The following is a 115,343-nucleotide window of genomic DNA, read 5'->3' on the forward strand; positions in this document are numbered from 1 at the left end:
GCGGTCATTGAGCACGTTAAAAAAAAACAGGTTAAGGTTTTGATTACGTCGATTAATGAAAAAAATCGTGAATCACCATTAAGAATCCATCTGGCCCAGGCCATCTCTAAGGGTGATCGTATGGAGCTGGTGATGCAAAAATCTGTTGAATTAGGGGTGGCATCAATAACTCCTTTAATCACGGAACGATGTGCGGTAAAGCTTGATAAAGAGAGAATGGCGAAAAAACTGCATCAGTGGCAAAGTATAGTCATTGCTGCATGTGAACAGTCCGGTCGCAATGTGATTCCAACTGTACATCCCCCTGTTCCATTAGAAGACTATTTGGGTTTTGTGCACCCCTCATTTAAATTTATTTTACATCCGGAAGGTAATAAAACATGGCGGGATTACGTAATAAACCAATCAGATATTACACTGATCATCGGACCTGAGGGTGGATTGACTGATGAAGAAATTAAATTGGCTTGTAAATCGGATTATTTACCCTTATCTTTGGGGCCAAGAATTTTACGTACAGAAACAGCGGCCATTACCGCATTAAGTGTGTTGCAAGCGGTTGGCGGTGATCTATAATTATAGTTTGAATTATAAATAGTTGAGGAATACTCATGAGTGATAATATTAAAGCTGTGACAGACGCAAGTTTCGATCAGGATGTAATTAATTCCAGTAAACCGGTTTTGGTTGATTTTTGGGCGGAATGGTGTGGTCCATGTCGAGCTCTGACACCTATTCTAGAAGAAGTAGCTGCAACCCACAGTAACGATGTTAACTTTGTAAAAATTAATATCGATGAAAATCCTCAAGCGCCTTCAAAATTTGGTGTTATGAGTATTCCTACTTTGATTTTATTCAAAAACGGTCAGGTTGTAGCCGTTAAAATGGGTTTGTTATCTAAATCCCAATTAAGTGCATTTGTTGAAAGTCACATCTAATTTTATTTGAGTGATGGTTGAGACTGAGCGGAAGCAATGCACAACTATCACTCATATAGAGTATTGATTAAATTCCTGGTTTGCATTACAAAGATTTTCTTTTAATTTTAGTATAAAAAAGTTGGATCTTGTTTGAAAGCTGTGATAGCCTGTTAGCAATATGTGACATACTATAAAGCAAGTATGCTGCATAGGCAGTCGAATCCTTAGCTGCTATTCCCTAACAAAAATTTTCTCGGATATTCAATTCGTTTAAACAATAAATCAAGTGAGAAGTATGAATCTTAGTGAACTTAAGCAATTAGCTATTGCTGACCTCGTTAATATCGCCCAGGAGATGGGGGTTGAAAACACCTCCCGTTTGCGCAAACAAGACATTATTTTTGCTATTCTTAAGGCCCATGCTTTAAAAGGCGAAGACATCCATGGTGATGGTGTTCTAGAAGTTTTGACTGATGGTTTTGGTTTCTTGCGATCCGCGGATGGCTCTTATTTAGCCGGGCCAGATGACATTTATGTCTCACCGAGTCAAATCAGACGTTTTGGTCTTCGGTCTGGTGATACCATTTCTGGTAAAATTCGTCCACCTAAAGACAGTGAGCGTTATTTCGCTTTATTAAAAGTTGATCAGATTAATTACGACACTCCAGACAGTGCAAAACGTAAAATATTATTTGAAAACTTAACTCCTTTATTTGCAACGAAACGATTGGTGATGGAACAAGGTAATGGCAGTACCGAAGATTTAACAGCCAGAGTTGTTGATCTGTGCGCACCGTTTGGTCGTGGTCAGCGAGGTCTGATTGTTTCTCCGCCAAAAGCGGGTAAGACACTGATGCTGCAAAATATTGCTCGTTCTATAGAAAAGAATTATCCGGAATGTTACCTCATTGTATTGCTTATCGATGAGCGTCCTGAAGAAGTTACCGAAATGCAACGCTCTGTGAAGGGTGAAGTGGTTGCCAGTACCTTTGATGAGCCGGCAAACCGACACGTTCAAGTGGCCGAAATGGTTATTGAAAAAGCGAAACGGTTGGTTGAACATAAACGAGATGTCGTTATTCTTCTTGACTCCATTACTCGTCTGGCACGAGCTTATAATACTGTTGTTCCTTCATCAGGCAAGGTATTAACTGGTGGTGTTGATGCGAATGCATTACAACGTCCCAAACGTTTATATGGCGCTGCACGAAATATTGAAGAAGGTGGTAGTTTGACCATTATTGCTACGGCATTGGTAGATACCGGTTCAAAAATGGACGAAGTGATTTATGAGGAGTTCAAGGGTACCGGTAATATGGAGATCCATTTGAGCCGTAATATTGCTGAGCGTCGTGTATTCCCAGCAATTAACATTAACCGTTCTGGAACGCGTCGTGAAGATTTGTTGTTAAGTCCAGAAGACTTACAGCGCACCTGGATATTACGTAAAATCCTGCAGTCTATGGATGAGTGTGATGCCATTGAATTCCTGTTGGAGCGTATGAAAAATCATAAAACGAATGCTGAGTTTTTTGATGCAATGAAGAGACAAGAGTAATTAATAGTACTGTCAGTGCACGCAAGAACTCGGCGTTGGTGATAAGTTCACTGCCATACGCGCCGGGTTCCTACCTAGTGTATACATTACGCAGTAGTGTATAGGAACAAAATAGTGTAATCCTTTTGAGTTAAATCACTAATGAACTACTCTGATCTAAGAGACTTTATCGCACAACTCGAATCACGTGACCTATTAAAGCGAATTGAGTATCCGGTATCGCCTTATCTTGAAATGACTGCCATCAGTGATAGAGTGCTGCGTTCTGGTGGTCCTGCTCTGCTCTTTACTAATACTCCTGATCATCGAATGCCGGTTTTGACCAACCTGTTTGGTACGGTCGACCGTGTTGCAATGGGCATGGGTGAGGAATCGATCACCGCATTAAGGGATGTTGGTAAATTATTAGCGGCGTTAAAAGAACCGGAGCCTCCCAAAGGAATTAAAGATCTGTTCAGTAAGTTGGCTTTGTTAAAACCTGCCATGACTTTGGCTCCCAAATATGTGAGCGGTGCTGAATGTCAGACTCATGTGTGGGAAAAGGATGAAGTGGATTTAACCATGCTGCCCATACAAACCTGCTGGTCTGGTGATGTTGCGCCTTTAATTACCTGGGGAATGGTCACTACAAAAGGTCCGAATCAAACCCGTGAAAATATGGGAATATATCGTCAACAATTGTTGAGTAAAAATAAATTAATCATGCGCTGGCTTTCTCATCGAGGAGGCGCATTGGACTATCAGGCCTGGCAGAAATCCAATCCAGGAGAGCGTTTTCCAGTTGCCGTGACTCTGGGGGCTGATCCTGCGACTATTCTGGCGGCTGTAACACCTGTTCCAGATTCTCTTTCTGAATATGCTTTTGCGGGTTTGTTGCGAGGTCAGCGCACTCGATTGACACGGTGTATTGGTAATGAACTCCATGTTCCTGCCAGCGCGGAAATAATCTTGGAAGGTTATATTGAACCCGGTGTAGAAGCGCCAGAAGGACCCTATGGAGATCACACGGGTTATTTTAATGAAGTACAATCTTTCCCGGTTTTTACCGTAGAGCGGATTACTCATCGAGATAAACCTATTTATCTGAGTACTTATACTGGCAGACCACCCGATGAACCCGCAATATTAGGTGTTGCGTTAAATGAATTGTTTATTCCGTTATTACAAAAACAGTTCCCTGAAATAGTCGATTTTTATTTACCGCCCGAAGGCTGTTCTTATCGTTTAGCAGTTGTCACAATTAAAAAAGAATACCCCGGCCATGCCAAGAGGGTTATGATGGCTGTCTGGTCTTTTTTACGGCAATTCATGTACACCAAGTTTGTCATTGTATGTGATGATGATGTGGATGCCAGAAATTGGCAGGATGTGATTTGGGCCATTACTACACGAATGGATCCGGCTCGTGATACAGTAATGATTGAGAATACGCCTATAGATTATCTGGACTTTGCTTCCCCTGTTTCTGGTTTGGGATCAAAAATGGGAATGGATGCAACCAGTAAATGGGCTGGAGAAACACAAAGAGAATGGGGAAGGCCAATACAAATGGATGAGGAAATTTTAAAAAAGGTGAATGGATATTGGTCTTCACTGGGATTAGATTAATGAATGAAAAAATAGTTCAGGCTCAGGTTGAAACCATTTCTCCATTGACAGACAGCATCATGCAGTTGGTTTTGAACCCTGCTGAATATGTTTCATATCAGGCCGGCCAATACCTGCAGATTCTTTTTAGTGATGAGGAGTTGAGTTATTCCATTGCTAATGCCCCTTTAGGTTCACATAAATATGAATTACATATTCGTCATAGTTTGGAAAATCCTTACAATCAACGACTGTTCTCCCATATAAAAGAGCATGGAGAGGTCACTATCCGCCTGCCTTATGGTAACTGCAGCATAAATGATTTAGATAGTGATAGACCCATTTTATTTATAGCCGGCGGTACAGGTTTTGCACCGGTTAAAGCAATGATTGAACAACTATTAGCGACTACAGATGCTCGATTCTTTGAGTTAATTTGGGGGGCTCGATCACGAAGCGATTTGTATATGGATGAGAAGGTCACTCATTGGCAAAATCATGCCAGTCGATTCAAGTATTTTTCATTATTATCTGATGAAAGCAACGAGACGCTTGCTTCCTGTGCGCTGACCCGCCATGCAAATGATCTGAATGATTGGCAAATAGTACTGAGCGGTCCTTTTGACATGGTCTACAGTACACGAGATGTTTTAGTAAGCTATGGTGTATCGCCTGCTCACCTGTTTTCAGATGCCTTTGCTTTTGAATCCAGGTAAAGCAATTTAAAGATAATCCGGATAAAGTAAAAGGAGAGGACTGATGGAGACTTTATATCAAATTTTAGGGGTGATTGGTGCAGTATTGATCGTATTTGTATTGTATCGAGTTATTAAGGGAAGTCCTGATCAATTCAGCAAAGAAAATTTAAGTAAAAGCGCATTAACGATGGGTGTTTTAGCTCTGGTTTTAATCGGTTTTATCGCATTGTTGGTTCTGATGTTGAGGAATACATAAGTCGTTTTCCAGTAAGTCCGAGCAACGTCATCTCGATCAACGTGTGATCTCCTCAAGCAGGCACGATGCCTGCATTTGGAGATTATTCATTAGAACTTAATGTTTGGCATTGGTAATACGATAACTCCCTTCCTGTTCTCTTAAATAATGATGAATGTTGGGATTATTGATGGGCAGGTGGCTGGGATCTGCAATTAACATGCACTCTTCAACATAGGTTACCTGACTGCTGTCATCAACCAATAAACGGTACCATGGATTACGTGTGGCAAATTCACGTTGGCTTGCCTGTGGATTGTAAGTTCCTGAAGCTTGGAATATAGGATCCACATCCACCACAATAGCTCTGTATCGAATGCGTTTATGAATTACCAAATCCCCAATGTTAAATTTAGCAATTTTATCCATCATCGGCACCTTTTTTGAGCGTTGTGATGAATATATCGGTAGATTGTTCAATAGCTTGAGTTGAATTACAGGTCGTACAACAAATTCCAAATCTCATTGTTCACTTTGGAGTTTTTGTACGTCCTAAATGAGCTTAAACAAGCATAATAGCCAGAATGATGCCGAGCTCATATAAAACACATAAGGGTAAGGCCAGCATTAATTGCGACAACACATCGGGTGGGGTAAGCAGCATTCCCACAATGAAGGCGCCGACTATAACGTAAGGTCTGATTTTTTTAAGTGTCATTACATCGATTAGATTCAAACGGACAAGTACCAGGCAGATTAATGGTACTTGGAAGCTAAAACCAAATAAAAGCAACATTCGGGTAATAAAATCCAGGGTATAAGCCATATCCGGCATCAACCGTACCCCTTCAGGAAGGGCATGAGCAAAAAATTGAAACATGAATGGTAGAATCAGGAAAAAACAGAATAGTACCCCGAGTGCGAACAGCACCATACTGATAACGATTGCGCCACCTAATTGATCTTTTTCATTTTTATAGAGTCCGGGACTGATAAAGCGCCAAATGTGGTATAGAGCAAAAGGAGCGCTTAGTAACATCGCAGTATCAGCAGCGAGTTTAAGTGGTGTAAAAACAGAAGAGGTAATCTGTGTTGCGATTAGCCCTTCCTGATTAGGCAGGGATTTGAGTAATGGTGTGACTAAAAAGTGAAACAGATCGGCTGCCATGAAAAAAAATAAAAAGAATAGAACACCGAACCAGATTAAGGTATAAAGCGCGCGTCGTCTTAATTCAATCAGATGAATTAACATGGATTTTGTTGACCCGGATAAAATAGATAATAGAATAAACTATAAATCAGTATCTTCCTATTGCCAGGATTAATCTTGAGAGTTTCTGAGGTTATTCATGTGAAGGAAGCGTGCAAAAAGTGTCATTGTACAAATTTTTAGGATGAATCAACGATTTCGCGCTGAGGAATCCTGGCATTTAAGTACTGTTCTGGTTAATAGTGACGTAATGCGAGCAAAAAAATACGTCATTCCCGCGAAGGCGGGAATCCATGTATCAAATTTGCACCTGATTGTGTTTGCTTAATGGATCCCCGCCTTCGCGAGGATGACACGCTTATTTAAAGCGCAAATTAAGATAAAACAATGCGCCTTTTTAAAAAGGGAGGAACGTTCAGGCATGAATCAGGCAGCAGGACGAACAGCAGATTATATAATAGCGCAAGAGCTTCTGTTTTTAACTCCAACTACTTCGGGTCTAATTTCTTTTAAGCGATTAAACTGATCCACAAATACTACTGTAGGTACCAGAGCGGCACAATCTTCCTCCAACACTTGGGTGAAAGAGGCAATAATGACCAAGTCTCCAGGGGTCACCAAATGAGCCGCTGCACCATTAACACAAATATCGGTTGAACCTTTTTCCCCGGTAATGGCATAGGTTTCAAAACGGGTTCCTGCAGTGATATTCCAGACATTTACTGCTTCATAAGGCAGAATGTTCGCTGCTTTTAGTAATTCTGGAGAAATGGTGATACTGCCTTCGTATTCTAAATCGGCTTGAGTTACATAAGCACGGTGAATTTTGGATTTAAGCATTTTTCTATATGCCATGATACAATTTCCTAAAATGAGTAAGAATAAAAGGTTGATAACATCAGCCTTGTTCATTTTGGCCGATATTACATCATTATCCGTAGCCTAGGCCAGATAAATTTTGCAGAATATGAAATTCAATGAGTCACGTTGTAGGCCACACTCAATTTAAGAAACGTTTTCATGAAATGTACTCTATGAGTTTCTTAAAGTCTGTTTATAATTCATTTTTTATATATCACCCTCCGCTGTTACCCGCTGTTACCCGCTGTTACCCGCTGTTACCCGTTTCCTCGTTTTCTCGTTTCCTCGTTTTCTCGTTTCCCGTTTCCTCGTTTTCTCGTTTCCCCGTTTCCTCGTTTTCTCGTTTTCTCGTTTCCCCGTTTCCCCGTTTCCCCGTTTCCCGGTCCCCCTCCGTCCCGCTTCCTCGTCACCCTCCGTCCCGCTTCCTCGTCACCCTCCGCGAAGGCGGAGGGTCCATGCATGGAAAGTCCGATACAGAAAAATCTTAAATAATATTCATATCAGTACATTGCAACTAATAAAAAGGGAAACGATATTTTTTAGTAATCTATTAAATCCCATTAAAAGAGTCTGGCTACACACGAATAATGGAGTTTTGTGAATCACAAACACAATGATCATGAATGGACCCTCCGCCTTCGCGGAGGGTGACGAGGAAGCGGGACGGAGGGTGACGAGGAAGCGGGACGGAGGGTGACGAGGATGCGGGACGGAGGGAGATGAGGATGCGGGATGGAGGGTGACGGAGGGCAGCACAGAGTGTTATATAAAAAATGAGGATCGTTCAGGGACAAGTCGTGCCACTTAGGGGTTATAGAGCAATTGTCAACAGACCCTCATCAAATTGCGTGTCGATGAGTTGATGCAGGTTTTGCATGAATGGGATCAGGCAATGGATCTATCGAAAAGCTTTGTCGGCAGTCGATGAGGAGGCGGTATGAGTATCTGGTTCAGGTTCAATTTGATCCAGGTTAAATCGAAGCATCCCTGAAACCAAATTGTGCCCTTTATCGGTACCAAATAAAGTTTCAATAATCGCAGCGAAGTCATATAAATTACCCAACAATGGGTGCTCCACTTGGCCTTTATTAGAAAAATAATGTTCAAAATAAGCCATAGGCCTTTTTTGAGGGCCTTTAATTGCTTCCTCTAAAATTTGCTCTCGCAGCTTATCTGCTTCATCTGGGTAAGTTACAAATTGGTTTGTACAGAAAAATCTCATTATGGCATCCTTAAAAAAAGGGCTAATTTTAATCTTGATGGCTTGTTTTTGTCAATGGCGCTTCTTTTTTGAGAGAAGTAGGTATGCACATTCATCATTAAATAGTCGGTGAGCTCTAGGTTTGCGTGATGCAAGGGCAATTAGTGGGAATAATAGTATTTATAACCCGACAGATATTAGTAATAGTTCCTTAAGCACGTTATAATTTCCTTTTAATTGTTTAGGTGATAAAAGTGAGGCATAGCCCACGTAAGCGTTTTGGTCAGAATTTTTTGCAAAACAAGCATATTATTGATGATCTATTGCGCGCTATTAATCCTCAATCTGATGATAATATATTAGAAATTGGACCAGGACTTGGGGCATTAACTCAGCCTTTGTTGCGCCAGTTGAACCATCTGACAGCGGTAGAAATTGATACGGATTTACAACACTATCTGGCAAATCTTCCTATTGCTCAGGGTAAATTAAATTTGATTTCTGCTGATGCCTTAACGATAGATTACAGTCTGTTCGGTTCAGATTTAAGGGTAGTAGGAAATTTACCTTATAATATTTCCACGCCATTACTGATTCATTTATTACGTTATACCTCTTATATAGAGGACATGTATTTCATGTTGCAAAAAGAAGTTGTCGATCGAATGGCGGCTGGACCAGGAACTAAAGCTTATGGACGTCTGAGTGTCATGTTGCAATATCATTGCGAGGTGGAACATTTATTTGATGTACCGCCAGAAGCGTTTGATCCCCAACCCAAAGTAGATTCGGCCGTAGTAAGGCTTATTCCCTATCGCGTTTCTCCTTTTGAGCCAGTTGCTGTAGAACAATTAGAGCGAATTGTTGCCAGTTCCTTTGCAATGCGTCGCAAAACACTCACTAATAATCTGAAAGGGATCATTTCTGTAGCTGAATTAAGTGCACTAGGCATCGATGGCGGTAGAAGACCTGAACAAATTTCTGTCGCTGAATATGTCCAACTAGCGAAATTTATTTCCAAATAGTGTAAAATAAACAATATAGCATTGTGGAGGTTGTTTTGTTTCATCGTCAACGAAAAAGTCCTTTGTCTGCGCAATCCAAATCCATTAAAGATTTAACGCGTAATGTGACCGCTACTCAATTTTTGCTCGACAATAAACGGCAGGTATTGTTACAAAGAATGAGGGAATTGAGTGGCCTTGAAGAGTCTCGATATGAGAGTTTATGTGAGGTTCTTATTGAGAACCTGGTCAATTATTGCCAATATCTTCCTGAAACGACAAACAGTTATTATTCTCAGCCCGGGGGTCTGGTGGATCATGCCCTGAATCGAACAGAAGCGGCATTGAGTTTATTTAAGGAATTTATGGTTTTGGATAAGCCCGGGATCTTATCTGAAGAGCAGAGACTCTGGCAGTATGCACTTTATTCTGCGGCTGTTTTGCAAGGAATAGGTAAATTATTTGTTGATTTCCGGATTAATTTATATGATGCCAATGGTCAATTATTAAAGCAATGGAATCCATTGTTAGAGAGCTTGGTTAATACGGGAACCTATTATGATTATGAGTTCCTGAAAGAATCCGACCAGGATTTTCGGCGTCGCTTGAATTTATTGTTGGCAAGAACTTTAATGCCAGTGAGTGGTTTTAACTGGATAGCCTCTGATCCTCAGGTTCTGGCAGTCTGGTTGGCCTTACTGAATGAGGATACCCGTTCGGCAGGTACCCTGGGAGCTATTTTAATACGCGCAGATGCCATAGCCATACAGCGATACATTAGCGAATTTATGGTCAAAGTCGGTGTTAACCGCGGTGGACGTTATGGGCGAGCTGGAACGTTTACTGGTGGAGTACCGGCGACTATTGCAGAAAAAGAACAGGCAATGGGAGTCGAATTTATTCAATGGCTTACCAAATCATTGGATGAAGGCAGAATTATGATTAATAAGGCACCATTATTCATGGTGCCTGGTGGTATGTTAATGTCACAGGAAATGTTTCAGTTGTTTGTGAGAGAACATCCCGAGTATAAAAATTGGCAAGCCGTTCAAAACGGGTTTTTATCTTTAGGATTACACAGTCGTGGAATCGCAGGAAGTGTTATTGGGCGTTTTGAACAGGCACACACACAACATATGCAAACCGGGGTGGTCTTTTCCGAATTTGCTGTAGCCCTCCCTCCTACTGTAGAAGTTCATCAATTGAACACCGGTAAGATTGAGTCCATGTCTGCTACGGAGTTAATTCACAAAGCGCAATTTACCAGTCAGTTTACCCAACAACAGAATGCAATCGTGGTAACTCCGTTGCAAAAATTACCGCCATCAGGACAATGGCAGACTGTTGAAAATGATGTATCAACCTTAGTCCCGGGAGTAAGGCGCGGTGTCTGATTATGCCATTGGGGATGTGCAAGGATGCTATGAACCCTTACAAAGATTGCTTGAATTAATTAAATTTAATGAACGGGTTGATCGTTTATGGTTTGTGGGTGATTTGGTCAATCGTGGTCCGGAGTCTTTAGCGGTATTGCGGTTTATCAGTACTCTGCCAATCGCACCTAAAATTACATTGGGGAATCATGATTTACATTTATTAGGTTCCTTATTTGGTGGACGTCCCTGGAAAGGTCATGATGATACCATTCAGGATGTCGTGAATGCTTCTGATGGAGAGGAGCTTGGGCATTGGCTGAGAAAGCAGTCGTTGGTTTGTTATTCACCTGAACTCAATGTCGTCATGTGTCATGCCGGTATCTCGCCTTTATGGGATTTACCTAAAGCCATATCTCTGGCAAAAGAATTGGAAGATGTACTTTCAGGTGATAATTATAAAGACTTTCTGGCCAATATGTACGGTAATAAACCGGACCTATGGTCAGAAGATTTAAAGGGTATGGATCGATTAAGGGTAATTACCAATTATTTTACCCGAATGCGATTTTGTGATGACCAGGGGCGATTGGAATTGAATTACAAGGGCACTATTTCCAAAGCGCCAGCACATGTTCATCCCTGGTATGAGGTTCCTGGCCGTAAAGATATAGCGGCAGATATTGTTTTTGGTCATTGGGCTGCTCTCATGGGTTTATGTCCAAATCCCAGAATTCATGCAATAGATACCGGGTGCCTATGGGGTGGTGAGTTAACTGCATTGAGACTTCAGGACAAAAAAAGATTTTCTGTTTCAGGTTAAATTATTAAAACAACGGGCGATGACATTGGTGAAATTTTTAATTAAAAAAACATTGTTATTACAGGTCTTCCTGTTGTTTATCCTTTCAGGTTCTGTGGCTTGGTCAGAAAGCACTCCGAGCGCATCGCAATCTCTATTTAAATGGGTAGATGCTCCCTCTGCAGAAGCAAAACGAGTTGATCTTGCAGGAGCTCGCTTGCGAGAGGCAATAAAAAATCCTGAATTCATGCTAAAAAACTGGATTGAGTTACCTACGTCCCCTGCTGCTCGGAAAAAAAACATCGTGCGCTTGACTATTAGAGAAGCCATCTTGTTGGCTTTACGATATAACCCCAATATCCAGAATGCTGAATTGGATCGCATTATTCAACGTTATCAATTACGTTTGGCAAATAATGAATTTGAATTGCAATACGCGCTTGGCGCTCAGGGAATGATCCAGAAAAGTACTTTTGATGGCATTGGCACTTCCACTACTAATACGTTCTTAGCCAGTCCTGAATTGGGTCTGAAAACAAAGTTAGGTACCAAGGGTTCATTAGCTATAGATAATAATGTGGGGGTGAATAATAGTTATAACCCCGTGTTAAACCTGTCCGTCACCCAGCCATTATTACGTGGTTTTGGTCCATCTGCCAATGAAGCAGGACTTTTGGATGCCATCGATAATGAGTGGATCAATAAACTCAGTTTACAACAATCAGTAGTTGATCAAATCACACAGGTAATCATCGCTTATCGCGCGCTTATTTTAAGTGGGAATAATTTGCAAAATCAGCGGTTACAGTTAAAAGAAGCAAAAAAATCATACGAAATCAATGAAAAGAAAATTGAAGCCGGCCAATTGGAACCCACCGGAAACATCCAGCAATCCTATCAGATTGAGTCCTTGAGTTTGTTGGTAGAACAAGGTGAAAATGATTTTAAAACGGCAGCTCAGGATTTATTACAAACCATTGGCCTTGATCCTGAAATGCATTTGTCAGTACCTAGTGATGTTACTTTAAAAGAACTCGTGGTTCCTGATTTGCACCAGTCCATTGAACTTGCCCTGAACCATAATGTGCAATATTTGGCACACAAAATGGCCTTGCGTGCCGATGAACGAGCTTATAAGGTTGCAAAAAATCAACAATTATGGCAATTGGATTTATCAGGTAATGTTCAAAGTGGTACAGTGAATGATGTCACCGGTACAAACACAGGGGTACGTGGTATTTATAACGGTAATAATATTACCGAGTCGGCTCGCGTAACGCTTACTGTTCCGCTGCATGATATAGGTCGTCGAAGTCAATTAATCAGCGCAAAATTAAAATTGGAAAAAGACCGAATTAATTTGATAGCAGCCAAACGAGCTTTGGTTACTAATATAACGAACATTATTAATAGCATTCAAAGTTTGGCAAAACGCTATGAATTAGCTAAAAAACAGGTAAAACTGGCTGAAAAATCATATGCCTTGGAAAAGAAAAAGCAACAGGCTGGCATTTCCAGTGCATTGGATGTGAATAATACACAGAATCAGTTAATACAAGCGCAATCAGGCTTAATCGGTGCAAAGATTGCGTATCTTAATCAGTTATCAGCCCTGCAAAGGACTTTAGGAACTACGCTGGACTATTGGCAAATTAAACTAAGGTATGGCGGATGAATCATTACGTAAAAATTATAATTAGTTTGGTACTGACAGGTTTTTTATCAGCGTGTGGCAGTCATGATAAGCCCAAACAAGTCACATTAAATACATATACTGTAAAACCTAAGCCTCTGCATAAAACCTTGCATTTTACTGGAACCATTCAGCCTTTGCGCGAAAGTACATTAACCAGCCCAATGGAAGCCGTAGTAGAAACAATGAACTTTCATTACGGTCAGATGGTTAAGAAAGGTGATGTCGTATTAACTTTGAACTCGAATGAATTGCAAAAGCAATACAATGATACCTTGACTGACTATCTTAAAGCTAAAGACAGCTATTCCATTGCCAAGGCCAAATTTATCGGGACCCAGGAATTATGGGATGCTGGCCTGTTATCTAAAAATAATTTTTTAAGTGAAAAATCCGGGGTGGATACCGCTCGGGTTACTTTGATGCAGGCGACACGAAAGCTGACTGAGTTACTGGAAAAAATGGATGAGAATAATTCTCAGAATTTTTCTGCTTTAAGTCTGGCTGATTTTGATAAAGTAAGAAAAATATTAACGTCAAACCATAATATTATTCGTTTAAAAGCCCCCAGTGACGGAGTTATGCTTTATCCGCCGAAATCCGGAGAAGATAAATCGGCACGAGTTACAGTAGGCTCTTCAGTAAAATCAGGACAGGTCATTGCTTTGATTGGTGATTTGAACGGGATTAGCGTTGAAATCGACGTTCCTGAAATAGATATCGACAAGATCCGTCCTGGAATGAATGCGACGATTAGTGGCGTTGCATTTGGTAAACATCAATTGAAAGGGACATTGGTCGCAGTCAATGCACAAGCATCGAATACAAGTGGCGGTGGGCTGCCTTCATTTACTGCTGTAGTGGAAGTGAAATCCCTGACCCCGGAACAACAACCCTGGATTAAAGTTGGAATGAGTGCCGCTATAGAACTCAATGTTGATAGTGACAATCAATTACTGGTTCCTATTGCTGCCGTGAAACGTGAGAAGGGAAACAGTATAGTCAATTTAAGGCTGGCGCAAGGCTCTATTGAGAAACGTGTTATTACTACTGGCCCCGCTCAAGCGGATTCTGTGGTGATAGAGTCTGGACTCAAAGAAGGCGATGTGGTGGTTTATGATTAATGAACCCTTGATTCAGCTCAGGGACTTGGTAAAAACCTATAAACTTGAAGGGATTAGCAGTACCGTTTTAAATGAAGTTTCTTTGACGGTACATCAGGGAGACTTGCTTGCTATTGTGGGAGCTTCCGGTTCTGGAAAATCAACCTTAATGAATATTATTGGTTTGCTGGATAAACCGGATTCAGGATCTTATATCTTAAAGAACAGAAATGTAGCGGGTTTAAGTGATGATGAATCTGCTGAGTTTCGCAATCAAAGCATTGGTTTTGTTTTTCAGCAGTTTAATTTGCTGCCTCGATTTACGGCCATGCAAAATATTGCCTTACCGTTGACTTATAGAGGTTCGCCTGCAACGGAAATTAAAGAAAAAGTCATGCAGGTACTCGAAAAAGTAGGGATGGCCCAATTTGCATCTCATCGACCCATGCAGTTATCTGGTGGCCAACAACAACGAATCGCGATCGCCAGAGCCTTGGTTACAGAACCTCAAGTGATCCTTGCTGATGAGCCAACTGGTGCTCTTGATTCACGCACCGGATCGGAAGTTATGAATTTGTTTTTAGCCCTGCATGCCGAAGGCCGCACTATTATCATGGTCACGCATGATGAACATGTCGCTGCACAATGCAGACGTAGAATTACTTTGGCTGATGGCATAGTCGTGGCGGAGTCAGGCCAATGAATTTCTTAAGCCACTGTCAGCAAGCTTTAGTTAATTTAACCGCTTCAAAACTACGCTCCTTTTTAGCGGTTCTTGGTATTTTGGTTGGTACGGCTGCTGTTGTCGCTTTAATCAGTTGCGGCCAGTTGGCTACTGAAAAAGCTTTGGAGCAATTCAAGGCTTTGGGGACTGATTTATTAGCCGTATCGGTTTATCAAAAAATGCCAAGTAAATCGCACAGTGGCGATGATTCCCTATCGGTCGATCAATGGCAAAAACTGGCGGAACAAATTCCTTATATTGTAAAAATCGCACCCTACAGTACGGCCTATCAACAACTTAGTTTTCAAGGGAAACTGATGCAGGGGGTGGTCATTGGTGCCGATGAGCATTTGGCCGAGATTGTTCACGTTGATTTAGCCCAAGGTCATTTTGTATCTTTTGTTGAGTCCTTTGAACATTATTGCGTCATTGGTGATGGATTGGCACAGCAAATTAAAGAAATCAGCATGGATGACCCCATTGGGAAACAGCTGCGCATAGGCCAGTCTTTATATACCATTATTGGTATAGCACGTCATTGGAAGGAAAATGGATTTTTTAATGAAGACATTAATCAGGCAGCAGTAATTCCTATTGGAGGAATTAGTCTGGTGAGCAAAGATGCAAAAATAAATAATGCTGTTGTTCTTTTGAAACCGGATAGCCCTATAGATGAGGTTATTGATCAAATAAAACATATTATCAGTTCAATGGCTCCAAAACTAAGCATTTTTCCACGTAGTGCCAAACAAATCATCGCCAGTATGGAAAGTCAGGGACGCATATTCACATTATTGCTTGCTGTAATTGGCGGTATCTCCTTGCTGGTTGGCGGTATTGGTGTGATGAATGTGATGCTGGTTTCTGTAAGTGAGCGAAAAAAAGAAATCGGTATAAGAAAAGCAGTAGGAGCAAAAAACAGCGAGATTCAAGCTTTGTTTCTGGCAGAGTCCGTGATGCTCTCTCTATTGGGGGGCGTTCTTGGTGTGATATTAGGGTTAATCTTTACCCGCATAGTGGCTTATTTTAGTGACTGGTCTTTTTCAGTCTATTTGCTCCCTCCTATAGCTGGTTTTTTAGTCTCTGCGGCAACAGGAATATTCTTTGGTTTTTACCCAGCTCGTCGTGCGGCAAAACTGGAACCGATGGCCTCCCTACGCAGTGAATAAGACAACCAGACACAAAGTGCTAGTGGCACTGTAACTCATAAAATACAGAAATTAATTCCTTTGGGATTAGTGTCGTTCCAAAGCAGACTCAGCACCACCTTCACGGCCCCTCATTGCATCTATAATTAGCCTTAAATTTAATTTCAAATCTTATTGAGATCTCGGCAGAATAGCCTTTGCCCTCAGGGAGAAGGTGCCGACAGGCGGATGAGGGGAGCTTAAAACAATTAAAATATTTATCCCAACCAACAATAGGTTAAACGCATGAGTTAATTGGATAAAGCAAAATGCGCAAGTTGCCATACGCCACCTTATTACACCGATAACACCATGCATAATTTGCAAACCGAGAAATTCTATAGTCCGCAATGAGGTCTATTTACTGTCCACCATTGTTGTTATAAATTCAATCAGTTAAAATCAGTCTTTTAATTGATTTGGTACGGTATGTTATACGGGGATACAATTCAGGATACCAGACAGATGTTTTTTACCAGTTGGAATAAATACCAACAGAAACAACTGCTGACTCCTTTGGAAAATGAAATTGTTCAGGTGATATTGGTTCATCCTGAGTACCATAAAATTCTTGAGCAAAGTTCTAAATTTCAAGAGCAGGCTTATTACCCTGAACTAGGTGAAACCAACCCTTTTCTTCATATGGGGTTGCATTTGGCGGTAAGAGAACAAATCAGCACTGATCGCCCCAATGGAATTAGTGCCGTTTATAATGCTTTGGTCACTAAGTACAAAGATGTCCTAGCGGTTGAACATTTAATCATGGATCAATTGGCTGAGTGTTTATGGCTTTCTCAAAAAAATAATGTGCCGCCTGATGAACAGCATTATTTGAATGCATTGTCTGGGTATATTGATGATTATCAGTTAAGATAAGTTTTTTACTATTTAACCAGGTTATTTATGAATAATCAGGAAAAATCCACCCATTTTGGCTTCAAATCCGTTGCCTGGGATGAAAAAGAAAAAAAAGTTGCAGAAGTTTTTCATTCAGTAGCCAAAAACTACGATTTAATGAATGACTTGATGTCTCTTGGAATTCATCATCTCTGGAAACGATTTACTGTAGAATTAAGCCAGGTTCGACCTGGACAGACAGTTCTTGATTTGGCCGGGGGAAGTGGTGATTTAACCCGTTTGTTATGTAAGAAGGTTGGTGACAGTGGTCAAGTCATTCTTGCTGATATCAATTCGGCGATGCTTAATGTAGGTCGGGACCGTTTACTTGATGAAGGTCTATTTAAAAACATTAATTTTGTGCAAGGAAATGCTCAATGTCTGCCTTTTGCTGATAATACGTTTCATTGCATCACTATAGGTTTTGGCCTGCGTAATGTTACCGATAAAGAAGAAGCACTCCGCTCCATGTACCGGGTGTGTAAACCCGGAGGCAAGCTTATGGTACTTGAGTTTTCAACTCCGACTGTTCCAGGGTTAAAACCAGTTTATGACTGGTATTCTTTTAATATATTGCCTAAAGTAGGTAAATTCTTCGCCCAGGATGAAGCCAGTTATCAATATCTTGCAGAATCCATCCGAATGCACCCGAATCAGAACGATTTAAAAGAGATGATTGAAAAAGCAGGTTTTGAAGATTGCCAATACCATAATCTAAGTGGAGGCATAGTTGCGTTGCACGTTGCCTTTAAATATTGAGTTGAATATGCTAAAAAAATACTCCTTAAAAGCACTACAAAAAGCAATTAATCAGGCAATGAGCCTCGATGATGCCATGCCTGAAAAACTTATGGCACTGAATGGAAAAGTGCTGGAAATGGTTATCACTCCATTAAATGTCCATTTTTTTATTCAATTTATGGATGGGGAAATGCTGTTGCTGGATCAGTACGAAGGGCACGCGGATACTGTAATTCACAGTAATCCCATAGGTTTAATTCGTCTTAGTTTATTGCCCCCATCTAAAGCACGCTCTTTATTTAATGATAAAATTCGGATGTCTGGTGATATCGAGTTTGGGCAACAGGTTAAAACGTTGTTCGATGAGATGGATATCGACTGGGAAGGGCATTTAGCTCATTTTACGGGAGATGTCGTTGCTCACCAGATTGGTTCTTTTATACGTAAGGGTATGGAGTTTAAAAATCAATTCAGTGAATCCATGCGTCACAATGTAACTGAATTTCTTCAGGAAGAATTACGTATTATCCCTTCAAGAAACGAACTTGAAGATTTTTATAATGATGTAGATGAACTCTCTTTAAATGTTGAAAGATTGCAGGCCCAAGTTAATCAATTGTTGAACGATGATGAACCTCATTAATCGAATGAACTGGTTGATTCAGATTGGCCTGATTTTACTTAGTACCATTGCGGTTCTATTTATGGCGATCCTCAAACAAATTCCCAGATTTCATTTTATAAACCGTTTAAAATGGAATAGAACATCACGATTATTAACTGATGAGCTGTCATGAACTCAATGAAACAATTAATACGCCTCATTCATATCAACTTTATTCTAGCCCGCAATGGCTTGGATAATGTGGTTGTATCTTTAAGACTTTTCGCGCCCTTACGCTTTATTGTTTATTTAAATCCTTGGAATTGGTTCCGCAAAGATCAACTGACTCGAGGGCAAGCGTTACGGAAAACGTTAGAGGAATTGGGTCCCATATTTATTAAATTTGGCCAGGCTCTTTCAACCCGTCCGGATATACTTCCTGATGATATCGCTAAAGAGCTCAGTAAATTACAGGATAAGGTTCCTCCTTTTGCCAGCAGTATAGCGATTTCCATCCTCGAACAAGCGTATGGGAAATCTCCTTACGAAATTTTTGCTCAGTTTGATTCCAATGCTCTGGCATCGGCTTCTATGGCACAGGTTCATGCAGCAACCCTGAAATCAGGCGAAGACGTTGTTATCAAAATTCTCAGGCCGAACATGCGTCGAATTATTGAGCAAGATATCAGTATCATGCATACCATAGCCCGACTGGCCGATCGGTATTGGCCGGAAGGTAAACGACTGAAACCTAAAGAAATCGTTAAAGAATTTGAGCATACCTTACTTGATGAGCTTGATTTACTACGAGAAGCAGCAAATGCTGCTCAATTACGTCGTAATTTTAATAACTCGCCATTATTGTATATCCCCGAAATCTATTGGGATTATTCGCGGGACAATGTACTGGTCATGGAGCGAATTCATGGCATACCGGTCTCTGATGTGGCCAGCCTGCATGATCACCAGATTAATATCAAAAAACTCGCTGAGCGTGGTGTTGAAATTTTCTTTACCCAGGTCTTTCGCGACTGTTTTTTTCATGCGGACATGCACCCTGGAAATATTTTTGTTTCCTCTAAGCATCCTCAGGATCCTCAATACATCTGTATTGATTTTGGAATCATTGGTACTTTAAATGAAAATGATAAGCGGTACCTGGCAGAAAATTTATTGGCTTTCTTTAATCGCGACTACCGAAAAGTGGCTCAGTTGCATGTTGAATCAGGATGGGTTTCGAGAGACACGCGTGTTGAAGAATTTGAAAGCGCTATTCGTACTGTATGTGAACCTATATTTGAAAAGCCTTTAAAAGATATATCTTTCGCCCAGGTTGTTCTTCGTCTGTTCCAGGTCGCAAGACGGTTTCATATGGAAGTGCAGCCTCAGTTAGTACTGCTGCAAAAAACTTTATTGGCTGTGGAAGGTTTAGGGAGACAACTTTATCCTGATTTGGATTTGTGGGTAACTGCAAAGCCCTTTCTGGAAAAATGGCTGCGCCAGCAAATTGGACCTAAGAACTTCTTCAATCAATTAAAGGAAAATCTGCCATTTTTTACCGAGCAGCTACCCCATATGCCCAAATTAATTTTCGATGTCCTGGAGTTGAAAAAGGCGGAGTTAATGGTAAAAAGAGATCTCAACCACGCTGATACACATAACAAGGAGCCATTGATTCAATGGAAAAGTATCGGTATTGGAGTCTTTATCTCATTCCTGTCGCTGGCTGTTATTAATTATCTGGATCTAATAGACTATCAACAGGTTACCCCGATTGCCTTAACGGGGGCTGCAATTGCAGGAGTTTTTGTCTTCATAAATCGTAAAATAAGGAGCTAACATGGGATTAAGCGGCATCAGTCCTTTATCATTATTGTTAATATTGGGCATTATTGTGGCATTATTTGGCACATCTAAATTGAAAACGATCGGTTCTGATCTGGGTGAAGCCATCAAGAATTTTCGTAAAGCAATGAACGATGACAGCTCCACTGAAACGAAAAATGATGATAAACCCTTATGAGCAGTGGTGAGCTGTTATTAACGTTCATTGTGGCAGTAATTGTATTTGGACCATCAAAACTCCCCATGCTGGCCACTCATCTCGGTCTGTTAATGCGTAAAGTGAATCAATTAAAAGTATATGCTGCAGAATTTTGGCAGCAACAATTGAACGAGATCCAACTGCAAGAAAATAAGCGTAAAGCAGAACTTGGCGATGAAGAATATAAGAAAACTGAGTCCAAGCCTGAAATTTGATTCATAATAGTATCACCACTACGCGCATAAATTGAATAAAATAACGAAGACCCATTATTAAAATCAATGGAGCAATCCATTCAAATCTTTCTTAAAAAACGCTTATTTTACATTTTTGTAACATTCACTTAACAATTCCTTAACATTCATCTGACATAATGCCCCAATAAAGTTACAAATGAGACAGAACAGGAGGCGAACACTAATTCCTACAGCTGAGATTTGGAATACAGTAAATCCATTTTGCCAGACAATAAAACATAGACCTGGCAGATGAACGCAACTTAGTTCCAAATGTGTTTAAGACATACCAGTTAGTTAATAATTTATTTACCTGAGGAGTCACGAATCATGGCGTTATCAGAAATCATTATCAACGATGTAGTTAAATATCAGACCAATGAAGTCATCAGCGAATCCAGTTACCATACCCTTCGCCAATATCTCCTGGAACGAAAACCCTTATTAACAGTAACCAATGCAATTGACTCATTCTTAAATCAACACTACTCAGCTGATAAACAGAACGTGATCGAGCAACTTGTCCAGGCAGCCTGTGATTCTCAAAAAGCGAATGATGCTCAGGAAGCCAGAACAGATGAACAAGAAAAAAATAGTGATACCCTGCTGAGATCGAATTACGGTCAAGAATTATCTTCATTGCAAAGTAAGTTGACTCAACTTGAAACCACTATTTATCAACAAAATAACTTCAGTTCTCAACTTCAAAGTCAAGTTTCAGAATATCAAATAAACCTTAAACAGGTTGAGCGCTCTATAGAACGTGTAAGAGCGGAACGAAACGCAATTCAAACCAGATATGTGGTTAATCCTGGATTTCCGCAACCGAATGTGCATGTGCATACCCATAATGGCCCACAAGTTCCTAATCTATATCCGGTTTTATACAGCATGCAAGATCAAATTAACTTGGATAGTCTTCTTCGCGAAGAAAACAGACTGGTTGACGAAAGTCAACGATTGAAAGAGCTCATTCGCTTAAAGAGCACTGATTCAGCACGTGAAGGATATCTTTTAGGATCACTTAACGGTGAGAAGAGTCAGACTGAATCCCGTTTGAGCTTTATAAAAAAACAATTGGATGTTGAACTTCCTAAACGAGAACAACAACGGTATATTCGGACTCAGGAGCGACTTGCCAGAGAAAATGCGCGCAATAATGAAGATCCTAATTTGTTGCAATTATCTTCTAAAAATCGTGAAATACTGACCCAGAAAATTACTGCTAAAATCGATGAACTTGATCAATTAAGAACTAAATTGACAAAGAACGCTGTCGAGACAAGTTATTCAGTGTATGTCTCTCAACTTGAGGAAGCGCTTCAGGGCGGAACTGATCTCAAATTAAGTCATTATGAACGTGAAGCGTTAAAATCAATCACCGTTATGATGAAAAGCTATCTTGAAATGATGGGTCAAGAACAAACAATAATTAAATCCCTGGATGAGGCCAGAAATACTCTGAAACATCAGCAAAAAAGCTTGGGTGAATGTACAGCAACACTACAACATTATGTAACCTCTAACCCACAATTAAAACAGACCAATAAGGATCTTGCAGAGGACAATAGAAGACTTAAATTGGATAGTGAATCAGCTGGAACTATGAGGAGCAACGCACTGTACGCCTCTCTGTTTGGCGGAGCGAGTACCTTAATCAGCGCCGCAATAATTGGTTCACTTGTGGTAAGTCCCCTGTTTTTTGTAATATCAGGAGCACTGGCTTTAGCTACTGTAATTTCCTTAACCGTGGCTGTAGTGTATCACTTCCAAAAATCTGCCACCGATGATCGTATAAACAAGAACGCAAATACCATTAGTGAACATGAAGCACTGATCTCAAAACAGGATACACAAGCGGATAATTTACGAACAAACACTATTCCAGGTCTCAAAATGAGCATTGAAGAATCAGAACAGACTATTCGCAGAATTGAGAATCAGCTTAAAGAACAGCAATTTGCAATGAAACAATTGTTTACTAAAGCTCAAAATGTAAATGGAGTGTATACTGACACGTTCCAGTTCTTTGGTAGTATGCCTTCCGCAAATGCATCATCTATAAGACCATCCGCTCCGGATTATGATTTAAGCGATCAAACAACGGATTATCAAGGATATCCGCCTCAGTATGAAGTTGATCCAGCACCTTCATATCCATACAGTCTTATAAATTTTAATCAATCGCATTAATTACTGTATTAAATCCGCTGAACAGAGTTATCTGTTCAGCGGATTTTTTAATTATTCCCATTGTACTCAGTCTTCAAATCGATTCACGGGTTGATGGCAGTATGGGGTCTTGCGATGTTTCAGATAATAATCCTGATGATAATCTTCCGCTGGCCAGAAAGGCTGCACTTCCAGTAATTTGGTTGCAACCTGAAATCCCTTGTTTTGTAAGGTTTGAATCAAAGACGCTGCTGTCTGTTGCTGTTCTGAATTATAATAAAATACAGCACTCTGATATTGCTGACCCAAATCGGGTCCTTGACCCGTTCTTTGCGTGGGGTCATGTATTTCAAAAAATCGTTTAATAATTTGATAATAATCCGATTTCGCAGAATCATAAACTACGCGTACCGCTTCGTAATGTCCGGTATTACCCCGACAGACTTCATCATAGCCTGGATCCATGGTATGGCCCCCGGTATAACCGGATTCTACTTTTAATACACCAGGAATTTGCTTTAAAAAATGTTCGACACCCCAAAAGCAACCCCCAGCCACTATGGCTTCCTCGCTATCCATGACGTGTAGGTCATTCACAAAATCAAGAGAAGCTGAATTGACACAATGACGAAGATTTTTATGAGTGAAGGATTCCCCAGTAAATACGTGACCTAAATGAGCATCACAACGCGAACATAATATTTCAGTACGCATGCCGTCTCTATCAGGCACCTGTTTTACTGCATGGACTATATTATCGTCAAAACTTGGCCAACCACATCCTGAACTGAATTGACTGGTTCCTCGAAACAAAGCCAACCCGCAACGTCGACATAAGTACGTGCCTTGAGTATTTACTGTATTGTAGATACCCGTATGCGGATATTCTGTCGCCTTGTTGCATATAATGCGTCTCGCTGCTGGCGTCAGGCTGGCTGTTTTATCAAGATATTCGCTCACTTTATCCATCCTTAAAACTTGAAATTTCGTCATCTTGAACGCAGTGAAGGATCCCCAAATACAGGCACAGTAAAACGTTCAGAAGATCCCTTATTGCATTCGGGAAGACGGTTTCCTGGTTTATAACGTCATCCTGAACGCAGTGAAGGATCTCCAAATGCAGGCACAGTTCAACGTTCAGGAGATCCTCATTATATTCAGGATGACGGCTCCTGGTGCTATTGTTAAGCAAAAAAACCCGGGCTTTGAATTCATCTGTACCCGGGTTGTTTCCACAACATTTTGACGCTTTAAGCTTTATTAATTATTGAGCCTGACAGATCTTGTCTGCCATATACCCTATGGCACCCGCATAATAAATTGAATTGTTATAACGCAATATCATTTTATAGTTGGGGAACGCCAAAAATGTAGGACCGCCAAAAGGTTGAACGATACTGGCTTGCAAATTTTGATACGGTAATGGCTGGCCATTTTCAGTACGTACGCCTAATGCATTCCACTCACTAACCGGTTTGATTATCGTTTTCCCTTCCAGTTTCATATCAAATTTAGCGGGTAACTTGACCTGTATTGCCCATGGTTCGCCAGTTTGCCATCCATTTTGTTTCATATAATTTGCAATGGATGCAAATACATCCGGTTTGCTTCTCCAAATGTCTTTTCGCCCATCACCATCGTAATCAACCGCATATTTTACCCAGCTGGATGGCAGGAATTGTGGTTGACCAGAAGCTCCAGCCCATTCTCCTTTAAAATCAGCCAAACTGACGTGGCCATCATTAAGTATGTGCAATGCCAACAACAGCTCTTTCCGGAAAAAGTCTTTGCGTTTGGAATCATAAGCTAAAGTTGCCAATGCTTTGATAACAGGGAAATTTCCCATATAAGTACCGTAGCTTGTTTCCATACCCCAAAACGACACGATAAAACAGGGATTAACTCCATATTGTTTGGCTACTTCGTCCAAAACTTCCTTATTTTTTTTATATTCCTTGCGACCTATAGCAATTCTGTAATTATCAGCTCGGGTATTGAGGTATTTTGTAAACGTTAATCGATGTTCCGGTTGTGAATGCATAAATCCTTTAATCTGCCGGCTGGGCTCTTTAATTCCAGAAAAAGCTTCGTCAAAGACATTAGGAGCAATCCCTTGTTGTAAGGCTTCCTCTCTAACACCCGCAACCCAATCATTCCAACTTTGATTTGCAAAAGCAACTTGATTTAATAGCATCACTACTATTATCGTGAGCCCCCACTTTTTCATAGCTCTTCCCCTGGTTTATAATTATTATTTACTGGTTTTAAATTTCGACCAATTTCTATTTATCTTTAACTTTTAAATAAATCACTCTTTTAAATTAATAACTTATGTGTGTATTCTAATAAGATAGACCATTAATTAAAAAATAGCAGCCATGGAAATTCATCATCTTGATGCAAAAACCATTCATTCAGCATTTTTAAATGCATGTGACGCTATCATTTCTAATCGAGAGAATCTCAATGCTATTAATCTGTTTCCAGTAGCGGATGGCGATACAGGTGATAATATGTCTGCAACGGCATTGTCTGTCATCACGCACTCTACTACCCAAACCACACTTAATGAAACGCTCAAATCTCTGGCAGACTCTGCTCTAATCGGCGCTCGCGGTAATTCAGGAATGATATTTTCTCAATTTTTTAATGGACTTACCGAAATTGAATTGACCTCCGAACAAATAGATACCATAACGTTCTCCAGATTAATTACACAAGCAAGTCAAAGTGTCCGTTCGGCCATTCTTCATCCAGTAGAAGGTACCATTATTACTGTAATCGATGCCTGGTCTGCCAGCATCAGTAAAGTAGCACAGGATTTCATTTGCTTCAAAAAGTTAATTAAACATACCTTATCTGAAGTGAATCAAGCGCTGCAAAGTACCGCCAATACGCTTCCTGTTTTAAAAGACGCGCATGTTGTAGATGCCGGAGCTTTAGGTTTTTATCATTTTATCAATGGTTTTTCTGATTATCTGATCAATCCTCGTGCGATAACTCATAATCATCATCATGAAGACTGTTTAAAAGCCAATCATGAATTGCCAGATAAAGGGTGTCCCCCAGAGCAAAGGTATTGTACTGAAATTACTCTCTCAGGGGAATCCATTGATAGAACATCAATTGCAAATCAACTGGAACAATTTGGCGACAGCGTTGTAAGCAGTGGAAATGCTAGCCTATGCCGATTTCACGTCCACTGCACCCAACCTGCAGCGGTATTTGAATCGCTCTTTCATGCAGGTACTATAACCCATGCAAAGGCACAGGATATGTTGCGTCAGTTTCAAATGATTCATCAGCGTAAATACCCTATTGCTTTAGTGACTGATTCCAGTGCGGACATCCCTCAATCCGTATTGGACGAGAATCAAATTCATATTATTCAACTAAACATGCATTTGGATGGACATAATTTATTGGATAGAATTTGTGTCAATCAAGATACGTTCTATGATCATTTAAGCAATTTGAAAACCTATCCTAAAACATCCTTCCCTTCTCCAGCTCTACTGGAAGAACAAGTTGTGCACTTATCAAATCAATACGAGCAAGTACTTATTTTGCCTATTTCACAAGGATTAAGTGGCACACATGATGCAATAATCAAGGTGACAGAACATTTAAATAATGTGCATGTGGTGAATTCCTGTCAGACTTCCGGAGGGTTAGGATTACTGGTACATTTTGCTGCTCAATTGATAGCTGCAGGTTTGCCCCTTGAAGAAATTAAAAAAGAACTGATATTAAAAATACCTAAAATTGAGATGGTGGTTTATGTTGAACGGTTTGACTCATTGATCCGTAGCGGAAGAATTGGCAGGATAAGTGGTCGAATTGCTCAGTTGGCACAAATCAAACCCATTATTCGCCTTGATAGTTCTGGAAAAGCAGCACTGTTTGATAAAGCTTTTAGTGAAACCAAAGCCTTAACCAAACTGATCCGTCATGTAGATTCACTCCGTGAACACCAGAGCTTGGAATCCTATGGTTTGGTGCATGCCGGAGTTTCCGAAAAAGCGAAATCATTCGCTCAATTAACCACCGAAGCATTAGGTCAGCCTCCAGCTTTTATCGAGTCTGTTTCTACTGCCTTAGGACTTCATGCTGGGAAAGGAAGTGTTGCAGTGGCAACGATGATGAAATAAACCGGGAGTTAACTTTATGGCACTGATACTCATTGTTTATTGTATTTTGTTTATTCACATGTGTCTGATATGGTGCCTGTATCGATATTTAAAAAATCCCTCTATAGTTGATGTTGGCTGGGCCTCAGGATTAACTCTTAGCGGGCTCATTTATCTGTTCGCTAATCCAGTTTCGATACGTACTCTTATTTTAGGAGCATTACTCATAGTGTGGGGAGGACGTTTAGGGTTCTATCTTTGGTATACACGAATCAGAATAGGACATGTGGATAAACGCTACATCCATTTAAGCGATCATTGGAAAATAGCTAAGCCCTTGGGTTTTTTCCTGAATTTCCAAATACAGGGTTTATTAATTGGGATCATTGCGATTCCATGGTATTTTTGCGGTGCTTCGGCTGTAGATACACCTAGTATTATTGATTATTTGGGTATCTTATTAGTGGTTACAGGGTTAATTGGCGAAAGCATAGCGGATCTGCAACTGCAACAATACAAACATGCCCCCTCGGGACCTGTATGCACTCTTGGTCTTTGGCATTATTCCAGGCATCCGAATTATTTTTTTGAATGGTTAGTCTGGTGTGGATTTGCTCTGTTTGGATTAACACACAGTATCGGATTTATTGGTCTGATCTCGCCTTTAACCCTCTATTTGATCATGACTCAAATTACGGGTCCAATGACTGAAGCGGGATCGATAAAATCAAGAGGTCAGGCTTATATTGATTATCAAAAAACGACCCCAATGTTTTTTCCGCGCGTAAAATAAAACCACGCCTTAAAAATCAAAATAGGTTTAAAAAGTGACAGATCTATACTTTCTCAATTTAAGTTTTAATAACTTTTCACGCAAATTACATCCAGAACCGTTAAGTAATAACAAAAATTGACGACAGCTTTAGAGGCATAAATTGATATCGCGTTAAAAGCTCCGTTATACTTTTCTTATCATTGGGAGCGAACCGCAGAGGTTTGGCTTGAGCTTTGGTGCATAACGGATGGTGAAGAGTGCGTTCCTGGTGGATGAAGTTGTACCCAAGTTGGATATGCAGATTATTTCGGCCAAATTACTCAGGAAATAGCCAGCTATTCTCTCACTTAAATAATAAATACAGAACGTAATCTTAATTTGGTATGAACAATCCAAATGGATATCACTGGGGCAAGGCACATCACTAAAGCTGTTGCTGTCGCCGTTCCGGTAATATTATAAAAATAGGTGGCTGGAACTACTAATACAAACATCAATACTAATTGAGTTCCGCGTATTTTCACTACGGTGGATTCGAAATCGGCATAAATTAACAGCAGGGTGGAAATTTTTGTACATGCCCCTAAACAAGCACCAACAGTCAGTATTATCAGAGCCGATTTAGCAGCAACGTAGGTTGGACCAAAATAGGAAAGCAGCTCTGTTGAAAAGTAGATAATTAAACTGCTTAATACCAGGAGAAGAAAGGTAACTACAGCATTGGTTTTATTCAGCAGAGATTGTAGTTCCAGACGTCCTGCTTCACTACTTAATAAATTGGAAATTTTCGGTTTTATTCCTTGATATAATGTTGCTGGCAAAAGCCAAATTAAATAAATAATGGTTAAGATCGCTGCATAATAACCGACATACAACTTATTTTTTCCAACAGCATAAACAATGATTAAATCCAGAATAGAAATTAATTGAAAAATAAGGGTATTAAGAATCCAGCGTGAAGAAGCTTTGATCCAGGCAGGATTGAGTACTTCGGCATGGGTTCTATTTTTTATCCCCAAAATAACCATTGACCACAATTGGGTATTGAGTGTTAGAGCAGTAATGAATGTGACTAACAAAAAAGAGATAAAGAGTACGGTGGCTATCGTGATGCTATTGAGGGGATGGATCACACACAATGTAATAATCCAAAAGATTAACAGCTGCAGTCCATAAAGGACGATTTGAGAAAGAATGGTTGGGGAATAAATGTGCTGACTGCAGAGTAAGAAACTTTGTAGTAATGCTGGAATTGCTGCAATTGGTACAACCCATAATATATACACAAATAAATGGTACTCTTTTATGTCTTGAACACCTGAATAATGTAGGGAGCACATCAATATAAACGCAATAAGGGAGACAACCAGCATGATTGAAAAAGTTACACTGATTAATTTTATATTCCATGCAATATAATCGATAGCGGATCTTAAACTATTTAATTCTAAATATTTGGCTAAGAATCGACTAGCACCCACATTAGTGCCAAATAAGGTTATCAGTACTAAAATATCCAGTAATTTAATAGCAACGCTATACTCTCCATAGCGAATTGGGGTGAGATGATGGGCTAAGAAAAGATTTAAAGCATATTTGGTTAAATAGCCAAGAATAGCTAATATAAATAAAATATACACATCCCTGGCTACCTGGCGAAGAGTTAATTCCATGCGGATTCCTTTTTGCAACATCAAAACTCATGAGTGTCAAATTGATCATTAATGTCTATATCAAATTCATTTTTATAGTAGACGTTTCTTGTATTTAAATAGTTAATAATTGAATGAAGGTCCTGCTGAAAAATACTCATTAACTGGTTCATCTCTTCCAGTTTAAAAGCGATTGAATTATAACGAAACTCAGTATGCAATTGTCCATTATGGATGAGTGCCTGTAAAAAAAGTAAATAATCAGGTTGATTTTCTGGAGCTATGGTTCCCTCACTCCATTTAATCGTTGATTGTAGTGTTTGTGATTTTTGAGTTTCCTGAAATTGACCAAGATAATTAAATTTTAATTTCGTATCACCAAGCAGCGTCACCCATTTGGGTAGAGGGCCTTGTCTTAATTTGCGTAGTAGTCCATAACCCATTCCGTTGTTGGGTAATTCTCGGAGTTGTTGGACAATCACTTGATAAATCCTAAGCAGATTAGCATCTTGTTCTTCATCGACACTTAGATCTATTAAAACGGGGAACATTGAAGTAAACCATCCAACAGTGCGGGATACATCCAATCCTTCAATACAAGCCTCTCTTCCATGGCCTTCCATGTGAAGTAAAATAGCTTCGCCATCTCGCCATTTTTTTAAAGAAAGTACATACACTGCGAATAAAATTTCATGAATGCGCAAACCACTTGCCTCTGGCAAGATCTTCATAAGCGTGTGGGTGTCTTCTGGTGATAATTTAAATGCTAGTTGGGCGATATCAGTATAGGTTGTTGCTTGTGCAGTAAGAGAGATTAATCGTTTCTCCTGGCATCTATCGGCAATACTTTTCCAATACCTGTACTCATTTGTAAACCAGGGACTTTGTGCGGAGTGTTCCAATGCCTTAGCCCATAACTGATAACTATCAGTCTTGTCACCGAGCTCAGGCGCTATACCTTGTTGATAAGCATTAATTCCAGTTTCCAGATCTTCTAATAAAATGCGCCATGAGACACCATCAACTACTAAATGGTGTAGTGCGATTAGAATATCCGTCTGTTCATTATGGCAACGAAAAGCCACAGCAAGCAAAGGTCCTTGTTCCAGATTAAATTGGCTTTGGCACCGTCCAAATGTTTCACGGAATTCCTTGTCATCAAGATGAGAAAGATTTTCCAGCTGAAACAGGTGTGCCAAATCGGAGAAATCATAATGCTGCAACCAGGTTCCAGAACCATCCTGTTTAAACCGTAATCTTAGACTATCATGCTGATCCACCAGTTTTTTGAAAATATGTTTTAAGGCCATCTGCTCCACAACACCATGTACTGATACGAAGAAAGCCTGATTATAATATTCTGGACGGACTAGATTCCGTGCAAAAAACCAATGTTGGATTGGTGTTAGGGGAACATCACCCTCCGGACGAATTTCTTTGCGCTTCAGAAGAGTTGATGTTTTAATTTGCGACGCAATTCCTGCAATGGTGGGTTTCTCAATAAAATCGATGAGCTGAATAAGCAGTCCAGCTGCGCGGCATTTTGAGATGAATTGAATGCATAGAATGGAGTCCCCACCCAAAGAAAAAAAGTCATCTAATACACCTATTGTGTCAACTCGAAGCACTTCTTGCCAAATCTGAACCAGTTGTTGTTCAATCTCATTGCGTGGCGGTACATGATTTACATCTCTAGCGTGCTCTGCTGATACTCCCAGGCTTATAAGTCTTGCTTTGTCAACCTTCCCGTTACGAGTAATCGGTATTTCAGGAACAAATATAAATTGCTGCGGAATCATATAGTCGGGTAATTTTTCGGCAAGAGCTGCCTTGAGCGCATGAATGTCCTGATGCTGGTACTGATAAGCAAACATGGGACGGGTGCTCAATTTACGTGCTACAGGATTCTTCGCTTCATGGTAACCTGATAAAGAACTAAATTGGGTTGTGTGGCCTTTTTTAACCAATAACAGATCTAAATAAGTTTCTGCATCTTTAAAGCCCATAGCCATATAAGGGATTAAAATATACCCTCTTTGCTGGGCTAATTCGTAAATGGTTTCGAGGTCAATGGGAACATGCTGATTATGATTTTCTGCAACGCGTCCTTCCAGGTAAGCGGTTGTCCAATAACTTGACCAAAGGCGTGAGTTTGGAACGCTGCGAATACAGAACGATTCATCTTTTAGATCAAAGTAAACGGCCATATCGGTATTGGGTTCATATTGGTGGAATTTAATTGGTTCCTTTTTCTGGTCAGCCTGTTGTAGTAAACCAAAACTCATTACAATATCATAACGCCAGGTATTCAGTTCATTGGAGGTATGTCCTTTTTTCGCTAGAACATCGACGCGAATACATGGGTTAATCCTTGTACCTAAATCAACAAAATATTCTGGGTCTATCAGTAATTCCTTTTCCTGGACTTGTCTGGCATATTGATAATTACGTCGTCCTTCAAAATCGTGTAGTGCATTGATGTTATTAGCTAAAAATATGCTGTCGTAATAAGCCGGCGCTAATCGATAGTCGCGAACGTCGCCGATAATTATCACACCAGAATCAGTCAGTTTACTGATACACCAGGTTAACACATCTTCCAAATACTCCAGACAGGGAAAATACTGCACTACAGAATTAAGGATAATGGTGTCGAATGTTGCATCATGTAGCTCAGCAAGAGTGCCTAACTCGTGAGCTGGAGCACAAGCAAGGGTTGCGTTCCGAACATCAAATTTCGCAATTTTTTTACTTAAGAGATTTATAGCTGCACTTGAAATATCAACACCAAAATAGCTTGTGTATTTATTTTTCAGACCAAGTAATATTAAACCAGTACCACAACCAACTTCCAATATTCTGCCAGGCGATTGCTGATAAATACGCTCGATAATGGCCTGTTGCCATTCTTTCATTTGGGCTTCAGGAATTTTTTCATGATCATAAGCACTTACCCAGGTGCTCGTTGCAAATGAAGCCAAATCGCTCTGGTTTTCTCGACTATATAATTGATCATACATTTCCGTCCATGACGATAATGCAACTTTATCTCGTGCAGCTCCAAGATCGGTTTCGGATGGTTTTATATAAGCAATTAAGCGATCGCTACCGGTTGATGAGCTGACTTTACAGAGATCAACACTATTTGCTATGCCTGTTTCAAGAATAGCATGCTCAATTTCCTTACTTTCAATTCGATGGCCACGAATTTTGATTTGCGCGTCTTTTCGTGAGCATATTTTTAAGTTCCCATCTTCAAGCCAATAAGCCAAGTCTCCGGTTTTATAAAGTACCTCCCCCGGAAATGCAGGGTGCTGCACAAATTGTTCGGAAGAAAGCTCAGGGTTAGCAAGATACCCTCGGGAAATACCCTGGCCACCAATCAGCAGTTCACCAACCACCTCTATGGGTTGCAAATGCATTTGGGGGTCAACTACAACAGCAAACGCTCCGGTAATGGGTTTGCCAACCACCGGTACCGATTTAAAATAAGAGTATTGATCGAAATTAATAAGGGTTGCGCAACATCCAATAGTTGCTTCAGTTGGCCCATAATGATTCATAAATTCAACAAAAGGGTAGTGATTGCGAAATTGCGCTACATCTTCAACATCGATGGGTTCACCACCCAAAATAATGAGTCGTAAATGAGTTAAGGAAAAATGATGCGCGTCGCAAAAGCTGGAGCGCACAATAACTCGGAAAAAAGAAGGAGTAATTTTAATGTAAGTAATCTTGTTTTTTTCGATTAAACTTAGGGTGGAATAAACATCCTGCAAAGTGTTTTGCGATGGAATATAAAGTTGATTTCCAAGTGAAAGGGCAGGAAAAAGATTGGTGTAAGAGGCATCAAAAAAATAAGGCAACATTAAAATGGAGACATCTGTGTCCGTCAACTTGGCCGCAGTTGAAAACCATTGTACGTAGTTGGCTAAATTTTTATGTTCAACCATCACGCCTTTTGGTTGACCTGTAGTGCCTGAGGTATAGATTACATAAGCCAAGTCATTCAATTGTGCTCTCACAGGCTGGTTAGCAATAATGAGACTATGATTTCCGGAAAAAATCTCATCAACATTAACAAGGGTGTAATCCAACTCACGCAGATAAGGATGCTGCCTTAATGTAAGGGTATTTGTTACTATAATTTTTATACCGGCGTGATTTAGCATGTACTCAATTCGACTTTTCGGGCAAGCAATGTCTATGGGAAGAAATGCACCACCACTGCGCCATATTGCCAGGATGCTAACCACTATTTCAGCACAACGCTCCATAAAGATAGCCACAACGGGCTGTTTGGAATCGGGTTGATTATTTTTTTGATGAAGGACCTGGGCCAACATCACACTTTGTTGATAAGCCGCTCTAGCGGTTAATTCCGTATGTTCATCCAGGAACATTTTCTTTTCTGGATTAGCTTGTGTTGTTTGATCAAAGTCATCCAATAGGGTGTGTAATGCGATTTTTTTAGGGTTTTTATGACCAGACATTCGATACAGTTCTTGTAATTCTTCACTGTGAACGAGTGCTAATTCATCCAGAAGAGCTAAAGGTTCGCCTAATAAAAATAATAAGGTTTGCAGATAATGATTAGCATAACGTTGAATCATTGTTGAAGAAAAGAGAGTGCTTTCGTAATTAAGATCAAAAACCAAACAATCTTCTTCTTCCTGAGCTTCTAATGAAAACGCATAGTTTATATCGAAATGCTGATAAGCATATTTGTTAAGCCAATAATTTCCCAAACGGGTTTTTAACGTATCGTTTAAAGAGTGCTTTTTAAAATCAACAAAAGTTTCAAACAGGGGCTCGTTTTGTTGTGTTCCAACCCAGCGTTGTAATTTACTGAGGGGTATCGTAATAAATTGAGCTAAATTTTGATATTGCTGACGAATCTCGCGTAAAAAGGCCTCTACAGTCTGGTGTTCAGTCGTCACCTTTATTGGCAGTGTATTGATGTATAAACCAACATGATTTTTCACAAGGCTTTGGGGATAGGCGCGAACAGCACCAAATACTACTTCGGGATTATTTAAGTAACGAGAAAGAAGCAGGCCCCATGCGCCAAAAATAAACGTACTTGGAGTGAGGTTCCATCGGCTGGCCATCTCGCGTAGACGAGTTGTTGTAGTTGTATCCAGTTTAAAACGGTAAACAGATTGCCTGGCTGTAAGGATTTGATTTTCTGATGTTCTTTTTTCATGAGTTCCAGGCAAGTGACCACTTGCTTGAGAGCCCGCAAAAATGGATTGCCAATACTGTCGTCCCGAGTCTTCATTAACCATACTCGAATTTTCCCCTGTTCCGGGGATATAAAAACCACCTGGAGTTTCTTTAAAGTCCGGAGTGTTGCCTGATTTAAACGCTTCATAGGCTATTACCACATCGACAAGTACCTGGATTGTAGACGGGCCACCCATAAGCGCGTGATGATAACTCCAAACAAAATACGTCAATGATTCGTTAAAGATGAGGCAGGTGAGTCTCATTAGTGGCGGTTTTGATAATTTAATGCCTTTGTCTGCGTCCTCTAGCAAAAATTCATTCAAGGAATGTTCAATCTGATTGTTATTATAGTTTTTTGGGACAAAGTCTAAACAGGTTATTTGCACTGTGCACTCATCTTCAACACATTGATGAGTATAATAGCTCTCATGACTATCAAAATAAGATCGCAGAACAGGATATCTCGCTAATGCACTATTCCATGCTTGTTCAAGGGCAGTCAGGTTTACAGGTTCTGAAAATCGAATAATTTTCTGGACTAAATAAGTACTTTTTCGGGGGCTTGATAAGGTATGGTATAGCATTCCCTGTTGTAGATCGCTGAGAGGATATCTTGAAGCATTTTGACGAGATAATGTCATGGCATCAGATCATAAAAAATTAGTTATCTCAAGATGTTATAATCAAATGCCAAGTCTTAGCAATTATATAACTTAGAAATTATTTAACATACAATAGCGTTACTATTTTAATCTATACTTAATTTTAATACCCGGGGGCATCTGCGCTAAATATAAAAAAAGGCTATGGATCCATGATGACTGTAGATGATTTTTTTCGTGCTCTTAAAAAAGAACATATCCTTCTAACCGAGCAAGACGGAAAGCTCATATGCCATGTAAGAAAAGGGTGTGATCTTGTCCCTGAGTATCGGTTGTTCCTGAAGCAGAATAAAGAAGAGATTCTTAAAAAGCTCAAGCATCTTTCAAATAGTAATTCAACTAAAAAAATGTATGGCCTTACCCCTCTGCAGGAGGGATTGCTTTTTCATAGTTTGGATAGCTCTAATGATTTATCTCTTTATTGCCAACAAAAATGTTGGGAAATTGAACATAACATTGATCTTCATGTCTTTAAAAAAGCCTGGCAGATTCTGTTCGATCGCTATGATGTATTAAGGACACGATTTATTTGGCAACAGTTGGATAGGCCACAGCAAGAAATCGTTGATGAGGTTGAATTGCCATGGTTTGAATACGATATTAAAGATACATCAGCTGATCTTGATACTTTTCTGGCTAATGATTGGAGAGCAGGCTTTGATTTGATGCAAGCTCCTTTGATCCGACTGATTTTGATAAAAGTAAACGGTAAACCTTGCAGGTTTGTTTTTACTCATCATCATTTAATCCTCGATGGTTGGTCATCCACTTTACTTTTTCAAGAGCTTGAAGCGCTTTATTCTGAGGGTGTATCTGGAGAACTATCTCATGTTCACTCAAGCGGTCCCAGTCACTCGTCTTTGGTGGGGTGGTTGGAAAAGCAGGACTCTCGCGCAGGCCTGCAATTCTGGAAAGAACATCTGCGTGGATTTGCAGAAGCAAACTCTTTACCCGTCAGGCTAAATCAAGAGGTTATAACGAGAACTCTTGGTACAAAACAAGCATCAATTTTTGAACATAGACTTGATCCTGTTTTTTCAAAAGCTTGTGTTGAGTTTGCTCGCAACAATGGAATCACCATTAATGCCTTGATGCAATTTTCCTGGGGACTCCTGCTCAGCATCTATTCAGGCTCAAATGATGTTTTATTTGGGATGGTGTCCTCAGGAAGGACGGCCACTATAGATGATGCAGAACATATTATTGGCATGTGCATTAATACGTTACCATTTCGAGTAAAGATCACTGCACGACTATCCGTGTTTGAACATTTAAAACAAGTGCATATTGATATTCAAAAGGCAAATATGTACGGGTTTCTCAAATTAGTGGACTTGCGTAAATATACTGAACTGGAAGCCGGAGTTGATTTTTTTTCCAGCCTGTTTCTCTTTGAAAATTATCCTGGCAGAAAGAAAGCCTTGTCCGACGCTACACCTTGGCATAATCGCACGATTCAGGAAAAAACTAATGTTCCTGTTACTTTGCAGGTATTCGATGAGCTTGATCAATGTTTGTGGTTGAAACTTCAATTAGCGCCTGATATCTCATTTCAATTGAATGGGAAGAGATTATTGTACCATTATGAGGGGGTTCTAAACTGGATCATTCAGCATATTGATAAAAGTCCCTCTGAATGTGATTATCTTTCAGAGGAAGAGCGCATAAAAATTCTACGATGGTCTCAAGGGCCGGTTAAAGAACGTGATAAAACGGTCTTGTCAATTTATTACGCCAATCCCTGTTTCAACAGTGACAAAATACTCCTTGAGCATGATGGACTGCCTTTGTCTTTTGCGGCCTTTGAAGCGTTGACGAATCAATGGGCTAATTTACTCCACAGTAACTATCAGGTTACCCAGGGTGATGCGATTGCTTTTTTACTCACAGAACCCTCTGCGGCAGTGGTGCTGATGTTCAGTATTTTAAAGCTTGGCGCTCATTATGTTCCTTTACATCAGGATTGGCCTATAGCTCGACAGCAAAAAGCGGTTATTGACGCAGGTGTTACGTTATGGATAACTGACGCTAATGCGACATTGTCCTCAAAAGAACTACCTGCTGCAATAACTTTGTGTTCCTATGCAGAAGAGGTACCACATTTAGAGCATTATTCAAAAGATTTCAAAGCAGATTCTATTACACCTCATGAGCTGGTTTATACCATTTACACCTCTGGTACTACAGGTGTTCCTAAAGGAGCTTCTGTATATCATCAGTCGGTTAGCAACGTCATTCGCTGGTGTGAAGAGACTACTCCGATTGAGTTAGACAGCAAATTTTTAATAATCTCCTCCTTTAGTTTTGATCTGACCCAAAAAAACATTCTTACACCTATTTGTTTAGGCGCAGAGTTGCATTTTTTGCCTGAGGGGCATTTTGATATTTTGGCGATTTTAACCATCATCGAGAGTAAAAAAATTACTCATTTAACCTGTACTCCCAGTGTATTTCGTCTATTGCTCGATGAAGCAGAGGCTGACAATTTTCAATGCATGAGCAGTTTGAAGCATATAGTTTTTGGTGGGGAGAAACTGCAATTGCCAAAATTGGCTGCGTGGATGGCAAGCGGTTTCTATGCCGCAAATTTACATAATAGTTATGGTCCTACTGAATGTACGGATATTGTGACTTGTTTTACCTTGCCATCAGGTTCATCGCTGAGTGAAGTCCCAAGGGAATTTTCCATTGGTACTCCTGTTCCTAATCTTAAAGTATATATTCTGAGCAAAGAAAATCGTTTAGAAGGTATTGGGGTTCCAGGTGAATTATGTATTGGAGGTATGGGTGTTGGTTGTGGATATAGAAGTGATAAAGAATTAACCCAACAGCGTTTTGTATCCAACCCGATCGATAGAGCGGAACGAATTTATCATACTGGTGATTGGGGTATTTGGCGTGAGGATGGACTGATTCATTTTCTTGGGCGTAAGGACGCTCAAATCAAGTATCACGGACATCGGATTGATTTGACGGAAATAGAAAGGGTACTGAACAACCAGCCAGAATTGAAGCAGAGTGCGATCGCGCTTCAAGGCGACGAAGGTAAAGAGAAAATCATCGCTTACTGTGTGCCACTTAATATTGATGAACCGATAAATACGGAATTCTTGCGTACTCAATTACTGCAAGAATTACCTCAGTACATGATTCCCCATGTCTTTATTGAACTGACAGAGATTCCTTTGACCCATAATGGCAAATTAAATCGTGCTGCTTTGCCTCTTTTGGATAGAGAGGTTTTTGAGTTGCAAGAAGATTTTGTTGCGCCTGTAACGCAGGAAGAACAGCAATTAGCGCAGATTTGGGCGGAAGTACTTGGTCAGTCTCAGATTGGCATCAATGATAATTTCTTTAGTCTTGGTGGTGATTCAATTCTGGGTATCCAGGTTGTAGCTAAAGCACGCACCTTAGGATTAAGTTTTGAAGCCCACAATCTATTTCAATATCCCACAGTTTATGAGCTTGCTAAAATTGCTCATCAAAGCAAGGCGCTTATAATTGATCAGGGTTTGGCAAGTGGAACATTCCCTTTGTCACCACCACAGGCCTGGTTTCTTAGTAAACAACCCGATAACCCCTCTCATTTTAATCAGTCGTTCTTATTTAAATTTAAAAAAACAGTGGCACAGAACTCTTTAGAAGTAGCGTTAAAAGAGTTGGTGAACCATCACGATGCCTTGCGCTTACGCTTGCGTAAAGGTCATCAGACGACGGATGTGACTTTTTATGACGCGCAGGATCATGCGTTTGCACCGTTTTTGCATCAGGTGAAAGTCCAAAAAGAGCAAGACATAGAGGACGTATGTGATTCTTATCAAGCATCACTTGATATTGAGCAAGGTCCTGTGATGGTAGCCGTCTTAATTGAAGGACCTGAACCTAAGGATATGAGATTGTTTCTTGCAATCAATCATTTCGTTGTTGATACGGTTTCCTGGCGAATTATTCTTGAGGATTTCCAAGCTTTAATTGAACAGTTGGAAATGAAAAAAACCATCAGTTTACCCAAAAAAACATCTTCTTATCGTTCCTGGGTAGAAGGGCTGCAACAGGCTGCTAATTCAACATTGCAAAACGAATTACCTTATTGGGAAAAAATATGTTCTGGATATAGGCCTGTTCCAGTAGAGTTAAATCCGGATTATTTTCCTAAACGTCATGAAACAGAACTTGTCCATATAAGCTGGACTAAAGAACAGACCCAAAATTTATTGACGCAAGCTCATGTTGCTTATAACACGCGAATGAATGATTTATTGCTGGCGGCATTATCGCTCGCTTTTTGGCGCTGGCAGCATATAGAACAACTCTGGTTTAATTTGGAAGGACATGGTCGAGAGCCTATCACACCAGATGTAGATATTTCTCGTACTGTTGGCTGGTTTACTTCGTTTTTTCCACAAAAGCTGACATTTAAAACGGATTGTTCCGATAACTACGCGGAGATAATTAAATCGATTAAGGAGCAGATCCGCAAGGTTCCAAATCAAGGTGCTGGATTTGGACCTTTATGGTGCTATTTAAATGAATGCACCCTTAATATTGCATGTAATGTCAGTTTCAATTATTTAGGACAACTTGATAGTTCTTTTAATGAGGGATGGCTGCTTTCATTAGCTTCCGAAAATAAAGGGAGGGAGCGTTCCCAAAATCATCGTTCACCATTTCAACTCGATCTGAATGCTGCAATTCTGGATCATCAATTTACGATGCGTGTTCGTTATAGTCCTAAAAACTATCGAGAGGAGTCAGTACGCCATTTTGCAGAGCTGTTTAATGTATCTTTAGATCAACTTGTAGCGCATTGTCTTGCTCAAAGTTCATCCACGAAAACTCCTTCTGACTTTAATCAAATCAACATTACCCAGGACACCATCGATAAATTATCAAAGAATGGGGGCATGGAACATGCCTTTCCACTGACTCCATTGCAAGAAGGGATGTTGTTTCATAGTGTGTCTTCTCCCGGGGATGATGTTTATTGTACCCAGGTTTGTATGAAATTTAGTGCAGAGGACTTTAATTCAATAGATTTTAAGCAAGCTTGGGAACAACTTGTTGAAAAATATGATGTTTTTCGTACTCGTTTTGTTTGGGAAGATGTTGAAAGGCCTTTTCAGGTCGTTTATGCCGCTCGAAAGTTAAAATGGAACGAGTTCGATTGGCAGGAATATACTGAGGTAAAAATTGAAGAGCTGTACCAGGAGTTTCTTTATAAAGATCGGCAGCAGGGGTTTGATTTCACCCAGGATGGCTTATATCGTATATCACTGATCCGGTTTTCAGAGAACACTTTTGCTTGTGTTTTTACGCATCATCATCTTCTTTTAGATGGATGGAGCATCTCGCTTTTGATTGATGAGGTTGTTAAAAAATATATTAATGCAAATAATTCGAAGAAGAATGGATCTAAAGTTGCGAGTTATGGCTCCTTTGTAACTGTTTTTTATCAAACCAATAAAGAAGAATGCAAAGAATTTTGGCATGATTATTTGCGAGGTTTTGACCAGACAACTACCTTGGGATTTGCAAATAATGCCTTGGATGTTCACAAGCAGATAAAATCAGTTTCGCGTTTATCAACTCACCTCGATGGGGCGCTTTCAGATAAATGCCGTCAATGTGCTAAAGCTGCTCATGTGTCTCTGAGCACGTTTATGGAATATACCTGGGCGGTTTTGTTGTATTTATATAATGGTGAACGAGATATTGTCTTAGGTAATGTGTCTTCGATTCGTCATTTGGAGGGAATGACCCATAGTGAATATATGGTGGGATTGTTTATTGCTACTTTGCCCAAGCGTATTTCCTTAAAATTAAATCAACCCATAATCGAACAATTGCACGAACTTAACCTGATGTCGCAAAAACTGGTGAAGTATTCCAATGTTTCCTTAAAAGAAATTCAACAAGAAACAGCTCTTGATCCCAAGGCCTCACTCTTTTCAAGTTTATTTGCGTTTGAAAATTATCCCATCAACACTGCGTGGGTAAAGCATGATCGTTTTCATTTACTGGAAAAGAAGACTTATGAAAAAAATAATTATCCATTTACCCTCTTTGTTATACCCAAAGCTGAAGTTGAGTTACGCTTTGTTTGGGATGGGGAGTGTTTTGATAAAGTAGCAATAGAGCGCGTCTCTCGTCGGTACAAAAATCTGTTAGGTATTTTTATTGAATCAGACAGCTCACAGTCTCTTGATCATCTTCTTTATCAGTTTTTTAAACATGAGGATCTTGCTTATCATCAACCGCCAAGCGTTCAGTTCATGGATGTGGAACGTAACGATATTTCCCTATCATACCATCAGGAAAGACTACGATTTATTGATCAATTTGAAACGGGAATTGTTTACGATTTAGCCCCAAGTTACCATAATATTCCAATTGTTGTGCAATTTTTTGCAGACTTGGATCTGGGGAAATTACATCGGGTTGTTGAGGCTGTGTTAAAAAAACATGCTGTTCTACGTGGGATTTTTACAGAAGAGGATGGGCAGAATTGTTTTCGGATCCTGGATGTTCAAGAGGCAATTGAAGGCATTAACTTTAATGTTCAACAAATGAGTCATTTAAATTTGGAAGAAATATTGGCAGTTGTTGCTAAAGATGCTAATAAACCTTTTGCTATTGATGAACATCGTTTGCGGGTAGACATTTATTTACAACAGGAGCAGCACTTTATTTTGGTACTAACGGTACATCATAGTGTGTGTGATTTTCAATCTACTCGTATTCTTGCAGATGAAATTGGGGACTGCTATCTGAATTTGGCCACAGAACAAGCTTCGTCAACATTGGCATTTATGGATTTTTCTTTATGGCAACGTCATTTATCTTCAGAATTGATTGATCGCCTCTTTTTTTATTGGCGTTGGCAATTAGCTCTTCCCTTACAGGCGCTGAAATTACCAGAGGATCATTCACGACCCCCTGTTCATCGTTATAGTCAGTCGAAAATTAGTGCTGAAATTTCTCCAGATTTGTTGTTAGGAGTGCAGCAGGTAGCATTGAATAGTAATGTATCTGAGGAGGAGGTATTTCTAGGGAGTCTTCAGGTTGTTCTTGCTCAATATTCAAGCACCAATGAGGTAGTTGTTGGTCGGGAACATGATAATCGGATTTGTTCAGATCTTGCCTATACCATAGGTCCGTTAGGGAATTTGACTGTGATTCGCAGTATTCTGGAACGGCATGATGAATTAAAAACTCATTTTTTCAAATTAAAACAGCTCTGTGATTTGGCGGATCTGTATTCGGGATTGCCTTTTGATCAGCTCGTTAAAATGGTAAATCCTGAGAAAGATATGAGTCGCACTGCTCTTTTTGATGTTTTGTTTAAATATATGCAATCAGAGGGTGATGAAGCTAATTTAACGCCGAATTCCTACAAACATCTCGTGAATTATCTGGGTTATGGTAAATATGATTACGTGTTTTTTATTAAAGCCGGTTCCTCATGCTCTGCAATTGATGTGATTTATAATCGCGATATTTATGATGAAGAATCAGCGCGGCAATTGTTAAGGCATTACATTGCGCTGCTGCAAAATCTTCCCAGATTACTTTATGAACGGATTGAAGACATTGACTTGTTAAGTGAAGAAGAAAAACGTATTCAATTAGAGGTGTGGAATCGTCCAGACATTAATTTTCCTAAAACTTTAACGATTGTTCAGCGTTTTGAGGAAATGGTCTGTTTGTACCCGCATCATATAGCTCTTCGTTTTGACCAAAATGAAATGACCTATGATGATCTTAACCGGATGACAAATCAACTCTCAGATTACTTAAAGCATCATGGAGTGGGTCGTGAGATGCTGGTAGGATTACTCATGCCTCGTTCAATGGATATGATAGTTGTCATTTTGGCGGTGTTAAAGACGGGAGCTGCTTATTTACCCTTGGATGTTCATGCTCCAGAACGTCGTAATCAATACATCATTGATAATTCAAAAGTTCAATATCTTATTTCCGGCCTCTTGAATTCAGAACAGCTCATTGAACATGTTGCACATGTTTTAGACTGGAATTGCATTAAACAAGAATTACATCTCTATAGTCAGGAGAATCCTGGCTCTGATCTTAAAAGCTCAGATGCCGCGTATTGTATTTATACTTCTGGGACAACAGGAGTGCCGAAGGGCGTTACTATCAGTCATCAAAATGTGATTAGGCTGTTTTTGAATGATGAGGCTTTATTTCCTTTTTCTGCAACAGATCGTTGGCTGCAATTTCATTCCTATCATTTTGATTTTTCGGTGTGGGAAATTTTTGGCGGATTGCTATTCGGTGGCTGTATTGTCCTCGTTGCCAAAGACGATACTCTTAATCCTTCCCGAATTCTAGAGTTATTAAGGATGGAAAGGATTAGCGTCTTAAATCAAACCCCCACTGCATTTTTTAGTTTAAGCCAGGAAGTAGTTGCTCAAGATTATCCTTCTTTGGATGCATTGCGGATGGTGATTTTTGGGGGTGAAAAGTTAGATACGCGGTACTTGCTGGAGTGGGTAACAAAATACCAACACATGAAAATGATTAATATGTACGGTATTACAGAAACAACCGTTCATGTTTCTTATAAAGAAATTCAATTGGAGGATATTCTCCATAATCGCAGCAACATTGGTAAGTCTATTCCCACGACGCTGATGTACATTATGGATCAGCATCAAAATCTTCTTCCTCCTGGAGTGCAAGGAGAAATATATGTGGGAGGCGCAGGGCTGGGGTATGGTTATCTTTATAACGAAACACTTACTGCAGAACGGTTCATTAACCATCCTTACCGAATTGGGGAGCGCCTGTATCGCTCGGGTGATCGCGGTAAGTTATTACTTAATGGTGAGGTAATTTATCATGGCAGGAATGATAATCAGGTAAATATACGTGGTTTTCGGATTGAACTTGGTGAAATTGAAACCTGCCTGTCTAAAATTCCAGGAATCACCCATGCAGTGGTTTTGGTAGATTACAGTATTGTAATGACCCCTAAAATAATTGCTTATTATGTGGCAGATAAAATCATGCACAGTGCTGATATATTTTCTCAGTTACGTGATTTTCTGCCCCATTACATGATTCCTGCTTATCTTATTCAAGTTCCCAGGATCCCGCTTACCGTTCAAGGCAAAGTGGATAAAGCAGCCTTGCCATCGCCCACCGATCTAAAAAATGATGAGCTACATCGTTCAGAACCACAGACTGAGGTTGAAGTTATCTTGGCTCAGATCTGGGAGAATGTGCTGAGCCGTGAAAGCATCTATTTAGAGGATAATTTTTTTGATTTGGGGGGGGACTCTATCCTGATTATTGTTGCCATTTCCAAGGCAAGAGAGAAGGGAATTTATTTAACCCCAAAAGATTTTTTTATCGCTTCAACCCTTAAGGATTTAGTGAATTTGGCATCGTTTCATCAAAAGCAAATTGGGGCTCGACCAATCCCCTCAGACCCCTTTCCATTGAGTCCAATCCAGCATTGGTTTTTTGCCCGTGATTTAGCTCAGCCTAATCATTATAATCAATCGGTTTTGCTCAGGGCGAACGATTCCATACATGCTGAATTTTTACAGCAGGCACTGATTGAGTTGGTTCGCTATCATGATGCACTGCGGATTCGATTTAGTGATGATAAAAAGGGACAATGGAAACAGACCTATCAAAATAAGGTCACTACCCAAGATATTCCCCTATTTGTATTAAAACCATGTGGACCCTCTGGCGGGTGGGAAGAGGGTGAGTTGCAGGCGGCGTTTACTCAATTACAAGCTGGTTTAAATATTCAAAATGGACCTCTCATAAGTGCTGCGCTTGTTCCAATGGCAGAGGGAACTAAGGATTTACTGTTTCTTGTAATTCATCATCTGGTTGTTGATACTGTTTCCTGGCATTTAATCATCAATGATTTGGAATTAATATACAAAGCAAAACTTGCGGGAGTTGATGCGGATTTGCCATCTAAAACATCTTCTTTTTATGATTGGGTCTTGGCACTTGAAACCTACAAAAACTCATGGTCTTGCAAGCTGCAGAACAATTTTTGGCACAGTATTGTGCAATCCGATAAACTGCTGAAATCCAGAGAAGAAAAAAACAATCAACTACAATACAGCGCTGCCAGCTGCTCCTTGAGTTTAGGAAAGAAAGTTACTCAAACTCTTGGTAAAGCCTTGGCGAAACGCTCTGATATTTCCATTGACGATATTATTTTTGTTGCCGTTTATAATGCATGTCAGTCCACCTTGGATGATGAATTTATTTGTTATAAAGAAGGCCACGGGCGGGTTGGTGATTTATTAGGGGTTGATCTGACGCGCACGGTAGGTTGGTTTACCAGTTTATATCCAATAATGGCTGGTGCTCCTGTTGCCAATCATGATGAGAATCAATCAAGAACCAACCTCCTGTTGTGGTTGCAACGCAAGAGGCTCATTCCTGATGAGGGCATTGGGTATGGTTTGATACGTTATGGTGGCACTCATGAGGAGGTGTTTGAACCATCACAAAAATATCGAATTGGTATTAATTTCTTGGGACGTCATGAAATTACAAGACAAAAGGCTTTATTTTCTCAAAGCGATTTAGCGTGCGGAGTAGAGTCCTCTTCCCAAAACCATCGATTTTTCGATGTGAATATAAATGGGTGGATAGGTTCTAATGGCCTGGAACTAAAAATAGCTTATGACGCGAATACATTTGGTGCTGATTCTGTTCGGTATTTTACCAATATACTACGCAATACACTACATGATATAGAGCAGACGCTAAAACAAATACCTTCTGACTCCGTGCAATTGAATCAGGTTACCCTGGGAAGCCAACCTCAGTTTAAGCCTGTCTTGTCGTGGAGCGAAGAAGCCACTAATACACCGTTATTTTTATTTCCGCCACTGTTGGGCGGAGCTGAAACGTATATAGAACTTGCTAATCGTCTTGGTTCTGATCGCCCGATTTATTCTCTCGAATCGTATAATTTACATAGTGGTTATTCTTCGGTGTCTGATTTGTCTGAGTTAGCCAGATTTTACAGCGCGGTCATTTTAGCTATTTTGCAGGACTTTCCAGCCCATAATAAAATTTGTCTGGGAGGATGGTCCATGGGGGGGCTTCTTGCTTGGGAAGTAGCGCATCAATTGGCAAAAAAATCTATAGTTATCGAGAAATTGTATTTAGTGGATACACCCGTACATTTGGCTAACCATTTCTTTAATGCATCTGAAATTGCATTTGAACGCTACCTGTCTCAGCTTATGGACATTGCTAAAATGAATGAATCTCTGAAAGAAAAATACTACAAAGTATATGAATCCGAGCGAATTGCGATTGCGAACTATTCCATTCAACCTAACGAGTGCGATGTAGTGTTATTTGCTGCACAAGCAAGTTATGGTGATTTGCATGAGGGATGGTCTCAGTTTGCACGCAAGGTTGAGTTTTATGATGTTCCCGGATCACATTTCGATATCATGAAAGATGATAATCTGGAAAAAATAGCATCTGTAATAAACGGTCACGTGAAACAAAAGGATTAACAAATGAACAAATTACAGGATAAAACTCGAACAAGTGCTGGAAGAAATCTAAAAAAATACTCCAAGGACTATCTAGCCGCTATTGAGAAGCGACAAGGGCGAGGAGAATCTTTAACTATTGAGGAAGCCTATCAATTATATTCCAGTGTTCAGGCAACATCGATGATTCCCGGAGTGATGGCTGAAGTGGGTGTCTATAAAGGAGGATCTGCTGTTATTCTTTGTGAGGCAAAAGGAGATCGGGCGCTATATCTTTTTGATACCTTTACTGGAATGCCAATGACGGAGGTTTCAACTGATGCGGATGCCTGGGGTAGAAAAACGCATCGAGACACATCCGTGGAAGGTGTTCAAGAGTTCTTGTCTGAATACTCTAATGTTGAAATCATTCCAGGAATTTTTCCACAAAGTATTCCTGAACAATTTAAGTCAATGTCCTTTTCTTTTGTAAATTTAGATGTGGATTTATATCAACTTACTTTGGAGGCATTAAAATTCTTCTGGCCGCGGATGTCCGTGGGCGGGCGTTTAATTTCTCATAATTATAATTCAGTTTGTTATGATATTGATGATACGCCTGGAGTAAAAAAAGCCTTTAAGGAATACTTTAAGGATAGTCAGCACCTTATTGTGGAGGTAGCTGAAACTCAATGTCTGGTGATGAAGTGTTAAGGAATTTGCCGCTTGCTTGTTGGTTAATAACTCATGTGACGCACGATCAAATTGAAGCGGCCATATTTTTAATCACCGATAACTTTCTTCTCGTTTGTCTGATTTTTATATCAATAGGCGATATCTTTTTATAATCACTTTATATCCTGTTGGGACACTGAAGTCAGCATAGCGAACCATGCGATAGAGGATATTTATCTTTTTGAGTACTGTCCCTTTATCATCAGAGTAATGCCAGTAGTACACTTACAATTTCGGATGCGACCGCTTGATTTCGCAACCAACGTTCAAAAAAATACCCATTGATTTGAGATAGGTTTGGTAAATAAGGTAAAAATATTGACATTATTGGGTATAATATGAGATATTCACTTTGCGAGGTTGGACTTGCTATGTGTCATTCCACTGGGTCAATTGGCGACACACTGATTGGCCCTTTCTATTTATATCCCATCCCCTTTTAAAAACTACTCAAGACGAGTTTAATTCCGATAAATGTCATCAATACGCCACTAAACAATTCAATACCTTGCCATACGGTAGTTTTGGTCAGGATATTGGAAAAATAACGTGTAGTCATGGTCAACGAACTAAACCATAACAGGCTTGAAGAGATAACCCCTAATAAGAAGGCCATTTTATGATCTGGAAATTGGCTGCTTCCGCTGCCGATGATGACCAGCGTATCGATAATGGCATGAGGATTCAATAAACTGAAGCCCAAGGCAAATAAGACAATCTGAATTCTGTTATGAGGTTGAGGTGTCTTGTCGGATTCTTTTTTATGATGCGTGAACGCACTTCGGAACGCTTTTATAGCATAATAAAGTAGAAACGCGGCGCCAAACCAAACCAGCCATATTTGCAGGGTGGGGTGAACTAATAGTATTTGATGCAAGCCAGCTACACTGGCACAGGCTAGAATAATATCGCAGATAAAACATATCATAGCGGATAATGCAGCATGATTTCTGCGCGCACCTTGTTTAATCAGAAAGACATTCTGAGGTCCCAGGGCCATGATTAACGACAAGCCCAAGAGTAATCCATTGAAATAAATAAACATAAATTTAAAAAAAAATAATATAAAAAGGCAGGTGATTATAACATATATTTGTCACTTGCACCGGTGTTTATGATTTGAATTTAGACTATGAGACCATGAAAATGGCAAAGGGAGCGATTTGAACTCTGTAAAGAGTATTTGCAGTTAGCTATTGATAAATGGTTTCATCGAGTCAGAGCACTATAATTCAGTTAAGAATTCTGAATGGAAATGGGTAGATAGGAACAAAAATTCTTAAATTAAGGGCAGTATTGTGTCATTGAGATTGATAAGTACGGCACACAGTGTCTAAAACATGATGCAATATGGGAGCAACATTGCTGCTGGAATAACATTGTACGCGTTGAAAGGCATTAAACGCCAGCTGCTTTGCCAATTGTTTCTCAGCAATAATTTGCTCTAGAGCGTCGGCCATGCTGATTGGATCTTCAGGTGGTACCAGAAGTGCGCTTTGAGAATCACCTACAATCTCCAGCGGTCCAGATAACTTGCTAAGCACCATGGGCAAAGAGTGCATCATACTTTCTAATACAACCAGGCCAAAGGCTTCCTCGCGAGAAGGAAGACAAAAGATATCCAGACTCTTGTAAAAGGAGTGTCGGTCTTCTATCCATCCTAATAAATCAATTTCATTATTTAATCCGTGATGTTGAATTAATTGGACGTATTGTTCCTTTTCTTTGCCATCACCTGCAATTTTTGCTTTGAAGGCAATTTTTCGTTTTTTTAATTCAGCCAGGGCTTCGATAAAAATATCAACCCCTTTGATTTTAGCGAATCGAGCACATACTCCGATAATCGGTACACTGGATTCTTTGGGCTCTTTAAAAGTTAATTCCTCAGGAATATGCACCATGTTGGGAACAGTATAAACCGAATTTGCCGGTATCCCTGAATTGATAATGTCTTGTCGCATCTGTTCCGTAATGGCAATGATTGCATCCGTTCCAAAATCATAGTGACCACGAACATGGCATACTGCAATTTTGGGAACTTTGGTTCTCGTTTTTTTGAATAAATAAGCAGCTCTGTAGCTGTGAGTAATGATACAGTCTGGATTTTCACGTTTAATGAGTTTGCGCAATCGGTAAATAGCAATGAGGTCATGTTGATTGTAGTTGTGGATTGTTTTCAAATGCTCCTGGGGACAATTGTTTTTGATCTCTGCCTTGGGGTGAATGACAGGAATGACCTGGTTGCCTTGCGTGGTGAGGGCTGGGATATAGTTTAGAAATACTTGTTCCAATCCACCGTTAACTTTGGAGAACATCGCATTCAAAATTTTCATCCTGAGCTCCTCAATCTTATATCATTGCCAATTCAGTAAATCCTGACAAATGGTTACGACAGATCAACCATAATTTGTCCATTCTCGATTTGTGTAGGATATACCTTCAAGTTTTTTTCTTTTGATATTTTTCCTAGCAACGTTCCTACAACTGGAGGCCATGGAGACCAGCATTTAGCTTCACCGGTATTTAAATCAAATTCACTCTTGTGAAAGGGGCATATAATAGCGCAATCCTCAGTAATAGTTCCTTTTACTAAAGGCAACTTCAGATGAGGACATTGTGATTGGATTGCATGGACTTGATCATTATGCCAGATGAACAGTATTTTTTGACCATCAATAGTAGCTACATGTCGATTTTCTTGTTGTAACTGCGTCAGTTCCATTGCAGGTTTGAAAGTCATGGTTATATTCCTAGTTTTAAAAAGTGGGCATTATAACAGTGAAGTAGGTATTCTGTTAGTATAAATTTGCCGTGGAGTATCTCTTGTTGTTGCTAATTTGATCATGTTGATTAAGTGGTGACATGCAAGGCGATTTACTGATTCATTTCATCTGAATAAAGGGGTATTTAAAAACCTGAATACATTGCATCTTGGCTATAGAGGAGTATAAAATGCGACAATTATTCTGTCTCCTCAAGAGAAGCATACAAAATAAGAACAAATAGGAGGGAGCGTGGGCTCTTTGTTAAGAAAAAAGTTTATTGTTGCTATTTCATTAGCAATGCTTAGTGTCATTGGTCAAACGTTACATGCGGAAGATGCCACTAATAAACCCATAGAACCACTCATTGATGGTTATTACCCAAGCTATCCTCCTACTGCTCCGGCAACAGGCGCGCAGCAGGAATTAATTCAGCGCGGTGAATATTTGGCAAAAATGGGTGATTGCATCGCCTGTCATACTGATGTTAAAGGTGGAACTGGCGCCTATGCGGGCGGATTACCCATAGAAACACCTTTTGGAACGTTTTATAGTCCAAACATCACACCAGATAAAGAAACAGGAATTGGTAACTGGACTGAGCAGGATTTTATCCGAGCTCTTAAAGATGGCCGTGATCCCAAAGGGAGAAATTATTTTCCTGTATTCCCTTACATTTACTTTTCAAAGATGACTGATGATGATGCTCGGGCTTTGTACGCTTATTTTATGAGCATCCCTGCTATCAATCTAAAAAATAAGGCATTACCTTTTCCTTTCGGAGTCCCTGGCGCACGATTCTCCTTATGGGGCTGGAATATTCTGTTTTTCTTTCCCGAAGAGAACTCCATTGAGTATCAAGCAGATCAATCACCTGAATGGAATCGTGGAAAATATATAGTGGACACCTTAGGTCATTGCAGCATGTGCCATACGCCGCTAAATGTATTTGGTGCACCAAAAAACAGATATTATTTAACGGGAAGTTTCATTGATGGTTATTGGGCGCCAAACATTACTAAATATGGTTTGGAGTCCGCTACACATGCTCAGGTTGCTGATGTATTTAAGGACAATGAGCTGATTAACAAAGCTGGCCCTGTCGCTGGCCCAATGGCTGAAGTAAATCACAACAGTTTAAGTCATTTAACTGAAGCTGATCGACTGGCTATCGCTACTTATCTTAAGACAGTAGAAAGTGAGGAGCGTTATGGCGTCTCTCCTTCAGATATGCCTCCTTCGCTAGCACGAGGAAGACAGGTTTATTTAAAAGCCTGCATCATTTGCCATCAGGATAATAAGATGAGCGCTCCAGTGATTGGTGATTCTGCAAACTGGTATATGCGATTAAAAAGCAGCGGTTTAACAGGTTTGTATCGACACGTGATTCATGGTTATAACTCCATGCCGGTCAAAGGAGCCTGTGTCACGTGTTCCGATAACGATATTATCTCCTCTGTAGATTATATTCTTAACGAATCACTGACACGTTCTCAATGGATTGATTTGAAAACTGGTGGAGCAGAAAAATATCCTTCAAATGGTGAAAATACGTACAATGAAAATTGCGCTGTTTGTCATAATGAAGGTAAATTGGGCGCTCCCAAAATTGGTGATAAACAGGTCTGGGCTCCTTTAATTGCAAAAAATATGGATGTATTAATTGAAAATACGGTTAATGGTAAAGACCATGTAAAAAATGGTGGTTGTGAGCAATGCACTACTGATGAAGTGATAGAAGCAATCAAGTATATGGTCAGTCAATCTAAAACTGATGGCAATTTTTCTCTGTGGTAGATTGAGAGGTAATTAGTAATAGTTTAATCGATTAAAAATGAGTCGGGTTCTCCCGACTACTTGACGAGATGAGGGATTGGGATGTTAAACAGGTTAAAGATCTGTAGATTGGTACTAATGCTATGCAGCATCGCATCGGCACAATCAGTGTGGGCTGCTGCAGATAATTGGCAATTAAACATGTATAAAGGAGTTACTCCTTTAAGCCATGATATGTATTATTTGCATATGGTGTGTATGGCTGTGTGTGCCGTAATTGGTGTGATTGTTTTCGGAGTAATGATCTACTCCCTGATTCACCATAGAAAATCCAAGGGGTATAAACCGGCATCTTTTCACGATAATCCTCGCCTGGAAATTGTATGGTCCATTATCCCCTTTCTAATTCTGGTTGGTTTGGCAATTCCTGCTACCCAAGTACTGATAAGAATGGATGATTCCAATGAATCCGAAGTGACAATTAAGGTAGTCGGTTATCAGTGGCGCTGGCAATATCAATACCTCGATCAAGGTATTAGTTATTTCAGTAATTTATCAACACCTTATGATCAAATACAGAATAAAGAGAAAAAAGGCCAATGGTATTTGCTCGAAGTAGATAAGCCTCTGGTTCTGCCAATTAATAAGAAAATTCGTTTTCTGGTTACTTCAAACGATGTAATACATTCCTGGTGGGTTCCCGAACTTGGCATTAAACGTGATGCAATACCCGGATATATGTATGAAGCATGGGCGAGAATTGAAAAACCTGGGGTGTATAGAGGGCAGTGTGCCGAATTGTGTGGAATTAATCATGGATTTATGCCGATTGTTGTTCAGGCTGTAAATGAAGATGAATTTAATGCCTGGGTTGCCAAGCAGGATAAAGTTGAAGATCAATATGCAAAAGCCGAGACTCTGCCTGGCGATCAAAAAACAATGTCCCGAGCTGATCTAATGACATTGGGTAAACAAAAATACGACCAGTTTTGTTCTGCTTGTCATAAAGCGGATGGAACAGGTCTTCCACCCATGTATCCTGCATTAAAAGGCAGCTCAGTTGCGGTAGGAAAACCCATTTCACGTCATATTGATCTGATCCTTAATGGGATTCCGGGATCTGCGGGAATGATGCCTTATAAAAATCAATTGAATGATGAAGAGATTGCGGCAATTGCAACTTATGAACGAAATGCCTGGGGTAATAATACTGACGATGAAATTCAACCCGCAGATGTTGCAAAACTGCGACAAAGTAATAATCAAAAACCTACCATGGTTAATAAAGCTAAAGCAGGAGGTTTACAATGAGTAAGGCATTAGCGCATGCAGAAGAGTCCCATGATGAACATGGTCCAGAACAGGGTAAAGGATTGATGGGATTTGCAAAACGCTGGTTATTTACCACGAACCATAAAGATATAGGTAGCCTTTATTTATGGTTAGCTATGATAAGCTTCTTTGTTGCTGGTGGTATGGCCTTGGTTATCCGGGCAGAACTATTTCAGCCAGGTCATCGGTTTGTCGATCCTAATTTTTTCAATCAAATGACCACCATGCATGGTCTGATCATGCTTTTTGGGGTAGTCATGCCAGCATTTACCGGTATGGCGAATTGGCAGATTCCTATGATGATTGGTGCCCCGGATATGGCTTTACCCCGGTTGAATAACTGGAGTTTCTGGATTTTACCCTTCGCATTCTGCCTATTATTTTCTACTATGTTTCATGCAGGTGGCGGTCCTAATTTTGGTTGGACAATGTATGCTCCATTATCTACAAAATTTGCTCCTCCCAGCACCGATTTTATGATTTTCTCTATTCATATGATGGGACTTTCATCAATCATGGGTTCTATTAATATCATTGCGACTATTCTGAATTTACGTGCTCCAGGCATGACTTTGATGAAAATGCCAATGTTTGTCTGGACCTGGTTGATTACTGCATTTTTGTTGATCGCAATTATGCCGGTCTTAGCAGGTGCTGTTACAATGATGTTGGCTGACAGGCATTTTGGAACCAGTTTCTTTAGTGCGGCAGGTGGTGGTGATCCGATCCTGTTTCAACATATATTCTGGTTTTTCGGACATCCTGAAGTTTATGTACTGGTATTGCCCGCATTTGGGGTTATTTCCGAAATTATTCCCACTTTTAGCCGTAAACCTTTATTTGGCTACCATTTCATGGTGTACGCTACAGTCAGTATTGCTCTCTTATCTTTCATTGTGTGGGTGCATCATATGTTTACAACAGGCGTTCCTTTAGGCGCTGAATTGTTTTTCATGTATACCACCATGCTTATTGCAGTTCCGACTGGAATTAAAGTATTTAACTGGGTCAGTACCATGTTCAAGGGGGCAATGACTTTTGAAACTCCCATGCTGTTTGCCCTGGCATTTGTATTTTTATTTACTATCGGTGGCTTTACTGGTTTGATGCTGGCTTTAGTACCTGCTGATTATCAATATCAGGACAGTTACTTTGTAGTGGCGCATTTCCATTATGTATTGGTTCCAGGTGTGATTTTTGCTCTTCTCGCCGCGACATACTACTGGCTGCCGAAATGGACCGGGCATATGTACAATGAGCGTATGGGGAAATGGCATTTCTGGTTGTCAGTAATTTCAGTGAATTTGACTTTCTTCCCTATGCATTTCCTTGGATTGGCTGGTATGCCAAGAAGAATCCCCGATTATGCCTTGCAGTTCGCTAATTTTAATATGGTTGCAACTATAGGTGCATTCATCTTTGGTTTTTCGCAATTACTGTTTCTATTTAACGTCATTGGAACCGTAAGGAAAAAAGGCTCTAAAAAGGATGTTGCTACTGCGAGAGTTTGGGAAGGGTCTCATGGTTTGGAATGGACATTACCATCTCCACCACCTTACCATACTTTTACAACTCCACCCGAGATTCACTAAAGGTGGGGTTTAATGAATAATGCAAAAAAACAACAAAAATTACTCATCATATTGACTCTTGTTGTTTTAGGAATGTTTGCTTTTGGTTTTGCTCTGGTACCTATTTATAATAGTTTATGTAAAACATTGGGTATTAATGGCAAAACAAATCCAGAGGCAATTGCTTATGATGTCAGTAAAGCAAAAATTGAAAAAAACAGAGAAGTACTGGTTGAGTTTGTTGCGACTAATAACAGCGGTGTGCCTTGGGAGTTTTATCCTAAAATTTCCAAGATTCGAGTGCACCCTGGTGAAATAGTTAAACTGGCTTTTTATGCTGAAAACAAAACGGATCATCGAATGACCGTACAGGCAATTCCCAGTGTGACGCCAGGAATTGCTGCTAAATACTTAAAGAAAACGGAATGCTTTTGCTTCACTCAACAAACGTTGAATGGACATGAGGCAATGAACATGCCGTTATTATTTCATCTGGATACAGAGTTACCTGAGAATGTTAAGACAGTAACGCTGTCTTATACTTTGTTTGATGTGTCAGGAAGAATAATGAATTAGAACATGCTGATCTTATCTTTGTCCCAATCCAGTAAAACAGTGCTCTGGAGCAAATGTACTGGATGAGGACGAAATAATGAGATCTATCATGAAATGTAAACAGACCCGGGAATCAGCACTTGTAGACTGATTTATTGACACAGGAGATTAAAATACAATGGGAGCACACGGTACTTATTATGTCCCCAAGCCTAGTCACTGGCCTTTGGTGGGCTCAATTGGATTGACTACTACTTTGGTAGGAGCTGCATCCTGGCTTCATCATGATTGGTATGGTCCGTACATATTTACTGCGGGACTTTGTATTGTTATCTTTATGATGTTTGGCTGGTTTGGCCAAGTTATTTACGAAAACGGTAAAGGCCTTTATGACATGCAAGTCGATAGATCTTTTCGATGGGGAATGTGTTGGTTCATCTTTTCGGAAGTCTGTTTTTTCGGGGCATTTTTTGGCGCTCTGTTTTTTACCCGTTTCTGGGCCGTACCACTTTTGGGTGGAGAGGTTCACCCTATTACGCATTATACCTTGTGGTCAGATTTTAAAGCAGCTTGGCCATTACTGAATAATCCGAATAATCAAATATTTTCAGGCGCTCATGAAGCTATGGGAGCGTGGGGTCTTGCCGCAATCAACACTCTTATTCTTTTGACCTCGGGGGTAACTATTACCTGGGCTCACTGGGCTTTAAAATTGAATAAGCGAACCCAGTTATTAGTTGGAATGTCTCTTACTATTGCCTTGGGTATTTTATTTTTACTGCTACAAGGTTATGAATATCATGAAGCCTATACGGAAATGAACTTAACTCTGGCTGCTGGTATTTACGGTACAACTTTCTTTATGCTGACAGGTTTTCACGGATTACACGTAACACTCGGAACTATTATGCTGATTGTTATTTTGGTACGCTGTAAGCGTGGTCATTTTACGCCAGAACGTCATTTTGCATTTGAGGGTGTTGCCTGGTATTGGCATTTCGTAGACGTTGTTTGGCTGTTTCTATTCCTTTTTGTCTATTGGCTATAAATTTATTTTTAGGCTATCGAATTACAACCGGGTGTTGATTAACAAGCCCGGTTGAAATTGAATGTTTTCGATCTCCAATTTATATGTGAAATAGAATTTTATAAATTCAATTTCACGTATGGTTGCTACTCCTCGGAAATAGCGAGCTATAAATAATGCCTGGGTGTCTTTTTCTAAATAATCATTACAGTTTAAAACCAATTCGGTCTCAGATAGGCTTATCATTTGGCATTCATACATATTTTTGCCAATTTTGATGGTAACGTTTACAGGTTGAACGGGTTGAATTAACAACGCAATCTCCGTCAGATAATATTAAGGATGGTCTATAGATTCAGCTCTATTAATTGGAACTGACTCATTAACATCCTCATTTAGCACTTATTATTAAAATAACAAGATGTCAAAATGATAATCATATGTATAAGTCTAGCTTAAATTTTATTTTTTGGATTGTTAGGGTTTGTTGACAATTCAATTTGTACAGGCCACGCCACGTAGGGCTTATAGAACAATTGTCAACAGAGCCTAGTAAATGGACTTGGTCGACGTTGGAACGCATAGAGTACTTGACGAATTTAAAAGAGCATTATATTTCAGCACGTATTACAAAATTAATTCATTAAATCTAAAAGTGCAGCAACAAGATAGTAAAGAAGTATCACAAAGAATGAAATAATGGAAAATAAGGGAAGTAGAATTGTAAACACACGAATTAATACGGCGTTATAAAAATGTGTAGTCTGATTAGCTGATCCCCAAAATGCTTTTAACAACCATATATAAAAACAAATTGAATACAGTACTAGTGGGTAAAGCCAAATAGTGTTAAGACTCAATTGATGATTTGTTAATGCAATAAGCAGAAGGACATAAAAACCAATATATACGATTCCTCCTTCAAAGAGATAAGAGCTTGAGTAGTTCCCCAATATAATTTGGAAAAAAGTTAATTCTCCATTCCAACCTTTTTTTAAGTAAGTAAACATCAAAATATCTTTTAATGGCCCTATTGATAAATATAGAGCAAATATAAAAAAAAACGGCACGATAGAAAAAAATTAGTAACATGAGATTAAATATCGACCTTTGTGGCAAATTTAAATATAATACGTTCTTTTTAAAGTAGAGGTAGGTTATGCAAAGTAAAATTGAACCCCGTTGGATGACAGATGATGGAGAGCTGATTGTTCGTTCTCCAAGACAATCAACTCTGTCTGAAACAACTGCAGCAAAAACAGCACAGAATATGTATCGTTTATTTCGATCAGAAGGAAATTTGGCCAAAGCCCAGGAATACATGCGAAATATTAATCATGCAATGCAAATTGCGTACGAACAAGATGGAAGTGGTAAATGCAGAACTCCTAGCGATCCTCAAGGACCTCGGCTGATCTAGTACGGAAGTACTCTAAATTTATTGCTATAGAGTGCAGCCAATATTTATACAGTGCTCAAGGAAGAGTCGCCCCTTCTTTAGTACAATGAAACGATTCAATAGCTTATAATCCTCTTTATAGATTCATTTATCGTTAATAAGAACTCACAAGATAAAAAGATATCTCGTATTATCGTCTTATGGGATACCAATATCATGATGAGATCTTTACAGATTCGCTAACTGTATTTCATAATGAACTTCACAATGATTTTGGAATGATTTGATTATGGAACAGATAATTCGCTTTGCATTGAGTAATTTCACCTTAACATTTTTACTGATTGGTATCATATCCGCTGTTATATCATTACTGTGTGCGAGAAAACCCTTACATAAAGCAGTTATTACAGAAACATTATTTTCCTATTTTTTGTTGATTGGAATGGGTTTTTCAATGTTTTATAATTTTGTGATGCATGTGTTTTTTGGGGAAATCGCCGCCCAATTTATAGGTTGGGCAAACAGTCCTTTTCAAGCGGAAGTAGGATTTGCCAGTTTGGGATTTGCAGTGGTGAGTATGATGGCATTCAAGGCTTCGTGGTCGTTTCGTGTCGCGGCATTTACAGCTCCTGCCCTTTTTCTTTTAGGTGCTGCGGGTGGTCACATTGTTCAAATGATTGTTGCTGGTAATTTTGCTCCTGGTAATGCGGGAATTATATTTTGGACTGATCTTATCATCCCGATCATCGGTTTTGGTTTTTTAGTGGTAACCCAAAATAATACAGGGGATACGCTTCAATAGTTCAGAGTTAAGTTGCGATATGTGTTATTGATAGTTCACCTGACCTTAACTGGAGTCAGGTGAATATTAAAATGCTCCGTACACTATCCTATTATCTAAAAGCTCTGCCAACAAAGGTGTCTTCATTATGGAAGCGGTCTTCATCCTGCTCGGCAAATCCTGTTAAGGCAGTAACTATAGGTCGTGTGATTAAACTAATGGCTGACTTTAAAAAGCTGGCTATAGCTAAAATGATTGATGCTGCTGATAGGATGAGATAACCCGCTGCTACATCCAGATGGTCTTCATGATCGTTTCGCACAATACCCGTTTTAATGGCTATTGCTTGCGCACTTTCCCAGATTGCTGTTCCCAAACTGGCAATTGATGCAATTAGGCCAAGCGCTGGAAGCGCTGTTGCTCCAACTACTTCATCAAAATAATCATGTCCATCACGTAGCTGATCGAATAGCTTAAGGCGTTTGATAGCCTCGTCACCGATATACTCCAATGCTGTGCCAATATCCTCAAAATTCCTTAATTTATTAAATTTTTGCTCAAAATGCATGATAAGAAAATCAAGATGGTCGGAGTAATTCTCAAAGAAATTCTTTTTGGGATCCGGTGTTTTCTGATTAACAAAAAACTTGGTTTTAGGGAAAAAATTATAAACTTTAGGCATTTAGCGCTCCTACAAGGACAGTTGGTTTACTACCCCGACAAGTATAATATTAATTCATTAAGGGAATATTAAAGCTTATTTAGGTGAGTGGATTCATCAGGAATTTTAGGTTGGAAGAATATACAACATAAAGATATAGCAGGAAAGCCTTGCGGCAGACTGACTTTACCTTAGGAATATACAGCTATCGCCAAGATCACAGAACTATCAATGACCTCAATTCATTAATTGCTCGATTATTTTTTGTAGGGTATTGGCGTTTTCATAATGAATGACCAATGAACCTTTACCTGCTTTACCAGGCTTTAGCTTAACTTGTGTTTGCAGATGTTGCGCCAGGGAGCTTAATTTCTCTTTATAAAGTGGAGCGGGTTCATCATTTGGTTTTTGTTCGATTGTTCCGGTTTTTACTCGCTCTACCAGCTTTTCAGTTTCTCGGACCGATAAATTTTTCGCGATGATTAATTGAGCAACCTGGCTTTGTTGTTCTTCATCCAGCATGAGCAATGCTCGAGCGTGTCCCATATCGATATCACCATGCTCAAGGAGTTTTTTTACCGAAGATGAAAGCGAGAGCAAGCGAAGAAAATTACTGACTGCCGTTCGTGATTTACACAGGAGATCTGCGACTTGTTGATGTGTCAGAGCAAATTCACTGGTGAGCCGGTGCATGGCTCTTGCTTGATCCATGGCATTTAAATCTTCACGTTGCAGGTTTTCAACTAAAGCCATAGCCATAGCGGTTTCATCATCAACCTGCTTTAATACTACGGGTACTTCGGTAAGTCCAGCAATTTGGCTGGCACGCCAGCGTCGTTCACCGGCAATTATTTCATAACGACCATTGCTTAACTCACGCACTAATAGAGGCTGCAATAAACCTTGTTTTTTTATGGATTCAGCCAGTTCTTGTAATGGGGCTTGTTCCATTTCACCACGAGGTTGGTATTTTCCAGGTTGTAGACAGTTAACTGCTAACTTAAGATTATCAGATTGAGGCTTATCATTGAGCAGAGTACTGCCAGATTGACTTAATAAGGCGGATAAATTACGTCCTAAGCTACTGCGTTTTACTGTCATAAATTACCCCAAATTAGCCTGCTACGGTTTGTTTACTAATAACTTCAGAGGCAAGCACCATATAGGCTGCTGCGCCTGGTGATGATTTATCATAGTGTAAAGCCGGTAATCCGTGGCTTGGCGCTTCAGCCAGCCGGACATTACGTGGAACTACTGTTCTATAGACTTTAGCCGGGAAGTGCTCTAATAATTGTTTGGATACTTCAGCGCACAAGCGGTTTCGGGCATCGTACATGGTACGAAGAACCCCTTCAATATGTAAACGAGGATTTACTGAAGATTTAACCTGTTCAATAGTCGATAGTAACGCTGCCAGGCCTTCCAACGCATAATATTCGCATTGCATAGGTATTAAAACGGAATCAGCTGCTACAAAAGCGTTTATGGTTAAAGTATTTAAAGCGGGTGGGCAGTCAATCAGTATGAAATCGTAATTACTTTTTATTGGTTGCAGGGCTTTATATAAAAAAGTTTCTCGATGATTACGTTCCATCAGGCTGACTTCAGCTACTGTTAAATCGCCATTACCCGGGATTAAGTCATAACCACAAGTAGTTGAAAGACAGGCTTGCTCTGCCAGACAATCTCGCAGCAATACATCATTTGTCGTGTGTACCAACTGATTTTTGTCAACGCCGCTACCCATAGTAGCATTACCTTGAGGATCTAAATCAATAAGCAATACCTGCTGACGATTCGCAGCTAAAGATGCAGCTAAATTAATGGCAGTAGTGGTTTTACCTACTCCACCTTTTTGATTGGCAATGGCTATGACTTTCGCCATAATTATTCCTTGGTTGTGTTATCTATAATGACACAGCAGCGTTCACCATCAACACCTTCAACAGTATACTTCTCGACTTGGTATTTTTGATGAATCATGTTTAATTCAGTATCTGGATAACGTCCTTTCATTGCCAGCCAAATTCCATTTTTGGCAATAAGATGTTGAGTCCAATAAATCATTTGTTCTAGGCTGCTGAATGCTCTACTTGTTACTGTATCAAAACCTTGAGCCGGGTGGTAGTTTTCGACTCGAAATTGTACAATTTCAAGATTTTTTAAGTCAAGTTGGCGTTTAACCTCATTTAAAAAGCGAATTTTTTTGCCATTACTGTCTAAAAGAACAAACTGAATATCCGGTTTGGCTATAGCTAAAGGGATACCTGGCAATCCTGCGCCCGTTCCGACATCCAGAATTCGGTTTCCTTTTATCCAGGGTATGATTGCCAGGCTATCCAATAGATGCCTGCTTATCATCGATTCAGGATCGCGAACGGCAGTTAGATTATACGCCGAATTCCACTTTTTTAATAAAAGTAAATAATGCCACAATGAGTCACATAGTGAATTTAATCCAAATTGTTTCAGTCCACTATCCAGTTTGCTTTTAAGGTTCAAATCATCATTCATGCGCTGAGCCGATTCTTTTTCAAATGTACCAATAATAGCGACAAGGCCGCAGGGGTGACTCCCGAAATACGACCTGCCTGTGCTAATGATGTGGGTTTTATTTTGGCCAATTTTTGCATCACTTCACTTGAAAGGCCGGTAACTGTAGTGTAATCAAGATGCTCAGGCAGAACGGTATGTTCGTATTTACGTAATTTCTCAATATCCTGTTCTTGTCTTTCAATGTATCCGGCGTACTTGTTTTGAATTTCAATTTGCTCGGATACATCAAAGGGTAACTGAGGTAAGTGCAAATCTTCCAGCATCAGTAAATGCTGGTAATTGATTTCCGGGCGTTTTAAAAATTCAGACGCTCTATTATCATGCTGCATGGGTTTTTCGAGAATATTGTTTAATGCCTCATAATGACTTACACGAACCCAGGTGTTATGTAATAAAGTCTGAGTCGCTTCAATTGATTCTCTTTTATTAGTAAATCGTTCCCAGCGGGCATCGCCGACTAATCCTAATTCACGACCTTTGGCAGTTAAACGCAAGTCCGCATTATCTTCACGAAGAAGCAGACGGTATTCTGCTCGCGAGGTAAACATTCTATAGGGTTCCTGAGTACCTAAAGTAACCAAATCATCAATGAGCACACCGATATAAGCCTCATCTCGGCGAGGGCACCATAAATCTTTTCCCTGTACCTGCAAGGCCGCGTTCATCCCGGCTATAATGCCTTGAGCTGCCGCTTCCTCATAGCCAGTAGTCCCATTTATTTGTCCTGCAAAAAATAAATTAGGGACGGCTTTAGTCTGTAAAAAAGAAGTAAGTCCACGCGGATCAAAATAATCATATTCTATAGCATAGCCTGGCCGGGTAATGTGGGCGTTTTCAAATCCTTTTATAGTTCTTACGAATTGGACCTGAACATCAAAGGGCAGACTGGTTGATATGCCATTTGGATAGATTTCCTCGGTAGTCAATCCTTCCGGTTCGACAAAAATCTGATGTGATAATTTATCAGCAAAACGTACTACTTTATCTTCGATTGAAGGGCAATATCGTGGTCCAACTCCCTCTATCACTCCCGCGTACATCGGTGATTGGTGCAGGTTGTTACGAATAATGTCATGAGTCGCTTCTGTGGTATGTGTAATATGACATGGCACTTGCTGAGGATGATCGCTGACTGAACCCATATAAGAAAATACGGGCAATGGGCTGTCACCAGGCTGCACTGTCATCTGACTGAAATCAAGGGAGCGTCGGTCTATTCGTGGAGGCGTTCCTGTTTTCAATCGTCCAACAGGCAGATCCAGATCACGCAAGCTGTTTGCCAATTCTATAGATGGAGGATCACCCGCACGGCCACCAGCATATTGACTCATCCCAACATGAATTTTTCCGCCTAAAAAGGTTCCTACGGTGAGCACTACTGCGCGAGCGCGGAGAGTAAAGCCCATTTGTGTTACTACTCCGGCGACTTTTCCGTTTTCTATCAATAAATCGTCAACAGCCTGCTGAAACAAGATCAGATTGGGTTGGCTTTGTAATTGCTCTCGAATGGCTTGCCGATAAAGAACTCGATCAGCCTGGGCACGAGTGGCGCGAACTGCTGGACCCTTGGACGCATTAAGTATGCGGAATTGAATACCTGCCTTGTCTGCAGCCTTGGCCATCGCTCCATCCAGGGCATCAATTTCTTTAACCAGATGTCCTTTACCGATTCCGCCAATGGCCGGATTACATGACATCTGACCGAGCAAGTCCATATTATGTGTGAGTAACAAGGTTTGCATGCCCATACGTGCTGCAGCGAGAGCTGCTTCAGTTCCCGCATGTCCGCCACCTACTACAATAACATCATATAACTGTTGAAGATTCATGTCTGACCATTTATTGTGTAACAAAAAGAGCAATTATACACTTTTTTAGCAATTGTCCCAACCAAATTCATTTTTTAACTGGGACAATAGTCATTTAAGTAAGGCCATTACAGGGGCCGGATTGAGGTTCCATGAGTGGTTGTTGTTCTGCAGTTTGATCATCCTGTTGTTCGTCAGTATCCTGTTTGCTTACCTCAGTAGGAGTAGGTGGTGCTTCAGCTGGTTTAAAGAAATTTTGCATTCCCTTGGATGATTTCAAACCCCAATGGTCAGGATCGGCGCAAAAGGCTTTGTACTCCAGCTCATCAAATTCTTTAATCGCCATTTTTTCAGGTGTAAAGAGTTTATTGATCAATAAATTAGTACAAATTGCCAATACAATTGCTGCTCCAATAAGGGCAAAGCCAATGCCCAGGGGTAAAAATACCAGATTTACAAAAATTATAGCTGGAATGAATGTTTCCATGATCAATGATCGAACTAGATGCATGGTCTGAAAAACGATCATTTGTTTTTGATATTCTGTTTCCGCCAGTGTTTTTTTGATTTCCAGGAACAATAATTTCTTTTCATTGTCATCCAGCTCAGGATTATTTAGCATCAACTCATGGAACTCTGCTAATTTAGTTTTGTAATCTAGCATGGCCTCTTTTTTGGATTCATAGGCTTTGTAGATTTCAATGCCACCCTTAACTGCGTTATTAATCACGGTAAATGCGAAGCAGAGCACAGTTCCAGTAACACTTAAAGCGATTAACAATGGGCCAGTTATAGGCAGGAATGGTAATGCCACCAATGCGAAGGCTAACATTAAACCTACAGCGTAACTGATATTGGTAGCCAAACCTATATTTTGATAATCCCAGTCTTTTTGACATTGTCTTTTTGCTTTCTCTAAACTCTGCAACTGCAGATGACATTCCTTTAAACTTTTTTTATTCGTTTCATCAGCAGCAGGATCCTCTTCAATTTTTTTGATTCGTTCTTTTACTATCTCGATCTCTCGATCATAATTCTGCATTTCTTTGAAGAACTCAGTTCTTTTTTCTTCAAACTCCCATACAGCAAGCCCGATATCAAAGGCCAGAAGGGCTAAAGTCAAAAAGTCTCCCCAAGTTCCCAAGGCCCCTTTTCCGGTCAGTACAAAGTAGCAAAGACAGTTCCCCGTTGCCCAGACAAAATCATTAAGCAGGGTAAATTTTCTTTGACTCCACTGAGTAAGAAATCGCTCTGTCCATGGAGTATCACTCTCATCTTTGCTCATCCATGGGCCTTGAATGGTGTGTTTTAGCAGTAAAAATAAATTCAAGGAGCCGCGAAAATAATATAAGCCCCAGCTAATAGCTCCGGTATAAGGATCGGGTGCTCGTACTTGTTTTGCAGCATCTGTAACATTAAAAAAATCGGGAGGTAATAATTCAAGCACCGTTTTTAAAAGCCCGCCACCCCATACCCAGTAGAGACGTTTTTCATTAAACCAACCCATTGCCTCCTTGATGGTTTTGGTTTGTCGATTGGCTATTTCATCAATTTTTTCACCAAACCATTGCCCTAACCCGATAAATGCATATGTTATTGGGTAGCCATCAGTAGCATACCCGTGCTCTGGTGACGGAACGATTTGTTGTTCTTCGCATACCTTTTTATAATTGAGGGCGTCAATTAATTGTTGGCATTTTACAATACTGGCGTCATAAGATTTTATATTTTCTGTTTTCTGATGCGTTAGTTCATGCCTTTTTTGAGCGAGTAACAGCAAATAAGTGACTTGCAAATCGCGCAGAACAACGTCTTTTTTTTCCTGACTCATATATAAAAACATGACTTCGTCAGTATTCTCCAGCATGGAAAGGAAATATCCAAGTGGGGTTAGAAAGTCCACTCCTTTTAGCTTTTTATTATAGGCAATCAGATTATCAACCATTTTGTTACGGCGTAGCTCATCCATCTTATCCATATCAATAGTTTGAAGGTAAGATTCGAGAATTAAGCTGCTTGTTGCCATAACATCACCTCTAGGATTATGAGTTTTTTGGTGACTACCTGTTAATTATACTAAAAATAGAACAGAAGTGTACTTTTTTATAACATAGCATTTAATTTAAAAACAAGCTGATTATTTGGAGATTTACAGTATTGATACTAAAGTTTGCATATAATGGCGTGATAGAGTTTGAATGCTCTATTGAAGGTAAGGTTGTGCTAGGTAACATCCCTAAAGTGTTTTGCAGTCCTCTCAAGCATGATCTGAGCACACATTGTTCTTTTTACCTCGATCTGCCCCTCTCTCCTGCGCTAGACAATTGAGTCGTATAAGAGTGTCCTTCGCGGGATGAGGGTTGGGGAGAAAGGAATGGAACAATCTACGCTAAGACAGCGTGCTCGCGATTTAAGAAAAAACAGCACTAATGTTAAACAAAATCTTTGGTATCGTATGCGAGCGAATAGACTTGTTATGCAGTTTATTAAGCCGGTACCGGTTCAACGCCTCTTCTTAAATAAACATCATCAAAACGTTTGATATCATCTTCACCCAAATAGGCGCCACTTTGTACTTCAATTACATACAGTGGGGCATTTCCTGGATTACTCAGACGATGCAGTGTATTTTGCGGGATGTAGGTTGATTGGTTTACAGACAACTGAATTTTTTGTTTCCCGTTGACCACTTCCGCTTCTCCACCGACTACAACCCAGTGTTCTGCACGATGTTGGTGCATTTGTAAGGAGAGTTTGGCTCCTGGCTTTACCATGAGACGTTTTACTTTAAAGGCGACACCTTCGGCTAAAATTTCGTAGTAACCCCAAGGTCGTGTTACCCGTTGGTGATCTTGAGTCAGGTGGTGGTGATCTTTACGCAAGGAATTGACTAACTCTTTTACTTGCTGTGAGTATCGTTTATCCGCAACCAGAACTGCGTCACTGGTCGCTACAATGATTTGATTTTGAATTCCAACAGTTGTTACTAACAAGTGTTCACTATTAATCAGGCAATTGTGGCTGTCTTGAGCAATTACTTTACCAGTTATGGTATTTCCGTGTTCATCTTGTTGATTGGCATCTGCAACAGCAGTCCAGCAGCCCAGATCACTCCATTGCATGGACACCGGAATAACAACTGCCTTGTCTGTTTTTTCCATGATGGCGTAATCGATGGACTCTTCCTTGCATTGCGAAAACATATCCAGATCCAGTCGTAAAAAATCATGATGGTGCTGGGCGTGAATCAAGGCTTGTTCACTGTATTGATAAATACTCTGTTCAAATGTGTTTAATTCATCAAGATAAACACCGGCTGTACAGACAAACATACCGCTATTCCAAAAATAATTGCCTTCAGCAATAAATTCAGCGGCAGTTTGAGCGTCCGGTTTTTCTCGGAAGCTCAGTACCTGTTTTACCTTGTGGGTTAGTTCCAATCCGGATTCGATGTACCCATAACCGGTTTTAGGGCTATCCGGTTCTATGCCAAACGTGACTATTGCCTTATGTTCAATGGCATATTGTGCTCCTGCAACCATCGCTTCTTTCCATGCACGATCATCCGCAATCCAGTGATCTGATGGCAATACCAACATCACAGCATCTTTTCCGGCTGTACGGACCAGGTGATGAGCTGCGCAAGCAATTGCAGGGGCTGTATTGCGTACACAAGGTTCCAGTAAATAGGTGGTTTGAATATCAAAATCCTGCAGTTGCTCCTGGCATAGGAAGTAATGAGCATCGTTACTCACAATGATGGAACGCTCACTGTGTAAACTGGTGGCTCTTTTCATAGTTTGTTGCAACAGAGAATATTCACCATTTAATGCGAGAAATTGTTTTGGGAAATTCTGGCGAGACAGCGGCCATAGCCGTGTACCAGAGCCTCCGGCAAGAATCACAGGAAAAAGAGTTGTCGTCATCACATTCCAAGTTGTGGCATAATTGGCCAGCATTTTAACAGGAAATTTTAAGAGCAGGCAATGCTCAAGATAGATGAGGTATTATTTTATGAAAAAAGCAGTCGTGTTGTTATCTGGAGGATTGGATTCAACTACCTGTCTGGCTCTGGCAAAATCCAAAGGCTTTGCCTGTTATGCTCTAAGTTTTTCATACGGTCAAAGGCATTCTGCTGAATTACTCGCTGCCGCGAGGATAGCGCAGTATTTGGGTGTGGTCGAACACAAGACAGTTACACTGGATACTCAATTATTTGGTGGTTCCGCGCTTACTGATCAAAGCATAGATGTTCCCGATTTTCAGGACAATTCAAAAATACCAGTTACCTATGTTCCTGCTCGAAATACGATATTTTTGTCTATGGCTTTGGGCTTTGCTGAATCCATTGGCGCAAGAGATATTTTTATCGGCGCCAGTTCAGTTGATTTTTCTCATTACCCGGATTGCCGGCCCGAATTTATTCAGGCTTTTCAAGATATGGCAAATTTGGCTACCAAGGCGGGTATTGAAGGGGACTCTTTTCGTATTAATGCTCCATTACAATACTTAAGTAAAATTGAAACCATTCAATTGGGCTTGCAATTAGGAGTGGATTATCGATTGACGGTATCCTGTTATCAGGCAAATAATCAGGGCGAGGCATGTGGTTCATGCGATAGTTGTACCTTTAGAAAACGTGGTTTTTCTGGAGCGGGAATAGATGATCCGACGATTTACCAGGCGTCTGGTCATAATTAGTTCATTTAGGTAGAAAAAATGATATAATCCCCCCTATTTTGCATTGAGGTCAGGCTATGTGGTCCATAATTAACGAATGGTTTAAAAGAAATAAACCTTATTTGACGATGCTGTTTCTTTCTTCATTGGCTGTTGGTTTGTTAGTGGCCAGTTTAAGTATTATCTTTCCATCTGTCCTTGTCGCCTTTTCCTCCCTCACTCTCTTTGGCATCGTTCCATTGGCTTTTTTGACGACTTTAAATGCTCCGCTAGCCGTTTTCACTCTAAGCGCCATCATGATGGTTATCAGTGCTGGCGTGATCGCACCAGGAATAATGATCGGAAAACAATTGACTACTATAGGAATACATATTTACTCCTTATTTGCTGGTGAAGAAAATCAGGAGGCGGAGGATATAACAACAAATTCTTATGATTACCTTAATAAATATCTTCAACCAGAATCCTACGAATATGTTGAGGAGGATGATGATGAGGAGTTTCATGAGCTAGTCTCTGACAGTTCTTCTGATGATGAGATAGACTGTGTTCCATTATTTGATTCCCAAGTTAACGATGCTGTAGAAACAAACAGCCTCCTTACTATGCATTGATTCATATTATTATTCGTCAGGATACCTGGTTACTTCTCAATAAATTCGGAAGACGTCATTTCGAACAAAGTGAACAATCTTTTAAGTCCGATAAGGTGCCTGAATTTCGAGATCCTTCATTGCGTTCAGGATGACTTATAAAAACCGTCGTCCCGAGTGTTACCCCGTCATCCCGAGTGAAACGAGGGATCTCCTGAATGCGGTTGGAATGCGAATAAAGTGCCACATTCAGGAGATCCTTCACTACGTTCTGGATGACGCAAAATACAGCCGTAATCCATGATGAATTAAGCGCTCTCCAGTATGTGGCTGGAGCACGAGTATAATGCCACTTTGTGGGAGATTTTCACTGGGATTACGATGACGAAATTACCGGGGTACATGAGAAATTATTCTGCGTAATCATAACTGCATATTTTTTCAAGTTTTTTTTGATGTGTTCACATCGGAGTTCTTGTTGGCATAAAATATACGTTTGTAACATCATTTATCCAATAAAAATTATTTATAAACAATTTCTTCAGTTATGTAGGTAAATATATCTAATAATAGATCAAAGAAGAACCATTTTAATTTACACTTTTGTTACAACATCTTGCGTGTTTTTGATTCTCAACCACGAGCATGGTTGCTACAATCCGCTTGGATTTATAACTTTGGAGTAACAAAATGACATTTATGGACTTTGCAACTGGTGTTTTTTATCTTCCCGCCCGTATTTTTTCTGGTATGACCAATTTATTATTAGGATCAACATATATAGATGATGAAGGCGAAGAAGCAAAACGCCCTGGTTTATTTAGTGTGATCATCGATGCCTTCAAAATGGTGGGTAATTTCATTTTTGATGCTACCAAAGCTGTCGCAAGAGGAGTTTCTGCTTTTATCAGTAATCATCAAAAAGCTATAGCTGTTGCATTTTGGGCTTCCTTAGCTACCGCTGGTCTTGCTGTTCTTTCTGTTGCGTTTTGGCCTGCTGCCCTTTCTGCCGTCGCTAATTTTGCTATTGGCGGTGTTTCAATTGCTTCTCTTGTGGGTACTGGCTTTGCTGCCCAACTTTCTGCTATTGGTGGCGTAGCTGCTGTAGCGACAAGTGCTGTTGTTTACGTGGGCGCCGCTATTATTAATACAATCACTGGCATTAGAGATTTTTTTGTTAAACCAAGAGGACCGAGAGGACCAGGAGACGATTCTGCTTATCAAGGACTTTCTGATCTGGATTCAAAAAGAACCAGTGGCAGTCAATTTTCCAGTCTGCTGTCTACTCAACCTGAGCCTAATTCTAGCTTGTTGACAGTTCAACCTACCGACGAAGAACCTATATTTACTAAATCAGTATTCACAGCAGCAGCTTCGACTGTTCAACCAACGGATCAGTTAACTGTAACTGATGAAGACAAAGATGGACTTGCTCCAAGTAATTTAACACGATGCTAATCACTTATTCATATGGTGAGTAAGAAACGCGGCTTATGCCGCGTTTTTGTTATTCACCCCAACGTTTGAGCAAGCCACTATCCAGATCAAACAAATCCAATACTCTACCCACAGTTTCATCCACTATATCAGCTATGCTTTGTGGCTTCGTATAAAAGGCCGGTACGGGTGGGTAAATGATTCCCCCCATTTGCGTAATGCTGACCATATTATTCAGGTGACCGAGATGCAAAGGTGCTTCACGAGGAATCAGCACCAATTTTCTGCGTTCTTTGAGAACAACATCCGCCGCTCGAGTTAGCAAGGTGCTGCTAATTCCATGCGCAATTTCACCCAGGGTTTTCATGGAACACGGTGCGATAATCATCCCCATGGTTTTAAATGACCCGCTGGCAATACTGGCGGTAATATCGGTACACGGGTGATAGACGTCAGCCAGTGCCTTAAGTTCAGAAGAGCTCAGTTCTGTTTCATAGGCTCGGGTTAACTGTCCTGCTTTACTGACTACCAAATGGGTTTCAATGGATAAATTTTTTAATACCTGCAGTAGCCTGATGCCATAGATAATCCCGGAAGAACCGCTGATACCTATAATAAGGCGAGGTTTATTGGTCATAGTAGGTCACTTTACATAATGAATTAGTTTGATATTAGCAAATTATTGAAAATAAAACTCGTTCCGAACTGCATGCATAATAAGATACATCCTCACAGGATTTATTAATAATGCCTGTCTTTCGTTAAACGGAATTTTTAGTAAGTCCTGAATTGTCGCTTATTTGTATGCAGCATTTAATTTGTCTTTGCGTTATAATTATCCGTTTTTCTACTAATGAGTATTCGATACCTATGTCAACAATACGCGAATTGCTATCTAAAATAACATCACGCAAAATGCTGGTGACCAGCGCTCTTCCTTACGCTAATGGACATTTACATCTGGGGCATTTGGTAGAGCATATTCAAACAGATATTTGGGTGCGTACCCATAAAATGCTGGGTGTTCAGTGTATCAGTGTCTGTGGCGATGATGCACATGGGACTCCTATCATGCTTAAGGCGGAACAAATGGGCATTACCCCAGAGGAATTGACTGCCCAGATCAAGTTAAGTCATGAACGCGATTTTAAAGCATTTGCTATAGATTACGATTGTTATCACACTACTCATTCTCCTGAAAATCAAATCCTGGCCTCTGCCATTTATGAGCAGTTACAGGCTGGCGGTGATATTATTAAAAAAACGATTCGTCAGGCCTTTGATCCTGAGAAAAAAATGTTTTTGCCTGATCGTTATGTTAAAGGCACTTGTCCTAAATGCGGTGCCCTGGATCAATATGGGGATAACTGTGAAGTGTGTGGCGCAACTTACTCCCCAACCGATTTGATTGATGCCGTATCCGCTATTTCCGGTGCAAAACCAATAGAAAAGGATTCAGAGCATTATTTTTTTGATTTGCCAAAATATGAAACATTATTGAAAAACTGGACCGCTAATGGCCATTTGCAAACCGAGGTAGCCAACAAGCTGGAAGAATGGTTTGCGGCTGGATTAAAACAATGGGATATCTCCCGTGATGCGCCTTATTTTGGATTCCCTATCCCAGGTACTAAAGATAAGTATTTTTATGTTTGGCTGGATGCGCCTATAGGATATATGGCCAGTTTTAAAAAATATTGTGATGAGCAGGGTGTTTCCTTTGAAGAGTTCTGGGATAAAGATTCTAAAACCGAATTATATCATTTTGTGGGTAAGGACATTGTTTATTTTCATGCCTTGTTCTGGCCTGCTATGTTGGCTGCCAGTGGTCATCGTATGCCTACAGCGGTTTATACGCATGGATTTTTAACGGTTGATGGGCAGAAAATGTCTAAATCCCGTGGAACCTTCCTGGAAGCTCGCACTTATCTTGCGCATTTGCATCCCGAATATTTACGGTATTATTTTGCTGCAAAATTGAATGGACGAGTTGATGATCTGGATTTGAATTTTGATGATTTTACTAATCGTGTCAATGCAGATCTGGTTGGCAAAGTGGTCAATATTGCAAGCCGTTGTGCTGGGTTTATCAATAAGCGTTTTGATAACTGTCTAAGTCATTCTTTGTCTGAACCGCAATTATACGCCGATTTGGTCGCAGTCAGAGAGTCTGTAATTGATTCTTTTGTAGCCAGAGATTACGCTCGCGCCATCAGACAGATTATGGATTGTGCTGATAAAGTCAACCAATATATTGATGCAAATAAGCCCTGGGTTTTAGCTAAAGAAGACGATCGTTTGCCGGAAGTTCATGCGATTTGCACTATGGGTATTAATTTATTCCGTATTTTAATCACGTATTTAAAACCAGTATTACCGATGATGGCACAGGCTGCAGAACAGTTTTTAAATTGTGACGCATTGACCTGGGATTCCATTAATCAGCCATTATTGGATCATCGAATCAATACGTTCCAACCATTGATGGTTCGAGTAGAGAAAGAAAAAATTGACGCGATGTTTGCGCAAAATAAGGAGTCTTTGATGACTGCACCAGTGGTTGAACAAAAACAGGGGACGGAAGAAAATACGATCAGTATTGATGATTTTGCTAAAGTCGATCTGCGGATAGCGAAAATCGTTTCAGCGTCTCCTGTTGAAGGCGCAGATAAATTACTGTGTTTGAAACTCGATCTGGGTGATTGTCAGAAACAAGTTTTTGCAGGGATAAAAAGTGCGTATAACCCTGAAGATTTAGTTGGGCGATTGACGGTTATGGTCGCTAATTTAGCACCACGAACCATGAGGTTTGGTGTTTCAGAAGGGATGGTTTTGGCAGCAGGTGATGGTAAAGGGATTTTCTTATTACAACCCGACGCAGGAGCGCTACCTGGCATGAAGGTGAAATAATGGTAACAGTAAAGGAGGTTGATGCGCTTTTACCACAAACGCAATGCGGTGAGTGCAATTATCCTGGGTGCATGCCTTATGCCGAAGCTTTGGTTCAAGGCACCGCTCTGATTAATAAGTGTCCTCCTGGAGGAGTTGAAACAGTCAAGGCACTTGGCGCTTTATTGCGTGTTGATCCGGCTCCTTATTTAGAAGAGGCTATTGAACGTACACGTCAGCCTTCTGTTGCGGTGATTCGTGAGGCAGAATGTATAGGCTGCACTAAATGCATCAAGGCCTGTCCGGTAGATGCGATTATTGGTAGTGGCAAATTAATGCACGCGGTGATTACTCATGAATGTACAGGATGTGGATTATGTGTTGAACCTTGTCCTGTGGATTGTATTGAAATGATGCCGCTGGAAGAGCCAGCATACGATAAGGATGTTGCTCGCGACCGATATAATGCTCGGCAAGCACGTTTGTTGCGAGAGGAGCATGAAAAGCAACAGATTTATAGAGAAAAACGCCAATTAGCCATGCAATCAAAGGATCGTATGGATGATGTTCAGGCGAAACAGGATTATATTCAACAAGCTCTGGCACGTGTTAAAGCGAAAAGATTGTGATGAATAAACAAAAACGACGTGAGATTTTTGAACGTTTTCGCAGTTTAAACCCTCATCCAACAACAGAGCTGAATTATCATACACCTTTTGAATTATTAATTGCTGTTATTCTTTCTGCCCAAGCGACTGATGTGAGTGTGAACAAAGCGACAGAACAATTATATTCTGTGGCAAATACCCCGCAGGCCATTCTTGATTTAGGTTTGGAGCAATTGAAAAGTTATATCAAATCCATAGGGTTATATAACAGTAAAGCGCAGAATATAATTAAAACCTGTGACATTCTTATCAATCAGTATCAAGGTGAAGTGCCGAATCAGCGGGAAGCATTGGAGTCATTACCTGGAGTAGGTCGTAAGACTGCCAATGTGGTACTCAATACCGCTTTTGGACAACCGACTATGGCCGTAGATACGCATATATTCAGAGTAGCGAATCGAACGGGCTTGGCAAAGGGTAAAACTCCCTTGGCTGTAGAACTGGGATTATTAAAAAATATTGATCCTGAGTTCTTACAGGATGCGCACCATTGGCTGATTTTACATGGGCGTTACATCTGTACTGCTCGTAATCCTCAATGCAGTTCCTGTCCTATTTATGACCTGTGTGAATATAAAGATAAAAATACATCTAAGAATGTTGAATGATTTAAATATATACACCTCTTGTCAAAGCTGTTTATGAGTCAATATTTTTAGTTTATAAACAGTCCAATTTATTTTGTACCTATTTAAATCATTTGGTGCTCTAGTGCAATGTTTCCTATTGGTACATGTTGTGTAACATTTGACAATATGGCATAATTGTGCGAATTTTAGTCATCTATGGCATGTTATGAGCGTTAGTCGGGTAGAACAAAGAGCAATAGAACAGCTGAATTTCTTAATATCTCATTCGGGTAGTTCAATTGACTTTATTGAGTGTTCTTCAGAAGCACAGTTATCCATTAACTGGTTTTTTAAATCCAGAACGTCCCATAAACTGAAAGACTTGTTACAAAACCTGATCAACAGTGTTGCACAGGATTTGCAAACTGTACCATCCGAAAGGCACTATTCTCCTCATTTACCTATAGTATTACTCAAATTCATTCATTTAAATCCAAATGGATTGATTGAGCAACTCAATTTAACTATTCCAGACTTGTTAAAACGTAAAGAACTTACCTTTGCCAAAAGGTATCAGACAGATAAAGAGAATAGTCTGCGTCAGCATAATCATCTTGTTTCCATTGATTTTGATCCGCGTACTGGTCTTTATACCTCGCCTGACGATCACTTGGCCCATCAACACGGTACTGAAGCGTTACGAATCTTTATTTCTACACAATGGGAACGCTTTAAAGGATTTATTCACCGGTTGCTGGCGAATATAGGCATTTACGTTTTTGAAAATGCACCCTACGAAGAGCATGATTATATTCACACCGATATTTATGCAAATGACTTTGCCGTTGATCCCTTTCAGCCTGAGGAAGCCAGTTATTTTTTTGATGGCCATGCCACAAATTTGATTGCTATCCCTACAGAGCACAACGCATTAACTGTTTTAACTGATCCAGTTGAGGGCGACTTAAATCCTCTTTTTTATCCACGTATGACACACGTTGCCAACCCGGTTAATAATCAGGATGAGCGCATGTTACCCAAGGTTGATGTGATTATTATTTCTCATAATCACCGTGACCATGTTGATACCCAAACACTGAAACGATTAGTGAACCAACAACCACTCATGGTGATTCCTGAAGGAGATTTTGCATTATTTAATCGCCTTGGTTTTAAACGGATCGTGGAACTTAAATGGTGGGAACAGGCTACTATTAAGGAAAAAAATCAGGAAATTTTACGTATTACGGCTGTGCCTACGAGGCATTGGTCGGGCAGAGGTTTAACCGATGCTCATCGCTCCGCGTTTAATGGTTATGTACTGCAAGCGCCATCAATGAGCAGCGATATTTACTTTGCTGGTGATACTGCATTGATGGACGACGAAATTTCGGCACCCATTTTTGAACTCTTTAACGTTCAAACATCCATCCAGCCCGGTGGCCCCGATGAAGTCAGAGAGGACATGCAATCAACCCACCAGTCTTCTGCTGATACGTTACTGATGCATTTTAAAATGCTTTTGGCGTGGTATAAAAAACAGAATACACAGGATTTAAAACCGGATTTAGAGCAATTTCTTGAGAGCAGTAAGGCCTTTAAAACCATTTACAATCATACTTCAACCTTTAAGCTCGGTAATTTAAGGCTTAGAGATACTTTTTATAGTGTTAATCGAATCATTGCTGCTTTTGGTGAAGAGGAACACTTGCAGAAATCTCATCTGACCCCTTATGAATATGAAGTGTTCACGAATATAAAAACTATAGTTGGAACCATGGTATTTTCCAATGGTGAGACTTTATCCAATGAAAACCTGCGCGATATGATTCTTCATTCCGTTGTTATTCCCAAAATAGGTCAACGTCTGACCTTAAGTTCAGAACTGAAACAGGATGTGAGCAAGCGTAATCTTATTCTTAATAAAAGAGCTTTGGTTGAGTTAGATCACATCACCCAGGATTTAGTAGCAAAATCGATGGCAACTAAAGAGAAACAACTCAATCTTCGGCTGTTTTTGATTACCGCTTTAGATCACTATAATAAACCATGGTACGCCTTTTTTTCCCGTTCATTCAGAAGCTTGTCTCCTTATTTGAACGAATTAAAAAGCAGTGAAGTGGACGTAAAAGCACTAGTACAGCGTATGGAACATGACATGCAGCCTTTGAATCGATTTGGCCATATGCAGAGCATTATTCATTACACCAAATGGTTGCTGGACATCAATAAGGAAGCGACTCCAAGCGATTATCTGGATAATTTTTTTACCTGTCAGCAGGTAAGAAAAACGATTAATCAGGAAATTAACTCAACAGGTTCATGGCCTTTAATCAGTGATGACCGGACACCAAAACAAAAAGCATTTAAAATTCTGGCAAATCAATTAGCACAAACTCCTGAAACCAAAACAGCATATAGTGAAACAATGCACCAATGGCATAAACAGCTGGTTGATGAGTCGGGTTCTCATTTATTAAGTGCGCATCGATTATTTGCTACGCAGAAAACACACAGTCAATGTGTCGTAGAAGACAGTTTGGTTGCTTTGCGGGAAGGTGAGAATAAAGTGTTCAATTGTTAACACCCTCTAATTCTTTCGTTAGCGCTGTGCGATTCTGGGAAATCTATAAAATGAAAAAGATTTTTATAGAGTGTTTCTTCGCAGTGCAGTCTTTTTTTTGAATTATCATCATAATGTTCTTTTAAAACTCTGGTATTTCTGATTTATTAGCCCTAGAATGAAATTCTGCTGTAGCAAGGAGAGCGTTATGAGCTGGTGGTCATCGGTAGTAGATGGAGTCAAGTCAGTAGGTACTAAATTAAGTAATGGGGCTAAGTGGGTTTGGAACAATGCGTCCTTATCCAAGATTACAACAAGTTTATTTACCTACACAGCAAACACAACTTTTCAGATATTGGAACAGGGTCTGGCCTGGCGTAAAGCCGTTCCAACATTAATTAATAATCCAGCAGCCAGAAACATTGTGAATGGTATGGCCAATATAGCCGTAAATGACGCATTTCCCCTGGCTTTGTATTTTGCTAATAATGCAGTTCAAGAGTATTTTCGCGAAGGACATGAAAACGATCCCTGGCTTGCTCCTTATTCTGCGTTTTTAGGGGGATTAACTTTAGTGCATTATGGAGTTAAAGCATATTCCTATCGTCAAGGGGTACAATCTTTGATGCGTATGACCATTCTTGATGCCGTGGGGCCTTCCGCGTTCAACTCAAATAAAGTAATTACTCCCCCCACTTTATGTAAAGATTTAGACTGCAATTTTAAGAGAAAAACTAAAGGGATGTTACGAGAGCCTTTTATACTGGCAGCCAATGATTTAATTACCGGGGCTATTAGTTTTATTCCTTACGTAGGAGAAACAACATCTCAGGTAATAAGAATATTTTTTAATGGACGTTATATTACTCGCCTGGTTACACCTGAACGTTGTGAACGACACAAGGCTATGATGCAGGAGTCTGTTTTAGCTTTAGGTTTAACCTATGAAGCATCTACAATGATTATGAACTACATACTGGAATCCACGGTTGGACTTCCCCCTTTTCTGTTTCATAGAACTATGAAGCATTTATTGCTTTTATTACATGTAAATCTCGCAGCTCATATGAGTATTCCTTTAGTAGAAGATAAGGATGCGACTTTAATCATCGATCCTTTAAATATTTATGAGCGGGTTTGCCGTTTTATCGCTGATGTAATCTTCGCTGGTTTAATGAAACGAATACCCATTGATTTTAAGCCGGTGAAAGGTGCTCCTCCTTTAATACCTTTATCTCCTGCACTGAAATTTGGTACTAAATTATTAAATAGTGATAAAGAGCGTGAAATTAAAACTGCTCCGGGATTCTTTAATAAATCATTAAATACAGCACGATCCTGGGTTGCTCCTCCTGTTTTTCAGAGCTGGCGCGATTTTATTAATGACCCAATTATTTCTAAGTATTGGCAAGGTATTCAACAGGGCAGTTTAAACACGGTTAAAATAATATTGAGCTATAGAGAGAGTAAAACGAAAACAACATTGGGATGGGTTCCACCTAAAGCAGTGGCCGTTGCGATTAATCTTAAATTCGGAATTCCAAAAAAACTGACTCAGTTTTTGATCATGTTAAGTAAAGAAGAAGATTTTTGGGATTTTGTAGATGCTTTAAAATCCTGGTTGGAACGAAACAATATTAAGGGCGAAGTGGAGTTGGTTCCGCATAGGGGTGTTGATTTACACGGAGAGAAAAAACTGGAGCCTACTCCTGTAGAAGAGGAACAACAACCTAGTGAACCTCCAGAACAATTGATGTCGACACGAGCCCAACATCAAGAAGTTATTCCTGCTGAACAATTAATTACAAAAGCACAAGCAAAAATACAATCCAGCACGCCTTTATCTGCTGAAAGTTTATTTACCAGAAGAGGACGTGGAGAGCCTGTAAAAGTTGAGGGGCAACAAGTAGGATATTATATGTAACCCCTGGGCTCATCGTTTGAAGCAGAATGCAATGGGCGGTCTGCTTCAAAATAATTTTTTACGTTTGAAATAATATAACATCAAAATAGCCAAAACAGTCATTCCCGACATGACCATCGGATAACCATAGCGCCATCCCAGTTCTGGCATGAATTGGAAATTCATTCCATAGACCCCAACGATAAAAGTTAAGGGGATAAAGATACTGGCAAACATGGTGAGAATTTTCATGGTCTCATTCATTCGATTATTTAAAGTAGAAAGGTATATATCCAGCATACTGGCTGACATTTCACGATGCAGGTCGATAGACTCTACCAATCGAATACAATGATCATAGAGATCACGGAAATAAAGATTGTAGCGATCGTTTATTAATCCCTTATCATCGGTTAACAAGAGATGCACTATATCACGTAATGGAGCTATAGTTTTTCTGAGGGTGATGGTACGTCTTTTAATGGTATACAGTGATTGTAATTCTATAGTTTCAGGTTTTTTAATTAATTGATCCTCTATTTTTTCCAATAAAATAGACGTTTCTTCAACAAAATTAAAATAATCATCAACAATATAATCCATTAAAAGATAGGTCAGATAATCACTTCCATGTTCACGAACCAGTGAGTGTTCTGCGCTGAGTCGTTTGTAAAGTGGGGATAAGTCATAACTATCGGATTCCCTAAAAGTGATTAACAAATTTTGTTTGATTATTAAACTGAACTGTTCTGTTGAATAGGTCAACTGGTCTAATGGCGTTTCCAATAATTTAAAAACAATGAACAAATAGTCATCGATAATATCGAGTTTGGGTCTTTGCCGGGTATTGAGTAAATCCTCAATAACCAGAGGATGAATTCTGTATTCACTACATATTTTGGTGATTTTTTTACTGTCTTCAAGCCCTGCCACATCGACCCAGACATGTTTGCCTTCACTCAGAGCTGTATCTATTTTATCCAGATGAAAATGATTAAGTAGTTCATAACTCTGGGTATCATAAATATGAACACTGACGTGAGTCGGTTTGGCTGGATGTTCGCCTACATAAACTGCAGTACCTGGTAATAATCCTGTTTTTGAAGATGCATGTTTTTTGTGATGACGCATGTAATGCTCTCTGTTGATAATTTTAGCAAATAGCGGAATTTTACGTAATTGCTCAATAAGTCCTGTAAACTTCATCTTAAACGAAGTGAGAGATCACCTGAAGCTGGCACGGTGCCTGCATTTGGAGATCCTTCACTGCGTTCAGGATGACGAAATGCCCTGGGTTATTGAGCCGTTACAATTGTACTGATTAGCTTATCAGGATTTTCAGGGGTTCGTCGACCTGTAATGAGCGGAGATGAGTTTACTTAATTTGCTCTACTTGCCATATCAAAGGCTATGGTGTTATATTGCCGAGCTGCTTAGCTTAATAAAAAGCAATCGTTTTATAGTACATAGGTTATGGCTATCCTCTCGGGATCAGTAAATACAGTGGGTTATGAAATACTGTATGGTCAGTTGAGATCGTTAAGATAGGAGCGCTGTTATAAAATGGAAACACTCTGAGAATGAAGCAATCCTTGTCATCACAACACACCTCAGGGTTCTTGTTTCTGTCGGTCAGTGTGATTACCTGTCTGATTTTACTAATTAATGTATCGTTTAAAATAATTATTCTACAGGGATTGGTATTTTCCATTAGCAGTTTGCTTTGCCCCTTAATCGCAGGCTTGTATTTATTTGCGCTAAGACATTGCACGTTTAAAGAGCAGCGCCACCTGCTGAATATCTCTTTAATGACGTTATACATGTACTGTATCGGTGTTTATGTTCTGGTTAATCTGCCAGCAGCAGAGTTCATGCACGATAATCCCGTGTATCAAATTGTATTTGAAGACATTCCCAAAAAATTTTTCGCAACCACAATCTCTTTTGCCCTAAGCTTTTATTTGCCGCATTTATTACTCTGCTCTAAAACGAACACCATTTTATCCTCACCCAAACAATGCGTGATTCTTGCGATATTTGGAGGAGTGGCATTTTTTACTATGGATTTTTATTTACTATTCTCAGCTCCTCATGCCCATAGTTTCAAGCAGATTTTTATTGATTCATTCATGGTCGCTTCTTTGGTGTTGCTGATCATAGGAGTGAGTTATTTATCTTTTGTTTTGGATAAGAGTCAATCGGCATCCGAGCAGATTCATGATAATCCAGATGAGTCCTCGCCTGTTTATCATTATCTTCTCTGTTTTGCTGTAGCGGTCATGTTAATGTGTTTAGCCTGCGAGTATCGTATCGTGTCATTTACCAAAGACAGTATCCTGGCGGCAAGTTGTATTTTTTTTCCAATAACGATGATTGTCAGTACGGTAATTGGCGAGTTATGGGGGTATAAAGCGAATTTGAAGCTGGCCCTGGCTATGATCGCGGCACAATTGGTTTTTGATACTTTGCTAATGGGTATAGTCGCTCTTCCATCGCCGCCTTTTTATAATTTGAATCCATTTTATTATTATATTTTACCCAGAAGACTACCTGCGGCATCTTTATCTTTATTTGTTACTTTTCTTAGCAATGCCATGTTGCTGCATTATTTAAAATTCCTGAAATGGGAATTGAATCGTCCTGTAAGGATTTTGATTGCGAATATCTGTGCCAGCTCTCTGTTGTGTCTTGTTGATTACAGTGTGTTGTTTGGCGGTATCTATTCCTATGAACAGATTTTGAATTTAGCAATTAACGTGTGGCAATATAAATTAATGATGACCCTGATTTCTTTACCTCTTATTTTTTGGTTGTGTAACTTGTTGAAAAAGAATTTTACGCCCGTGTGCCGTGTGATGGATAATCGGATTAATTATCCCCGATAATTTCTTTTCTCTGCTTATTCTATCTGCTATAGGCCTTATTCGGGCTAGAGGTGTATATTCTTTAAATTAAGGTGCTGGCTTTAAGTATGAGAGAACTTCACTTCTTAAAAGTGCACATTGATTCATATTAAGTTGTAACTTTAATCAGTTTGTCATCCTCGCGAAAGCGCTGAAGAGTCTTGACATGGTTAATGAGAATCCCTCGTGTTTAAAATTACGTCATTTCTGTGTAGACAAGAACTTGCAATTATCTTTAAGTTTTTCTAGACAAAATGCTCAATACTCAATTTCAAATGATATCGTGATCTCGCAAGAATCGCCTTCTCCCTTCCGGGAGAAGGTGCCGACAGGCGGATGAGGGGATCTTAAAACGATTAAAATTATCCATTAAAATACATAGCCAACCAACAACGGATTCAATGAATGGAGTTATTTGAAAAAGCAAAAAGTCTACACAAAAATAGCAGCTGCATGGTTATCAAGTATGGAACTCGCTTAGCTCACGACGTGTGCAAGGATTTATATGCACAAGACAATGTCCTTTTGGTAACTACAGTGTGGATTACGTTTGTATTGAAAAAAAGTTAATGAATGAGGTGAGATCCCCTCATCCGCCTGTCGGCACCTTCTCCCGGAAGGGAGAAGGCGATTCTAATGAGATCTCGATAATATTTTTTTGCGAGGATGACGCATTAAAGCTGGGATCGTTCCGGTTTTAAACCCAGAACTTTGAAACATTGATGTCAGGCATTATGGTTCTTTTTTCGTAGGTCTTTTCCATCCATACAATGTTTTTTGCCTTGACTCAGTTAAGGTGAGCTCCTCAGGCGGAACATTTTTGCGTATGGTGCTTCCGGCGCCGATAGTGGCATTTTTACCAACAGTAACTGGAGCAACCAATTGGGTATCCGAGCCAACAAAAACGCCATCCTCAATAACAGTTTGGTGCTTATTGACCCCATCATAATTACAGGTAATGGTTCCTGCGCCAATATTGACTTTTTTACCTATGTTCACATCACCAAGATAACTTAAATGACTGGCTTTACTGCCTTCACCAAATACTGCTTTTTTGGTTTCAACAAAATTGCCAATTTTACACTCCGCTGCTAATTGCGTGCCTGTTCTAAGTCGGGCAAACGGTCCAATATCGCAATGATTCGCTATCTGGCAGCCCTCCAGTACGCTGTTTGCATAGACGGTACATCCAGCACCCAGGGTTACATCGGTTAAGCTGCAATTGGGCCCTATAATGCAGCCATCTCCCAGAACTACTGTGCCGGTGAAAACGCAATTAACGTCAATGTATACGTCTTTACCACAAACTAGATCTCCGCGCAGGTCAAAGCGATTGGCGTCTGCCAAACCAACACCTTGCTCCAGAAATTGATCAGCAATTCGTTTTTGCCATATTCGTTCCAGTTGCTGTAATTGCAAACGGTTATTAACACCCTGGATTTCAAAATTGTTTCGGGCAGTTAATGAGGTAATTGGTGTTTGATTTTGTACTGCCAATGCGATGATTTCAGTTAAATAATACTCGCCTTGCGCATTATTATTGCCCAATTTGGGTAGCCATACTTCCAAATCAGCGGCTTTAGCGCAACAGATGCCCGTATATATTTCTTTTATATTCTTTTCTTGCTCATTTGCATCCTTTTCTTCTACAATGGCATAAATTTCACCTTGGTTGTTTCTAATAATACGCCCAAGACCGCTTGGGTCTTCGAGGTTTGCAACCAGGAGTGCCAGAACGGATTGATGTGAATGTGCTGATTTGCCGCATTCAAGCAGTGCTTGAAGGGTATCCACTTGTATGAGTGGAACGTCAGCAGATAACACTATGACCTGTGCTTGAGGCGGTATATGAGGCAGAGCTTGCATTACGGCATGGCCGGTGCCCAGTTGTTCTGCCTGATGAACCCAATTCACAGGTAAATCAGGGAGTGAATTCTTTATTTGTTCACCACCATGACCATAAATTATATGGATTGCATCTGGATGTAGCTGCTGCGCAGTTTCTACTACCCGAGCAAGCATTGCTTTACCCGCTAGCGGATGAAGGACTTTAGGTGTATCGGAATACATTCTTTTTCCTTGACCTGCAGCTAAAATAATAATTTGTAAATTCATGAGATTTGTGATTTCCTAGGTTAGGTTACATAAATAGGAGTTGAAATAACCAGTCTGTTTCAAAGTTAATGATGTAAGGATTAGTATAATAAATAAGTTGCCGTTAAAGGAGTAGAGCAATGACAATATTTCTAAAAGTTTTAATAAAATTAATCAAAGAAAAATTAAATGCAATGTCTAGTGTGTTATCCTATCAATCCGAACACCCTAGTATTTACAATCAATTATTATCATTACAGAAAAAAAACATCCTTGATACGCTGGAATCTAAAATTGTTAGCTTTGTTGGTACGGGAGATGATGAGGCCGATTCTAAAACCATTACTAAATGGATAGAAGATTCTCGTGTACAAATTCAAAATAAACAAGAAGAGCATGGAAAATCTCGCGACGAGGGCGATACTCTGAAAATGATGAGTGATTTAATTTTTCACACTAATGCGTTTTTTGCCAAACTCGATAAATATAATAAATCAGAAAGTTCAGAATTAGATGGTTCACTAAAGCTCAGATTAATTAACCATCGTTTTTATAATACGCCAGAAAATGTTATTTATTATCATGCAGCGGGTTATCTAGGAGAGGAGATTTTTAACCCTTCAACTAACATTGATTTGGCTATTAGAACTAAAAAAGAAGAAGCAGTACTTGCAAGAATTCAATCTTTAAGCGAAAGAATAAGACCAGAATATGGACTGGTTGACAGAAAACAAAGAGCAGCAGATGCTCTTAGAGATTTATCAATGGATAATAAAACTATTATCACTCCAGAATCTAGCTCCAGTTTCGGTATTCCATTTCTTTCTTTCGGCGGAATATTCTCCGTTAAAGTGCCTACTACACTATTTAATCCCAGTGAGGGGCGTTTTGGTAAACTGTTTAATTTAGCAGATAGCTTGGTTAAGGAGATGACCGAGTTGGAATTTAAACCTTCTGAGCAAGAAGAAAGTGCTATGAGTAAAGCAATGAAATAATTAAAACTCGCTGAAAGTATTGGGGTTAAACCCAATATTTTCAATAAGTCAGAGAAACGTCATCCCGAACATCGTGAGGGATCTCCGAAATCGGGCACAGTACCACTTCAAGGAGATCCCTCACGATGTTTGGGATGACGAGGTATTTTGAGGGGTAACGCCAAGCGGTTATTTGAGATTAATTATATAATTATTTTAACCGTTATGAGTGATGTAATTCACCACATAAATCAGTTTCCATCAACTTTTTAACCTGAGAAATATCCAGGTTTTTACTTAATAAATACAATAATTTGCAGTGAGCTGCCTCTGGGGTCATATCGTGGCCACTGATTAATCCTGCCTGTTTTAAAGTATGTCCTGTTGCATACTGACTCATTTCTACATGACCTTGTTGGCATTGCGTGCAATTAATAATGATGACACCACGTTCACAGGCTTCCGTGAGGAGTTTTAAAAACCGAGGATCATTGTTTTGGGCATTACCTGCGCCATAAGTTTCCAGGATTAATCCTCTTAAAGGTTGATTTAAAATATAGGCTAAAACATCCGTCGCAAAGCCTGGGAACAATCGAAAGTTGGCTATAAATTGTGGGGTGATGGTTTGCAGGCGAAACGGCTTTTGCGGCGGTTTTTGCAATAGATGCTGATGTAATTCGATGTCTATACCAATACTCGCCAGGTGAGGGAAATTGGGAGAGTCGAAGGCATTAAAACGTTGAGCGCTGATTTTTTGTGCACGGTTGCCACGCAATAAATGCTGATTAAAATAGATGCAGACCTCGTGGATGGGCTGGTGAGCGCACAACCATAAGGAGGTAATCACGTTATCAATGGCATCGTTACGAACTTCGGATAAGGGAATTTGCGAACCGGTTACTATAACGGGCTTGCCTAAATGTTCCAACATGAACGACAACGCGGACGCGGTATAAGCCATGGTATCAGTGCCATGAAAAACGACAAAACCATCGAAGTGATCGTATTCATGAGCAATATCGTTGGCGATTCGATTCCATTCATGGACTGTCATATTGGAGGAGTCAAGCAAGGGGTGGTATTCCTTAATGACGTACTCGGGCATATCTTTATGTTTCAACGTGGGTATTTGAGCCATGGCTGTTTCTACATAACCAGGTGATGGTTCATAGCCATTTGGGGTTTTGACGCTGCTGATGGTTCCACCAGTATTGATAATTAATATGCGTTTGTTCATGGAAATCAATTTAAGTTATTTGTATAAATTATATCGCTCTTTCGTCGTGATAGCGAAACAACAATTCCGAATCTTTTACACTGAGAACACTTGACAGCTTTAGAGCTGCAATGTAGAAATTAAAGCCAGGTAGGATGTCAAGGAGATGATGATGCTGAGTAAATGGGATTCAACAAGCGCGGAAGTGTTACAACAACAAATAAAAGCAGCGGTAGATCCAATAGTGGCCAGGCATGAACACTATAAGACGGCTACTGCAAACATGTTAATGAGTATAACCAATCATTTCTTTAATGATATCAATAAAGATAAAATCCTGGAAGTGACGCACTATGTAGCCGGTAATGCAGAGCAGGAACCTGTAAATCATCAGTTTCTGCAGAAACAATTTGATAATCTGGTCCAATTTACCCAAACCATTCAAGAGTGTGGCTTAGGTCTGGGGTTGGAACAAGATGGCGATTTTTTTGTATTTAATTATTCAGAGGGTTTAAAGCCAGAAACTGTTGAATTCATGAATAAGCTGGCTATTGCCTTGAGTGCCTGCAGAATCTGTATTGGTATGGAACAGATTTATCGCACTTTACTGCAAGACCCTCATGTTCAGACTCGAGAATATGAAGATTTTCTTGTTGAGGTCAGAGATTTAGCCCAAAAATATTATGCCGGACCTGTACCCGATGGGGATTACAGTAAGTACTTAAGAGCATATTATCAGAGCGCATTGTCCATTCAAAATAGGCTGAAAGAACAGCATAACAGCGTAAATGCCTGGAAAGAACCCTTTGCGGATCAATTGCAAAAAGCCTTGGCTGTTATCTGCCAAGCGATTAACTGTACAGGATTAAAATTAATTGAAGGTACGACAGCCTTTCCGGATAAGACCTGGCTTGGTGATGGCTGGAGTCCGTTTGTAATTGGTTTGCTTAGTGAATTGGTTGCCCGATATTACAGCTATTCTTATGTGATCGCGGGTTCATTGTCTTTGAATCCCGAATATTTTGTTGTTTTAAGCACGGAGTTATCTACTTTTTCATTAACCATGCAGGATCAAATGGAGCATTTAAAGCTCGCAATTTTAAAAAACGCTGATGTAGCGTTAGGTGATTTAATTCGCAACATACAGGGGCAGGCTGCAATTCATAAAATCGTTTTGGTTCCGGAGGAAAAGCCAACATATTATGGTAGTGGTAATTTATATGTGCTATACCCGAATCCTAATGGTTTTCAAGAAAAAAGGGGCGATCCTTATGCGCAAAATGTACGCTCTGACTACGGACTCCAATAATATTTTCAGAATTAATTGCCAAGGTCTTGTACTTTGTGGAAAAATCAAGATATTAACGGTTTAGTCTAAGCAGTGACATCATGGTGATTGATCGTGCCGGTTACAGGTTGAACGTAGGAATTATCCTGGTCAACAGTTCGGATAGAGTATTTTGGGGTAGACGTAGTGGACATGATGCCTGGCAATTTCCACAAGGTGGATTAGCTGCAGGTGAAACGTCTTTACAGGCGATGTTTCGAGAGCTGCATGAAGAAGTTGGTTTGGATAAACATGATGTAGAGGTTATGGGTTCAACCAAGCGTTGGCTTAAATACCGACTTCCAAAGCAATACTTGCGGCATGGCAGCGAACCTTTGGTCATCGGTCAGAAACAAAAATGGTATTTATTAAAGCTCGTTTCCAGTGAGCAGAAAGTAAGATTGGATTTAAGCGATTCTCCTGAGTTTGATAGTTGGCGCTGGATTGATTTTCATGAGCCAGAGCAACAGGTTATCTTTTTTAAGAGACAAGTGTATATTCAAGCTTTAAAAGAATTGGAACCCTTATTAAAACTTCGCCGTACACCCTACGGTATGAAACGGAAAAGAGGTAATCATAGGCCCTAGATGCTAAAAGTACTTAAACGGATAGTTCAAGACGTCACCGCTGCCCATCATTTGACTGAGGCTCTTGGTATATTGGTGCAGCGAATTCATAAAGCCATTAATGCTGAGGCCGTTTCCGTTTACCTGATCGATAATAAACACGCTGAATACGTTTTAATTGCCACAGAGGGATTAAATAAGCAGGCTGAATTCCGTGTGCGTATTGCTCTTGATAGTGGACTTATTGGTTTAATAGGTCGACGTGAAGAGCCGATTAATATGAAGGACGCACCAACGCACCCGGATTTTTATCATAATCCTTTGTTAGGTGAAGAGCATCTGAATGCCTTTTTGGGTGTACCCATTATCCAACACAGGAAACTCTATGGAGTTTTAATTGTTCAGCAGGTTGAGCAGCGCTGTTTTGATGATGCCGAAGAATCCTTTTTAATTACATTAGCTGCCCAGCTTGGCGGAATCATCGCTCATGCGGAAGCAACCGGTGAACTGGCAGAATTGACCCAACCTAAACCACTAGGAGCGGTCAGCAAGGTCGAGGTAAACCAGACTGCACTCACCGGAATAGGAAGCGTACCCGGTATTGGAATAGGAACAGCCGTAGTTGTCTATCCTCAGGCAGATATTGATGCGGTTCCTCGTAATCCAGTGGAAGAACTGGATGATGAAGTGAGCACTTTTTATGAGGCTCTGGAGTCAGCCAGAGACGACATGAGACGTTTAAGCAAGCGCATGAAGGCCACTGTGGCTGAAGAGGAACATGCCTTATTTGATGTCTATTTGCGTATTTTGGACAAAGACAGCCTGGGAGCAGAAGTCGAGCATGTTATCCGTGATGAGAAAATCAGTGCTCAGGCCGCTTTGGCAACAGTCATTAAAAAGCATGTATCTCAGTTTGAGAGCATGGAAGATGATTATCTTCGCGAACGAGCCAGTGACTTCCGTGATTTGGGTCGACGGGTACTGGCCGAACTACAATGGTCTCAACGAGAAGAAATTGTCTATCCCAAACGCACTATCTTAATCGGTGAAGAAGTTACCGCAGCGGCTCTTGCTGAAGTTCCTGAGGGGCAACTGGCAGGAGTGGTATCTGCAAAAGGTTCTAACAATTCACACGTTGCCATTTTAGCCCGGGCTTTGGGAGTGCCGACCGTAATGGGGCTGCGAGGATTAAAGGTTGAACTGGTCTCTCGACGAGCATTGATTGTAGATGGCTACTATGGCCATGTTTATGTCTCCCCGTCAAAAGCAATATTGGCTGAGTTCAAACAGTTAGCTCAGGAAGAACACGAATTAAATCAAAGTCTTGTCAGCTTGAGAGATAAGCCTGCAGAAACTACGGACAGTTATCGCGTTTCTCTTCAAGTTAATACAGGTTTGGCGATGGATGCAGGTTTATCCATGAGCGTTGGCGCCGAAGGAGTCGGATTGTATCGATCAGAAGTTCCTTTTATGAGCCGAGATCGCTTTCCATCTGAAGACGAACAAACCATTATTTACAGGCAGACTCTGAAAGCTTTTGCTCCTCGTTCTGTAACGATGCGCACTTTGGATATAGGTGGCGATAAGGTGCTCCCTTATTTTCCAGTAGAAGAAGAAAACCCCTATTTGGGATGGCGGGGTATTCGTATAACTCTGGATCACCCTGATGTCTTTCTGGTACAGGTTCGTGCCATGATGCGCGCCAGTGAAGAATTGAATAATTTGCGAATTATGTTGCCTATGGTCACTAATTTGAGTGAAGTGGAAGAAGCGACGTATTTGATTGAACAGGCTTTTGAAGAGTTGTTAGAGGAAGGATGCGCGATAGAAAAACCGAAATTGGGCGTCATGATAGAAGTGCCTGCGGCGGCTTATCTGGCAAGAGAAATGGCCAAGCGAGTTGACTTTATTTCCGTTGGCAGTAATGACTTGACTCAATATCTATTGGCGGTAGATCGAAATAATGCCCGAGTTGCCGGATTATATGATGCGTTGCATCCCGCCATGTTGCGCGTGTTACTTAAGGTCGTTGAAGGGGGACATGCTGCTGGAGTCGAAGTCAGCATCTGTGGCGAAATGGCCAGTGATCCCCTTGCTGTCATTTTATTAATTGCCATGGGCTTTGATACTTTGAGTATGAATTCAGCCAGTCTACCACGAGTAAAGTGGGTCATTCGGAATTTTGCCATTGCTAATGCCCGTAAGATCCTTGCTGAAGTGCTGGAGTTTGAGCATCCAGCTGAAATACGTTTTCATCTGCAAAAAGCTTTGGAAGAAGAAGGGTTAGGAGGTTTAATCCGAGCTGGAAAATCATGATGTTACATGGATATGTTTATATCTTGATTGGCGTTTTTGCAGGCTTAATGTCAGGGGCTTTAGGTGTTGGTGGGGGAATCATACTTGTCCCTGGGCTTGTTTTTGTTTTTCAATCGAATCATTTAATTCCTGAAAACAGTATAATGCATGTTGCCGCAGCTACTTCATTAGCGATCATGGTATTTGCTTCCTTATCTTCTATGAGGGTTCATTATAAAATCGGTGAAATCCTTTGGTCTGTTTTTGCCAAGATATGGCCTGGTTTGGTGCTCGGGGTTATTTCTGGAGTTATAGCGTCCAATTCTGTACCCACGAGTTGGTTGAAAATGATATTTGGCTTTTTTTTATTTTTTATTACTATCAGAATGCTTACCAAGAAACAGGTAACAAATCCAGGACAATTTCCAGGATATTGGGTCAATGGATTAATTAACTATTTAATTGGCATGCTCTCAGGTTCATTGGGTATCGGAGGTGGTGGTTTAATTGTTCCTTATCTTGAACATTGCGGTGTCGCCATTCGAAAAATATCATCAGTGTCCAATTTATGTACTCTTACTGTTGGAGTATTAGGCGCTTTAGTTTCGGTGTTCACCGGTTGGAATGAAATGGCAGATATTCCTTATACAACAGGGTATATATACTGGCCAGCAGTGTTATTAGTGGGGATAAGCAGTAGTTTTATCGCACCTTTTGGTGCTAAATTAAATTATGTTTTGCCAGTGAATTATTTAAGGTATGGTTTTATCGTGATATTAATGTTAATGGCCATCAAAATGATATTTTTCTAGGAATATAAAAAATAATGTTCACATTTCCAAATATTGATCCCGTCGCCTTTTCTTTGGGGCCGGTAAAAGTGCATTGGTATGGTTTGATGTATTTGATCGGTTTTATAAGCGCCTGGTTACTGGGGTATTGGCGCATAAAGCATTATAAGCTGGACTGGACCTCGGATCAGCTCAGTGATTTGATATTTTATGGAGCATTGGGTGTTATTCTTGGTGGTCGTATAGGTTATATGCTTTTTTATAATACACAGGAGTTGATTCACCAACCCTGGATATTATTCAAAATTTGGGAAGGAGGAATGTCCTTTCATGGGGGCTTAATAGGTGTATTCATTGCCGTTTGGTTATTTGCTCATAAATTCAAGAAAACATTTTTGGAGGTAGGTGATTTTATCGCTCCCCTGGTTCCGGTAGGATTAGCAGCTGGAAGAGTAGGTAATTTTATAAATGGAGAGCTTTGGGGGCGGGTAACGGACGTTCCCTGGGCTATGATCTACAGTCATGTAGATAATCAGCCACGCCATCCTTCAGAGCTTTATGAGTTTGGACTTGAGGGCGTCGGATTATTTATTTTAGTCTGGTGCTATGCTTCAAAGCCGCGTCCGACAGGTCGAATATCTGCAGTGTTTTTAATGGGATATGCCGTGTGCCGCTTGATAGCGGAGTGTTTTCGAGAGCCCGATCCACAATTGGGTTATATAGCCTTTGGCTGGTTGACGATGGGTCAGATTTTATCTATTCCCATGCTATTATTAGGATTTTGGATATGGTGGCGGGCTAAACGATGAGAACTTATTTACAGTTGTTAGAGCATATTTTGCAGCATGGTAGTGAAAAAACGGATAGAACAGGTACGGGTACTTTGTCTGTTTTTGGATATCAAATGCGTTTTGATTTGCAACAAGGCTTCCCTTTAGTCACTACAAAAAAACTTCATATGCGCAGTATCGTGCATGAATTATTATGGTTTTTGCAGGGTGATACCAATATTGCCTATTTAAACGAAAATGGCGTGACGATTTGGGATGAATGGGCTGACACTAATGGTGATCTGGGTCCTGTATATGGTAGACAATGGCGAAGCTGGCCTACTGCAGATGGTCGGACTATCGATCAATTAAGTGAAGTGGTACAGCAGATTAAAACCAATCCTGATTCCCGACGTTTAATTGTCAGTGCCTGGAATGTTGGTGAGTTGGATAAAATGGCTCTGATGCCTTGTCACGCTTTATTCCAGTTTTATGTGGCAGACAATAAGTTATCCTGTCAATTGTATCAACGCTCCGCGGATGTCTTTTTAGGTGTGCCATTTAATATCGCTTCTTATGCGTTATTAACCCATATGGTCGCGCAGCAATGCCAGCTCGGAGTGGGTGATTTTGTATGGACAGGCGGCGATTGTCATTTATATCTTAATCATTTGGAACAAGCACGCACTCAAATAGCCAGAGAGCCTTTACCGCTCCCTACTTTAAATATTAAACGGAAACCAGAGTCTTTATTTGAGTATCAATTTGAAGATTTTGAGTTTGAGAATTATCAATTTCATCCTGCTATAAAAGCACCTATTGCGGTGTAAGCCTTTGTCTGATGGTTTTGGTGGTGACCCTTGGCACAAGGGTCCAATAAACCTTGTGTTTAATTTGCCCAAATAGTTGGATTTTAATTGTCACATATGGTTTAATATTTTCTTTAATGATTATATGAGAATCAAAATCGTGAAAAAAATATTGGTAATCCTGTTAATTTCCTTGTGCTGTGCTCCTGGTTATACCAGTAAACTCAGTAAATTTTTAAATAAAATGGATAACGAACAAAAACAGAGGGATGCCCAGGAGTGGCAGCAAGATATGAATTTCGGCGATTTTGTATTTCGATTGCAGCAACGCTATACCGATAATCATGGCCAACGGTGCCGAGATTATGAGTTCCGTGGACGTTCTAATCCATACAAGCATGGGTATTATACCGTTTGTGATGATCGCTAATTTAAATTATATCAATTCACTTTATGAGTTAACGGATCATCTTTTGCAGAATTATAAACAGCTCCATAATTCTGAGTAATCTCCTCATCATTTTAGCGAGGATAATGTTCTACTATGCAGAATGAGCATGTGTCTTTGCTTCGCTAAGTTCGCAAAGACGGGTATTAATATGCTTATTGTTCCAGTACACTCGGGTAGATTAATCGGCATTGCGTTTGAATCCTGATCAAGCTAAATAAAATTTGACTTATTTTAATAATTGTATTAAAGTTGTACATTTTATACCGATGAAGTTCTTTAATGTATTGCAAGAAGTGCTGTTTTACTCTGGAGTTATAGATGATACTGAGTCCGCTACGCTTTAATAATTCCCAATCTTTTTATGACTTTATAATTCGCTTGCAAAATTCCGGCTTGGTACAAATAGTCACGATTAATGGCCGACAAAAAATCGTACGCGCTTCTTTACAGAATTTAGAAAGCAAATTTTTAAAGGCAAATGATAATAACATTTATTTTTTGGATGATGTTCTCGAATTCCTTCATCAAGAAACAGCTGAATCATTAAGTCACTCGAGCATTAGATTTATAGACTCGCAGCATAAAGAGGTTACTCTGTCGCAAATTAAGTCCGATTTGACTTTATGTAATGAGCTGCAAGGGTCTAAAGAACCTGTTCTTTTAATGGAGCGTATGAATCCAGTTTTATATTCTTCTTCTCCATTTCCTTCCTTGGATAAATTGGAGGATGTCCTGAATGCTAAAACAAAATACGCTAATGCCCCATTTCATGATTCTGTAAAGGGTGCCAAGAACCGTTTAGGACTTATTCTGAATATATCTTTAGTCTCTAAATCACTCATGACGTTGACTGGTAATGAGATTATTCCAATTCCCACCCCGTTTCAGGCCACAGAGTTAATTACTCATATCAATAAAGACCTATTAAAAATAACAATAATTGAAGAGATTAAATTAAAACTATATTTATTAAATCAGATTGAACAATCAACAAATCTACAAAAAAAAGCTGAATTAACACGTTGGGTTGATGAACTTGATGTCAATATTTCAAATATCAAGGAAATACAACATAATTTATCAGAAATTTTAACGGATCAGCGTGATAAAATTCAAAAAGCAAAAAATAAATTTCTTCAAATAGTTCATCATGATGCCACTTTATACACTATTCATAACAAAATAAGGGATTTAAAAAATAAAATACAGGTTCAGGAACAGGATCTTCAGCGTCTTGAGAGCAACTACAAAATATTAAAACCATTGGCAGTGTATGGAGTGATGGTGGGACTGCCTGTTTTAGCAGTTGCTGCAGTTATTTTTGTTTCAGGATTATTGCTTCCTACCATGTATTTTGCTATGGCATTAGCCTTCATTAGCGTGATACTGATTACTTTAGGACTACTGTCTCAGACCCAGTTATTTACTAATAAAATTACTGATGGATTAACCCAATTGCAAGGGAGTATAGAGGCGAAATTCGATAATACTTTAGAACAAAAACGATCTGAAATTAATCATTTAAAGAGCCAAGTGGCAACTTTGGAAATTGATGTAAAATTTGCATCTGATTTTGTTGAAGTTGAACCGTCACTCAATTTGTCTCTTGATAACATGAGTCTTTTGAACAATGAAATTGAAGCGGATTTGCAAGAAATTGAGCAGATTGAAGGAAAGGATGGAACGCAAAACAAGAAAAAATCGGATGCTAAATTATTTGCTTCAAATGCAGGAAATATAAGTATCTTTAGCAGAGTCAGTAAATCGTTACCTCTGCCAGGCCGTACACCTCCGTCTGAGCATCAGTTAAGCCGTTCAAATTCCAACGTTGAATTGAGTATGTAGCCTTCATTCTTCAACGCGTTTGGGTCTTGCGTTCAAGCAAAATCTGTTGAGTATGCTAAAAGACTACGGTGTCCTTATTGCGAAAAGGTACGGAATATTTCAGGTAAGGTTATGGATTTATTTTGAGAGTAATCCACCCAAACTATTTTACTCATTCCTTGTGCCATGAGCACGTCCTCTTGATACAGATCATGATCCATAATCATGCTGGAATTACCGAGGCTGTGTACCTTGCTGATTATGGTGACAGTAGCGGGATAAATGACGGGTTTTAAAAAGGTACAGGCTACCTGTATTACTACCGGTCCAGTTTGTTCCGTCATTTTAATATCCAGGTCTCTTAACCACTCTATACGTGCTTCCTGAAAATAATCAAAATAACGGGCATTATTCACGTGGCCTAATGCATCCATATCGCCCCAAGCGATATTAAAGGTTTTTTTATGCACAGTAACTTTAGTGTCAGTCATGATAAGTCCAAAGGATCAACGTCCACATTCCAGCGAACGCCATTACTTAGTTTATTTATTGTTAACCACTCGCGTAATTGCGTCAATGAACTTTTTAATGCTTTTCTTGATGGAGACTTAATTAATAATTGCATGCGATGCTGATTGGCTTTACGAGGAAGCGGCGCCGGGGCTGGCCCCATCACGGTTACTGGATTAATTTGAATCCGATCTTTAGTGGCATGCAAAAATTTTAATACAGTACTGATGGTTTTACCTTGCGCCCTAATGACTGCCAAATAGTGAAAAGGTGGTAATTCTGCTTCTTTACGAGAGGTCAGTAAGGCATCAGCGAAGTGATCGTAACCTTGTTTGATGAGTAGATTGAGTAAAGGATGATTGGGTAAATGGGTTTGTATCAATACCTGACCAGGATGTTCAGCGCGACCTGCCCGTCCTGAAACCTGAGTTAATAGTTGCCCCAAATGTTCCGTCGCCCTGAAATCCTGATTATATAATCCTGCATCAGCATCCAGAACTACTACCAACGATAAGCGTGGGAAATGATGTCCTTTGGCTAACATCTGAGTACCCACGATTAATTGAACCTCTCCGTTGGCTATTTTATCCAGATGTTCATCCAAAGAATTTTTCTTACGAATGGCATCACGATCAATACGTAACACATTGATTTTGGGAAAACAGGAGCTTAGAAACTCGTGAACTCTTTGTGTTCCTGCGCCAACGGGAATTAACTCTTTACTGTGACATTTTTTGCATTGAGCAGGCATTCTTTGCGTTAATCCACAATGATGACATAGCAATTGGCCAGATTGTTTATGAAGAGTCAGATGACTGTCACAGGCTTTACAATCCGCCATCCATCCACATTCATGACACAATAATACAGGAGCAAACCCTCGGCGATTAATAAACACCAAAACCTGATTATTATTGTTTAAATGTTCTTCAATTATTTTTAATGTTGGGGTTGCCAATCCATGCTGCAGTGTCTGAGAGCGCAGATCAATTAATTGATAGTGTAGGGGTGTGGTAGATAAGGCTTTATGATTCAAACGCAGTAAGGTGTATTTATTTTGTCTGCAATTATGTACGCTTTCCAGACTTGGAGTGGCGGAACCGAGTATAATAGGAATATTGGCTAAATGAGCACGCATTAATGCGGTATCCCGGGCAGAATATCGTACCCCTTCCATCTGTTTTAATGAGCTGTCGTGTTCTTCATCAATAATAATTAAGCCCAATTCTGGCATGGGCGTAAATACCGCTGCTCTGGTTCCAATAATCATTTTAACATGATTTTCTTTTGCTAATTGCCAGGCAATTTGTCGTTCAGTTTCATTCAAATTAGAATGGATCACTGCTATAGGTTCTTTAAATCGTGCTGTAAAACGCGATAATAATTGCGGAGTTAATCCGATTTCGGGGACTAAAATCAGAACCTGTTTCCCTTGCGCTAGGACTTGCTCTATTACTTGTAAATAAACCTCGGTCTTCCCACTCCCGGTAATTCCCTGCAATAAGAAACACTGAAAAGAATGAAGATGATCTAATAGGATCAAGACAGCTACGGCTTGCTCGGGGTTTAGAGACAAGGGAGGGGAGCATATCTGGTCAGATTGCTCCGGTAGAATAATGCGTTGTGATAATGCAACAAGTTCTGCAGCGACCAAAGCCAATAACTGACTTGAATTAAAACCTTTCTTTGTTAAATACTGTTTTGAAACAGGTTCTTGGTGCCTATTGAGTAGTTCAATCAATTCCAGTTGTTTGCGAGAGCGTGCTGAAATTTTACTTCTTGCACGCTCAATCGGTACCGCTAATTGATAAAAATCTCCTGTTGGCAGTTGACAGGCTTGACCCAATCGATATTTTTTGGGTAAAGCCAAAGGCAATACCTCGGATAGAGGTGATTGATAATAACTCCCTATCCACCGGCACAGTTCGAGAATCTCTTGATCAATTATCGGGTATTCATCAATAACTGCACTGATACTCTTTAATGAAGTGGATGGGTGTTGTGAGGAGTTGCTGTCAACCACTATTCCTAATTTTGTTTGATTGCGAAATGGTACCCAAACCCTTGCGCCTATACATGGCTTGAACGCCTCGGTTGTATAGTCAAAAAAATCACGGCTGGTATGTGGGATACAAACTTGATAAACGGCCTTCATCTAATCTCTATGCCATTCATGACTGGCTGATTGTCCTGGTGCGGAGAATACTTTGACAACAACCTTATCAATACGATGTTTGTCCAGTTCTTCATGGTCCTTGATTAATTCATTGACAAACCAGCGAGACAGTTCTTCGACTGTAATATTAGTTAAGGGCATCAGAGTGACATCTTCTTTCAGGAACGGAATTTTCTTACCATTAAAAGTAAAATAATAGTATTCCGTATCCTCAGCATATTCCAGAAATGGTGAGAATTGCGGCATGAGAAATGTCTGATTCAATTGACGGCATAATTTATGGATGCGTTCTTTATAGTAACGGTAATCAAAGGTCATTCCATTTTCTTCAACCCAGGTAGACAGGGCCAGATAAACTCCATACATATGCCCATGCAAGGGTTCTCTTTCTGTAGCTGAGAAAATAGTGGTGTGTCCGGCGGAAAATTTCATGGATTCTTTTTGCAATTCCACCGTAGTCAGGTATTTTTTCATTTTATAAACTCACTCGTTTATCATTTAGGAGAAATCCATTCAAATCGATGTCCAGATTTTTGGTTAAGGCGATGACTTTAAACAACTCCCCCATCTCGCTGGGATCGGTCAACTGCTTTATGGCCTGTTTTGCTCGAAATAGTTCTTTTTCATTATCCAGCGTGTTGAGAAAGCTTAGCAGACCATTGGCCAGCAAAAAAGAGGCTTGATTAGTATAACCTGCAATATGAAATCCTGCCTGCTGCCCAGCTTCGGCAACATGGGTAAAATCAACATGGGCTGTTATATCTTGTTCACCGGGATGAAGTAAGGGATCCGGGTGAGCATGATGCTGATAGTGGCACATTAATGTCCCTTGATTTCGGTCGGGATGATAGTATTCGTGTCGTGGAAAGCCATAATCGATTAAAAATACGGCGCCCTGGTTTATCATTTTATAAATATTGACCAGCCAATCTTCGATGAACAAATTCACCTCCGATAGGTATTCTGTCGTCTGTTGCGGTAGATTATTTTTAATGTAGTTGGATAAGCGCTCGTTTTGGCAGGGTTTAAATTGTTCTGTTAATTCTCCAGCCTTGTTCAGACTTATATAGCTTTCCAGTATATTATTATCCTTTAGCATGAAACGGTTTACGGGCATGGCATCCAAAACCTCATTGGCCAATACTACGCCATTGAATGGAGTCTCAGGCCAACGTTCAAGCCAGAAAATCCTGTGCGCCAGGTGAGGAATCTTTTGTTGAAACAATTCCTGTTGGCGATGCCGTAAATTAGAGCTGACTTCAAGAATATAATAGGCATCAGGTAAACAATTCAGCTGTTCGAGCTGATTTAAAACATCAATACACAGGGCGCCAGTACCGGCTCCAAATTCAAACAAAACGGGATGTTCTACTGATGTTAGAATCTGCTTGCATTGATTAGCCAGCGTTTTGCCGAATAAAGGAGTTAATTCAGGGGCAGTAATAAAATCACCCTGCTTGCCCAATTTGGGTAATCCTGAACTATAATACCCTTCACCTGGAGCATACAAAGCCAATTGCATGAATTCTATAAAAGGTAGTTCCTGTTGTTCCTCAAGCTGAGTATGCAGTGTATGTATTAAGCTCATAATCGATTAAACTGTTTAAAAAAATGGGAACCATACCGTGAATCAGAACAACAAACAAGAAGCAAAGGTCGCATTGATCACCGGAGGCGCGAGGCGTGTAGGCGCAGCCATTGTTAAAAAACTGCATGGAGCAGGATATAAGGTTGTGATTCATTGTCGTTTTTCCTTGAACGATGCCCATGCCTTAGCCGTTGAGTTGAACACTAAGCGGGTAGATAGCGCTTTTGTATTACAAAGAGAGTTAACCGAAGAACATGCTGCTTTTGAGATGATCACGACAGTCTCAGAATGGGCTGGTCGTTTGGATTTATTAGTAAATAGCGCATCAGTTTTTATCCGAAATGATTCGGAAACATTCAACGAAGAGGATTGGCAAAAGCTGTTTGATACCAATGTGAAAACCCCTTTTTTACTCAGTCTCGCAGCGCGTCCCTTATTAAGCAAACATTTTGGCGCCATCATTAACGTGACCGATATTCATGCTCAAAAACCTCTTAAAGGCTATTCATTATATTGTCAAAGCAAAGCAGCGCTTGAGATGCAAACCAGGAGTCTGGCACGCGAATTTGCGCCTGCAATCAGGGTAAATGCTGTAGCTCCCGGTGCCATTGCCTGGCCAGAGGAGGCAAACAGTCTAAGCGTGAAGGAACAGCAGAATATTATTGATAAAACTCCACTAAAATGTCATGGGGATCCCGAATTTATTGCTCAGGCAGTTCTGGCTTTGGCTGAAAATCCTTTTATTACTGGACAGATCTTAAATGTAGATGGGGGCCGGAGCCTGATGGGCTAGATTATCAGTTGTATATTTTTAGAACATTGATTACCAGGATGTTCGCGCGTACTTAGGGTTTAGAGGATGTTTGCAAGCAAAAATTCATTAATCTCTGGTAACGAATTTAATTGATAAAATTGATTCAATTGAAGTTTATCCAGCTGGTGTTTGAAATAATAACGTACCAGCGATTTACTTTGCAGAATCGACTTATATTCATCCTCAAGGGTTTTGAGGCCCTCCAAATGCGCCATAAAGACGTGTATTTTTTCAAAGGCGTTTATATTCAAATCACGTTGTTCCAGTAATTCCTGATACAACCATGGGCGACCACTGCCTGCGCGGGCAATCATGAAGCCATCACAACCACTAATCTGCAGAGCATGATGCAAGCTGCTTGGAGTATTGATATCTCCATTGGCAATGACCGGAATGTTGATGTTCTGCTTTATAAACGCGATTTGATGTACATTGCTTTGAATATCATAATCATCAACCCATCGTCTTCCGTGTACGATTAGCGCATCGGCGCCCGCTTGTTCAATCTGTTGAGCCAGAAGTACATCGTTTTCATTACCTTGAATGCGAATTTTTATTGTGAGAGGAATGGAAATTGATGCACGTACTTTCTGGATGATTTTAATGAGCGTTTCCGGATTATCCAGTAAGGCACTGCCTGCTCCCTTTTTACGAATTTTAGTTTTGGGACATCCGCAGTTTATATCAATTAAGTCCGCGCCGAATGCTTGTAATTTAATGGCAGCCTGAGCCAGTATATCGGGGTCATTACCGGAAATTTGATAAGCCAGTAGGTTTTCCTTTGGCGACCGATAAATGTAACGTGAATGGTCCGCATGTTTGTTTAACACATCAACGGCAGAACTCATTTCTGATACGCAATATGCAGGAGGTGTGTATCGATGAAACAATTCTCTGAACGGGGCGCAACTGTAGCCTGCTAATGGACCTTGAATTAACCGATGAGGAAGTTCAAGGGAGCCTATTTGTAACGGGCTATTAATAATAGTGTGCATGCAATAAATTAAAGGATATAATTAACTTCAATTTTATCATAGATCCAACATGTAGAAGTAGTCATCATCAAAGTTTATGGATTTGATTAATCCGTACTATTTGGAACAGGAGAGACTCCAGATGGACAAGCGTTATTTATCGCCTTTGGAATTACTCAGTATAGCAACTCAACATGCCTATTCTGCCGATTATTTGCTGCAACAGATTTCACAGGGAATAATCAGGAATGGAGATTCTCTGGATTCATTCGCTCCTATAACCTCACTCATGTATCAGGCCTTTCAATTGACGCTTAAAGCATATTGTTTGCATGATCATCGACCAATCAAGGAATACAAAAACCTGATGGAACTGGTGGAGTTAAATGTTCATCTAGGGTTTTCTACCCAGGAGCTTTTTCTGTTAAAAACTTTATCAAGACAACAGGTGTTCAATAAAGGGATAGATTATGATTTATGGGAAAATCAGCAACAACTTCATGTCTTTTGCGAAAAAATAATTTCTTTATACGAGAGGGTTCAGACGATGATGCCGCTTGAACTGCATAGTGATTATCAATGATAGTTTATCCATAAAAGTTAAAAAATATATCAATCTGATCAGGGGTTATAGTGCCATTGTCAACAGCCCCTATGTAACATTACCCGACGAGTGCTGCAGATAGTAATCTTGATTAGTGAGTTAATTATTGTTAATAAATAGTGATTACAGTATATTTTATTGCCAATAGAATGGCGCTTGACCATAGTGACATTAAAGTAGTGTTATTGGGACGTGGTTGGTGATGTCATGGCAGGACAGCTACTTGGCATCTGGCTTGAATCACGTTAGGATAGGATTTTTTTCGAAAGGTAATTGTAATGGAGCAACTGGACGATAAACGTGTAGATACGGTTCAAAATCAGATATTGCAGTTAAGTAATCATCTTAATTCGCGGATTTTAGGACAAAAAGGCCTCATCTCTCGACTGTTAATTGCCTTGCTTGCAGATGGACATTTATTAGTTGAAGGTGCACCAGGTTTAGCTAAAACAAGGGCTGTAAAAGAGTTGTCGGATGGAGTTGAAGGTGATTTTCATCGTATACAATTTACTCCCGATCTTTTGCCCGGAGATTTAACCGGTACGGATGTCTATCATCCACAAAATGGTTCATTTGTATTTCAACCAGGCCCTATATTTCATCATCTTATTTTGGCGGATGAAATTAACCGTGCTCCTGCCAAAGTACAATCTGCCTTGCTTGAGGCAATGGCTGAGCGACAGGTTACAATTGGTGGCAAAACTTATCCACTGCCGGAATTATTTTTAGTCATGGCGACGCAAAACCCAATTGAACAGGAAGGTACATATCCACTTCCCGAGGCCCAGTTGGATCGATTTTTAATGTACGTTAAAATTGGATATCCTGATGCTCAGGTAGAGCATGAAATTCTTGCTTTGACTCGCAAGGAGGCATTGGGAGCAGCTGCGGTCAAACAAGAAAAATTCCCTAAATTACAGCAAAGCACTCTATTTGAAGCACGTAAGCAAGTATTAAGAGTACATACCAGCGAAGCATTGGAGAATTATCTGGTGCAGTTGGTGATTGCAACACGAAATCCTGGCGTCTATAGTGAAGAGCTGGGTCGCTGGTTGCGTTTTGGAGCCAGTCCGCGTGCCACTATAGCTTTAGATCGATGCTCAAAGGCACATGCCTGGCTTGCTGGACGAGATTATGTGATTCCGGATGATATCCATGTCATCGCCCATGATGTTCTGCGGCATAGAATACTGCTGAGTTATGAAGCTGAAGCTGAAGGAGTGAGCAGTGATGATTTTATCGACTCGTTATTACGCTTGGTTGCTATTCCTTAGAGGTTTTTATGGCAGATGGTGTTGTTGCTGAGCTAAATGAATTAATTGATCTGAGACGTTATGCTCAATCGATTCACTATAAACCTGAAGGCAGGGCGTTACGTTCTGGTTCTCACTTGTCCAAATTACGCGGTCGTGGAATGGATTTTGCCGAGGTGAGAAACTATCAGGCCGGTGATGAAATTCGCCATATGGAATGGCGAGTTACTGCTCGAACAGGAAGACCGCATGTAAAAATTTATCAGGAAGAACGAGAGCGCCCAGTAGTTATCCTTGCTGATTTTAATCCATCCATGATTTTTGGTACCCGTGTTGCCTTTAAATCAGTAGTTGCTGCACGATTAGCTGCGATTCTGGCATGGACTGTTATTAAACAAGGAGACAGGGTTGGCGGTTTCTTTTTTTCCGCTACAGAACATAGTGAATTTATTCCCCGTGGCCGTGATTCAGGAGTTCTTCCTTTATTGGCATCGCTCAGTCAATATACTTCTCAGACTGAAGCCCAACGGGAAGAAAAACCCAGATTGCTGAGTGATGCTCTTGTGAGATTGCGTCGAGTAGTAAGGCCTGGAAGTATTGTGGTATTAATCAGTGATTTTTATACGATGGATGCAGAATGTGAGAAACATTTGAATCGCTTGCGTGGTCATAATGATATTCTGGCATATCATATCTGTGACCGTGTTGAATTGGCTCCACCAAAGCCCGAACAGTACGCGATTACCAATGGACAGCATGAAATGATACTGGATACCAGTGTATCCGCGGTTAGTACTGCTTATGAGCAGTATTGCCTGCAAAGAATCGAGCAGTTAAGCGATCAGTTTAAACGCTTGCAAATTCAATACGTGCAGGCCACTTCCGAGATGAATTTGACCCAATTGGTTCGTCAGACGTTTCCAAGGAGGTCACGTGGCTAAAACAGATCCCTTGGCTCAATTAAAAGATATTCATCTGCCAGAACCCATTAGCTGGTGGCCTTTGGCTCCAGGATGGTATGTCGTGATGAGCGTGATATTTCTGCTCATTATTGGCATTTCCTATTGGGTTTATAAACGGCATATTAATGGTTTGGCAAAAAATAAGGCATTGAATTTACTAAGTATTTATAAAGAGAATTACATGAAGGATCGAAATGTCCAAATTGCCAGTGCTCGAGTTTCAGAGCTATTACGACGAGTTGCTTTAGTGTATTTTCCGAGAGCAGAGGTTGCCAGTATTCATGGTGATGACTGGATAGAGTTTTTAAATAAAACCAGCAAAAACATTGATTTTAAACCGGTTAAAGCCATGCTTTTGGATTCGCCTTTTAAAACAGCTGAGACCGTGAATTTGAATCCCTTGTTTACTCGCGCAGAGCAATGGATCCGGCAAAGGGGGGCTCCATGTTTGAACTCGTAAATCCTTGGGCGCTCATTGCTTTGCCTTTACCTTTGGTGATCTGGTATCTGTTACCCAGAGTAAAATCTACCTTACCCACTGCATTGAAAGTTCCCTTCTTTGAAGCAATGGTCGGTATAGTGGAACAGGAAAAACGTTCTGTTTCTGCCCAGAAATTATTAATCATCCCGGCTTTGATATGGTTGCTTCTTGTATTTGCTCTTTCCGGGCCACGTTGGGTTGGTGAACCTAAACCGGTTGCCAGAGAAGGCTACAACATCATGATGGTGCTTGATTTATCAGGTAGTATGGAAATTAACGACATGATATTACATGGTCGTCCAGTCAGCCGCTTATTGGTAGTGAAGCGAGCAGCAGAACAATTTGTACAGGATCGAATCGGTGACAGGATTGGCTTAATTCTTTTTGGAACTCGTGCCTATTTGCAAACCCCTCTAACTTATGACAAACACAGTGTATTGATGCGTATAGAAGATGCAACGGCAGGTTTAGCAGGAAAAACGACTTCAATCGGAGATGCTGTGGGCTTGGCTGTTAAACGATTGGATGAAGTGCCCAAAGAAGGCAGAGTGATCATTCTTTTGACTGATGGTGCGAATAACTCGGGAGTTCTTGCTCCATTAAAAGCCGCTGAATTAGCCCGTGATGATGGAATCAAAATTTATACGATTGGATTAGGTTCTGAGGCAGATCCTCGCGCTTTAAGCATGGATTTTTTTAATCAGAATGTTACGGCAGATCTTGATGAAGACACTTTAAAGAAAATGGCCGATATGACGGGTGGGCGTTATTTTCGAGCAACAGATACGGAGTCATTACAAACCATCTACCAAACCATTAATCAACTGGAAACCGTGAAGCAGGAGCAGTCTACTGTACGTCCACAGAAGGAATATTACCCTTGGTTTGTGGGTTTGGCGTTATTATTAAGTTTTTATTGGATAGGTAGAAAAGCTGCATTAGTACTTAACCTGAACGCATTTTTTCACGCTCGAGAGGAACTTAAGTCATGATGGCGGATTTTCATTTTTTAAGGCCATGGTGGCTATTGTTGATATTCCCATTAATTGGTTTGATCATTATATTATGGCGGCAAACTCCTCGATTGCATGCTTGGGGTGAGGTATGTGACAGCCATTTACTGGATCATTTAATTCAGAGTAAACGACAGGGAAAGCGAATGTTCTCCTTGTTCTTTTTATTATTGAGTGTTTTTTTCATGATCATCAGCATTGCTGGTCCCAGTTGGTATAAATTACCGGTAGCTACTTATAAGCCCATAGAGCCCAGAGTATTGGTATTGGATATGTCCGATAATATGATGGCCGCTGATTTGACCCCAGATCGTCTCAGCAGGGCTAAATTCAAATTGCATGATGTATTTACACGGAAAGATGTTGGGCAATTTGGATTGATCGTTTTTACCGGGGAACCTTTTGTAGTATCCCCGTTAACAGATGATGGGCAAACCATTTCTTCTCTTTTATCTTCTTTGACTCCGGATGTAATGCCTGTAGGAGGGCAAAATTTGGATAGTGCCCTAAATGAAGCCAGTCAATTGATAAGTCAAGCTGGGTATCAACATGGCCAAATTTTAGTGTTAACTGCCGATACGCCTTCTTCAGATGCCATTAATAAAGCGAAAAAACTGGCTCAATCCGGTATTATTTCCTCGATTTTACCCGTTAGAGCTGATAATAATTTAAATCCACTCTTTCAGAATTTTGCTCATGCGGGTAACGGTCAATTACTCAAGTATTCATCGGATTCAAGTGATTTGGAACAATGGTTAAACAATACTGGAAATGAGGAATATGCACTGAGCAAAGATGAGGACATCCCTCTGTGGAGAGATGAGGGAAGATGGTTTTTAATTCCTGCCTTATTGTTCTTATTGCCTGTATTTCAAAGGGGTTGGTTGCAGAGGGTGGCCGTATGATCCGCTGTTTGATATTTTTAATAATTACATTTACTTCCTGGCAATCTCGAGCATTTAGTTGGGCTGATTTGTGGTATACCCCAGATCAACAGGCTCAACAGTTAATGGAAAAAGGCCAGTTTAAGAAAGCAAAAGATACATTTGAGCGGGATGATTGGATTGCATCAGCCGCTTATCGATCCGGTGATTATGAACGAGCAGCTGAACTGTTTAAAGAATTAAATAATGAGCAAGGGTATTACAATCAAGGAAATGCATTAGCTCATATGGGAAAATATGAACAGGCTATAGATGCGTATAATAAAGCGTTAAAAATTAATCCTCATAATCAGGATGCACTGTATAATCGTAAATTGGTAGAGGAACTATTAAAGAAAGATAAAGAACAAAAACAGAATAAAGATAAAGAAGATAAGAACCAAAAAAATAAAGATCAAAAGAACAAAGATCAGCAGAACAAAGATCAGCAGAACAAAGATCAACAGAACAAAGATCAACAGAACAAAGATCAGCAGAGCAAAGATCAACAGAACAAAGATCAACAGAACAAAGATCAACAGAACAAAGATCAGCAGAACAAAGATCAGCAAAACAAAGATCAGCAGAACAAGGATCAGCAGAACAAAGATCAGCAGAACAAAGATCAGCAGAACAAGGATCAACAAAACAAGAATAAACAGAACAAAAATCAACAAAAACAAAATCAGCAGAATAACAAACAAGATCAAAATAAAAAAAATGAGAAACAACAGGAAGGCGATGCTCAATCTGAAGCGGAGCAGGAGAAACAACAAGCAAAACAGCAATGGTTACGCTTGATTCCTGACGATCCAGGTGGTTTGATGAGAGAAAAATTTTTACGCGATCATTTACGAAGAGAACGTGGGTGGTACCAATGAAAAAAATAATAGTATCGGTATTTTTATGGTGTTATGCACTGCTTGCAGTCGCTGAAATCCAGGTACAGGTCGAACCTTCGCAAGTGGCGATGGGGGATGTTTTTAAATTAATCATTACTGATGATAATCCACAAAATGGAGGTGTTCCTGATCTGACCGTATTACAAAAGGACTTTACCATTTACGGTACAGAACGTCACATTAATTACATATTAATCAATGGTCAGGCTCAAACAGCCAGTCAATGGATTATTTCACTAAAAGCCTTAAAGCCAGGTATATTGACTATACCTGCAATAAAACTTGGATTGGATAAGAGCAATCCTATTACGATAAATGTGGATGGCAATCAAACAAATCAGGATTTTCAGGGAAATTCTGCGCAACAACAGGACGTTGTTTTGACTGCGGGCGTTAATGAAAAGAAACCTTATGTTAATCAACAGATCATTTATACTGTTAAATTATATAATAGTAAAAGACTCCTGGATGCGGAATATCAGGGTCCTCAAGTGGATAATGCTCTATTAATACCTCTTGGAGATGCCAAGCGTTATCAAACAATACAAAATAATGTTAATTATGTTGTAGAAGAGCAGAGTTATGCTATTTTTCCGCAAAAAAGCGGTACTCTAAATATTATTTCTCCAACGTTTACCGCTCTGATTTACGATATAAATTCTCAGCGGATTAAAGTTGCAGATAAAACAATCAAGTTAAACGTACAGCCTATTCCTGTTCAATATAAAGGTAAATTATGGTTGCCTGCAAAACAGGTTAAATTAACAGAACAGTACGAAAACTCTAATCAGACTATTGGACAAGGAAGTACCTTAACCCGAACTGTAACGCTTGAAGGTGTTTCTATACCCGCTCAATTATTGCCCAGCCTTGTTTTTGAAGAAACGGATGGGTTTAGTGTGTATCCCGAAAAAGGAGCTGATAAAAATCAGGTGAAACAAGGCGAGTTGGTAGGCAGCACTGAATTTAAAGTGACCTATTTGTTTAATAAAGCAGGGAAAATTACCATCCCTGAATTACGTCTTCACTGGTTTAATACTGAAACAGGCAAGGATGAGGTCGCTGTTTTGCCTCCTCGAAGTATGGAAATCACTCCTGCTTTATCAACCAGCTCTGATAAGACTATACCCCAGAATAGTACTGTAAATCAGGTGACAGAGAAAACCGGACGGGTAATTGATAGCAATTCAAAGTCTTCAGTTAATTGGGCCTGGATAGTCGCAATACTCTTTGCTTTTGCCTGGATAGCAACGTTGGTGTTGTGGGGGTGGCAAAAACGTACACGTCATACAGATAAAAAACAAGCCAGGAATGCATTGGCTGAATTAAATAAAGCATGTATGGAATGTAATCCTAAAAAAGCACGTGATGCGTTATTGAAATGGGGTATGGTGCAATGGCCTGACGCCCCGTTATTGAATCTTTCTGACTTGACCAAACTGGTTAGAGACGCGCATTTAAAAAAACAAATTCACTTATTGTCTCAGGTCTTATACAAGAGCGATGAGAAAGTATTATGGCGAGGTGATGAGTTATTGCGCGCCGTACTTGCTCTTAAACGATCGAATGCGGATAAGAAACAGAGTTCCAACATATTACCCCCTATAAATCCATTTTAATGCACGAGATCAAGCAAGAATTGCCTTCTCCCTTAGGGAGAAGGCAATTTTAGTGAGATCTTGATGACCTTTGAAATGAAACATTGAGTATTTTTGTCCAAAAAATTAGGGTTAATTGGAGGCATTGCATTCGGGATGCCTTTCGTCGGGGTTCTTGAGAAGTTACGCGAATTAGTTTTAAATAATTGATTCCTATGCTAATTTAATTTGTGCAATATATTGCTTCGATATATATATCGCAACGCACTGTATGTTTTTTTGCAAAACAACGGTAGCGATAAGATCTTGCATTAAAACGAATGGATGTTTTTTAATGAAGTTAGATTAGCGAGGAATTATATGAAAAAACTACCTTCCAAGGTGATTTTTATTGGCGCAGGACCTAGCGCTTTATTTGCTGCGCGTAAACTGACACAGATAGCCAAAGAACAAAAAGAACAAATTGAACTGGTTTTTTTGGAGCGTGATGATCAGGTCGGTGGCAAGTGTCGTACTTATCCCGAATCAAGACATCCGGATCTGAAAACTGAACTGGGCGCTGGAGCTGTTGCACCTAATTATGGGGTGGTGATTGATGCGTTAATCGAGAATGGGTTATCTTACGAAACAATGGTACCAATGGCTCAGGAAACTGTTGAAATTCAAGAAAAATATAATTCATTATCTTTAACTGAAAAAATAGTGTTTGTTAAAGAGCTAGTCAGTGAAATGTCAACGTTCAATAGCGATTATGATGTGTATCAAGACGCAAAACAAAACAAAAAACAACTTCATGCAGATTTACAACTTCCCTTTACTGAGTACTGTACATTAAGAGGAATAAAACACCTGCCACTTTTGACAAAACCTTTTGTTCCTGGTTTTGGTTATGGTGCTATAACCCATTGCCCTACATACAGCGTTCTCGAATATCTAGGTAAAATGACCCTGCCTGATCTTGCTTTGGTCGAACACCTATTTAAGCAACCTTCTTTATTAGCGATACACGGCGGATTTCAGTTGCTGATGCAACAAATTGCCAGCAAATTTGATGTTCGCTTAAATGCTAATGTAACTCACATCGAGCGGGAGTCAGATAATGTCACCGTTCATTATGAGCAAAACGGAATTAAATATACAGAAACAGCAGATACTTTGGTGTTAGCGACCTCTCCTAAAAATTGGCCATCCCTTGGCATGAAACTTACAGATACAGAAATCAAATGCGTGGAGCAATTGGAGTATTATAGATATCCTGTTGCTGTTTATAAGATTAAGGGATTGCCACCGCATCAATATTATTTCCCACAAGGGCTTGATGAAACCGGGTTTGGACATCTGGCTCTTATTACGACCCGTGATAATCGCAAGGATCCGGAAGATGGTAGATTCTGCACTGTCTATGTCAATTTACCACCAAATCATAATGATTTTACCTTTGATCACGCCGCGTTGATTAAAGAGCTAAAAACTATTGAAGGTGTCACCGAGGTTGAGGTTATTAAAGAGAAAATTTGGGAAGATTACATGTCCACTCTTCCATGGGATGTTCGTTTGGAGCTGGATAAAGAACAACAATCAGGGAATACCATTTACCTGGGATCCTATGTTTTAGGTGGTTTTGAGGACGTAGTGTGTGTCGGTAATAAAGCGACTGATACGATGAGCGAGTTATTTACCCCTACTCCTACTTTTGAAGAGAATTTCTCGTTTAAAAATATAAAGAGAGGAATTCAGTTTTTTACGGCTCCGGTGTTTCCACCGCTTAATACTTTTGATAAAGCAATGCAAGAAGAAAAGCGATGCCTTATTTTATAATTATCGTAATAATCAGCTTCAGGCCTTTGTAGTTTAAAGGCTTGGTCTCGTCAACGTTCATTCAGTTTACAACGTGAATTTTTGCATCATTTATAAAGAAGTTGTACATATTCCTCGCTATTTGTTGAACATCATATTATAATTTTAATTACTTGTGAGGTTATGATTTTCGGATAACATTCAGTTTTTCGCGAGATTCAATCTTGAGCGGTAATGAGAGTTGCGAATATATTGCGCTAAAAAAAATCGTATTTTATCCATGTATTTCATCACAGGTTCATGTTTAATTTTAATTGGAAAGTAGAAATGTCTGTTAAAGAAACTGGTCACGTTAAGTGGTTCAATGATGATAAAGGTTATGGCTTCATAAGTCGTGATAATGGTCAGGATGATGTTTTTGTCCACTTCAGATCCATTATCAGTAGTGCAGGACGTAAAACTTTAGTGGAAGGTCAACGCGTTGAGTTCCTCGTAACTAAAGGTGCGAAAGGACTGCAAGCTGAGGAAGTAACCGCTTTATAATTGCGCTTATTCTCGAATTATCTCACTCATGTTGTTTGCGTCAGTGCAACGACAGGAGTGAGAAATTTTATAATTTCAGTATCAGGCGAAATAGGTAAACAATACACTCTATTTCATCTCATACCTGTTCATTCCAGGTTGCATTTACAGAACTTGGAAGGTGTATCCATTGTATGCAATTTCTTAAGATAACTTATTTTTTATTGATAATTTGCACTGAAACCTGTTTTGTATAAAAACTTGCGGTAAGGTATCGGTAGGTTACTTTATTATTCTGGGTCCACTCCTGAAATGCCTTAAATTCATCCTGACGCCAGTTTGTATTCCCAATGTATTCGTCAAAAACGATGATGGTTCCAGGAATTATCTGTTCGGTTAACTCATCCAAAACCAGTTTTGTTGATGAGTAGAGATCGCAATCAATATTGATAAAAGCTACCGGCTCAGGATGTTTCTGTTTGAAATCGGGTAAGGTTTCATTAAACCAACCTGCAATAAGCTCAATATTATCGGCAAGTTGTGGGATAATTCCTTTAGTAGAATAAGATCCAGCATGTTCATGATGCCATCGTTCTGGCAACCCTTGAAAACTGTCAAAACCAAAGATCTTGCGATCAAAAAACAGAGTGCCAAGATGGGATATGGAATAACCGAAGCGAACACCAAACTCAAGAATTAAACCTTCTTTAAGTACTTGTGGTGCTAATTCTTCAAAAGTTTGGTACGTGGTTCCAGTGCAAACTAATTTTTTTTTCGCTTTTTTTGACAGGTAATGAGCCGCATCAATGAGGTCAAAACGTTTGAATGATCTGTAGGTATCAATTGGTGTTTTGTTCCTCTTATCCAGAATGTCCAAAGCAATTCGTTGACAGCAATAGTAATCAGGAGATGAAACTCGTTTGATTGCATTATCTAAAACAGAACGAATCGCTGTTTTATTATTTAATGCCAGATATACCGCATGAAGTAAAATGGCAATGGATCCATCTTTATCAGTAGCCTCCATAGGTACTAATAATTCGCGTGCTTGTTCAATCTGATTCATGTCAAGATAAATTAATGCCTTAGCCCAGTTTGTAATTGGAGTATGGACATGTTCCAGTCGTGGAAGCAAAGTATAGGCGTGTTTTATTCTACCTTGCTGTCTTAAGGCATAAAGATAATAAGCTAAACTGCTCGGATCAATGTGATCAATCTCGAAAGTCTCATAGAGACGACAGGCTTCAAATGAATAATGAGCATGAGCCAGCGTTTTTGCAGTCATTAAGCCGATTTCAATTTTGAATTGGCTGAATAAATAAGCCTGCCAAAACATTGTTGCGGCCTCAATGGATTTGCCCATACGCAAAAGTACAGAACCTTTTTGATAGTACGCTTCATAAAATTGCGGACTTGCAGCAATAGTTTGATCATAAAAGCTTAGAGCTAAAGGCAAATCTCCTTGTTCCAATGCTTTATCACCTGCAGCTTTTAAGTGCTTGGGATCTGCCATGACCATTATAATTCTCCCGTCCTTCAGGACTTGTGAAAAACGCCCAATCTCTTCGTTAAAAGAAATTTTTAATTCGGTCATTTAGTTTATCTAAACTCCCTCATTAAAAATTTCATTTGCCCCGAGCATGATGTTTTTTTGTAAGTCCTGTCCTTTTATGCATAGATTCTGTCTTTTAAAAAAGCAAACTGCATTAGAAATATAAGATAGCTACTATTTATCCTAGACCAGTTTTGCTAAATTTTTAAGCCGATGGATAAAGAAAAAATCCTTATTTATCAATTTTGATCACGGAATTGTTAAAAGCTGGCTTTCGAAAAGGACTTAGGTATAATGTTCATACCAAACTATGGTCAGGATGCCTAATGATAAAATTTATCACCCTGTTGTTCCTTGCTTTTTCTGTAAATGTAAACGCTTTAAATGCAGTAAGTGGTACTTTCGAAGCGACGAAATCATGTCCTGCTTATCTCTCCAAGAATAAAAAAACAAATCCCGACAATTTAATGGTGCAAATACACCAACAGTATCAGTTAAAAGAAATTAACAAAAGTCCACCGGACTGGTTGCGCATTGTTATGCCAGAAAGTCATAATTCCTTACGCTGGGTAAGCGCAGATTGTGGCCTCACTGAATATACTGAACGTAATTCCGAAAAATGCGATTCTCGAGCCGGTATGGCGGATTCGCACGTTCTAGCCCTCAGTTCACAGCCTGGATTTTGTCAAACTTATGGTTATGAGGCAGGTAAACCTGAATGCAGAAAATTAACTGGAACTTCATATCAGGCTAATCATTTGACTTTGCATGGATTATGGCCTAACCAGGAAAATTGTGGTCAACGATATGGATTTTGTGATGTGAAACCTCGATCCAATCACTGCGATTATTCTCCCCTGAATTTGTCTTCACAGGTAGGAGAGCAGCTTAAAATACTAATGCCCAGTTATAAATACGGTAGTTGTTTAGAACGACATGAGTGGAACAAGCATGGTAGTTGCCAGGTGTTAACTCCAGATAATTATTTTTCATTGGCAATGAGGTTAGTGAGCGAAGTGGATGATTCTGTTTTTGGACGATTTTTAACAGATCATAAAGGCAAGACAGTAAAATTATCGCTTTTACGGGAGCACATCAGCCAAGCTTTTGGGTCAAACAACGCAGGTAAAATTTATCTGGGGTGTAAGGACGGTTACCTGGTAGATGTATTTATTCAATTACCGGCCTTAATTCCTTTTAATGAGTCTGTGGCATCTTTGATTAATAAAGCTCCTGATAACCAATATCATGATTCCTGTTCCAGTAATGTAACCATTTCAGATTTTAGTAAGGAGTCCTGGTATTAGAGGGGTTTGTTATGGCTAAATAACCATTTGGCCAGTGACTAATCGAGATGCTGCCTTGCACATTGCTATAACTTACTCTAATGTAGAGAGATTATTGAAATAGGAATGAAGATTATGCTTAAGCGGTGTTATTCGTTGATTCTACTGGTCTTTTTTTTGGTCGGGTGCTCTCATAATGAGCAAAAGTTGCCTCTTCCTGTAACTCAGTATTCAACCAGCAGTACGAATCAATACAGACAAGTTGCTGCCTTTAATCAGGTGGATGTTCAAGGGCAAATTAATATTCATTTACATACTGGCTACAAAAAGCCTCAGGTCATATTAACCGGTGACCCCAGAGATTTGGCGCAGGTTAATACTGTGGTATCAAACGGAACCTTATATCTTGCTCTAGGTAAGGGATTTCCACGGTTTGGGGCTGTTAATGCTGATATTCGAGGCAGATTCTTAAATGGTGTTCGATATGTTGGAGCAGGATCTATACGTGGAAGCCAACTGCATACCAGTTATTTAAATCTTTATTTAGCAAATCCAGGAACAACCCGATTAGCTGGAACTATAGGTTTGCAGCGGTTGGAAGTTGTAGGCGATGGGTTAACGCAAATTAATGGAATTTCAAGTCGCAACTTGAAGATTTATCTAAAAGGAAATCCTAAAGTTCAATTAACCGGATTTGCCAATCTTGCGAGGCTTAATATAGATGGTGATGCCTGGTTAAGTCTTTATTGGATTAAAAGCAATAATATAATCATTAGAGCAAAAAAAGCAGCGAAAGTACAATTGGCCGGTGTAGTTAACAGACTTGATGTCGAGTTATGGGGTGTCGCCCAGTTTAAAGGACGATATTTACGAGCTCAACGAAGTTTTGTGAAGACTCACGATAAATCGGTGGCTGAAATTTCTGCGGTGAACCATCAGAGTAACCTTGCGACTGATGCCAGCGATATCTACTATTTTAATATTCCAACAACCCGAGCTGATTTTATGGCATTCAACGGATCAGTTCTTGATTTACGTGAGTGGAGTCAGTTTGATATGGAAGATTTTAATCGATATAACAAACAATTCCCTTAGTCTATTGAGCTCAATTCGGCATCATACTGAATTGCCGAATTGAGTGGTTTCGTTTTAGCTTCCTAAGCCAGAGGCTAAGTACAGTTTGGCATAATCATTGTCAATGTCATGACGATCCATCTGATCGGTTAAACTATCTAAAATAAATTGAGTAGTATCTGGATCTTCTGCCAGATCTTTGAGTGACCAAATGGTTGCTGCTAATGCTGCTACAC

General features: G+C 39.9%; 95 protein-coding genes and 1 pseudogene (2 of these 96 cut by a window edge). 64 read left to right on the top strand and 32 right to left on the bottom strand.

Annotated features, from left to right (window positions below; genetic code table 11):
* From IZU94_RS17045 to IZU94_RS17070, 6 genes are all read left to right on the top strand, one after another.
* Positions 1–576, top strand: the 3' portion of a protein-coding gene (locus IZU94_RS17045) for a 16S rRNA (uracil(1498)-N(3))-methyltransferase (RefSeq protein ID WP_203113573.1). 153 nt of this gene lie to the left of the window's left edge; 576 of the gene's 729 nt are visible here — the last part of the coding sequence; its start codon lies beyond the left edge, outside the window; its stop codon occupies positions 574–576.
* Positions 577–611: 35 nt separating this feature from the next.
* Positions 612–938: a thioredoxin gene (gene trxA, locus IZU94_RS17050; protein WP_203113576.1), complete on the top strand. Its 327-nt coding sequence runs from the start codon at positions 612–614 to the stop codon at positions 936–938.
* 277 nt (positions 939–1,215) lie between these two features.
* On the top strand, positions 1,216–2,478 hold the full coding sequence (rho, locus tag IZU94_RS17055) for a transcription termination factor Rho (protein WP_203113579.1): 1,263 nt from the start codon (positions 1,216–1,218) through the stop codon (positions 2,476–2,478).
* A gap of 141 nt (positions 2,479–2,619) precedes the next feature.
* The gene (ubiD, locus tag IZU94_RS17060; protein WP_203113582.1) at positions 2,620–4,086 is read left to right on the top strand and encodes a 4-hydroxy-3-polyprenylbenzoate decarboxylase; all 1,467 of its coding nucleotides are present in this window, start codon (positions 2,620–2,622) and stop codon (positions 4,084–4,086) included.
* On the top strand, positions 4,086–4,781 hold the full coding sequence (locus tag IZU94_RS17065) for an NAD(P)H-flavin reductase (protein ID WP_203113585.1): 696 nt from the start codon (positions 4,086–4,088) through the stop codon (positions 4,779–4,781). Before ubiD ends, IZU94_RS17065 begins: the two co-directional genes overlap by 1 nt.
* Before the next feature lie 43 nt (positions 4,782–4,824).
* Entirely contained in the window at positions 4,825–5,019 is a 195-nt protein-coding gene (locus tag IZU94_RS17070) for a hypothetical protein (RefSeq protein WP_203113588.1), read from the top strand.
* 96 nt (positions 5,020–5,115) lie between these two features.
* Here IZU94_RS17070 and hspQ read toward each other — a convergent pair whose 3' ends face one another.
* Positions 5,116–5,427 carry a heat shock protein HspQ gene (gene hspQ, locus IZU94_RS17075; RefSeq protein WP_203113834.1) on the bottom strand — a complete coding sequence of 104 codons (312 nt, stop codon included), beginning with the start codon at positions 5,425–5,427 and terminating at the stop codon, positions 5,116–5,118.
* 133 nt (positions 5,428–5,560) lie between these two features.
* Positions 5,561–6,250 (bottom strand): twin-arginine translocase subunit TatC, encoded by a 690-nt coding sequence (gene tatC / locus IZU94_RS17080; protein ID WP_203113591.1) that lies wholly within the window; start codon positions 6,248–6,250, stop codon positions 5,561–5,563.
* A gap of 142 nt (positions 6,251–6,392) precedes the next feature.
* Between tatC and IZU94_RS17085 the strand changes: the two genes are divergently transcribed.
* Positions 6,393–6,536, top strand: a complete 144-nt coding sequence (locus tag IZU94_RS17085; RefSeq protein ID WP_203113594.1) for a hypothetical protein — start codon at positions 6,393–6,395, stop codon at positions 6,534–6,536.
* Positions 6,537–6,658: 122 nt separating this feature from the next.
* Here IZU94_RS17085 and panD read toward each other — a convergent pair whose 3' ends face one another.
* Entirely contained in the window at positions 6,659–7,063 is a 405-nt protein-coding gene (gene panD, locus IZU94_RS17090; RefSeq protein WP_203113604.1) for an aspartate 1-decarboxylase, read from the bottom strand.
* A gap of 904 nt (positions 7,064–7,967) precedes the next feature.
* Positions 7,968–8,291 (bottom strand): hypothetical protein, encoded by a 324-nt coding sequence (locus IZU94_RS17095; RefSeq protein WP_203113607.1) that lies wholly within the window; start codon positions 8,289–8,291, stop codon positions 7,968–7,970.
* Between the two features lie 233 nt (positions 8,292–8,524).
* On the opposite strand from IZU94_RS17095, the gene rsmA reads away from it, so the two are divergent.
* The 14 genes from rsmA (at position 8,525) to IZU94_RS17165 (ending at position 22,871) form a co-directional block, all read left to right on the top strand.
* Positions 8,525–9,295, top strand: coding sequence for a 16S rRNA (adenine(1518)-N(6)/adenine(1519)-N(6))-dimethyltransferase RsmA (gene rsmA / locus IZU94_RS17100; protein ID WP_203113610.1), 771 nt, complete (start codon positions 8,525–8,527; stop codon positions 9,293–9,295).
* Between the two features lie 35 nt (positions 9,296–9,330).
* On the top strand, positions 9,331–10,668 hold the full coding sequence (locus IZU94_RS17105; protein ID WP_203113620.1) for a conjugal transfer nickase/helicase domain-containing protein: 1,338 nt from the start codon (positions 9,331–9,333) through the stop codon (positions 10,666–10,668).
* Positions 10,661–11,470 carry a symmetrical bis(5'-nucleosyl)-tetraphosphatase gene (locus IZU94_RS17110; RefSeq protein WP_203113623.1) on the top strand — a complete coding sequence of 270 codons (810 nt, stop codon included), beginning with the start codon at positions 10,661–10,663 and terminating at the stop codon, positions 11,468–11,470. The genes IZU94_RS17105 and IZU94_RS17110 overlap by 8 nt, the downstream gene beginning before the upstream one ends.
* A 94-nt stretch (positions 11,471–11,564) precedes the next feature.
* Positions 11,565–13,124, top strand: a complete 1,560-nt coding sequence (locus IZU94_RS17115; RefSeq protein WP_439649240.1) for a TolC family protein — start codon at positions 11,565–11,567, stop codon at positions 13,122–13,124.
* A complete protein-coding gene (locus IZU94_RS17120; protein WP_203113629.1) occupies positions 13,121–14,266 on the top strand; it encodes an efflux RND transporter periplasmic adaptor subunit in 1,146 nt (381 codons plus the stop codon). The genes IZU94_RS17115 and IZU94_RS17120 overlap by 4 nt, the downstream gene beginning before the upstream one ends.
* The gene (locus IZU94_RS17125) at positions 14,259–14,948 is read left to right on the top strand and encodes an ABC transporter ATP-binding protein (RefSeq protein WP_203113632.1); all 690 of its coding nucleotides are present in this window, start codon (positions 14,259–14,261) and stop codon (positions 14,946–14,948) included. The genes IZU94_RS17120 and IZU94_RS17125 overlap by 8 nt, the downstream gene beginning before the upstream one ends.
* The gene (locus tag IZU94_RS17130; protein ID WP_203113635.1) at positions 14,945–16,138 is read left to right on the top strand and encodes an ABC transporter permease; all 1,194 of its coding nucleotides are present in this window, start codon (positions 14,945–14,947) and stop codon (positions 16,136–16,138) included. Before IZU94_RS17125 ends, IZU94_RS17130 begins: the two co-directional genes overlap by 4 nt.
* 447 nt (positions 16,139–16,585) lie before the next feature.
* A complete protein-coding gene (locus IZU94_RS17135; protein WP_203113638.1) occupies positions 16,586–17,032 on the top strand; it encodes a DUF1841 family protein in 447 nt (148 codons plus the stop codon).
* Positions 17,033–17,059: 27 nt separating this feature from the next.
* Positions 17,060–17,812, top strand: coding sequence for a bifunctional demethylmenaquinone methyltransferase/2-methoxy-6-polyprenyl-1,4-benzoquinol methylase UbiE (gene ubiE / locus IZU94_RS17140; RefSeq protein ID WP_203113641.1), 753 nt, complete (start codon positions 17,060–17,062; stop codon positions 17,810–17,812).
* A gap of 7 nt (positions 17,813–17,819) precedes the next feature.
* Entirely contained in the window at positions 17,820–18,437 is a 618-nt protein-coding gene (locus tag IZU94_RS17145) for a ubiquinone biosynthesis accessory factor UbiJ (RefSeq protein ID WP_203113644.1), read from the top strand.
* 150 nt (positions 18,438–18,587) lie between these two features.
* Positions 18,588–20,237: a ubiquinone biosynthesis regulatory protein kinase UbiB gene (gene ubiB / locus IZU94_RS17150; protein WP_203113647.1), complete on the top strand. Its 1,650-nt coding sequence runs from the start codon at positions 18,588–18,590 to the stop codon at positions 20,235–20,237.
* 1 nt (position 20,238) lies between these two features.
* The gene (gene tatA / locus IZU94_RS17155; protein WP_203113650.1) at positions 20,239–20,421 is read left to right on the top strand and encodes a twin-arginine translocase TatA/TatE family subunit; all 183 of its coding nucleotides are present in this window, start codon (positions 20,239–20,241) and stop codon (positions 20,419–20,421) included.
* On the top strand, positions 20,418–20,657 hold the full coding sequence (locus IZU94_RS17160) for a Sec-independent protein translocase subunit TatA/TatB (protein ID WP_203113652.1): 240 nt from the start codon (positions 20,418–20,420) through the stop codon (positions 20,655–20,657). Before tatA ends, IZU94_RS17160 begins: the two co-directional genes overlap by 4 nt.
* A 351-nt stretch (positions 20,658–21,008) precedes the next feature.
* Positions 21,009–22,871 (top strand): type IV secretion protein Dot, encoded by a 1,863-nt coding sequence (locus tag IZU94_RS17165; protein ID WP_203113654.1) that lies wholly within the window; start codon positions 21,009–21,011, stop codon positions 22,869–22,871.
* 66 nt (positions 22,872–22,937) lie between these two features.
* On the opposite strand, the gene IZU94_RS17170 is transcribed toward IZU94_RS17165, so the two are convergent.
* Together IZU94_RS17170 and IZU94_RS17175 are read right to left on the bottom strand one after the other, a co-directional pair.
* Positions 22,938–23,810, bottom strand: coding sequence for a bifunctional methionine sulfoxide reductase B/A protein (locus tag IZU94_RS17170; protein WP_203113835.1), 873 nt, complete (start codon positions 23,808–23,810; stop codon positions 22,938–22,940).
* A gap of 304 nt (positions 23,811–24,114) precedes the next feature.
* Complete coding sequence (locus IZU94_RS17175) at positions 24,115–25,077, bottom strand: lytic murein transglycosylase (protein WP_203113656.1); 963 nt, start codon at positions 25,075–25,077, stop codon at positions 24,115–24,117.
* Positions 25,078–25,228: 151 nt separating this feature from the next.
* Between IZU94_RS17175 and IZU94_RS17180 the strand changes: the two genes are divergently transcribed.
* Both IZU94_RS17180 and IZU94_RS17185 read left to right on the top strand, forming a co-directional pair.
* Positions 25,229–27,001 (top strand): DegV family protein, encoded by a 1,773-nt coding sequence (locus tag IZU94_RS17180; protein WP_203113658.1) that lies wholly within the window; start codon positions 25,229–25,231, stop codon positions 26,999–27,001.
* Positions 27,002–27,017: 16 nt separating this feature from the next.
* On the top strand, positions 27,018–27,773 hold the full coding sequence (locus IZU94_RS17185) for a DUF1295 domain-containing protein (RefSeq protein ID WP_203113660.1): 756 nt from the start codon (positions 27,018–27,020) through the stop codon (positions 27,771–27,773).
* Positions 27,774–28,102: 329 nt separating this feature from the next.
* On the opposite strand, the gene IZU94_RS17190 is transcribed toward IZU94_RS17185, so the two are convergent.
* Positions 28,103–29,428: an MATE family efflux transporter gene (locus IZU94_RS17190; RefSeq protein ID WP_203113662.1), complete on the bottom strand. Its 1,326-nt coding sequence runs from the start codon at positions 29,426–29,428 to the stop codon at positions 28,103–28,105.
* Between the two features lie 20 nt (positions 29,429–29,448).
* Positions 29,449–35,277 (bottom strand): non-ribosomal peptide synthetase, encoded by a 5,829-nt coding sequence (locus IZU94_RS17195; RefSeq protein WP_203113664.1) that lies wholly within the window; start codon positions 35,275–35,277, stop codon positions 29,449–29,451.
* Between the two features lie 173 nt (positions 35,278–35,450).
* Between IZU94_RS17195 and IZU94_RS17200 the strand changes: the two genes are divergently transcribed.
* Both IZU94_RS17200 and IZU94_RS17205 read left to right on the top strand, forming a co-directional pair.
* Complete coding sequence (locus IZU94_RS17200) at positions 35,451–46,832, top strand: non-ribosomal peptide synthetase (RefSeq protein WP_203113666.1); 11,382 nt, start codon at positions 35,451–35,453, stop codon at positions 46,830–46,832.
* A 3-nt stretch (positions 46,833–46,835) separates the two neighbouring features.
* The gene (locus tag IZU94_RS17205; RefSeq protein ID WP_203113668.1) at positions 46,836–47,504 is read left to right on the top strand and encodes a TylF/MycF/NovP-related O-methyltransferase; all 669 of its coding nucleotides are present in this window, start codon (positions 46,836–46,838) and stop codon (positions 47,502–47,504) included.
* 64 nt (positions 47,505–47,568) lie between these two features.
* Here IZU94_RS17205 and IZU94_RS18530 read toward each other — a convergent pair.
* The 4 genes and pseudogenes from IZU94_RS18530 to IZU94_RS17220 all read right to left on the bottom strand — a co-directional run.
* Positions 47,569–47,741: pseudogene (locus IZU94_RS18530) on the bottom strand (IS701 family transposase); the annotation flags it as partial.
* 223 nt (positions 47,742–47,964) lie between these two features.
* Entirely contained in the window at positions 47,965–48,570 is a 606-nt protein-coding gene (locus IZU94_RS17210; RefSeq protein WP_203113670.1) for a LysE/ArgO family amino acid transporter, read from the bottom strand.
* A 256-nt stretch (positions 48,571–48,826) separates the two neighbouring features.
* Positions 48,827–49,858, bottom strand: coding sequence for a glycosyltransferase family 4 protein (locus IZU94_RS17215; protein ID WP_203113672.1), 1,032 nt, complete (start codon positions 49,856–49,858; stop codon positions 48,827–48,829).
* Between the two features lie 53 nt (positions 49,859–49,911).
* Positions 49,912–50,265, bottom strand: coding sequence for a Rieske (2Fe-2S) protein (locus tag IZU94_RS17220; RefSeq protein ID WP_203113673.1), 354 nt, complete (start codon positions 50,263–50,265; stop codon positions 49,912–49,914).
* A 322-nt stretch (positions 50,266–50,587) separates the two neighbouring features.
* Between IZU94_RS17220 and IZU94_RS17225 the strand changes: the two genes are divergently transcribed.
* The 5 genes from IZU94_RS17225 to IZU94_RS17245 all read left to right on the top strand — a co-directional run bounded on the left by IZU94_RS17225 (position 50,588) and on the right by IZU94_RS17245 (position 56,569).
* Positions 50,588–52,084 (top strand): c-type cytochrome, encoded by a 1,497-nt coding sequence (locus IZU94_RS17225; protein ID WP_238400579.1) that lies wholly within the window; start codon positions 50,588–50,590, stop codon positions 52,082–52,084.
* Positions 52,085–52,165: 81 nt separating this feature from the next.
* Positions 52,166–53,374: a cytochrome c oxidase subunit II gene (gene coxB / locus IZU94_RS17230; protein WP_203113677.1), complete on the top strand. Its 1,209-nt coding sequence runs from the start codon at positions 52,166–52,168 to the stop codon at positions 53,372–53,374.
* Entirely contained in the window at positions 53,371–54,987 is a 1,617-nt protein-coding gene (gene ctaD, locus IZU94_RS17235) for a cytochrome c oxidase subunit I (protein ID WP_203113679.1), read from the top strand. Before coxB ends, ctaD begins: the two co-directional genes overlap by 4 nt.
* 12 nt (positions 54,988–54,999) lie before the next feature.
* Entirely contained in the window at positions 55,000–55,542 is a 543-nt protein-coding gene (locus tag IZU94_RS17240) for a cytochrome c oxidase assembly protein (RefSeq protein ID WP_203113681.1), read from the top strand.
* Between the two features lie 157 nt (positions 55,543–55,699).
* Positions 55,700–56,569 (top strand): cytochrome c oxidase subunit 3, encoded by an 870-nt coding sequence (locus tag IZU94_RS17245; protein WP_203113683.1) that lies wholly within the window; start codon positions 55,700–55,702, stop codon positions 56,567–56,569.
* Between the two features lie 21 nt (positions 56,570–56,590).
* On the opposite strand, the gene IZU94_RS17250 is transcribed toward IZU94_RS17245, so the two are convergent.
* The gene (locus IZU94_RS17250; protein WP_203113685.1) at positions 56,591–56,863 is read right to left on the bottom strand and encodes a hypothetical protein; all 273 of its coding nucleotides are present in this window, start codon (positions 56,861–56,863) and stop codon (positions 56,591–56,593) included.
* A gap of 844 nt (positions 56,864–57,707) precedes the next feature.
* On the opposite strand from IZU94_RS17250, the gene IZU94_RS17255 reads away from it, so the two are divergent.
* Positions 57,708–57,968, top strand: a complete 261-nt coding sequence (locus IZU94_RS17255) for a hypothetical protein (RefSeq protein WP_203113687.1) — start codon at positions 57,708–57,710, stop codon at positions 57,966–57,968.
* 268 nt (positions 57,969–58,236) lie between these two features.
* Positions 58,237–58,752 (top strand): DUF6790 family protein, encoded by a 516-nt coding sequence (locus IZU94_RS17260; RefSeq protein WP_203113689.1) that lies wholly within the window; start codon positions 58,237–58,239, stop codon positions 58,750–58,752.
* A gap of 91 nt (positions 58,753–58,843) precedes the next feature.
* On the opposite strand, the gene IZU94_RS17265 is transcribed toward IZU94_RS17260, so the two are convergent.
* From IZU94_RS17265 to IZU94_RS17290, 6 genes are all read right to left on the bottom strand, one after another.
* On the bottom strand, positions 58,844–59,413 hold the full coding sequence (locus tag IZU94_RS17265; RefSeq protein ID WP_203113691.1) for a hypothetical protein: 570 nt from the start codon (positions 59,411–59,413) through the stop codon (positions 58,844–58,846).
* 216 nt (positions 59,414–59,629) lie between these two features.
* Positions 59,630–60,493 (bottom strand): ParB/RepB/Spo0J family partition protein, encoded by an 864-nt coding sequence (locus tag IZU94_RS17270; protein WP_203113693.1) that lies wholly within the window; start codon positions 60,491–60,493, stop codon positions 59,630–59,632.
* A gap of 13 nt (positions 60,494–60,506) precedes the next feature.
* On the bottom strand, positions 60,507–61,277 hold the full coding sequence (locus tag IZU94_RS17275) for a ParA family protein (protein WP_203113695.1): 771 nt from the start codon (positions 61,275–61,277) through the stop codon (positions 60,507–60,509).
* Between the two features lie 2 nt (positions 61,278–61,279).
* Positions 61,280–61,906: a 16S rRNA (guanine(527)-N(7))-methyltransferase RsmG gene (gene rsmG, locus IZU94_RS17280; protein WP_203113697.1), complete on the bottom strand. Its 627-nt coding sequence runs from the start codon at positions 61,904–61,906 to the stop codon at positions 61,280–61,282.
* On the bottom strand, positions 61,903–63,777 hold the full coding sequence (mnmG, locus tag IZU94_RS17285; RefSeq protein ID WP_203113699.1) for a tRNA uridine-5-carboxymethylaminomethyl(34) synthesis enzyme MnmG: 1,875 nt from the start codon (positions 63,775–63,777) through the stop codon (positions 61,903–61,905). Before mnmG ends, rsmG begins: the two co-directional genes overlap by 4 nt.
* A gap of 94 nt (positions 63,778–63,871) precedes the next feature.
* Positions 63,872–65,782, bottom strand: coding sequence for a hypothetical protein (locus IZU94_RS17290; protein WP_203113700.1), 1,911 nt, complete (start codon positions 65,780–65,782; stop codon positions 63,872–63,874).
* A 348-nt stretch (positions 65,783–66,130) separates the two neighbouring features.
* Between IZU94_RS17290 and IZU94_RS18485 the strand changes: the two genes are divergently transcribed.
* Positions 66,131–66,298: a DUF559 domain-containing protein gene (locus IZU94_RS18485; RefSeq protein ID WP_203113701.1), complete on the top strand. Its 168-nt coding sequence runs from the start codon at positions 66,131–66,133 to the stop codon at positions 66,296–66,298.
* Here IZU94_RS18485 and IZU94_RS17300 read toward each other — a convergent pair.
* The gene (locus IZU94_RS17300) at positions 66,243–67,682 is read right to left on the bottom strand and encodes a mannose-1-phosphate guanylyltransferase/mannose-6-phosphate isomerase (RefSeq protein WP_203113702.1); all 1,440 of its coding nucleotides are present in this window, start codon (positions 67,680–67,682) and stop codon (positions 66,243–66,245) included. The genes IZU94_RS18485 and IZU94_RS17300 overlap by 56 nt on opposite strands.
* 88 nt (positions 67,683–67,770) lie before the next feature.
* Here IZU94_RS17300 and queC point away from each other — a divergent pair, with 88 nt between their 5' ends.
* The 3 genes from queC to IZU94_RS18380 all read left to right on the top strand — a co-directional run bounded on the left by queC (position 67,771) and on the right by IZU94_RS18380 (position 70,487).
* The gene (queC, locus tag IZU94_RS17305) at positions 67,771–68,457 is read left to right on the top strand and encodes a 7-cyano-7-deazaguanine synthase QueC (RefSeq protein ID WP_203113703.1); all 687 of its coding nucleotides are present in this window, start codon (positions 67,771–67,773) and stop codon (positions 68,455–68,457) included.
* A 56-nt stretch (positions 68,458–68,513) separates the two neighbouring features.
* The gene (locus IZU94_RS17310) at positions 68,514–69,050 is read left to right on the top strand and encodes a hypothetical protein (protein WP_203113704.1); all 537 of its coding nucleotides are present in this window, start codon (positions 68,514–68,516) and stop codon (positions 69,048–69,050) included.
* 669 nt (positions 69,051–69,719) lie between these two features.
* Positions 69,720–70,487 (top strand): hypothetical protein, encoded by a 768-nt coding sequence (locus IZU94_RS18380; RefSeq protein WP_203113705.1) that lies wholly within the window; start codon positions 69,720–69,722, stop codon positions 70,485–70,487.
* Between the two features lie 49 nt (positions 70,488–70,536).
* On the opposite strand, the gene IZU94_RS17320 is transcribed toward IZU94_RS18380, so the two are convergent.
* The gene (locus IZU94_RS17320; RefSeq protein WP_203113706.1) at positions 70,537–71,103 is read right to left on the bottom strand and encodes a UbiX family flavin prenyltransferase; all 567 of its coding nucleotides are present in this window, start codon (positions 71,101–71,103) and stop codon (positions 70,537–70,539) included.
* A gap of 278 nt (positions 71,104–71,381) precedes the next feature.
* Between IZU94_RS17320 and metG the strand changes: the two genes are divergently transcribed.
* From metG to IZU94_RS17345, 5 genes are all read left to right on the top strand, one after another.
* Positions 71,382–73,376: a methionine--tRNA ligase gene (gene metG / locus IZU94_RS17325; RefSeq protein WP_203113836.1), complete on the top strand. Its 1,995-nt coding sequence runs from the start codon at positions 71,382–71,384 to the stop codon at positions 73,374–73,376.
* Positions 73,376–73,984 carry an RnfABCDGE type electron transport complex subunit B gene (locus tag IZU94_RS17330; protein ID WP_203113707.1) on the top strand — a complete coding sequence of 203 codons (609 nt, stop codon included), beginning with the start codon at positions 73,376–73,378 and terminating at the stop codon, positions 73,982–73,984. Before metG ends, IZU94_RS17330 begins: the two co-directional genes overlap by 1 nt.
* On the top strand, positions 73,984–74,631 hold the full coding sequence (nth, locus tag IZU94_RS17335; RefSeq protein WP_203113708.1) for an endonuclease III: 648 nt from the start codon (positions 73,984–73,986) through the stop codon (positions 74,629–74,631). The genes IZU94_RS17330 and nth overlap by 1 nt, the downstream gene beginning before the upstream one ends.
* A 187-nt stretch (positions 74,632–74,818) precedes the next feature.
* Positions 74,819–77,176, top strand: a complete 2,358-nt coding sequence (locus IZU94_RS17340) for an MBL fold metallo-hydrolase (protein WP_203113709.1) — start codon at positions 74,819–74,821, stop codon at positions 77,174–77,176.
* 187 nt (positions 77,177–77,363) lie between these two features.
* A complete protein-coding gene (locus tag IZU94_RS17345; RefSeq protein ID WP_203113710.1) occupies positions 77,364–79,079 on the top strand; it encodes a hypothetical protein in 1,716 nt (571 codons plus the stop codon).
* 45 nt (positions 79,080–79,124) lie between these two features.
* Here IZU94_RS17345 and corA read toward each other — a convergent pair whose 3' ends face one another.
* The gene (gene corA, locus IZU94_RS17350) at positions 79,125–80,189 is read right to left on the bottom strand and encodes a magnesium/cobalt transporter CorA (protein ID WP_203113837.1); all 1,065 of its coding nucleotides are present in this window, start codon (positions 80,187–80,189) and stop codon (positions 79,125–79,127) included.
* Between the two features lie 449 nt (positions 80,190–80,638).
* On the opposite strand from corA, the gene IZU94_RS17355 reads away from it, so the two are divergent.
* Entirely contained in the window at positions 80,639–81,943 is a 1,305-nt protein-coding gene (locus IZU94_RS17355) for a VUT family protein (protein ID WP_203113711.1), read from the top strand.
* 467 nt (positions 81,944–82,410) lie between these two features.
* Positions 82,411–82,662 carry a DUF559 domain-containing protein gene (locus IZU94_RS18490; protein ID WP_369411328.1) on the top strand — a complete coding sequence of 84 codons (252 nt, stop codon included), beginning with the start codon at positions 82,411–82,413 and terminating at the stop codon, positions 82,660–82,662.
* A gap of 31 nt (positions 82,663–82,693) precedes the next feature.
* Here the strand turns inward: IZU94_RS18490 and glmU are convergent, their stop codons facing one another.
* The gene (gene glmU, locus IZU94_RS17365) at positions 82,694–84,076 is read right to left on the bottom strand and encodes a bifunctional UDP-N-acetylglucosamine diphosphorylase/glucosamine-1-phosphate N-acetyltransferase GlmU (RefSeq protein ID WP_203113713.1); all 1,383 of its coding nucleotides are present in this window, start codon (positions 84,074–84,076) and stop codon (positions 82,694–82,696) included.
* A gap of 119 nt (positions 84,077–84,195) precedes the next feature.
* Here glmU and IZU94_RS17370 point away from each other — a divergent pair, with 119 nt between their 5' ends.
* A complete protein-coding gene (locus IZU94_RS17370) occupies positions 84,196–85,050 on the top strand; it encodes a hypothetical protein (RefSeq protein ID WP_203113714.1) in 855 nt (284 codons plus the stop codon).
* 202 nt (positions 85,051–85,252) lie between these two features.
* Here IZU94_RS17370 and ansA read toward each other — a convergent pair whose 3' ends face one another.
* Positions 85,253–86,266 carry an asparaginase gene (gene ansA / locus IZU94_RS17375; RefSeq protein ID WP_203113715.1) on the bottom strand — a complete coding sequence of 338 codons (1,014 nt, stop codon included), beginning with the start codon at positions 86,264–86,266 and terminating at the stop codon, positions 85,253–85,255.
* Positions 86,267–86,411: 145 nt separating this feature from the next.
* On the opposite strand from ansA, the gene IZU94_RS17380 reads away from it, so the two are divergent.
* The 8 genes from IZU94_RS17380 (at position 86,412) to IZU94_RS17415 (ending at position 95,099) form a co-directional block, all read left to right on the top strand.
* Positions 86,412–87,554 carry a hypothetical protein gene (locus IZU94_RS17380; RefSeq protein WP_238400723.1) on the top strand — a complete coding sequence of 381 codons (1,143 nt, stop codon included), beginning with the start codon at positions 86,412–86,414 and terminating at the stop codon, positions 87,552–87,554.
* Between the two features lie 80 nt (positions 87,555–87,634).
* A complete protein-coding gene (locus IZU94_RS17385; protein ID WP_238400580.1) occupies positions 87,635–88,159 on the top strand; it encodes an RNA pyrophosphohydrolase in 525 nt (174 codons plus the stop codon).
* On the top strand, positions 88,160–90,454 hold the full coding sequence (ptsP, locus tag IZU94_RS17390) for a phosphoenolpyruvate--protein phosphotransferase (protein WP_203113717.1): 2,295 nt from the start codon (positions 88,160–88,162) through the stop codon (positions 90,452–90,454). It abuts the gene before it with no gap.
* The gene (locus tag IZU94_RS17395; RefSeq protein ID WP_203113718.1) at positions 90,451–91,245 is read left to right on the top strand and encodes a sulfite exporter TauE/SafE family protein; all 795 of its coding nucleotides are present in this window, start codon (positions 90,451–90,453) and stop codon (positions 91,243–91,245) included. The genes ptsP and IZU94_RS17395 overlap by 4 nt, the downstream gene beginning before the upstream one ends.
* 14 nt (positions 91,246–91,259) lie before the next feature.
* Positions 91,260–92,033 (top strand): prolipoprotein diacylglyceryl transferase, encoded by a 774-nt coding sequence (lgt, locus tag IZU94_RS17400; RefSeq protein WP_203113719.1) that lies wholly within the window; start codon positions 91,260–91,262, stop codon positions 92,031–92,033.
* The gene (thyA, locus tag IZU94_RS17405; protein ID WP_203113720.1) at positions 92,030–92,824 is read left to right on the top strand and encodes a thymidylate synthase; all 795 of its coding nucleotides are present in this window, start codon (positions 92,030–92,032) and stop codon (positions 92,822–92,824) included. The genes lgt and thyA overlap by 4 nt, the downstream gene beginning before the upstream one ends.
* Before the next feature lie 139 nt (positions 92,825–92,963).
* Positions 92,964–93,233, top strand: coding sequence for a hypothetical protein (locus IZU94_RS17410; RefSeq protein WP_203113721.1), 270 nt, complete (start codon positions 92,964–92,966; stop codon positions 93,231–93,233).
* A gap of 339 nt (positions 93,234–93,572) precedes the next feature.
* Complete coding sequence (locus IZU94_RS17415) at positions 93,573–95,099, top strand: hypothetical protein (protein WP_203113722.1); 1,527 nt, start codon at positions 93,573–93,575, stop codon at positions 95,097–95,099.
* 74 nt (positions 95,100–95,173) lie between these two features.
* Here the strand turns inward: IZU94_RS17415 and IZU94_RS17420 are convergent, their stop codons facing one another.
* From IZU94_RS17420 to IZU94_RS17435, 4 genes are read right to left on the bottom strand one after another with little or no spacing between them, the layout of a single operon-like run.
* Positions 95,174–95,569: an acyl-CoA thioesterase gene (locus IZU94_RS17420; protein WP_203113723.1), complete on the bottom strand. Its 396-nt coding sequence runs from the start codon at positions 95,567–95,569 to the stop codon at positions 95,174–95,176.
* A complete protein-coding gene (locus IZU94_RS17425) occupies positions 95,566–97,743 on the bottom strand; it encodes a primosomal protein N' (protein ID WP_203113724.1) in 2,178 nt (725 codons plus the stop codon). The genes IZU94_RS17420 and IZU94_RS17425 overlap by 4 nt, the downstream gene beginning before the upstream one ends.
* Entirely contained in the window at positions 97,744–98,238 is a 495-nt protein-coding gene (locus IZU94_RS17430) for a 6-pyruvoyl trahydropterin synthase family protein (protein WP_203113725.1), read from the bottom strand.
* Position 98,239: 1 nt separating this feature from the next.
* Positions 98,240–99,352: a class I SAM-dependent methyltransferase gene (locus IZU94_RS17435; protein WP_203113726.1), complete on the bottom strand. Its 1,113-nt coding sequence runs from the start codon at positions 99,350–99,352 to the stop codon at positions 98,240–98,242.
* Positions 99,353–99,389: 37 nt separating this feature from the next.
* Here IZU94_RS17435 and IZU94_RS17440 point away from each other — a divergent pair, with 37 nt between their 5' ends.
* Entirely contained in the window at positions 99,390–100,145 is a 756-nt protein-coding gene (locus IZU94_RS17440) for a pteridine reductase (protein WP_203113727.1), read from the top strand.
* 59 nt (positions 100,146–100,204) lie between these two features.
* Here IZU94_RS17440 and IZU94_RS17445 read toward each other — a convergent pair whose 3' ends face one another.
* Positions 100,205–101,161 carry a tRNA dihydrouridine synthase gene (locus IZU94_RS17445; protein ID WP_203113728.1) on the bottom strand — a complete coding sequence of 319 codons (957 nt, stop codon included), beginning with the start codon at positions 101,159–101,161 and terminating at the stop codon, positions 100,205–100,207.
* A gap of 121 nt (positions 101,162–101,282) precedes the next feature.
* On the opposite strand from IZU94_RS17445, the gene IZU94_RS17450 reads away from it, so the two are divergent.
* The 6 genes from IZU94_RS17450 to IZU94_RS17475 all read left to right on the top strand — a co-directional run bounded on the left by IZU94_RS17450 (position 101,283) and on the right by IZU94_RS17475 (position 106,358).
* Positions 101,283–101,723 (top strand): hypothetical protein, encoded by a 441-nt coding sequence (locus tag IZU94_RS17450; protein WP_203113729.1) that lies wholly within the window; start codon positions 101,283–101,285, stop codon positions 101,721–101,723.
* Between the two features lie 299 nt (positions 101,724–102,022).
* On the top strand, positions 102,023–103,018 hold the full coding sequence (locus tag IZU94_RS17455; RefSeq protein ID WP_238400582.1) for an AAA family ATPase: 996 nt from the start codon (positions 102,023–102,025) through the stop codon (positions 103,016–103,018).
* Positions 103,019–103,026: 8 nt separating this feature from the next.
* A complete protein-coding gene (locus IZU94_RS17460) occupies positions 103,027–103,938 on the top strand; it encodes a DUF58 domain-containing protein (protein WP_203113730.1) in 912 nt (303 codons plus the stop codon).
* On the top strand, positions 103,931–104,419 hold the full coding sequence (locus IZU94_RS17465; RefSeq protein ID WP_203113731.1) for a DUF4381 domain-containing protein: 489 nt from the start codon (positions 103,931–103,933) through the stop codon (positions 104,417–104,419). Before IZU94_RS17460 ends, IZU94_RS17465 begins: the two co-directional genes overlap by 8 nt.
* The gene (locus IZU94_RS17470) at positions 104,404–105,432 is read left to right on the top strand and encodes a vWA domain-containing protein (protein ID WP_203113732.1); all 1,029 of its coding nucleotides are present in this window, start codon (positions 104,404–104,406) and stop codon (positions 105,430–105,432) included. The genes IZU94_RS17465 and IZU94_RS17470 overlap by 16 nt, the downstream gene beginning before the upstream one ends.
* On the top strand, positions 105,429–106,358 hold the full coding sequence (locus IZU94_RS17475; protein WP_203113733.1) for a vWA domain-containing protein: 930 nt from the start codon (positions 105,429–105,431) through the stop codon (positions 106,356–106,358). The genes IZU94_RS17470 and IZU94_RS17475 overlap by 4 nt, the downstream gene beginning before the upstream one ends.
* 315 nt (positions 106,359–106,673) lie before the next feature.
* On the opposite strand, the gene IZU94_RS18500 is transcribed toward IZU94_RS17475, so the two are convergent.
* Positions 106,674–107,156, bottom strand: coding sequence for a pentapeptide repeat-containing protein (locus IZU94_RS18500; protein ID WP_369410909.1), 483 nt, complete (start codon positions 107,154–107,156; stop codon positions 106,674–106,676).
* 97 nt (positions 107,157–107,253) lie between these two features.
* Between IZU94_RS18500 and IZU94_RS17485 the strand changes: the two genes are divergently transcribed.
* The 3 genes from IZU94_RS17485 (at position 107,254) to IZU94_RS17495 (ending at position 111,216) form a co-directional block, all read left to right on the top strand.
* Positions 107,254–108,897: a BatD family protein gene (locus IZU94_RS17485; protein WP_203113734.1), complete on the top strand. Its 1,644-nt coding sequence runs from the start codon at positions 107,254–107,256 to the stop codon at positions 108,895–108,897.
* A 339-nt stretch (positions 108,898–109,236) separates the two neighbouring features.
* Positions 109,237–110,694 carry an FAD-dependent oxidoreductase gene (locus tag IZU94_RS17490; protein WP_203113735.1) on the top strand — a complete coding sequence of 486 codons (1,458 nt, stop codon included), beginning with the start codon at positions 109,237–109,239 and terminating at the stop codon, positions 110,692–110,694.
* Between the two features lie 306 nt (positions 110,695–111,000).
* Positions 111,001–111,216: a cold-shock protein gene (locus IZU94_RS17495; protein WP_018578299.1), complete on the top strand. Its 216-nt coding sequence runs from the start codon at positions 111,001–111,003 to the stop codon at positions 111,214–111,216.
* A 193-nt stretch (positions 111,217–111,409) separates the two neighbouring features.
* Here IZU94_RS17495 and IZU94_RS17500 read toward each other — a convergent pair whose 3' ends face one another.
* Entirely contained in the window at positions 111,410–112,789 is a 1,380-nt protein-coding gene (locus IZU94_RS17500) for a class I SAM-dependent methyltransferase (protein WP_238400724.1), read from the bottom strand.
* Between the two features lie 284 nt (positions 112,790–113,073).
* On the opposite strand from IZU94_RS17500, the gene IZU94_RS17505 reads away from it, so the two are divergent.
* Both IZU94_RS17505 and IZU94_RS17510 read left to right on the top strand, forming a co-directional pair.
* On the top strand, positions 113,074–114,054 hold the full coding sequence (locus tag IZU94_RS17505; RefSeq protein WP_203113736.1) for a ribonuclease T2 family protein: 981 nt from the start codon (positions 113,074–113,076) through the stop codon (positions 114,052–114,054).
* Positions 114,055–114,168: 114 nt separating this feature from the next.
* Positions 114,169–115,128 carry a GIN domain-containing protein gene (locus tag IZU94_RS17510; protein ID WP_203113737.1) on the top strand — a complete coding sequence of 320 codons (960 nt, stop codon included), beginning with the start codon at positions 114,169–114,171 and terminating at the stop codon, positions 115,126–115,128.
* Between the two features lie 54 nt (positions 115,129–115,182).
* On the opposite strand, the gene IZU94_RS17515 is transcribed toward IZU94_RS17510, so the two are convergent.
* Positions 115,183–115,343, bottom strand: partial view of a hypothetical protein gene (locus IZU94_RS17515; protein WP_203113738.1) — the 3' portion only. 70 nt of this gene lie beyond the right edge of the window; 161 of the gene's 231 nt are visible here — the last part of the coding sequence; its start codon lies off the right edge, out of view — the gene reads right to left on this strand; it ends in the stop codon at positions 115,183–115,185.

The sequence above is a fragment of the Legionella bononiensis genome, assembly GCF_016786215.1.
Taxonomy (GTDB): Bacteria; Pseudomonadota; Gammaproteobacteria; order Legionellales; family Legionellaceae; genus Legionella; species Legionella bononiensis.

What these genes read in the sequence shown, in the direction of transcription:
- IZU94_RS17125 (WP_203113632.1), top strand. Translation starts at nt 14,259, where the DNA reads ATGATTAATGAACCCTTGATTCAGCTCAGGGACTTGGTAAAAACCTAT.
- IZU94_RS18380 (WP_203113705.1), top strand. Translation starts at nt 69,720, where the DNA reads ATGACATTTATGGACTTTGCAACTGGTGTTTTTTATCTTCCCGCCCGT.
- IZU94_RS17065 (WP_203113585.1), top strand. Translation starts at nt 4,086, where the DNA reads ATGAATGAAAAAATAGTTCAGGCTCAGGTTGAAACCATTTCTCCATTG.
- glmU (WP_203113713.1), bottom strand. Translation starts at nt 84,076, where the DNA reads ATGAATTTACAAATTATTATTTTAGCTGCAGGTCAAGGAAAAAGAATG.
- IZU94_RS17240 (WP_203113681.1), top strand. Translation starts at nt 55,000, where the DNA reads ATGAATAATGCAAAAAAACAACAAAAATTACTCATCATATTGACTCTT.
- panD (WP_203113604.1), bottom strand. Translation starts at nt 7,063, where the DNA reads ATGGCATATAGAAAAATGCTTAAATCCAAAATTCACCGTGCTTATGTA.
- IZU94_RS17120 (WP_203113629.1), top strand. Translation starts at nt 13,121, where the DNA reads ATGAATCATTACGTAAAAATTATAATTAGTTTGGTACTGACAGGTTTT.
- trxA (WP_203113576.1), top strand. Translation starts at nt 612, where the DNA reads ATGAGTGATAATATTAAAGCTGTGACAGACGCAAGTTTCGATCAGGAT.
- IZU94_RS17270 (WP_203113693.1), bottom strand. Translation starts at nt 60,493, where the DNA reads ATGACAGTAAAACGCAGTAGCTTAGGACGTAATTTATCCGCCTTATTA.
- IZU94_RS17245 (WP_203113683.1), top strand. Translation starts at nt 55,700, where the DNA reads ATGGGAGCACACGGTACTTATTATGTCCCCAAGCCTAGTCACTGGCCT.
- IZU94_RS17205 (WP_203113668.1), top strand. Translation starts at nt 46,836, where the DNA reads ATGAACAAATTACAGGATAAAACTCGAACAAGTGCTGGAAGAAATCTA.
- IZU94_RS17495 (WP_018578299.1), top strand. Translation starts at nt 111,001, where the DNA reads ATGTCTGTTAAAGAAACTGGTCACGTTAAGTGGTTCAATGATGATAAA.
- IZU94_RS17200 (WP_203113666.1), top strand. Translation starts at nt 35,451, where the DNA reads ATGATGACTGTAGATGATTTTTTTCGTGCTCTTAAAAAAGAACATATC.
- tatA (WP_203113650.1), top strand. Translation starts at nt 20,239, where the DNA reads ATGGGATTAAGCGGCATCAGTCCTTTATCATTATTGTTAATATTGGGC.
- IZU94_RS17255 (WP_203113687.1), top strand. Translation starts at nt 57,708, where the DNA reads ATGCAAAGTAAAATTGAACCCCGTTGGATGACAGATGATGGAGAGCTG.
- IZU94_RS17095 (WP_203113607.1), bottom strand. Translation starts at nt 8,291, where the DNA reads ATGAGATTTTTCTGTACAAACCAATTTGTAACTTACCCAGATGAAGCA.
- IZU94_RS17180 (WP_203113658.1), top strand. Translation starts at nt 25,229, where the DNA reads ATGGAAATTCATCATCTTGATGCAAAAACCATTCATTCAGCATTTTTA.
- IZU94_RS17425 (WP_203113724.1), bottom strand. Translation starts at nt 97,743, where the DNA reads ATGAAGGCCGTTTATCAAGTTTGTATCCCACATACCAGCCGTGATTTT.
- IZU94_RS17505 (WP_203113736.1), top strand. Translation starts at nt 113,074, where the DNA reads ATGATAAAATTTATCACCCTGTTGTTCCTTGCTTTTTCTGTAAATGTA.
- IZU94_RS17435 (WP_203113726.1), bottom strand. Translation starts at nt 99,352, where the DNA reads ATGAGCTTAATACATACACTGCATACTCAGCTTGAGGAACAACAGGAA.
- lgt (WP_203113719.1), top strand. Translation starts at nt 91,260, where the DNA reads ATGTTCACATTTCCAAATATTGATCCCGTCGCCTTTTCTTTGGGGCCG.
- IZU94_RS17085 (WP_203113594.1), top strand. Translation starts at nt 6,393, where the DNA reads ATGAATCAACGATTTCGCGCTGAGGAATCCTGGCATTTAAGTACTGTT.
- IZU94_RS17300 (WP_203113702.1), bottom strand. Translation starts at nt 67,682, where the DNA reads ATGACGACAACTCTTTTTCCTGTGATTCTTGCCGGAGGCTCTGGTACA.
- IZU94_RS17370 (WP_203113714.1), top strand. Translation starts at nt 84,196, where the DNA reads ATGACAATATTTCTAAAAGTTTTAATAAAATTAATCAAAGAAAAATTA.
- IZU94_RS17385 (WP_238400580.1), top strand. Translation starts at nt 87,635, where the DNA reads ATGGTGATTGATCGTGCCGGTTACAGGTTGAACGTAGGAATTATCCTG.
- IZU94_RS17135 (WP_203113638.1), top strand. Translation starts at nt 16,586, where the DNA reads ATGTTATACGGGGATACAATTCAGGATACCAGACAGATGTTTTTTACC.
- IZU94_RS17450 (WP_203113729.1), top strand. Translation starts at nt 101,283, where the DNA reads ATGGACAAGCGTTATTTATCGCCTTTGGAATTACTCAGTATAGCAACT.
- IZU94_RS17145 (WP_203113644.1), top strand. Translation starts at nt 17,820, where the DNA reads ATGCTAAAAAAATACTCCTTAAAAGCACTACAAAAAGCAATTAATCAG.
- IZU94_RS17070 (WP_203113588.1), top strand. Translation starts at nt 4,825, where the DNA reads ATGGAGACTTTATATCAAATTTTAGGGGTGATTGGTGCAGTATTGATC.
- IZU94_RS17215 (WP_203113672.1), bottom strand. Translation starts at nt 49,858, where the DNA reads ATGAAAATTTTGAATGCGATGTTCTCCAAAGTTAACGGTGGATTGGAA.
- IZU94_RS17165 (WP_203113654.1), top strand. Translation starts at nt 21,009, where the DNA reads ATGGCGTTATCAGAAATCATTATCAACGATGTAGTTAAATATCAGACC.
- IZU94_RS17470 (WP_203113732.1), top strand. Translation starts at nt 104,404, where the DNA reads ATGTTTGAACTCGTAAATCCTTGGGCGCTCATTGCTTTGCCTTTACCT.
- IZU94_RS17190 (WP_203113662.1), bottom strand. Translation starts at nt 29,428, where the DNA reads ATGGAATTAACTCTTCGCCAGGTAGCCAGGGATGTGTATATTTTATTT.
- nth (WP_203113708.1), top strand. Translation starts at nt 73,984, where the DNA reads ATGAATAAACAAAAACGACGTGAGATTTTTGAACGTTTTCGCAGTTTA.
- IZU94_RS17415 (WP_203113722.1), top strand. Translation starts at nt 93,573, where the DNA reads ATGATACTGAGTCCGCTACGCTTTAATAATTCCCAATCTTTTTATGAC.
- IZU94_RS17210 (WP_203113670.1), bottom strand. Translation starts at nt 48,570, where the DNA reads ATGTTTATTTATTTCAATGGATTACTCTTGGGCTTGTCGTTAATCATG.
- IZU94_RS17355 (WP_203113711.1), top strand. Translation starts at nt 80,639, where the DNA reads ATGAAGCAATCCTTGTCATCACAACACACCTCAGGGTTCTTGTTTCTG.
- IZU94_RS17130 (WP_203113635.1), top strand. Translation starts at nt 14,945, where the DNA reads ATGAATTTCTTAAGCCACTGTCAGCAAGCTTTAGTTAATTTAACCGCT.
- ubiD (WP_203113582.1), top strand. Translation starts at nt 2,620, where the DNA reads ATGAACTACTCTGATCTAAGAGACTTTATCGCACAACTCGAATCACGT.
- tatC (WP_203113591.1), bottom strand. Translation starts at nt 6,250, where the DNA reads ATGTTAATTCATCTGATTGAATTAAGACGACGCGCGCTTTATACCTTA.
- ubiE (WP_203113641.1), top strand. Translation starts at nt 17,060, where the DNA reads ATGAATAATCAGGAAAAATCCACCCATTTTGGCTTCAAATCCGTTGCC.
- ansA (WP_203113715.1), bottom strand. Translation starts at nt 86,266, where the DNA reads ATGAACAAACGCATATTAATTATCAATACTGGTGGAACCATCAGCAGC.
- corA (WP_203113837.1), bottom strand. Translation starts at nt 80,189, where the DNA reads ATGCGTCATCACAAAAAACATGCATCTTCAAAAACAGGATTATTACCA.
- IZU94_RS17485 (WP_203113734.1), top strand. Translation starts at nt 107,254, where the DNA reads ATGAAAAAAATAATAGTATCGGTATTTTTATGGTGTTATGCACTGCTT.
- coxB (WP_203113677.1), top strand. Translation starts at nt 52,166, where the DNA reads ATGTTAAACAGGTTAAAGATCTGTAGATTGGTACTAATGCTATGCAGC.
- IZU94_RS17345 (WP_203113710.1), top strand. Translation starts at nt 77,364, where the DNA reads ATGAGCTGGTGGTCATCGGTAGTAGATGGAGTCAAGTCAGTAGGTACT.
- IZU94_RS17490 (WP_203113735.1), top strand. Translation starts at nt 109,237, where the DNA reads ATGAAAAAACTACCTTCCAAGGTGATTTTTATTGGCGCAGGACCTAGC.
- IZU94_RS17225 (WP_238400579.1), top strand. Translation starts at nt 50,588, where the DNA reads ATGCTTAGTGTCATTGGTCAAACGTTACATGCGGAAGATGCCACTAAT.
- IZU94_RS17320 (WP_203113706.1), bottom strand. Translation starts at nt 71,103, where the DNA reads ATGACCAATAAACCTCGCCTTATTATAGGTATCAGCGGTTCTTCCGGG.
- metG (WP_203113836.1), top strand. Translation starts at nt 71,382, where the DNA reads ATGCTGGTGACCAGCGCTCTTCCTTACGCTAATGGACATTTACATCTG.
- ptsP (WP_203113717.1), top strand. Translation starts at nt 88,160, where the DNA reads ATGCTAAAAGTACTTAAACGGATAGTTCAAGACGTCACCGCTGCCCAT.
- IZU94_RS17510 (WP_203113737.1), top strand. Translation starts at nt 114,169, where the DNA reads ATGCTTAAGCGGTGTTATTCGTTGATTCTACTGGTCTTTTTTTTGGTC.
- IZU94_RS17380 (WP_238400723.1), top strand. Translation starts at nt 86,412, where the DNA reads ATGATGATGCTGAGTAAATGGGATTCAACAAGCGCGGAAGTGTTACAA.
- IZU94_RS17430 (WP_203113725.1), bottom strand. Translation starts at nt 98,238, where the DNA reads ATGAAAAAATACCTGACTACGGTGGAATTGCAAAAAGAATCCATGAAA.
- IZU94_RS17310 (WP_203113704.1), top strand. Translation starts at nt 68,514, where the DNA reads ATGTGGTCCATAATTAACGAATGGTTTAAAAGAAATAAACCTTATTTG.
- mnmG (WP_203113699.1), bottom strand. Translation starts at nt 63,777, where the DNA reads ATGAATCTTCAACAGTTATATGATGTTATTGTAGTAGGTGGCGGACAT.
- thyA (WP_203113720.1), top strand. Translation starts at nt 92,030, where the DNA reads ATGAGAACTTATTTACAGTTGTTAGAGCATATTTTGCAGCATGGTAGT.
- IZU94_RS17220 (WP_203113673.1), bottom strand. Translation starts at nt 50,265, where the DNA reads ATGACTTTCAAACCTGCAATGGAACTGACGCAGTTACAACAAGAAAAT.
- IZU94_RS17160 (WP_203113652.1), top strand. Translation starts at nt 20,418, where the DNA reads ATGAGCAGTGGTGAGCTGTTATTAACGTTCATTGTGGCAGTAATTGTA.
- IZU94_RS17290 (WP_203113700.1), bottom strand. Translation starts at nt 65,782, where the DNA reads ATGGCAACAAGCAGCTTAATTCTCGAATCTTACCTTCAAACTATTGAT.
- IZU94_RS17340 (WP_203113709.1), top strand. Translation starts at nt 74,819, where the DNA reads ATGAGCGTTAGTCGGGTAGAACAAAGAGCAATAGAACAGCTGAATTTC.
- queC (WP_203113703.1), top strand. Translation starts at nt 67,771, where the DNA reads ATGAAAAAAGCAGTCGTGTTGTTATCTGGAGGATTGGATTCAACTACC.
- IZU94_RS17185 (WP_203113660.1), top strand. Translation starts at nt 27,018, where the DNA reads ATGGCACTGATACTCATTGTTTATTGTATTTTGTTTATTCACATGTGT.
- rsmG (WP_203113697.1), bottom strand. Translation starts at nt 61,906, where the DNA reads ATGAATGATGATTTGAACCTTAAAAGCAAACTGGATAGTGGACTGAAA.
- IZU94_RS17395 (WP_203113718.1), top strand. Translation starts at nt 90,451, where the DNA reads ATGATGTTACATGGATATGTTTATATCTTGATTGGCGTTTTTGCAGGC.
- ubiB (WP_203113647.1), top strand. Translation starts at nt 18,588, where the DNA reads ATGAACTCAATGAAACAATTAATACGCCTCATTCATATCAACTTTATT.
- hspQ (WP_203113834.1), bottom strand. Translation starts at nt 5,427, where the DNA reads ATGGATAAAATTGCTAAATTTAACATTGGGGATTTGGTAATTCATAAA.
- IZU94_RS17275 (WP_203113695.1), bottom strand. Translation starts at nt 61,277, where the DNA reads ATGGCGAAAGTCATAGCCATTGCCAATCAAAAAGGTGGAGTAGGTAAA.
- IZU94_RS18485 (WP_203113701.1), top strand. Translation starts at nt 66,131, where the DNA reads ATGGAACAATCTACGCTAAGACAGCGTGCTCGCGATTTAAGAAAAAAC.
- IZU94_RS17420 (WP_203113723.1), bottom strand. Translation starts at nt 95,569, where the DNA reads ATGACTGACACTAAAGTTACTGTGCATAAAAAAACCTTTAATATCGCT.
- IZU94_RS17175 (WP_203113656.1), bottom strand. Translation starts at nt 25,077, where the DNA reads ATGAAAAAGTGGGGGCTCACGATAATAGTAGTGATGCTATTAAATCAA.
- IZU94_RS17500 (WP_238400724.1), bottom strand. Translation starts at nt 112,789, where the DNA reads ATGACCGAATTAAAAATTTCTTTTAACGAAGAGATTGGGCGTTTTTCA.
- rho (WP_203113579.1), top strand. Translation starts at nt 1,216, where the DNA reads ATGAATCTTAGTGAACTTAAGCAATTAGCTATTGCTGACCTCGTTAAT.
- IZU94_RS17195 (WP_203113664.1), bottom strand. Translation starts at nt 35,277, where the DNA reads ATGACATTATCTCGTCAAAATGCTTCAAGATATCCTCTCAGCGATCTA.
- IZU94_RS17475 (WP_203113733.1), top strand. Translation starts at nt 105,429, where the DNA reads ATGATGGCGGATTTTCATTTTTTAAGGCCATGGTGGCTATTGTTGATA.
- IZU94_RS17260 (WP_203113689.1), top strand. Translation starts at nt 58,237, where the DNA reads ATGGAACAGATAATTCGCTTTGCATTGAGTAATTTCACCTTAACATTT.
- IZU94_RS17265 (WP_203113691.1), bottom strand. Translation starts at nt 59,413, where the DNA reads ATGCCTAAAGTTTATAATTTTTTCCCTAAAACCAAGTTTTTTGTTAAT.
- IZU94_RS17455 (WP_238400582.1), top strand. Translation starts at nt 102,023, where the DNA reads ATGGAGCAACTGGACGATAAACGTGTAGATACGGTTCAAAATCAGATA.
- IZU94_RS17460 (WP_203113730.1), top strand. Translation starts at nt 103,027, where the DNA reads ATGGCAGATGGTGTTGTTGCTGAGCTAAATGAATTAATTGATCTGAGA.
- ctaD (WP_203113679.1), top strand. Translation starts at nt 53,371, where the DNA reads ATGAGTAAGGCATTAGCGCATGCAGAAGAGTCCCATGATGAACATGGT.
- IZU94_RS17330 (WP_203113707.1), top strand. Translation starts at nt 73,376, where the DNA reads ATGGTAACAGTAAAGGAGGTTGATGCGCTTTTACCACAAACGCAATGC.
- IZU94_RS17445 (WP_203113728.1), bottom strand. Translation starts at nt 101,161, where the DNA reads ATGCACACTATTATTAATAGCCCGTTACAAATAGGCTCCCTTGAACTT.